This window comes from Staphylococcus sp. OJ82 (assembly GCF_000294465.1).
Classification (GTDB): domain Bacteria; phylum Bacillota; class Bacilli; order Staphylococcales; family Staphylococcaceae; genus Staphylococcus; species Staphylococcus equorum.
On the sequence record NZ_ALPU01000006.1, the window covers coordinates 1 to 115,343 of the forward strand.

The following is a 115,343-nucleotide window of genomic DNA, read 5'->3' on the forward strand; positions in this document are numbered from 1 at the left end:
TTTTGTACATTGAAAACTAGATATGTAAGTAAAATTTATGATTTTACCAAGCAAAACCGAGTGAATTAGAGTTTTAAAAAGCTTGAATTCAAAAAATAGAAATAATCGCTAGTGTTCGAAAGAACACTCACAGATTAATAACATTTTAGGTTTTCAACCGATTTTATCGTGTTGAAGGTCGAAAAGATTAAGTTATTAAGGGCGCACGGTGGATGCCTTGGCACTAGAAGCCTACGAAGGACGTTACTAACGACGATATGCTTTGGGGAGCTGTAAGTAAGCTTTGATCCAGAGATTTCCGAATGGGGAAACCCAACACGAGTTATGTCGTGTTATCGATATGTGAATACATAGCATATCTGAAGGCAGACGCGGGGAACTGAAACATCTTAGTACCCGCAGGAAGAGAAAGAAAAATCGATTCCCTGAGTAGCGGCGAGCGAAACGGGAAGAGCCCAAACCAACGAGCTTGCTTGTTGGGGTTGTAGGACACTCTATACGGAGTTACAAAAGAACAAATTAGACGAATCATCTGGAAAGATGAATCAAAGAAGGTAATAATCCTGTAGTCGAAAGTTTGTTCACTCTTGAGTGGATCCTGAGTACGACGGAACACGAGAAATTCCGTCGGAATCCGGGAGGACCATCTCCCAAGGCTAAATACTCTCTAGTGACCGATAGTGAACCAGTACCGTGAGGGAAAGGTGAAAAGTACCCCGGAAGGGGAGTGAAATAGAACTTGAAACCGTGTGCTTACAAGTAGTCAGAGCCCGTTAATGGGTGATGGCGTGCCTTTTGTAGAATGAACCGGCGAGTTACGATTTGATGCAAGGTTAAGCAGTTAATGTGGAGCCGTAGCGAAAGCGAGTCTGAATAGGGCGTTGAGTATTTGGTCGTAGACCCGAAACCAGGTGATCTACCCATGACCAGGCTGAAGTTCAGGTAACACTGAATGGAGGGCCGAACCGACTTACGTTGAAAAGTGAGCGGATGAGTTGTGGGTAGCGGAGAAATTCCAATCGAACCTGGAGATAGCTGGTTCTCTCCGAAATAGCTTTAGGGCTAGCCTTAAGTAATGATTATTGGAGGTAGAGCACTGTTTGGACGAGGGGCCCTTATCGGGTTACCGAATTCAGACAAACTCCGAATGCCAATCAATTTTATCTTAGGAGTTAGAACGCGGGTGATAAGGTCCGTGTTCGAAAGGGAAACAGCCCAGACCACCAGCTAAGGTCCCAAAATATATGTTAAGTGGAAAAGGATGTGGCGTTGCCCAGACAACTAGTATGTTGGCTTAGAAGCAGCCATCATTTAAAGAGTGCGTAATAGCTCACTAGTCGAGTGACACTGCGCCGAAAATGTACCGGGGCTAAACATATTACCGAAGCTGTGGATTGTCCGTAAGGACAGTGGTAGGAGAGCGTTCTAAGGGCGTTGAAGCATGATCGCAAGGACATGTGGAGCGCTTAGAAGTGAGAATGCCGGTGTGAGTAGCGAAAGACGGGTGAGAATCCCGTCCACCGATTGACTAAGGTTTCCAGAGGAAGGCTCGTCCGCTCTGGGTTAGTCGGGTCCTAAGCTGAGGCCGATAGGCGTAGGCGATGGATAACAGGTTGATATTCCTGTACCACCAAATTTCGTTTTAAGCGATGGGGGGACGCAGTAGGATAGGCGAAGCGTACTATTGGATTGTACGTCCAAGCAATGAGACTGAGTGTTAGGCAAATCCGGCACTCTTAAGGTCAAGTTGTGATGGGGAGAGGAAATTGTTTCCTCGAGTCGTTGATTTCACACTGCCAAGAAAAGCCTCTAGCTAGAATTTTGGTGCCCGTACCGCAAACCGACACAGGTAGTCAAGATGAGAATTCTAAGGTGAGCGAGCGAACTCTCGTTAAGGAACTCGGCAAAATGACCCCGTAACTTCGGGAGAAGGGGTGCTCTTTAGGGTTAACGCCCAGGAGAGCCGCAGTGAATAGGCCCAAGCGACTGTTTATCAAAAACACAGGTCTCTGCTAAACCGTAAGGTGATGTATAGGGGCTGACGCCTGCCCGGTGCTGGAAGGTTAAGAGGAGTGGTTAGCTTCGGCGAAGCTACGAATCGAAGCCCCAGTAAACGGCGGCCGTAACTATAACGGTCCTAAGGTAGCGAAATTCCTTGTCGGGTAAGTTCCGACCCGCACGAAAGGCGTAACGATTTGGGCACTGTCTCAACGAGAGACTCGGTGAAATCATAGTACCTGTGAAGATGCAGGTTACCCGCGACAGGACGGAAAGACCCCGTGGAGCTTTACTGTAGTCTGATATTGAAATTCGGTACAACTTGTACAGGATAGGTAGGAGCCTTTGAAACGTGAGCGCCAGCTTACGTCGAGGCGTTGGTGGGATACTACCCTTGCTGTGTTGGATTTCTAACCCGCACCATTTATCATGGTGGGAGACAGTGTCAGATGGACAGTTTGACTGGGGCGGTCGCCTCCTAAAGAGTAACGGAGGCGCTCAAAGGTTTCCTCAGAATGGTTGGAAATCATTCATAGAGTGTAAAGGCATAAGGAAGCTTGACTGCGAGACTTACAAGTCGAGCAGGGTCGAAAGACGGACTTAGTGATCCGGTGGTTCCGCATGGAAGGGCCATCGCTCAACGGATAAAAGCTACCCCGGGGATAACCAGGCTTATCTCCCCCAAGAGTTCACATCGACGGGGAGGTTTGGCACCTCGATGTCGGCTCATCGCATCCTGGGGCTGTAGTCGGTCCCAAGGGTTGGGCTGTTCGCCCATTAAAGCGGTACGCGAGCTGGGTTCAGAAACGTCGTGAGGACAGTTCGGTCCCTATCCGTCGTGGGCGCAGGAAATTTGAGAGGAGCTGTCCTTAGTACGAGAGGACCGGGATGGACATACCTCTGGTGTACCAGTTGTCGTGCCAACGGCATCGCTGGGTAGCTATGTATGGACGGGATAAGTGCTGAAAGCATCTAAGCATGAAGCCCCCCTCAAGATGAGATTTCCCAACTTCGGTTATAAGATCCCTCAAAGATGATGAGGTTAATAGGTTCGAGGTGGAAGCATAGCGATATGTGGAGCTGACGAATACTAATCGATCGAAGACTTAATCAAATTTAAAAAGTGTTTTGTTTGGCATTATCAAATTTTACTTACTATCTAGTTTTGAATGTATAATTTTTATATATTTCATTGTCTGGTGACAATGGCAAGGAGGTCACACCTGTTCCCATGCCGAACACAGTAGTTAAGCTCCTTAGCGCCGATGGTAGTCGGACTTACGTTCCGCAAGAGTAGGACGTTGCCAGGCAATTTTATACGGAGGATTAGCTCAGCTGGGAGAGCATCTGCCTTACAAGCAGAGGGTCGGCGGTTCGAACCCGTCATCCTCCACCATTTATTTTTAATAGCCGGCCTAGCTCAACTGGTAGAGCAACTGACTTGTAATCAGTAGGTTGGGGGTTCAAGTCCTCTGGCCGGCACCATGTTTTGAGCCATTAGCTCAGTTGGTAGAGCATCTGACTTTTAATCAGAGGGTCAGTGGTTCGAGCCCACTATGGCTCACCATTATTTTAATATCGCGGGTGTGGCGGAACTGGCAGACGCACTAGACTTAGGATCTAGCGCCTCACGGCGTGGGGGTTCGACTCCCTTCACCCGCATATGCAGAAGTAGTTCAGCGGTAGAATACGACCTTGCCAAGGTCGGGGTCGCGGGTTCGAATCCCGTCTTCTGCTCCATTATTTTGCCGGGGTGGCGGAACTGGCAGACGCACAGGACTTAAAATCCTGCGGTGAGAGATCACCGTACCGGTTCGATTCCGGTTCTCGGCATTATCCCATAAAAATAGAATTATGCGCCCGTAGCTCAACTGGATAGAGTACTTGACTACGAATCAAGAGGTTACAGGTTCGACCCCTGTCGGGCGCACTATTTTACGGGAAGTAGCTCAGCTTGGTAGAGCACTTGGTTTGGGACCAAGGGGTCGCAGGTTCGAATCCTGTCTTCCCGATATCCTTAAAATAATATGGGGGCTTAGCTCAGATGGGAGAGCGCCTGCTTTGCACGCAGGAGGTCAGCGGTTCGATCCCGCTAGTCTCCACCATATATTTAAATGCAATCTAAATTACAACGGCGGCGTAGCTCAGCTGGCTAGAGCGTACGGTTCATACCCGTGAGGTCGGGGGTTCGATCCCCTCCACCGCCACTAATTATTAGTTGTAAATTATATTTAGGACCTTTAGCTCAGTTGGTTAGAGCTAACGGCTCATAACCGTTCGGTCGCAGGTTCGAATCCTGCAAGGTCCATATAATTTTTTTGGAGGAATACCCAAGTTCGGCTGAAGGGATCGGTCTTGAAAACCGACAGGAGCTTAACGGCTCGCGGGGGTTCGAATCCCTCTTCCTCCGCCATTTTTATAATAATTGAATATAATTTATTTACCTAATATTTTTGGAGGAATACCCAAGCCCGGCTGAAGGGATCGGTCTTGAAAACCGACAGGGGCTTAACGGCCCGCGGGGGTTCGAATCCCTCTTCCTCCGCCATTAATATTATTACCGCGGGATGGAGCAGCGGTAGCTCGTCGGGCTCATAACCCGAAGGTCGGTGGTTCAAATCCGCCTCCCGCAATTTTATATTTTAGGTCCCGTAGTGTAGCGGTTAACACGCCTGCCTGTCACGCAGGAGATCGTGGGTTCGAATCCCATCGGGACCGCCATTATTGTTATGGTTCAGTAGCTCAGTTGGTAGAGCAATGGATTGAAGCTCCATGTGTCGGCAGTTCGACTCTGTCCTGAATCATTTTAATGCAAGCCGGCCTAGCTCAACTGGTAGAGCAACTGACTTGTAATCAGTAGGTTGGGGGTTCAAGTCCTCTGGCCGGCACCATCTTTTTGGAGGGGTAGCGAAGTGGCTAAACGCGGCGGACTGTAAATCCGCTCCTTCGGGTTCGGCAGTTCGAATCTGCCCCCCTCCACCATATAACTTTAATTTAATAGGGGCATATTTCAACGGTAGAATACAGGTCTCCAAAACCTTTGATGTGGGTTCGATTCCTACTGCCCCTGCCATGGCGGTTGTGGTGAAGTGGTTAACACATCGGATTGTGGTTCCGACACTCGTGGGTTCGATCCCCACCATCCGCCCTTTGTATTTTTGGGCTATAGCCAAGCGGTAAGGCAACGGACTTTGACTCCGTCACTCGTTGGTTCGAATCCAGCTAGCCCAGTTTTTATTGGCGGCATAGCCAAGTGGTAAGGCAGAGGTCTGCAAAACCTCTATCACCGGTTCAAATCCGGTTGCCGCCTCCATCAATATGTGGGAGTAGTTCAATTCTTAGAACACGTTCCTTCCCGGAACGAGGTATAGGTGTAAGTCCTATCTTCCGCTCCAAATTTAATTATATCCCATGCGGGAGTAGTTCAATTCTTAGAACACGTTCCTTCCCGGAACGAGGTATAGGTGTAAGTCCTATCTTCCGCTCCAAATTTAATTATATCCCATGCGGGAGTAGTTCAACTTTCAGAACACGTTCCTTCCCGGAACGAGGTATAGGTGTAAGTCCTATCTTCCGCTCCAAATTTAATATTATTTTCATGCGGGAGTAGTTCAACTTTTAGAACACGTTCCTTCCCGGAATGGGGTATAGGTGTAAGTCCTATCTTCCGCTCCATTGATACTTCCACATAGGGAGTTTTTTATTTATTTAATTGGGCCGGCGTGGCGGAATTGGCAGACGCGCGGGACTCAAAATCCCGTTCCATTGATTTGGAGTGTCGGTTCGATCCCGACCGCCGGTATATATAACGTACTTAGATGTACATGTTAAGCAATCTCATAAGATGGGGTTGCTTTTTTATGTTTAAAGTTTGTTAAATGCTAATGCCTTTAATTATTTTACTCAATTGCTTAATATCACTTTATAACACAAGCTATGCAATATTAATATAATTAAAGTAAATATTGTAGTTTTTGGTAAAGTATAATATTATTAGTCTAATGTTATATTTGGAGGAAAATTCAATGGTTAAAACTAAATCAACCAAAATTAAAACAACTAAACCAAATGGAAGGCAATTTTTTGCTAATATCTTACAAGCTGTTGGTGCAGGGGTAGTTATTGCGTTAATACCTAATGCATTATTAGGTGAACTGTTAAAGTTCTTTAAAGAAGGTAATGAATTATTAGAAACAATATATCAATTAGTAGTTTTGATTCAATCATTTATGGCTTTTATTATAGGTGTGTTAGCTGCACATCAATTTAAATTTAATGGTGCAGGGGCTACGATGATAGGTGTTTCTGCTATGTTAGGTAGTGGAGCTGTTAAAATTACTCCTGATGGATTTATACTAAATGGTATTGGTGATATTATTAATACTATTTTGGTTGTAATTATTGCTTGCTTTTTATACTTAATATTACAGAATAAATTGGGTTCATTAGAAATGATCTTGTTACCAGTCATTATTCCTGTAGTAAGCGGAATTATTGGTCTATATACATTAGGCTATGTATCTAATGTTACAAAAGGTTTAGGCCATATAGTGCATTCATTCACTGAACTCAATCCATTATTGATGTCAGTGTTAATATGTGTGACTTATTCATTGCTGATGGTAACGCCAATATCGGTTGTAGCTATTGCAACAGCAATTAGTCTATCTGGACTAGGTAGTGGTGCAGCTAATATGGGAATTGTTGCAGCCTGTGTTACATTCCTATTTGGATCAATAAGAGTTAATGGTGCTGGTGTGAATCTAGTATTAATTATTGGCGCAGCTAAGATGATGATACCTGTCTATTTCAGACATTTAATTATCGCGATACCTTTAACAATTAATGGTATTATAGGTGGCTTGATTGCTTACTTTATTGGTATTGAAGGTACACCGATGTCAGCTGGTTTTGGTTATACCGGACTTGTAGGGCCAATTAACGCCTTTAACCGTATGTCTGGAGATCCAACAATGAATATCATATTATTAATATTTGGTTATTTCATTATTCCTTTTGTTGCAGCATTTTTTGTTCATGAGTTATGTAAAAAATTCATTGGTAAATATACTGATGACATATACAGTTTTGAAATTCCTAAACAGTAATTTTAATTGACCTAATGTATATTAGGTCTTTTTTTATACATAAATAATGCATATTTTGTCTTTTTTATAAAAAAATCACTATTATAGATAGCTTTTGTATAAAAAGTTATTGAATAATATTACGTTATTATGTATAATAATTAATTATATAGAGAGGGGTTAACCAAGATGAAACACACTATTAAACTATTTATGGTCTTTATTATATTTATTAGTACCATAATTACATACATAAATCCTGATGCTCAAGCAGCAGAAGAAGATCAATGGGATAAAATTAAAGAACGTGGAGAATTGAGAGTAGGTTTATCTGCAGATTATGCACCTTATGAATTTGAACATAATGTGAATGGTAAATCTGAATATGCCGGTATTGATATTGATTTGGCAAAGAAAATTGCAAAGGACAATGATGTAAAGCTAAAAATTGTTAATATGCAATTTGATAGTTTGTTAGGAGCAATTAAAACTGGGAAAATCGATTTAATCATTTCTGGAATGACACCAACACCTGAACGTGAAAAAGAGGTAGATTTCTCAAATCCATATATGACGGTTGAACAAAAAATGATTGTTAAAAAGTCTGAGGCAGATAGATTTCAAAATATAGATGATTTTGCTAATCAAAAAATTGGTGTACAAAAACAAACACAACAAGAAAAAATTGCTCAAACAGAAATTGAAAATGCACAGATACAATCTTTAACGAGAGTACCTGAAGTAATCATGTCATTAAAGAGTGGCAAAATAAACGGGATGGTTATTGAAGGACCAGTTGCAGAAGCTTACTTGAAACAAAATGAAGATTTAGCATTTGCAGATGACGTGAAATTTAATGAAGGTACGAAACAAACAGCAATTGCAGTACCTAAAAATTCCCCTGAATTAATGCAAAGACTTAATGCTACTATTAAAGATGTTGAAGATAAAGGTTTACTAGCAGATTATAAAGCATCAGCTGCAGAAGCAATGAAAAAGGACGAAGGAAATTTCTTTACTAAATATGGAAACTTCTTTATAAAAGGTATTCAAAATACGATACTCATTTCAATTGTGGGAGTAGTGCTAGGTGCAGTGTTTGGTGCATTTATTGCGTTATTAAAACTAAGTAAAGTTAGAGTTTTAAGATGGTTAGCTTCCGCCTACATTGAATTCTTAAGAGGCACACCATTGCTCGTGCAAGTATTTTTAGTTTATTTTGGTACAACAGCAGTATTAGGTTTAAATATTTCTGCATTAATTTGTGGTATGATCGCGCTTGTAATTAACTGTTCTGCATATATTGCTGAAATTATTAGAGCCGGTATAAATGCAGTAGATAAAGGACAAACTGAAGCTGCACGTAGTTTAGGATTATCTTATGGCCAAACTATGAAATCAGTTATATTACCACAAGCTATTAAAAATATTTTACCTGCCTTAGGTAATGAGTTTGTAACAGTAATTAAAGAATCTTCTATAGTATCTGTAATCGGTGTTAGTGAAATTATGTTTAATGCACAAGTTGTTCAAGGTGCCTCATTTGATCCGTTCACACCATTGATCATAGCAGCTATACTGTATTTTATTCTCACATTTACATTATCTAGAATTATGTATTTCTTTGAAGGGAGATTGAAAGTTAGTGATTAATATTAAAAACTTATACAAGTCATTTGGTAAAAATGAAGTTCTAAAAGGTATTGATTTTACTGTAAATCAAGGCGAAGTAGTAGCAATCATAGGTCCTTCAGGTAGTGGGAAAAGTACCTTACTGCGTTGCATGAATCTACTAGAGACGCCAACAAGTGGTGAAGTTATATTTAAAGACAATAATTTAACGAGTAAAGATACAGAATTAGAAAAATTGCGTCAACAAATGGGGATGGTATTTCAAAATTTCAATTTATTTCCGCATAAAAAAGTAATAGATAATGTTATTTTAGCGCCTAGTTTATTAAAAAAAGGGAATCAAAATGACTTGAAAAAAGAGGCCCAGTTGTTATTAGAAAAAGTGGGTCTAGAGGATAAATCTGATGCATATCCAGCACAATTATCTGGTGGTCAAAAGCAAAGGGTAGCAATTGCTAGAGCATTAGCGATGAACCCTGAAGTTCTATTGTTTGATGAGCCGACATCAGCGCTTGATCCAGAGGTTGTAGGAGACGTATTGAAAGTTATGAAAGATCTAGCTAAAGAGGGTATGACAATGGTAGTTGTAACCCATGAAATGCATTTTGCTAGAGATGTAAGTGATAAAGTGGTATTTATGGCTGATGGTGTCATCGTTGAGTCTGGGACACCAGAAGAAGTCTTTGACCACCAACAACATGAAAGAACGAAAAACTTCTTATCAAGAGTTTTGTAATTATTTAATAATAAGACTGAATTGGTAACATAGGATTGTTTAAAATCAATCTTATGTTATTGATTTGGTCTTTTAATTTTTTATATTTAAATTATAATAAAAGTATTATAGCTAATACTCTAAAGCCATACGAATGTGTTAAACTGTAGAATGTATGTTTTTAAGGTGGGGTGTATGAAAATGGATTTAAACCAATTAAAACAAGATGTTATAGACTATGCCCATTCAATTGGTATTGATAGTATTGGTTTTACGACAGCTGATCCTTTCGATGAAATGAAGCAAAAGTTAGTGGATTATCATGCAAAAGGTTATGCATCTGGTTTTGAAGAATCTGATATAGAGTTAAGAACAGAACCGAAATTAAACTTGCCAACAGCGAGATCTATTATAGCAATCGGCGTTGGCTATCCAAATAAATTAAAAGGTGCGCCTAAAAGTGTCCGTGGAGACAGAAGAGGTATGTTTGCCAGAGCTTCTTGGGGGCAAGATTATCATACTATTATGAGAAAACGGTTAGACAAATTAGGTGAGTATTTACAATCTAGAGTAGAAGACGTTGAAATTAAATCAATGGTAGATACGGGAGCATTATCTGATCGTGCTGTAGCAGAACGTGCAGGGCTTGGGTTTGTAGGAAGAAATGGCTTTGTCATCAATCCTGACCTTGGCACATGGACGTATTTAGGCGAGATGCTAGTTAGTATACCTTTTGCTCCTGATGACCCGTTAATCGATAGCTGTGGCGATTGTACGATTTGTGTCGATCGTTGTCCAACAGGAGCACTCGTTGGAGATGGACAGTTAAATAGTCAGAAATGTATTAGTTTTTTAACTCAGACGAAAGGCTATCTCGAAGATGAATATCGTTATAAAATTGGTAATAGACTTTATGGATGTGATACATGTCAACAAGTGTGCCCGAAAAATAAAGGGATTAACACACAACATGACGATATAGTATTAGAACCTGAAATTTTAAAACCAAGACTCGTGCCTTTATTAAAAATGAGTAATAAAGAATTTAAAAATACTTATGGTCATTTAGCAGGAGCATGGAGAGGTAAGAAACCGATTCAACGTAATGCAATTATTGCTTTAGCACATTTCAAAGAAGAAACAGCAATACCAGAATTACAAAATGTTGCGTTAGATGATCCAAGACCTATGATCAGAGCTACAGCATATTGGGCGATAGGACAAATTCAAGGCGAGGCTGCTAGACCATTTGTTGAACAACATTATGATAATGAACTAGAAGAGGTTCAAATTGAAATGTTAAAAGGACTTGAAACGAGGAGCGAAAAATAGAATGACAAATCACATAGTATTATATCAACCACAGATACCAGGTAATACAGGCAGTATAGCAAGAACATGTGCAGGCACATATACACATTTACACTTGATTAAGCCACTTGGTTTCAGTACAGATGACAAGATGTTAAAGCGTGCTGGATTAGATTATTGGGAAACTGTTAATATTACTTATCATGAAAGTATCGAAGACTTTTTTGAAGCAACAGAGGGCACTTATTATTTATTAACTAAATTTGGAAAGAAAACATATTCAGATTTTGATTTTACTGATACTGCTCATGATCATTTCTTTATTTTCGGACGTGAAACGACAGGATTACCTGACTGGGTGAAAGAAACGTATCAAGAAACGGCATTACGTATTCCTATGAATGATAATATTAGATCATTAAACTTATCTAATACAGCATCATTACTTATTTACGAAGCATTACGACAACAAAGTTTTCCAGAATTACATTAATAAATGCGCTAAATGAATGAAAATAATGTGGTAGATTTGTATAATAGAGATAAGTCTTATAACTTAGCATTTAGTTAATTAAATTGATACATTAGTGATGTTGTGGTTTATCTCCATTACATCAAGGGTATTAATAAAAATAATGCTAGAACGCGTCTTAATAAAAAGAGGAGTGTAATTACTATGGCAATGAACTTTAAAGTTTTAGAAAACGAAAAAATTGTAGCTGAATATGCTGCAGATATATTAAGAAAACAATTTAACAACAATCCGACGACTATTGCAGGTCTACACCTTTCTAATGATAATTCACCAGTATTAGATGAATTAAAGAAAAATGTAGATAATCATCCTGTAGACTTTAGTCAAATCAACATTTTAGATTATGACGATAATAAATCTTATTTTGAAGCTTTAGGTGTACCTGAAGGTCAAATTTATAATGTTTCATTTAATGAAGACACTGAATCATTTATCAGTGATAAAATTAAAACAAAAGAAAATAAAGGTAAATTGATTACACAAGTACTATCAATTGATACTAATGGAAAATTGAACGTAAGTGTAAAACAAGGTCTATTTTCAGCACGTGAAGTTATATTAATTATCACTGGCGCTGACAAAAAAGAAGTTGTTCACAAATTATATGAAGAAAATGGTAAAACAAACTTTGAACCGTCAGATTTAAAAGCACATCGCATGGTAAATGTGGTTTTAGATGAAGCGGCAGCAGAAGGATTACCTGAAGATGTAAGACATTATTTCACAGCACGTTTTGCTTAATATAAAAATGTGAGGTGATAGGTATGGCAAACGAAAAAGATAATAAGCATTTACAAAATGATGCATTTGAACCTGAAAATGAAATGGTCAGTGACTACGAAGATGTAGTAGAACTTGGTAAGGAAATGGAACAAATTTCCGAGGAAAATGATGAAGCTAAGTTAGATAAATCACATGATCCAGAAGTTCGTTCAGATTTAAAAGATTAGTTTTAATTTAGCTCTTTGTTGAATTTGTTATTCACAAAGGGCTATTTCTATGTCTTTTTATAGCAATCGAGACTTTAAGAAGATGAAAATTTAACTTTTTGATTTTCAAATAACACGATAAATTATTTTCAATTTAAAAAGAAATGCCAAGTTAAAAGTGAATGTGTTATTATTATATCATTATTGGATTTAAGGAGACTTATACATATGTTAAGTAAGTATTGGAAATACATTATGATTAGTGCTGTCATTGTTAATTTAATTTCTATTAAAGGCTTTCCTATGGCAATTGGTGCACTCTACTTACCCGTGTTATTTAAAGTTATAAAATTGCAGATAAATTTATCGCGTGGACTTGTTGATCAAGTTAATGCTTCTACGTTTGTTAAAGGTAATCAAACAGGAATTATTATAAGTGTGATATGTTGTATTGTAATAACTGTATTGCTATTTAAACCATTAGGAGATTTTTATAATGGTTTAACTGGGTTCTTAGGTACATTAGTTACGATTAGTCCTGTTACTATGGTTATCGGTGCGATTCTACTCATATTAACAGCAGTAGGCGTAATACAAGCAGCAAAAGTACAATTCAACAAAATAAACATTACTAAAGAAAGTTAAATTTCATAGTGTTAGATGATTTATAAAAAATACCGTAAAATCTTATTGATTTTGACGGTATTTTTTTATGGAAAAGTGAAATGTTATAGTTAATAAAGTAAAATAATAACTCATAAATACAGTTTAAAATAAAATAATATGTAAACGCTCTATAATACGATTGCCCCTTTAAAATAATTAATGCTATACTAAAGCTGAATAACGAATAATGAAGGGGAGAATTTGAAATGTCAGTTAGAATTGAACATGATACATTCGGTGAAATTGAAGTACCTGCAGATAAATATTGGGGTGCTCAAACAGAAAGAAGTAAACGCAATTTTCCAGTAGGTAAGGAACAAATGCCAATTGAAGTTGTTTACGGATTTGCTCAGTTAAAAAGAGGGGCAGCTTTAGCTAACAATGAATTAGGAAAACTATCAGATGCTAAAAAAGATGCCATTGTTTATGCTTGTGACCGTGTCATTAATAAAGAGCTAGATGAACATTTTCCATTAGTGGTTTGGCAAACAGGTAGTGGCACACAAAGTAATATGAACGTAAACGAAGTTGTAAGTTATGTAGCTAATGAATATTTAAAATCACAAGGCAGTGATGAAACGATTCATCCGAATGATGACGTTAATAAATCACAAAGTTCAAATGATACATTCCCAACAGCAATGCATGTTGCATTATATAATGAAGTAGAAACAAAACTTGAACCAACTTTAAAAGCGTTGCGTGATACTTTTAAAGAAAAAGAAGAACAATTTAACGATGTTATAAAAATTGGACGTACGCATTTACAAGATGCAACGCCTATTCGTTTAGGACAAGAAATTAGTGGATGGCGTTTCATGCTTGATAAATGTGAAACTTTATTAGGCGAATCAAAAGCACACATTTTAAATTTAGCGATTGGCGGTACAGCTGTAGGTACAGGTATTAATGCACATCCAGAATTTGGCGATAAAGTAGCTAAATTCATTTCAAAAAATACAGGTTATGCATTTGTATCATCTGAAAATAAATTCCATGCTTTAACAGCACACGACGAAGTGGTTCAATTACATGGTACTTTAAAAGCATTAGCAACTGACTTGATGAAAATTGCTAATGATATAAGATGGCTAGCATCAGGCCCGCGTGCAGGGCTTGCTGAATTATCTATTCCTGAAAATGAACCAGGTTCATCTATTATGCCAGGAAAAGTAAATCCGACACAATGTGAAATGTTAACAATGGTAGCAGTACAAGTTATGGGTAACGATACTGCAGTAGGCATTGGAAGTTCTCAAGGTAATTTTGAGCTTAACGTATACAAACCTGTCATTTTGCATAATACATTACAATCAATTTATTTATTAGCAGATGGTATGCAAACATTTAATGAAAATTGTGCAGTTGGTATTGAGCCAATTCATGAAAATATAGATAATTATTTAAACCAATCATTAATGCTAGTGACTGCTCTAAATCCACATATTGGATATGAAAATGCTGCAAGTATTGCTAAAAAAGCACACCGTGAAGGTCTTACATTAAAAGAATCTGCGATACAATCAGGTCATGTGACCGAAGAACAATTTGAACAGTGGATCAAACCTGAAGACATGGTTGAACCAAAATAAAAAATACTTTAAAAAGCCAACGCTTCTTTAAATAGAAGGCGTTGGCTTTTTTTGTAATATATTAATATGATTTAAATTTCATCGTCCATACTTACTGAAATTGTTTCTTGCGTAAGTGGGTGGATAAATTCAATTTTATAACTATTTAGTTGAAGTTGTCTTAGTGTTGAATTACCGTATAATGGATCACCAATTACTGGATGGCCAATTTCAGCTAAGTGAACACGAATTTGATGGGTCCTACCTGTATCTAATTTTAAATCTACTTCGCTTACATCTTCTTTAATCATTTTAGAATTAATAATATGTGTAATTGCAGTTTGTCCAGTAGGTGACACTCTACGTTTATTTGAGTGGAATTTATCTTTGCCAATTGGCATATCAATCGTTTGTGGTTTGATAGGTAATAAACTGTGCACATTTGCTTTATAAATACGATCAATTTCATTTTCTTCCAACATACGGTCTAAAATTTTCTTCATTAATGGATTTTTAGCAACAATCAATAAACCAACTGTTTCTTGGTCTAAGCGGTGTATTGGCTCAACGTAATCACTCTTGACTGTATAGATAACGTGATTCATGAGTGTATTACTCTCTTTTAAATCATTCGGGTGTGTTTTAACACCTTTTGGTTTCATTACAACAGCGATATCGTCATCTTCGTAATAAATCTGAGCGTATCGATAACTTGGTAAATAATTGCTTACTTCTTCTGGTGTAGGAATATAAGCTATGTCACCAGTGTTTACTTTAGACATTAATGTTGCTGGTTCATCATTAATTGTAATTAACTTAGACATATTTAAATTATGTAAGTCTTTTTTAGGTAAGTGCAATTGTTGAAAAATTTCTCTCAATGTTAATTGATTATATTTAATAGGGATTTCAAATTTCATAGTATCCTCCTTGATTATCATATATAATCATACCATAAACAACGTGTTAAAAATATTAGACATAGTAATTCTATGAAATTTATTTTATTGTTAATTAAATCATTTTGTAGGTTAATCGTAACTATATTTTTCAATTAGTTTATGAGTCTGTATAATATATGTAAAGTAATATTGTATAAAAGAATGGACTGGTTAAATGGAAAAACCGACTAGACTTGCTTTATTAAAAGAAATTGCAGAATTTTTAAATGTAGAAACAGAAACATATAGTATGATGCAAGGTGCATTGAAGTCTTTAATTCAAGGAAGCGAGTTTACAACAGGCTGGATTTTCTTTATTGATGATTCAGGTCAACATGAGCTTGTATCTCATATAGATTTACCAGGCGCATTAGCCAAACAAAATTGTAAATATATGTGTGAAGGCACGTGCTGGTGTGTTCAAGCTTATCAAAATAAGAAATTGACCAAAGCTTCTAATATCATTAATTGTTCGCGTATCAACCTTGCAAACCGTGCATATCATGATGAAACAGATGGTGTCACGCATCATGCAACTGTACCGCTAAGGTCGGGGGAAGAACAATTCGGACTATTAAATGTTGCTACACCACATACAACGCATTATAGTGAAGAAGATTTAGAAATGCTTGAGTCTGTAGCATTTCAAATTGGCTCTGCAATCAAACGTATTTGGCTAACGGATCAAGAAAAAGAAGCAGCTCGCATAAGTGAACGAAATCGCTTAGCAAGGGATTTACATGATTCAGTGAATCAAATGCTTTTTTCTGTAAAATTAACAGCCCATGCAGCTGAAGGAATTACCAATGAAGAAGTATCACGCAAGGCTTTTCAAGTGATAGAACAAACAAGTCAACAAGCTGTTAACGAGATGCGAGCTTTGATTTGGCAATTAAAGCCAGTTGGATTAGAACAAGGTTTAGTTAACGCACTGAAAAAATACAGCACGCTTTTACAACTTGAATTAACTGTTAAAGTAGATGGTCTGATCAATCTGCCAAGTATAATTGAAGAAAATATTTATCGTATTATACAAGAAGCAATGAATAATACAAAAAAACATGGTGGTACCAAACAAATAGATTTATCGTTGATTCAAAAAGATAGTTATTTAACTATTGATATAGTAGATCAGGGCAAAGGATTTAATATTAATAAATCCAACCCACCAGACTCTCATGGTTTAAGTAATATGAGACAACGTACAAAATTGATTAATGGTAAATTAGAAATAGATTCAACTCAAAATAAAGGCACTACAATTCATATAGCAGTTCCATTATAGTTTTTTTGAAAGGAAGTTTAACATGCATCGAATTATACTCGTGGATGATCATCATATCGTAAGACAAGGATTAGAATTCCTATTATCTACTGTTGATGATATAGATGTTATAGGAGGGTTTTCAGACGGTAAATCTTTCTTTGAATATTTAGAAACAAATGAATTACCTGATATTGTATTATTAGATTTAGTTATGCCAGAAATGAATGGTATTGAAATTACAGAAATGATGAAAAAGTCGTATCCAGAAGTGAAAATTTTAGTCCTTACAAGTTATGTGGACGATGAACATGTCATTTCCGCAATTGATAAGGGTGCAGATGGATACGAGATGAAAGATGTAGAGCCAGACCAATTAATAAAAACAATTAAGAAAGTACTTTCAGGCGAGAAAACGATACACCCTCAAGCGCAAAGTGTCATCGAAGCGGTGAGTAAAAAGCCACATTTTACTAATAAATTATCAAAGCGTGAATCTGAAGTGCTAGCAGAGATGACTAAAGGTAAAACAAATAAAGAAATTGCAGAATCATTATTTGTTTCTGAGAAAACTATAAAAACACATGTGAGCCATATTTTTAACAAACTTCAAGTAACTGATCGCACACAAGCAGCGATATATGCGATGCAAAACAATCTCATTTAGTATAGCGAATCTACAGTATTGGAAGCGGATTCATTTTTTTGTAATTATTTTCAAATTTTGCTTTTATTTATATAAAATTACTATATAATACAGAGTAATAAACAATAGGGGGGATAATGCAATGAAAACAAAAAACCTTTCAATGAAGATTGTCATAGCATTAATATTAGGTATTGCCGTTGGTTCAATTTTTAATATGTTTGCACAATCTGCATTCGTAATTAATGTTGATAAATATGTGTTTAATGTTATTGGGCAAATTTTCTTGAATTTAATATTTATGTTAGTAGTGCCAGTAGTATTTGTATCAATCGTTTTAGGAGTGGTAGGGGTTGGGGACCCGAAACTACTTGGTGGTATAGGTTTAAAAACAATTACATTCTTTTTAGCAACTACAGCTTTAGCAATTACAATTGCTATGTCTTTGGCATTGATATTTAATCCAGGAGAAGGTAAATCTGATTTATTAAATAGTGAAGATGTTTCTAGTTATCAAAAAACTTTAGATAAAGAAGAGGGCTCACAAAGTGCTGCAGCCAGTCAATCGTTCGATCAAACTTTAATTAATTTATTTCCAAAGAATCCATTACAATCAATGACTGATGAAAATATGCTTCAAATTATCACATTTGCTATTTTTATTGGGGTCGGTCTTATTATGGTTGGTTCCAAAGCACAAATGGTACATAAATTTTTTGAACAAACCAACGAAGTACTCATGTACATCGTGACAATGATTATGAGTGTCTTTGCACCAATTGGTACGTTTGGTTTAGTTGCACATGCCTTTACAGGAGCAGGTTTTGGTGCTATTAAACAATTAGGTATGTACTTCTTTATCGTATTGTTAGCACTCGCAATTCATTTCTTTGTAGTTTATGGATCGGCAGTTAAATTTATAGGGAAAACAAGTCCATTGAAATTCTTCAAAGCATTTATTCCAGCGATTTCGCTTGGATTTAGTGCTTCTAGTTCAACAGCAACGTTACCAGTATCACTAAGATGTACCAAGAAAATGGGAGTGAGACCTGAAATTGCATCCTTTGTTCAACCTTTAGGTGCGACAATTAATATGGATGGTACAGCAATTATGCAAGGGGTAGCAACTATCTTTATTGCTCAAATTTCAGGCGTGGATCTTTCAATTGGTCAAATTATTACTGTAGTAGTGATTGCAGTTGTAGCATCAATTGGAACTGCAGGTGTGCCAGGTGTTGGTTTAATTATGTTAGCAATGGTATTAAATGCAGTGGGACTAGATCCAGCAGCAATCGGTATTATTTTAGGTATAGATAGATTGTTAGATATGACAAGAACATCTGTAAATATTACAGGTGATGCAGCTTGTGCTATGATTATTTCAAATCAAGCAGACAGAAAAGATGCTAAAAAAGCTCAAGCATAATTAGTTAATGGTATTTTAATAAAGAAGCCTCCCATTCAAACAATTGAATGAGAGGCTTCTTTAAATGCCAATTTAAAAATATGTATAGTTATTAATTTAGATGAGAACAAAATACTTTGATTTCTAAGTAAGAATGACTTCAGACTTTAATTTTTATTAACGGAGTTGTAAATTTCTATAAATTGTTTGGCATCTTTACGATTCACTTGATCGAAAATCCACGATTCGCCATCGTTATCTATTATAACAATGCGGAATGGAGAAAATGAAAAACCAAATTTAATATTTTTAATATCTTTAAAGTGAAAAGTATCTTTAATTTCTGTTCCTTTCAGTACACCACTTGCTTTAAAGCAAATTTTATCATTTAGAAGTGTTAAAGTACCTGGAATTGCTTGAGCTGTAAAAACTTTCATAGCAGCGTATAGCGAAAACTCTGGATGGTGAGCTTTTAATGTCATAATAAACCCTCCGTCTTTAGTGAAATTTTTTCTAGTATATCATTTTTAAATGTATGCAACAAATAAGGAATTTACTTAATATAAATTAAAATTACAAATTCAAATCGAAACAGAAAGTTTTTTAGAATATATTTATATAAAAACTTTAAAAATTCTGAATATTTTGTTAGTGTTATAACCATGTTGCAAGGTAATCAAAATAAATTACAACATATTAAGGAGGAATTTTCTATATGGATACATTAAATTTTGTGAAAAGTAAGGGGTTAGTAAGTTTAATGGTTGCTGCTTTGATTATTTCGTTAGTAGGTGTCTTCAATAGTGCAAGTGCTGCAAGTATAGATAATCCTGTAGAAGTGAGCAAGAAGGATGATAGTACAGTACATCTTAAATTAAAAGAGGGTATCAAGGGTACTCAAGCTGAAGATGGGGCGGTTACGCTTACTGATGAAGATGGAGAATCTAAAGAATTACCTACGGAAGTAGAAAAAGACGGAGAAACAGTTAAGATAAAATATACAGAAACTGACGATGGATATGATATGGAAGTTTTAAGTAAAGAGACTACTAGTACGCAAGCAGCTTCAATTTAACAAGTTTTTGTTTTAAAATGGATTAACTCTCTAAATATAAATTTTAAGAGATTAGAACATAAGTAATCATGATGAAGTAAATCATTTAAACTAAAAAAGAGCCTTTATAGGCTCTTTTTTAGTTTATTAATTTTATTGATACTCTCTAGTTTTATATTGCTATTACTGTTTGTACTATTAATTAAATACGATTGTTTTATTTCCTTTTGTAACAATTACTTTGTGTTGTACATGGTATTCCACAGCTTGTGCTAATACACTTGATTCAACATGACGACCAATTTTTCTTAAGTCCTGGACATTATAACGATGAGTAATGCGCGTCACATCTTGATCAATGATAGGGCCTTCATCTAAGTCAGAAGTTACATAGTGACTCGTAGCTCCTACAAGTTTCACCCCACGTTCCCAAGCTTGTTTATAAGGATTTGCTCCAATAAATGAAGGTAAGAAGGAATGATGAATATTGATGATTTGATTTGGGTATTGGCTCACGAAATGATCACTTAGAATTTGCATATATTTTGCTAATACAATGAGTTCAATTTCGTGTTTAGCACAAATATCTAAAATGTCTTTTTCAACTAAATCTTTTGCATTATTACTAGGTACGTAATAAAAAGGAATATTAAACGTTTCTGCAAAATGTCTATTATTTTCGTGATTACTGACAACACATACAATTTCCGCAGGTATTTCTCCACGTTTCACTCTCAGTAAAACTTCATTAAACGCATGGTCTTCTTTTGAAACAAATAATGCGATTTTAGTTTTATGACTATTATCGAATAAATTAAATTCGATATCATTTTCACTTAGTGTTTTTTCTAAAGCTTCTTTTACTAAGGGTACTTTATTAAATTCAAATCTTAAATATAATTTTCCATCCGCATCTTGTGCATGACCATATTCAGTAAAATGATCTAAATGTAAAATATTAGAATCATATTGTGAAATGATATTTGTGATTAATGATGTAATTCCAACTTTGTCTGAACATGTAGCTAGTAATATGTATTTATCTTCCATTTTAAGCACCTCTAATTTTGAAAAGTAACTCAGAGTATAATGAAAATTCAGAAAAAAGTAAACGATTATAGCTCAATTTGATAACTTTTAAAATTTTTTAATCTTTTTCTATGCGTAAATAGGTAAAGTAGGCTATAATGATAAATAGTGTTTTTATCTTAAAAGAGTAATAAGTAATTTAGGAAAATGACACTTTTCACAAAAATAATACGCTTACAATCAAAATGTTTTTGTTTGTAACTTATTTATAAGATATAAGATTGATTATTTTGATAATTGCGCCAATGATAAAAAACGATGAAAATTTCATTTCACTCTTTTATTTTCTTGAAAATTGTATTAAGATGTAATTTGTGTTTCAAGAAGCGTGTATTATTGCAATTTCTTGTGTCCGGATAAAATATTCTTTTATGAAAGGTAGATTAAAGTAATGGATAGACAGCAATTCACAGATTTAATTCAAACAAAATTTAAAATGGTACGTATTGAAGCAGGTTATACGCAAGATACGATGGCCCAAACTATTGGTCTTTCAAAAAAGACATTAGTACAAATAGAAAAAGAGAGAGTATTACCTAACTGGACTACGTGTGTGTCAATTTGTGCATTATTCAGAGATTCAGATGTTTTAAATAGTACTTTTGGTTGTGATCCTTTAGAAATGGTACAAACGATTTCTCGTAATCATTGTGCATACCCTAACCATTCAACAACAAGTGACATATACTGGAATACGATTGATAGCCGCAACGGATTTATCTTACAAAGTAATAAAGTAAGTGATATCTATCGTGTGCTTAATAATGAAACGCAACCAATATTTGGAACGTCTAAATTAAGAGAAGCTGAAACATACTTCGGCAGAATATCAAAAGAAGAATTAATGCACGTATAATATTAATTCATTTTGTGATAGGAGAATCATTATTTATATAATTGGGTGACATGGGACTTTAAATTGTATATGAATGATTTAGTCACTTTACTCTACTTGACCTAAACAAAGATTTAGGTCTTTTTTTTATTTGGTTGTTTTGTAACTTTGTTATAGTTACTTGTGATATTTAAGATAAATTAAGTAACTAAATTTGAAAAACAAGGTATTTTTATTACACATTTTTATAGTAAGTATTATACAATGTAAAAATGATTGTAATTTAAAATAGTCTTTCAATAAAACAGAAATAAAGTATAGAATTCAAAGGAGAAATCATCTATGCAAACTTTTTTAATAATTGTATTTATGATGGTGATTGGGTCATTGATAGGTGGAGTAACAAATATTTTAGCAGTTAGAATGCTATTTCATCCATTTAAAACCTATTATATTTTTAATAAACGTGTGCCCTTTACACCTGGATTAATACCAAAACGTAGAAAAGAAGTCGCTGATAAGATTGGTCAAGTTGTTGAAGAACACTTATTAACGGAAAGTTTAATCCAATCAAAATTAAATGCACCATCTTCAAGACAAGCAATTGAAGAAGTATTACTCAATCAAATTCGAAAATTAAAGCAAGAACATATGACATTGCAATATTTTGCTGATAAGTTAGATTTAGATGTTACGCAGTTAGCAAATGAAAAATTAGACTTAATGATTTCAAATAAATTAGATGAATTTTACCAAGATAATCAAACTACACCTATCAAACAGATTATTCCTGAAAAGATAGAAGCTAGCATTGATAGTAAAATAGATTTAGTTCCTGATTTATTATTTGAAAGAGCAAGTGTGTACCTCAATTCAGAAAAAGGTGCGGCTGATATTGCATCTATGTTGGAGACTTTCTTCAACGAGAAAGGTAAAATAGTTGGATTATTACAAATGTTTATGACTAAAGAGAGTATAGCTGATCGTATTCAACATGAACTTATTCGTTTAACTAAACATCCTAAAGCTAAGGCAATTGCAAAACAGGTCATTGATAATGAATATGAGACTATGAAAGCTAAAAATTTAAATGAACTTGTTAGTGAAAGTCAGTACAATTCATTTAAAACTTCTGTAACTGAATTAGCCGTTGGTTATTTAGATGTAGATAAAGTATCAAAACAATCGTTTAATACTTTAATGCCAAGCTTTATTCATTTCTTAGAAAGCAAAGTTTCTCAAAAACTAACAGATGTTATTATAGAGAATATATCTAAACATATATCTCCAATCATGAAAAAGATTAATTTAAGACAAATGATTGAAGAACAAATTAATACATTTGATTTAGCTTATATAGAAAAATTAATTATTGATATCGCAAATAAAGAACTGAAATTAATTATGCTTTTAGGTTTTTTATTAGGGGGCATAATAGGGCTATTACAAGGCATAATTGCAATTTTTGTATAACATATTAAATTATGTTATTGTAATACCGATGTGGTTTTCACACATATACAAAAAAGGAGTGAAGCATAGTGGCAGTAAATTTACACGATCATGCAAATCAATTAGAACAAGCTTTAAGAGAAAGTGATGAATACCAAGCTATTCAAAAAGCTTATGCAAATGTTAAAGAAAATAAAGAGTCAAAAGAATTATTTGACGAATTCCGCGAAACTCAATTAGAATTCCAACAAAAACAAATGCAAGGTGAAGAAATCGGTGAAGAAGAGCTACAAAAAGCACAAGAACAAGCTCAAAAAATCGAAAATGATTCAAACATTTCAGAATTAATGGCTGCTGAACAAAACATGAGCCAAATATTCCAAGAAATCAACCAAATCATTGTTAAACCTTTAGACGAAATCTACGCTGACTAATATCAATTAATCAGAATTTTGATTTCCAGCTACAATACATTTTATGTATTGTAGCTTTTTTTGTTTTATCGACTGAATCTTAGACAATGTGGTAAAATATAGAGATACAAGGTATTCGCATGCACACATCTTAAAATTTGAATAAGTAACCAATTCATTTATAGATTGTCTTGCATGTATCATCTTAAATAAACCTTTAGATAAAGGAGAACTGTACTGTATGGTGAAATTTATTCATTGTGCTGACTTACATTTAGATAGCCCATTTAAGTCAAGAAGCTATTTAAGTCAGTCGATTTTTGAAGATATGCAAAAAAGTGCGTACGAAAGCTTTAAAAAAATAGTAGATTTAGCATTGAATGAAGAAATAGATTTTATGATTGTTTCTGGTGATTTATTTGACCAACAGAACCGGACATTACGTGCAGAAGTGTTTTTGAAAGAGCAATTTGAGCGCTTATCTAAAGAACAAATATTCGTATACATTTGTCACGGCAATCATGATCCATTATCTTCAAGTATTGGTACAGAATGGCCAGATAACGTTTCAGTGTTCTCAGAAAATGTAGAAACTTATCAAACAATTACTAAAAATGGTGAAGAAATCTACCTTCACGGGTTTAGTTATCAAAATGATGCAAGTTACGAAAATAAATTAGATGCTTATCCATCAAGCCAAGGACAAAAGGGAATCCATATTGGCATACTTCATGGTACATATAGTAAATCTAGCACTAAAGACCGTTATACAGAATTCAGATTAGAAGATTTAAACAATAAGCTGTATCATTATTGGGCATTAGGTCATATTCATGAGCGTCAACAATTAAGTGATATGCCTCAAATTCACTATCCAGGGAATATACAAGGCCGACACTTTAAAGAATTAGGCGAAAAAGGTTGTTTGTTAGTAGAAGGTGACGATCTAAATCTTGAGGCTAAATTCGTACCTACACAATTTATTCGTTTTGAAAAAGCAACGCTTGAAACAGATAAAACATCTAAACAAGGTCTTTTTGAAGCAATTCAAACTTTTAAAACACAAGTGAGAAAAAAAGGTAAATCGATTTATCAATTAAAGGTTATTGTTAATTCCGATCAAACAATACCTGAACAAGACGCATTACAAGTTCATGAAATGATTAGTGATTATGAAGAAAATGAGCATAACTTTGTATTTATTGAAAATTTAACAATCAATAATAAATATGAAGATCAAAATACATTAGTAAAAGAATTTTCGCCAGAATTAATCGAGGACAACACTGTGTATGATAAAGCTATGAACGATTTGTATTTAAATCCAAAAGCTTCTAAATATCTTGAAAATTATAGTGATTTTGATCGACGTGGTTTGATTGAACATGCCGAAGAATTATTAAAGTCAGATATGAGGGAGGAATAATATGAAAATTAAATCGTTAGAGATATATGGTTATGGCAGATTTATACAAAGAACAATCGAGTTTGATGAGACTTTCACTGAAATATATGGTGAAAACGAAACTGGAAAGTCTACGATACAAGCTTTTATTCACTCCATTCTATTTGGTTTTCCAACAAAGAAAGAAAATGAGCCTCGATTAGAACCACGATTAGGTAATCAATATGGCGGTAAATTAACTTTAATTCAAGACGATGGTACATTAGTTGATGTTGAGCGTATAAAAGGTAGTGCAGTGGGTGATGTGAAAGTTTATTTACCTAATGGCACGATTAAAGATGAAAATTGGTTGAAAAAAGAATTGAATTTTATTTCTAAACGTACATACCAAGGTATTTTTTCTTTTGATGTACTTGGGCTACAAGATATTCATAAAAATATGGATGAGACTCAATTACAAAATTATTTATTACAAGCGGGTGCATTAGGTTCTACAGAATTCACTAGTATGCGTGGCATTTTAAATGAGAAAAAAGAAATGTTATATAAGAAAAATGGACGTAATCCAATTATTAATCAGCAATTAGAACAGTTGAAAGAATTAGAGGGTCAAATTAGAGTAGAAGAGTCGAAGTTAACTACTTATAAAAGACTTGTAGATGATAAAGATAAATCAGAACGCAGGTTAGATAATATAAAGCAAAATCTAGCACAGTTATCAAAAATGCATAACGAGAAACAAAAAGAACTCACTTTGCACGAACAAACACAAGAGTGGAAAACGCTAGAATCTCAACTTAATATTGAACCAGTACTTTTCCCTGAACAAGGTATTGATCGCTATGAATCTGCAAAAATTCAAACCCAAAACCTTAAAAGAGATTTAGGCTTGAGAGAAGAAAAGTTAGCACATCTTAAATCAGAAAATGAAAAAATTAATGTTCCGAAACAAAGTGATATAGATGCTTTCAATCACTTACACCAACAAGAGAATGAAATTAAACAAAAAGAATACGAACTTAAAGCTATTGAAAAAGACATCCAAGATAAAGAACGCGAAAAGACAGGTCTGAAGTCCAATATTGGTTGGCATGATGTGCATCATCAAGCTGACAGTTCAGAAGCAATGAAAAGTTTTGTAAGTAATCAAATTAAAAACAAACAAGAACAAACTGCATTTGTACAACAATTAGAACGTAATATCGAAGAGAATAAAATTGATCAAGAGACCAATGCTACGGAAATAGATGCTTTAGAAGCAGATATTGTACCTGAAGAAAATTTTGAAAAGAAAAAACAATATAATAAACAAGTATTCGAGCTTCAAGAAAAGAATAACCTTTACCAAAAAATGAAAGAGGCTTTTGATAAAGATCAACAAGAAAATGAGAAAAAACAGAATCTATTACGCATAAGCTTAATTATCTTAGCAGTAATAAGTATAGGACTAACGATTTTCTCATTCATATCTGCGAACATACTCTTTGGCGTTGTATTTGCGATATTGTCAGTCATATTTATCATAGGCGTTTTCTTTGTAAAATCTAAAGAAATAGGTCATAGTGAAACTTTCTCAAAAGAAATAGATGATTTGCAACGACAAATTACGCATTTAGAAGATAATTATGATCTCGACTTTGATTTGGATGATCAGTACCGAGTGCGAGAACAGTTGAATAGTACAGTTAAGACAAAAGAAGCACTTGATAAAAAAGCTGAATATTTAGCAACGAGTTTAGAACAAGCTCAAAAACAGTACCAAGAAGCCCAAGACAGTATTCACAAAGTTAAATCAGATTTACATTTATCTGATAAAATGTCAGATGAACTGATCATTGATAGTATTGGCACAATGAATAAGATTAAAGACCATGATAAACACATCGATGAACTTAAAGAACAAGCTCGTCAATTACGTGAGTCATTAGAAGCCTTTTATGCGCATGCTAAAGAAATTACAAATAACCAATTTACTTATTTTAATGATTTATCATTATTCCATGACATTAGACAGTGGCTCAAAGAAGAAACAACTAATCTTGAAAAATGGAATAGAAACGATGAGCAAATCAAATTAATTGAGAGTGAAGTATCGCAACTACGCAATCGATTAAATGAAAATAATAATGTGATCACACAGTTATTTGGCTATGTTAATGCTTCTGATGAAGAAACTTATTACCAACACCATGTACAATATCAAAATTACCAACAACAAATGACTAGGTTTAACGATTTATCGAAATACCTAGAGAATCAAAATTATAATTATGATTTAAGTTCAAGGTTAAGTGAAAAGACTTATGCGCAATTAACGCACGAAGATGAAGTCTTAGCACGACAAGTAGACGAATATAATGATCAATATTTAGAAATGCAGTCAGAAGTTAGTGACTTAAACGCAAAAATAACTGATATGGAGACAGACAAGACATTAGCTGATTTAAGACATAGATTCCATATTCTTAAAAATAAAGTAAATGACGAAGCAAAAGATTGGGCAAGTCTGAGTTACTTACAATCTTTAGTAGAAGGTCACATTGCACAAATTAAAGATAAACGTTTACCAGAAGTGATAAGCGAAGCAACTGATATATTTACGCATTTAACAAATGGTCATTACGTACAAGTGACTTATGCAAACGATGAATTAATGGTGAAACAGCAAAATGGTCAAATGTATGAACCAGTAGAACTTAGTCAGTCTACTAAAGAAATACTTTATATTTCATTACGTTTGAGTTTAATCAAAACGTTAAAACCATACTATCCATTTCCTATTATTATTGATGATGCATTTGTACATTTTGATAAGCAACGCAAAGAAATAATGATGAATTATTTAAGACAAATGCCGAAAGACTATCAAATTTTATTCTTTACATGTGTGAAAGATACAAGTGTGCCTTCAAAACAAATCATTACTTTGAATAAATTCGAGGAAGGCGGTAAATAATGAGAAACGTAGAAAATTTAAAGCCTGGAGATTCTGTAGATAACTTTTTTCTAATTCACAAAGCAATACAAGGTGTGACAGCTCAAGGTAAAGATTATATGACACTACATTTGCAAGATAAAAGTGGAGATATAGAATCTAAATTATGGACGGTTTCAAAAGAAGACATGAAAATATTAGAGCCGGAACAAATCGTCCATGTTACTGGTGATGTTATCAATTATCGTGGTAGAAAACAGATGAAAATCAATAAAATAAAGTTAGCAAAACCAGAAGATAATATGAAAACTCAAGATTTTGTTGATGGTGCACCATTAACACCAGATGAAATTCAAGAAGAAGTTTCACATTATATGCTAGATATTGAAAATGCTACATTACAACGTATTACTCGTCATTTGATACGTAAGCATCAGGAAGCATTTTTCACATTCCCAGCTGCAAGTACACATCACCATAACTTCTCTAGTGGTTTAAGCTATCATGTATTAACGATGTTGCGTGTTGCAAAATCTATATGTGATATTTATCCTTTACTTAACCGTAGTTTATTATATAGCTCAATTATTTTACATGATCTAGGCAAAGTAAGAGAATTAAGCGGACCAGTTGCTACATCGTACACAGTAGAAGGTAATTTACTTGGTCACATCTCCATAGCAAGTGATGAAGTTGCAGAAGCGGCAAGAGAGTTGAATCTTGATGGAGAAGAAGTACTTTTATTGCGCCATATGATTTTAGCACATCATGGTAAGATGGAATATGGTTCTCCTAAGTTACCGCATATGAAAGAAGCAGAAATATTATTCTTTATTGATAATATCGATGCAAAAATGAATATGTTTGAAAAAGCATATAAGAAAACGGATAAAGGTCAATTTACTGAACGTATTTTTGGTCTAGAAGGCAGACAGTTTTATAATCCAACGTCACTAGACTAATCTCGTTATTGTTTATATAAGAGGGTAGTTTGGAGCATCAATAGCTCATCCTCAAACAAAATATAAAAAAGGCTGATAGAATCTCTTTTGGGATCTATCAGCCTTTTTGAATTTGTGTTAGCTATTTCAGGGGCTCTGTGATGGACTATTATTGTCCTGTAGACATTCCAGCGCCACCTTGTTGCATAGCTTGTTGTTGCTGTTGTTGTTGTTGCTGTTGTTTTATTTTTTCTGGGTCTAAGATTGAATCTTCAATAGCTTTTTTGATATCTCTATCTTTATAGTCTACATTATATTCATCTAATAACTCTTTGTATGCATCTGTTAATAATTTAGGCTCTTTTTGTACTTTAGATTGTAATAATTGAGATTTAAGTTTATCTTTTTGTTTATCAAAGTCGTCTTCTTTGTTTGCCTTAATAATATGATAACCATAATCTGTTTTCACTACTTTTGAAATTTCTCCTTCTTTAAGTTTAAAGAGTGCTTTTTCAAATTCATCTTCCATTTGGCCTTTCATAACATAGCCTAAGCTACCGTCTTTTTTAGCTGATGATTTATCTTCTGATTCTTCTTTTGCGATTTCTCCGAATTTGTCTGGATCTTTATCGACTTGTTTTTTGATTTTTTCTGCTTTTGCTTTTGCATCTTTATCTGATAAACCTTCTTTATCATCTTCGTTTTCTTTCACTTTAATTAAGATATGAGAACCTTTTTTAGTGTTTTCTTTGATTTCTTTATCTGATACTTCGACTTTATCATTAAGTAATTCTTTTTGATAAGCTTGTGTTTTCTTCTGTTCTTTATAATCACTTATAGACATTTTTTGCTGTTTTAACATACTTTCAAATTGTTCTTTACCGCCATATTGTTTCTGTTCTTTTTCGACTTCTTTATCAATATCTTTCGTATTAACTTCGTCTTTATATTTATCTGCTAGTAATTTGTTTAATAAGATTGAGAATGAACTGTTGGCAATTTGTTCATCGCCCATTTTGCTCATGACATCTTCTACTTTAACGTCTCCAGCTTTTGATGAAATAATCGTATCATCTTTTGAATCTGTTGCACTACTACCACAAGCACTTAATAGCAACGCGCTTGCTGTAACCGGAAGTATAACTTTTTTAAATGTTTTCATGGTTGGAAACTCCTTTTGTAATAATAACAACGTAAATATAACATATTATGCTGTGTTCACCAATAAGAAACCCTGTTTCTAGGACTATAGTATTAGTAAATTTATAAAAAAATAGATTATTAAAATTAATTTGAATTAAAAACAAAAAAGTGGGATAGAAATCAAAATTTAAAATTTGATTTCTATCCCATCCATAATACTTATTAGATATCTGATAGTTATTATGCAATATCCCATTTACATGTGTAACATAGCATACTGGATTTATGGCAAAGTCACTTCACTTTATTGTTCATATTTAGTGTCAACTTTATTTAAAATATTAATGCCTGTTTGATGTTCTTCTATATATGAACCTTCATTGGAAAATAGTATTATTTTTAAATAAAGAAAATCCATTACTGAATAACCCATATTTAATGCAAGAATAAACATAAAGTAATGACCAAATTGTGGGAATTGTATGCTGGCATATGCACAGATGCTCGTAATAATGATTACAGGTGTAATTAAATCAAAACAAAAATAATATTTATTAACAGGTGTGTTCACATACGTATTATAAAAAGGTACGGATTTATGTCGCACTAACTTATATTTTTTGAAAGATTTATAATAAGGAAACAGAAATACTAAATGAATTGCTTTATGAATAGGGTATAAGATCACCACTAATACTAAAAATACTAAAAAATATTGATCTGTTAATTTCGTATTGGAAAAAAAATACAAAATCTCATAGGCAATCAAGAATGTAATGATCGTTGTGACTAAACTTAGAAATGCTATTCTAGGTAAGCCGAAACGTGCATTAATATCAATTTGGCGTGTACATAGATACATAACTAAATCATGCTCCTCTACTTAATAAATAACAGCACTTATATACTTTCGTATTATCTATCCTAACAGGAAAAAGGTCAAGATAATTTTGAATATGAAATAGGGCGTATATTAAAGAAGAAATAAGCGATCAATTGAATACTTTTATAGAAGGTTTTATCAGTATATAAAAAGAGCTGTAAACCTCATTATGGACAATGCTTAGGTTTACAGCTCTATGTTTAGGCTTGATAGATGTTTAGCATAAAATCAATTGAATAACTGTAAGTTATTTATCTTTTTCAAAAGTTTTACTAATTTCTTCGCCACGATTTTGTAAATTCTCGATATGAGACTGTAATTTTTCAATGTTAGGATTGATATCAGATTTGAAATCACCAATCATTGTTTTCACCTCATCACCAATCGTACTGCCAAATTCTGTACTTTCAGATTTAATTTGAGAGATATAATTTGTAATATCATTTATACTTTGCTTAATGGTATTAATTTCTCTATCAACTTCTGATTCAGCGCCGGCAGGTCTTTTTGTTTGTGCATTAAATTGGTTAGACTCTCTTTTATCGCGGTTCATCAAAGCAAAGCCAAGACCAGTTGCAACGCCAGCACTAAGACCTAATAATATTTGAGCTGTTTTCATAAAAATTCTCCTCATTTCTAAATAATATCGCATTCTTTAATATGTTTTATATACCCCATATGAGATAAAATAAGCATATTTAGTCGAATTGAGCTGCTATTTCTTGTGCGAGTTTAGCTTTTTGGTCATCATCAATCGTCTCTTCATGCGTTTCCCATTTATAGCCAAAGCCATCCACATCGTTTTCATATCTTGGTAAAAAGTGGAAATGAAGATGGAAGACAGATTGATCGGCAAATTCACCATTATTCTGTATAATATTTAATCCATCAGGGTTAAATGCTTTTTTAATCGCATTGGCTACTTTAGGTAATGCTGCGCCAATATGTTTCATCGTCTCAGTATCTGTTTCGAAAATATTGGCTGATGCTTTTTTAGGAACTAAAAGTGTGTGACCTTTTGTAACTTGAGAAATGTCTAAAAATGCGTAAACATAATCATCCTCGTATACTTTATGGCTAGGTATGTCACCATCAATAATTTTACTAAAGACTGTTTCTGACATGAATCTTCACTCCTTGTAAGATTGTTACTGACTATTATAGCATTAGTATATTATTTCCGTCATTTTTCGCAGTAAATTTATGCCTATAGACTGATTTTTGATACAATATAATTTGTGGAGGTGCCATATGACAGTAAAAATAGAACATTTAACAGGCGGTTATGGTAAACGACCTGTAATTAAAAATATAAATTTCGAATTAACCCAAGGTGAAATTGTTGGGCTTATTGGATTAAACGGAGCAGGTAAAAGTACGACAATTAAGCACATGCTTGGTTTGCTGACGCCTATGGAAGGTGAAATGACAATTTCTAATATAAATATAAAGCAAGATGTTGAAACTTATAGAAGGAAATTATCTTATATTCCAGAGGCTCCGGTTATTTATGAAGAATTAACATTGCAAGAACATATCTACATGACAGCTATGGCTTATAATATTAGCAAAGAAGCTGCAATGGAAAAGGCACAACCTTTATTAAAAACATTTCGCTTAGAAGATAAATTGAATATATTTCCAAGCCATTTTTCTAAAGGTATGAAGCAAAAAGTGATGATTATCTGTGCTTTTATTGTAGATCCAGAATTATACATTATTGATGAACCATTTCTAGGATTAGATCCTTTAGGCATTCAATCCATGTTAGATTTAATGGTTGAGAAAAAAGACGAAGGTCGTACGGTATTAATGAGTACACATATTTTAGCGACTGCAGAAAGATACTGCGATAGATTCTTAATTATGGACGAAGGGCAAATTGTAGCATTCGGAAACTTAGATGAACTAAGAGCACAAACAGGTTTAGAAGGTAAAACGCTAGATGAAATATATATCCATGTCACACAAGGTGGCCAACAAACATGAACCAAAATGCGAAACAATTATTTAGTACAAGAAAACAAGAGATAAGCAAAGAAAAACAATACTATAATAAATTCATATTTAATGGTCATTTCTCTGTATTTCTTGTAATTATGTTTGGTGCTTTTCTAGTAGGCTATGGTGATTGGTTACAATCTACACCAAAGCATTTTAATTACGCTTTGGTTGCTAGTATCGTCGTAGCATTAACATCAATGTTTCCAATTAGAACGTTGCTTAAAGATGCAGATAGACTTTTTCTATTACCATTTGAAAAACACATGTCGGAATATATGAAACATAGTTTAATATATAGTTACTTTTCTCGAATAGGGATACAAGTAGTAATACTAATTGTGTTATTCCCATTGTTTTTTGTGATTAATAATCAAACTTTTGGTTTTTATATTTTGTTTGCTGTATTAGCACTCATTTTTCCATTATTAGGGCTATTACTAAAATGGCAATGGTATAAATACCGATTAGAACGTTGGTCTCTTTATGTATTACTCTTTATTATTTTCACATCTGGATATTACTTAGCATTAGAGCCGAAACAACTATCAAGTATTACTTCTGTTTTTATCCTAATCGGCATAACAATGTTGATCCGTTATCAAAATAAGACACATTTATATCCTTGGGAAAAAATGATTAAATCAGAACATCAACATCATATGAATTATTATAAATTCGTTAATATGTTTACGGATGTAAAACATCTAAAAGAAACAGCGGTAAGAAGAAGTTATCTAGATCCATTGCTAATTACGCCTAAGCGTAAAAGGTTTAATTCAAATTATATGTATCTTTATTTATTTATAAGAAGTTTTGTGCGCGGTAAAGATGCTTTTAACATCATTTTAAGATTAGTAATTCTTGCGCTTGTTTTAATGTTTTGGTTAGAACAACCCATTATCATGTTAATTATTGGTAGCTTGTTTATGTACATTATCTTATTACAAATGGCACAATTTTATACACAACAAGCTTATGGTTTGTGGCCACAAGTATGGCCGGTTACTGAATCAAAAGTAATAAAAGGATATGAACAATTCTTATATAGATTAATGTTAATTGTAGGAGCGTTATTTATTATCGTTTATGCTTTTGTATTTCCACTCTATAGTTACTTTGGTTTGTTATTCTTCCTTGTAGGTTGGCTAACAATAATAAATGTCATTAAAAAACTTAAATATCAAGAAACATTGTTAAGAGATTAAAAAAAGTCGTTTCTCGGTGCGATAGATAGTTTATCCATCGCATAAGAAACGACTTTTTATTTTAAAAATTGTAATTTTCAATATTAATTATCATCAATCGGGAATAAATGTCTTTCGAAATAACTCGAATGTTGACGACTTGAGCCGAAGAACTGGCTTAATGCCAGCTTATCAAAGTTGTCTTTGAATAAAGACGAAGCTCTAAAATCTTCATAAGCATTTCTACTTTCGAAGCCAAAGTAAATCTTATATGTTAAACCTTGTTCCGGTTTTAAGAAACGATAACTTCTATAACCAGCAAATTGATTGAAATCAGTAGAAAAGCCTTCCAATTTTTTCTCTAATTGATAAGCATGATCTTCTGAAGTTGGAATAAATATTACTGAATAAAAGTTGTTCTCATCTAAATCGCCGTCAGACTTTAGAACTTCATAAACTAAAGGTTGTTTTAAAACGGATTGATTATCTGTTTCTTCTATGATTACTGAAGAGTCAGAAGCTGAAAATTGTAATAAGTTATGACTAGGGTTATTTAGTCTGATTTGATTCAAATAACCAAACGTACCATAAGATGCATAAATTTTCATAAGATTTCCCCCTTGCTTTGTTTAAGAAAGTGCATATAACTATTATACTGTACTATAGATATATCTATGTTATCAAATAAATATAACAATAGTCTTTGATAACATTATAATAGATTTCTAAAAGAAAACAATAGTCAAATGATTAAGATAACAAAAGTAGACTGTTTGTCTTTTTTATGACATTTTAACACAATGAAATACGGCGTATATAACAGTATGGTATTATAAATAAGAATGATTATAATGTAGGAGGATTCAAGGTGCATAATAAAAATAATACAATCCTAGATATGATAAATGGTGAGGCGGTAAACCACACACCAGTATGGTTTATGCGTCAAGCTGGTAGGTCACAGCCTGAATATAGAAAATTGAAAGAAAAGTATTCTTTATTTGAAATTACACATCAACCAGAGTTATGTGCTTATGTGACACATTTACCAGTTGATAATTATAATACAGATGCAGCGGTGCTGTATAAAGATATTATGACACCACTTCAGCCGATTGGTGTAGATGTGGAGATAAAATCTGGTATCGGTCCAGTAATTCACAATCCTATAAAAAATATACACGACGTTGAAAAGTTAGGGAAGATTGATCCTAAGCGTGATGTGCCTTATGTTTTAGATACAATAAAAATATTGACTGAAGAAAAATTAAATGTGCCATTAATTGGTTTTACAGGAGCACCATTTACATTAGCAAGTTATATGATTGAAGGTGGACCTTCAAAGAATTATAATTTTACTAAGGCGATGATGTATAGTGACGAAGAAACTTGGTTTGCACTTATGGATCATTTAGTAGACATGTCCATCACGTATACATCTGCTCAAGTTGAAGCTGGAGCAGAGATAATTCAAGTGTTTGATTCTTGGGCTGGGGCGTTAAATGTAAAAGATTATCGTTATTATATTAAACCAGCGATGGAGAAACTTATTAATGGTATAAAAGCGAAGCATGATGTACCTGTAATATTATTTGGTGTAGGTGCGAGTCATTTAGCACATGAGTGGAATTCATTACCAATCGATGTATTAGGTTTAGATTGGAGACTTTCTATCAAAGAAGCTGGAGATCTGCATATCACTAGAACCTTACAGGGCAATTTAGACCCATCATTGTTATTAGCACCATGGGACGTTATTGAAGAAAGATTAAAACCAATATTAGATCAAGGAATGGAACATGGACAGCACATTTTCAATCTTGGACATGGCGTCTTTCCTGAAGTTAAACCTGAGACACTTAAACGTATAACGACATTCGTTCATGATTATACGAAGAGATAGTAGACATAAACACACGTCACCAAGAGTAACAATTTATTATGTCATATACATCTAAAATTTATTATACAAAAGGATGATTTAAAAATGACAAAAACAATAGGCTTATTAGTTATGGCATATGGCACGCCATATCAAGAAAGTGATATTGAGGCTTACTACACAGATATTAGACATGGCAAAAAACCTACAGAAGCAGAATTACAAGATTTAAAAGATAGATACAAACATATCGGTGGGTTATCACCATTAGCTAATACAACAAATCGTCAAGCTGAAACACTTTGTGATGCACTAAACGAAGCATACAGTGATGTTGAATTTAAATTATACGTTGGTTTGAAACACATACACCCGTTTATAGAAGATGCGGTTAAATCAATGCATGAAGAAGGTATAGAAGAAGCTGTTACAGTAGTGTTGGCTCCACATTATTCTAGTTTCTCAGTAGGTTCATATAATACAAGGGCTCAAAAAGAAGCGGATAAATATGGCATTACATTTAAACATGTAGAGCACTATTATCAACAACCTAAATTCATTCAATATTGGACAGAAAAAGTGAATGAATCATTATCGGAAATTCCACAAGAAGAACATGATGAAACTGTATTAGTTGTATCAGCGCATAGTTTACCGAAAGGACTTATTGAGCAGAATAATGACCCTTACCCAAATGAATTACATCATACAGCACAATTATTAGAAGAACATTCTAATATTATCCATGTAGCTGAAGGATGGCAATCTGAGGGTAACACTGGTACACCGTGGTTAGGACCTGATGTTCAAGACTTAACTAGAGCATTATATAATGAACATGGCTATAAAAATTTCATTTACACTCCTGTTGGTTTTGTATGTGAACATTTAGAAGTGTTATATGACAATGATTATGAATGTAAAGTAGTCTGCGACGAATTAGGCGTTAACTATTTCCGTCCGTCAATGCCTAATACGGACCCTTTGTTTATTGGAGCAATCGTTGATGAAATCAAAAATGTTTATTAAAGGAAGCGTGAACTGTTTTGACTAAAAGTATTGCGATTATTGGTGCTGGTATTACAGGTTTATCAAGTGCATATTTTATTAAAAAACAACGACCTGATATTGATGTCACTATATATGAAGCGTCTAATAGAACTGGTGGTAAAATTCAAACATATAGAACTGAAGGATACACTATCGAACTTGGGCCAGAATCTTATTTAGGACGCAAACAGATAATGACAGATATTGCTAAAGAGGTTGGTTTAGAAAGTGACCTTATTACAAACCAAACAGGGCAGTCTTATATATATGCTAAAAATAAATTATTCCCCATCCCAGGTGGGTCAATTTTAGGTGTACCAACTGATGTTAAGCCCTTTTTAAAAACAAAACTAATTTCTCCTACAGGTAAATTAATAGCTGGGTTAGATTTATTTAAGAAATCGATAGAAATAGAACATGATATTTCAGTCGGATCATTTTTCCGCCAGCGCCTAGGAGATGAAGTGTTAGAAAACTTAATAGAGCCTCTAATGGGTGGCATTTACGGTACGAATATAGATGACTTGAGTTTAATGAGTACTTTTCCAGAATTCAAGCAAAGAGAAGAACAATTTGGTAGTTTAATTAAAGGTATGCGATATGAAAAAGTACAGCGACAGAAACAACGTCAACTATATCCAGGAGCGCCAAAAGGCCAATTCAAGCAATTCAGACATGGCCTGAGTTCATTTATAGAGGCTTTAACTAAATATGTATTAGATCTAGGTGTCCAAATAGAGTTTAATACGCCTATTCAAGATATTATCGTTGCTCAAAAATCTTATGAAATCGTTACGGCAGAATCGAAAATAGGATATGATGGTGTCTTGGTTACTACGCCACATCAAACATTTATGCAATGGTTTGGCAATGATCCTTCCTTTGACTATTTCAATACTATGGATTCTACGACTGTTGCAACAGTCGTATTAGCTTTTGATGAGCAAAATATTGAAAACACATATGACGGTACAGGATTTGTCATTGCGCGTACAAGTAAGACGAGTATCACTGCTTGTACTTGGACAAGTAAAAAATGGCCATTTACAACACCAGAAGGTAAAGTACTTATTCGTGCATACGTAGGTAAACCTAATGACACGGTCGTGAACGATCACACAGACGACGAAATAGTGAATATTGTTAAAAATGATTTGAGTCAAATGATGACATTTAAAGGTGCGCCAGATTTCAGCATCGTGAATAGATTACCTAAAAGCATGCCGCAATATCATGTAGGTCATATAGATCGTATTAAAGAAATACAAGCTCATATTAGAACAAGTTATCCAAGGCTACGTATTACTGGCGCCTCATTTGAAGCAGTAGGGTTACCTGACTGTATTCAACAAGGCAAAAATGCTGTAGAAGAATTAATAGCTGAACTATAATAAAACTTTGAAGAGTCGTTTTTCGATATAATAAGTCGTTATATCGAAGTAACGGCTTATTTTTATATTTTTAATTGTTGGAAAATTTAATATTTATAACAATTGTGAGATACTTAATATATAGCGTAGTAGAATCGGATACGGTAGCAAAATAACAATGATTTATGAGCTATTGTACAGGAGGAATATTTATGACAGATATTGTAATTGTACATTCCAAAATTGGAGATGCTACAAACCATTGGTATCAATGGTTAGCTAATAATCTTATTTTAGAAGGTTACAATGTAACATTATTTGATTTACCAGTAGAAGAAAATGATAATCTTGAGCAGTGGGTGGAAAGAATGAAAGACCAAATCACTGTTGATAAATATGAAACATATTTTATAACACATGGTTTTGGTACTTTAGCATCATTAAAGTACATAGAAGAAACGAATATAAATCATATAGAAGGTCTGTTTAGTGTTGCAGGCTTCATGGATGACGCGGAAGAAATAGATGCATATATTGATCCTGAAACGAAAGCAATCGACTATGAGATTGTTAAAAATAAAGTAGATCAATTCTATGGTTTGTGTTCTAAAAATGATAAATATGTATCTTACTTAGAAACTAAAAGATTAATGGATACATTAAATGGTGTGTGTAAAGTAACAGAGAATGGTGGCCATTTTATGGAAGATGACGGCTTTACCACATTCACAATTTTACACGGAAAAATGCAAGGTATCATGAGTAAGTAATTTAGTATTTAACATTAAAGAACATTATTTAATTAGTTATTGTTCTTTAATGTACAATATTTATTGTAATGACATCACAACAAATGTAGTATTTAAGCGTGAAAACAATAGAATTTTGTATAAATAAGGAACTAAAGATAAAATATTATTATTATATTCCTTTTTTACACAAAATAGTTTTTAAAAGTTATTGACTAAAGCGTTAGGAATTTATATACTAAGTAAGTATTGATTGATAGGGGATGTACAAACATCAATTATCGCATTAAAGTTTTAATTCCTGATTAAGCCAATGTAAATTACTTTTAAAAAGTTGTTGACATTAAGTAAAGATTCATGGTATATTAATTGGGTAGGCGTCATTAATAATATTACCGCGGGATGGAGCAGCGGTAGCTCGTCGGGCTCATAACCCGAAGGTCGGTGGTTCAAATCCGCCTCCCGCAATTTTTATTTTAGGTCTCGTAGTGTAGCGGTTAACACGCCTGCCTGTCACGCAGGAGATCGCGGGTTCGATTCCCGTCGAGACCGCCATTATCATTATGGTTCAGTAGCTCAGTTGGTAGAGCAATGGATTGAAGCTCCATGTGTCGGCAGTTCGACTCTGTCCTGAACCATTTTTTAATATTGCTTTGGCGGTTGTGGTGAAGTGGTTAACACATCGGATTGTGGTTCCGACACGCGTGGGTTCGATCCCCATCATCCGCCCCATAATGATTAATTAAGCGGGTGTAGTTTAATGGGAAAACCTCAGCCTTCCAAGCTGATGTTGTGGGTTCGATTCCCATCACCCGCTCCATTTAAATTATTCCACAGTAGCTCAGTGGTAGAGCTATCGGCTGTTAACCGATCGGTCGTAGGTTCGAGTCCTACCTGTGGAGCCATATGGCCCCGTGGTCAAGCGGTTAAGACACCGCCCTTTCACGGCGGTAACACGGGTTCGAGTCCCGTCGGGGTCATACAAACAGAAGTGAAATATCGCTTCTGTTTTTTTATATTATATTGGAGAGTTGTCCGAGTTGGCCGAAGGAGCACGCCTGGAAAGTGTGTAGACGTCACAAGCGTCTCGAGGGTTCGAATCCCTCACTCTCCGCTATTTACATAAGTTGAACTTTTTTGAAACACCGTAAACCTGATATAATAGGGTTTCGGTGTTTTTACTTTCAATAGACTACTATAAAAATTGTAATCCCCATAATTAATATTAAAAAATATGTTGTCAAACTATAACTTTCATTAAATTAAATAAGGATTTACTTTTATCAGAAATTATTATATTATTGTTGTGGACACCCTAGGGTGTTGTCAGATAGAGTGGGTCTAACGTACACCTTAGGGTGTGGGTTCAGACAAACTCTCAGACGTAACCATCTCTTCGGAGATGGTTATTTTTTGTTACATTCAAGTCTTTTACAATCTGAAATATGTGAAATAGTAATACAAAATGAGGTTATACAAGAAGAGTGTAAACAAACAAATTGTGATTCTTAACCTTAGAAATTATACTGAATTAGAATAATCATGATTATGGGGGTTCATTTTTGGAAAATAGAATAGATTATTATGAAATTGCTGGAGAAGAAATGGCATTAATAATGGATTTGGAAAAACAATTAAAGAAAACATCTATTAATAGAAAGTTAAGAGAGTTGATTAAGATACGTGTCTCTCAAATAAATGGTTGTGCTTTTTGTATTGGTATGCATACTGCAGATGCTAGAAAAATGAAAGTATCAGAAGAAGAAATCTATTTATTAAATGCATGGCATGAAACAAATATATATTCTGATAAAGAGAAACTGGCTTTTGAACTTACAGAAGCAGTAACGAATATTACTGTAAATGGTGTTTCAGAGGAACTATTTAACGAAGTTCGTAAACTGTATACAGAAGAGGAGTACACAGACTTAATATTAATCATTAATCAAATCAATATGTGGAATAGATTGTCTATTTCTATGGGGAACAAACACATCATATAAGTCATAACTTTATAGAAATCATAAATAAAGGAGGATCAATAACTTCATATTGATCCTCCTTTATTATTTAGTGAATTTTAATCGTCTTGTTCATTATTTAGTACATCACCACTTTTAGCATCGATTGTGATTTCGTGCTTAGTGCTGTCATCTTTTAGGTCTAAATCGTAAACGAGTTTGCCATCATCTTCAGATAGGGACCATTCTTTGATGTCGCCATCAAATTCTTCTTGTCCTTTTTTAATAGCTTCTTTATAGTCGATGGCATCATTATATTTAAATGTTTCATTTTCATTTTCTGAATCTTCATTTTCAGTTTCCTTATTTAAAACCTCTTTGTTTTTATCAGAAATGATAACTTCTGATTCTTCACCATTTTTTTGTTGCTCTATTTTATAAGCCCATTCACCATTACTCTTTTCATAAGTAATGCCTTTTAAGTCTTGTCCACTATACTCATCTTGTGCTTTTTTAATAGCATCTTTGGGGCTTGTTTTGATTTTATCTAAAGCAATGACTTGTTTATCTGTATCTTTATTACTAGAATCCTCAGATTTAGTATCGCTCTCTGAATCTCCATTACCACATGCTGTAAGCAAAATACCTGACAGTGCTACCGCAGTCACCAATTTTAACTTCATTTTTAACACTCCTTGTAAATGATTCAATCATTAATCTATACCCAGTAATAATACTTTCAAACTATAATTTTAAAAAATAATTTTTTGAGAATTTTAGTGTGATAAAATTTATATTTTTTAGTATTAATAATTAAAAATGATAAATTAAATAAGTTTTCATTTACAATATTCCGATTTTGAAAGGACATGTTTGTCTTGTTTTTTATAATATGATCAATTAGCATTGCCAATGTAAACTGAGATGTTAATCACAAACAATGATATCACTCAAGCAGTTAATAAGACTGTTAAAGCAATTCCAGTAATAGAATTTTATGAATCTATTCACTTATATGGTTCATTATCTTACCGCCTTAAAGAAATTTAAAATCTACAAGATACACGGAGAAGAGGGGTATTATTAAAATTAAAGTCTCCTTTTAAATCATGAATGTTTATATGGATTTTTAAATTGCTAATACTTGCTATTTTATACCCATTCATCATTAATATTGGTGTTTTATTTTTGTTCCATTTAACTGAAAATGTAATTTGCTCATAATTCGTGAATATCCATTCAATTTTTTCTTTGTTTAGTTTTAAATCTTCTTGCTTCAATGCTAAGTAATGTCTATTTTCATAATTAAAGTTTTCCAATTATATCTTTAACCACCTTTTAATATTTTATCTGCAGTCATCACAGCTAATAGGTTATTTTGACGTATAGCTTCCAATTTTAAATTAAATATAGGTGTTACATATGTATCTGCGGTTCTAGGAACTTCATTTATAGTTTTTGATAAATATTTAAGCCATTCTTTTTTCTCTTTGTAACTCATTTTACTAATTGAAAAATGCTTATTCTGTCCATGTCTCAATAGCCTTGTTGTATACTTCGCTGCAAGTTTGTCACGGAGTACTCGTTTTTTGTATACTTTACTGCAATATATTGCGTTATAGATATTGCTTATAGTAGAAAAATATTGTTTCGGTGTGCTTTTTTTAGTAGACAGATGATTTTTAGACGAGAAATCATTCACAACAATGTAGTATTCATAATCAGTTTTAATAGAATAATTTTTTGAATTCATAAGGAATTCTATAGTGAAAAGTTGATCCTCTGCAGTTTTAGCATTTGTTTTAAAACGAATTTTATTTTTATGTATAATATTACTTTTAAACATTTTTAAAACTGATAATGCATAAAACAAACTGTTTTCTATAATATCCGCTTTTGGCACATTACCATTCTCAAACACTGCTTTCGGAACACCTCTACCTTTTCCTTCCACACCATACTTACCAATAATTAAATCACTATTATTTTCTTTCCCATATATGTAAAGATCCTCTAACGCTCTTTCATGCAAGTAATCATCAGAATCTAAGAAGAAAATGTACTCTGAATTACTCATGCTTATGCCTTTGTTTCTTGGAGCACTTGCGCTTCCTGTATTTTTATTTAATCTTTTAAATTTTATTAAATGCTTATAATTAACCCAATATGATTTAATAGTTTCAACAGTTTCAATATCATTTGAATGATCATCTATAATTATTAATTCAAAATCTTTATGACTCATAGTTTGATTTAGAATTGAATCGATAGTACGAGAAATCATATTCCCGTTATTATATGTAGGCATGATCACACTAACCTTTTTCATAAGAAATCACTCCTTTAAACTAAAATAGCAAAGTTAAATAGGAGATGGAATAAGGTTCAGAAAAGTGTAAAAAATATAACTGCAAATGTAAAAAAATAGATGTATGAAAATTCAAAAGCGATTTGAAATAAAACAAACTTTAAAAAATAGAATGTGTGACTAAAAATTTAACTTATAAAACCTTTGCGTAGTCATAACATTAAAGTGAAGATTTGGACCATGTTAAATAATAATAAAAGCGTTATAATATAATATGAGATGGAGGAATGTAGGCGTGGAATTTTGGTTGAAAAAACAAGCAGAACTAAATGGTGAAAAGGTGTTTATAGATGACGGCACAAAGCAAATTTCATTTAATAAGACCTATCAATATGCTTCGAGATTAGCATATCAATTAAAACAGTTAGATAAGCCAAGAATTGGATTATATATCGATAATTCGATAGCATCTGTCATTTTAATTAATGCAGCGTGGCTAGCTGGTATTGAAATTGCTATGTTAAATACAAGACTGACTAAGAAGGAAATGCTTGCACAAATGGTATCAATTGAAGTTGATACTGTGATAGCACGAGAGCCAATACAATTAAAAGGTATTCATATAGTTAATTTTGAAAACTTATGGACTCATTTGGATGATAATCAATATGAAACATCATTTTCAATAGAACGTATTGCATCGATTATGTTTACATCAGGGACAACGGGACCTCAAAAAGCTGTGCCACAGACATTTAGCAATCATTATGCAAGTGCAAGTGGTTGTAAGGAAAGCCTTGGGTTTGATCAGAATACGAAATGGCTATCCGTATTGCCTATCTATCATATTTCAGGATTAAGTGTAGTGTTAAGAGCATTAATTGAAGGCTTTACAGTTCGTATAGCATCTAAATTTAATTCTGCAGCTATGTTAAAGATTATAAAAGAAGAATTACCTACACATGTGTCACTCGTGCCCCAAACATTAAAATGGTTAATGGATGAAGGATTTGATCAACCTTATCAAGTTCAAAAGATATTACTTGGCGGCGCGAAACTCTCTAGTGCTCTGATTGATCAAGCACTTCAAAATAGACTGCCAATATATAATTCTTTCGGTATGACAGAAACGTGTTCACAGTTTTTAACTGCTTCACCAGAGATGTTAACACATCGTTATGATACAGTAGGTAAACCGAGTGCAAATGTTGATGTGAAAATTAAAGCCCCAAATTCACAAGGTCATGGTGAATTGTTAATCAAAGGTGATAATGTTATGCAAGGTTACCTATATCCTGAAAATAAGCAAGACATCTTTGAAGCAGGCTATTTTAATACTGGTGATATTGCAGAAATAGATGACGAAGGTTATGTCATGGTTTATGATCGCAGAAAAGATTTAATAATCAGTGGTGGAGAAAATATCTACCCTTATCAAATTGAGTCGGTTGCTAAGAATTATTTGGGCATAGAAGATGCAATGTGTGTCGGCGTAGAAGATGATACCTGGGGGGAAGTCCCATATTTATATTACGTTGCGAATATAACAATATCTGATGCGCAATTATTAGAGCATTTCAAACAAAATTTAGCAAAATATAAAATACCTAAGCAATTTGTACGCGTTGAATCATTACCTTATACATCAACAGGAAAGTTACAGAGAAACCATTTGAAACTTTAAATTCGAGGTGGATATGAAATTACAAGCAGTGAAATTATACGAATATAATGCTAGTTTTAAACATGCTATTGTGACGCCGAAAATTAAATTGAGTTGTCGGAAGGTATTAATTATTGAATTAATTACTAATACGGGGCAACATTATTTTGGAGAATGTAATGCTTTTGAGTCGGATTGGTACTCACCAGAAACGATAGAAGTTGTGCGCCACCAAACTGAGAAATGGATTAAACAATATCAGAATGAAACGTTTAATCATTTTGGAGAGGCACAAGCAACATTAGATAATTTGATGGCATTTCCAGCTACAAGAAGCATGCTGGTAATGGCTTTTTATCAAATGTTTTATGAAATGCATTCATTTAATGTTCCATATGGCGCAACAGTCAGTGGTTTGACTGAAGGGAATTTAAAGCAACTTGTAGATACCCAACCACAACGTGTTAAAATAAAATGGTCACAGCATATACTACAAAATATTGAAATGTTAAAACAATTAGACTTTCAACCGAATATCGCAATAGATGCGAATGAATCTATTCAAGAAAATGAGTCACACAAGTTAAAACAACTTGCTAATAAATCAATACTCTATATCGAAGAACCTTTTAAATCATTAGATAAATTAGAGGCTTTTACTAAATCTGAACTGCCACCAATCGCAATAGATGAAAAAGCATTATCTCAAGATGAAATTATGAAAATCATTGCTAATAATCCTATTAATGTAGTTGTGTTGAAACCTTTTAGATTAGGTGGAGTAGATAAAGTATTAGAAATCATTAACGTTTTAAAAGCAAAAGATATCAAAATCGTTATCGGTGGTATGTATGAATATGGATTAAGTAGATATTTCACCGCATTGTTAGCTCAATTTGCTGACTATCCAAGTGATATCACACCAGAAGGTTATTATTTTAAAAATGATATAGTAAATAATGCAGGCATATTAAAAGGAGATTCAATATATTTTGAACCTCCTGAAGTTAATACAGCACAATTAAAGCGCGTTTATTAATCTTTTTTCTTTTCTTTTTTCTTTAATGGTACTGGGTCAAAGCCACCCTTATGAAGTGGATGACATTTCGAAATTCTTTTAACACCTAACCAGGTACCCTTAAATGCACCATAGACTTGTATCGCTTCTCTCGTATATTCAGAGCAAGTAGGATAGAAACGACATGTAGCAGGTGTCATTGGCGAAATGAAACGTTGGTAAATACGTATAAGTCCTAGGAACAATGTTTTCATTATAATTTTGCCTCCAACAAATAACTTAGCACAGACAGTTTAACATAATTAAAGGGAGAAGGATGAACGTGAAGTTTAAAGATAGCGAAAATGATGATGTGTTTTTATCATATAAAAATGACGAAAATCATGCTGATGGTAACCATGTCCTGATTATACCTATATATCAAGGACAATTGCTGTTTACCAATCATAAAATAAGAGGTATAGAGTTTCCTGGTGGCAAAAAAGAATTAGGAGAATCCAGTGAAGTAGCAGCAGCTAGAGAATTGTTCGAGGAAACAGGTGCAACGATAAAAAAGTGTAATTATATTGCGCAATATCGTGTAGTAAGGCAAAATGGATTAAGCTTTACTAAAGATGTATTTATGGTTGTCGTTAAGGATGTAGAGCAACAACAAGACTATTTAGAAACAAATGGACCTTTATTTTATAATAATGTTTATGATATTCCAGAAGAACGCAAAAGCTACTTATTGAAAGATGCAGCAATTTTACAATGTTTAGAGAGAGTGATGGAGCTTGGATTTTATTCATAGAAAACGTATGCCAGTTGAATCATCAACACATTTTTTTGAAGAAGTCACATATCATGTGGATGCTTTAAAAGTGCGTGGTCTCTTAATGGCACCTATAGCTAATGTAGAAAGAATTGTTATTTATTTGCGAGGTGGAAAAGGGCAAGTAGGTATGGTACGTACAGGACGTTTAATGCAATTTGCAAACGATCATACATTAGTTTTCGGTCCTTATTATCGTGGGAATAATGGCAGTGAAGGTAAAGATGCATTTTACGGTGCGGATTTAAACGACGTTACTGTTGCTATTAAAATATTAAATTGTATGTATCCAAAAGCACATATTCATATGGTTGGATTTTCTAGAGGTGGTCTACAAGGGTTATTAACGTTTCAAGATTTACCGATATCTAGTTATATAATTTGGGGTGGAGTCTCTGATATATATTTAATGTATGAAGAACGTGTTGACTTAAGAGGAATGCTTAAACGTATGATTGGTCATCCTAAAAAGAACGCTGATGCGTATAGGCAACGAGATGCAGTTTCCCAAATTACTAAGGATAGCCCACCAATTTTAATAGTACACGGTGGAAAAGATTATCAAGTTGGTATTCATCAAGCATATTATTTAGCGGAAAAATTAGAGCGTATAGGTGCGACTTATCGTACGTTTTATCAAATGGAAGAAGGGCATATTCCTAGGCCGTTTGCATTAAAATCTACATTGTCGACCATCAAACAATGGATGACAGATGTTGAAGCCCAGCATATTAAACAAAATTATAATGAACAATAAAAAGCATGAACTACAAATTCTTTCGTAGTTCATGCTTTTTTTATTTATTTAACTTATTTGAAACCGCCATTGTTAGCTAAATCTTCTACTTCTGTACCGAATTTTTCAAAATTATGTTTAAAACGATTAATTAAATCTTGAGCTTGCTCTCTATATGCTTCTGGCTTACTCCAAGCATTAATAGGGTTTAATAATGTCTGAGGTACACCTTCAATTTCTAATGGGATATCTAATCCGAACATATCATCTTTAATATATTCTATTTCACTTAATTGTCCAGTAATAGCTTGGTTTACCATTTGTCTTGTATAGTTAAGGCTGATACGACGTCCGAGCCCATATTGGCCACCAGTCCAACCCGTGTTAACTAGATAAACGTCTACGTCATGTTCATCAATTAAATCTCCTAATAGGTCTGCATATACTTTTGCGTTGAGAGGTAAGAATGGTGAACCGAAACAAGTTGAGAATGATGGTTCTGGCTCTGTAACACCACGTTCTGTACCAGCTAATTTAGCTGTGAAGCCGCTTAGGAAATGGTACATTGCTTGATCTTTAGATAATTTAGAAATAGGTGGTAATACACCAAAAGCATCAGCAGTTAAGAAAATAATTGTATTCGGATGTGCTGCTTTAGAGGGTGTCACGATATTATCGATATGATCAATTGGATAAGCGGCTCTTGTATTTTCAGTGTAATAGTTATCATCGAAGTCTACATCACCATCTTCATCGACAATTACGTTTTCTAAAATAGTACCATATTTAATTGCGTCGTAAATTTGTGGTTCCTTTTTATATGAAAGGTTAATTGCTTTAGCATAACAGCCGCCTTCAATATTGAAAATGCCGTTTTCATTCCAACCATGCTCATCATCACCAATCAGTTTACGTGTTGGGTCAGCAGAAAGTGTTGTTTTACCTGTACCGGATAATCCGAAGAACAAAGCAACATCACCTTTATCGCCAACATTAGCTGAACAGTGCATGCTCATGATTTTATCTTTAGGGAGTAAGTAGTTCATTACTGAGAATATGCCTTTTTTCATTTCTCCAGCATATTCAGTGCCACCAATCAATATTACTTTATGTTTGAAAGAGGTAATTATAAATGTTTCGGAGTTTGTGCCGTCAACTTCAGGAACTGCTTTAAAAGAAGGTGCTGAAACAATAGTGAAATCAGATTTGATTTCGCTAGCTTCTTCTCTAGTACTTGGGCGAATGAACATATTTTGTGCGAATAAATTATGCCAAGCTAATTCATTAATCACTGTGAGTTTTAATTGTGAATCTTCATCACTACCTGCATAACCCTTAAATACATAAAGTTCATCTTTTTTGTTTAAATGGGCTAAAACTTTATCATACAAATTTAAGAAAGTTTCTTCTTCGATAGGTTGATTTATGTTACCCCAATCGATGTCATCTCTATAAGATGGTTCATTTACAATAAACTTATCTTTTGGAGAACGACCTGTGTATTTACCTGTTTTAGCGTTAATTGCTCCAAGTTCAGTCAATGCGCCTTCATCATTATTTAAAATTTTGTTATACAACTGTGTTGTAGATAATTGAAATAATGATGATGGTTTGTCCAATATACTTTCAATCTTGCTTGTGTATGTGTATGTATCTACCGCCATACTAATCCCTCCAACGCTATTTAGTTAATGTAAGCCTTTACAATTAAAGAGTATAACACATATGTATTATTAGTCCACATCATATTAAAAGGAAATTTAAATAAATAATAATAATTGTTAAATTGACAATATATCATAGATTAGGTACTATAGGACTTAACGGATTCTCTTATCCTGAGTGGCGGAGGGACATGGACCCAATGAAGCCCAGCAACCTCTTCTTAATACGAAGAAAGGTGCCAAACCGTTTGCAGACATATATCGTCTGAACGATAAGAGCGAATGGACGTATAAGGGCCTTCTCTCTATTTAATATAGTGATGAAGGCCCTTTTTAATGAGCTCAACAGAGAGAGAATTTTCGTAATTTAAAACTAAAGGAGCAAATTATGACATACAATAGAAGATTATTTACTTCAGAATCTGTAACAGAAGGGCACCCAGATAAAATAGCGGATCAAGTATCTGATGCAATATTAGATGAGATATTAAAAGACGATCCTAATGCAAGGGTAGCTTGTGAAACTACGGTAACTACTGGTATGGCGTTAATTTCAGGTGAAATATCTACAACAACTTATGTTGATATTCCAAAAGTAGTAAGGGAAACAATTAAAGAGATTGGTTACACACGTGCAAAATATGGGTATGACAGTCAAACTATGGCCGTATTAACAGCAATTGATGAGCAATCTCCTGACATCGCGCAAGGTGTTGACACAGCATTAGAGTATCGTAATGATGTTTCTGAAGAAGAAATTGAAGCAACTGGTGCTGGCGACCAAGGCTTAATGTTTGGTTATGCTACGAATGAAACGGATACGTATATGCCTTTACCAATCTTCTTATCACATCAACTCGCTAAGAAATTATCTGATGTGCGTAAAGATGAAATATTAAAATATTTACGCCCAGATGGGAAAGTACAAGTAACAGTTGAATATGATGAACAGGATAAACCACAACGTATAGACACTATCGTTGTTTCTACGCAACATGCAGAAGATACTGAATTGCAACAAATACAAGATGACATTAAAGCGCACGTCATTTATCCAACAGTGCCTGAAAATCTATTAGATGAAGACACTAAATTTTATATTAATCCTACTGGTCGTTTTGTGATTGGTGGTCCTCAAGGAGATGCTGGACTTACTGGTCGTAAAATTATTGTAGACACATATGGTGGTTATGCACGTCATGGCGGCGGTTGTTTCAGTGGTAAGGACCCAACAAAAGTTGACCGTTCTGCTGCCTATGCTGCACGTTATGTAGCTAAAAATATTGTAGCGGCTAAATTAGCAGACAAATGTGAAGTACAATTAGCATACGCAATTGGGGTTGCTGAACCAGTTTCAATTTCTATTGATACATTTGGAACAAGTAGTGTCAGTGAAAATGAATTAGTGGAAGCGGTACGTAAGCATTTTGACTTAAGACCTGCTGGCATTATTAAAATGTTAGATTTAAAACACCCAATCTATAAACAAACAGCTGCCTATGGCCACTTTGGCCGTACAGATATCTTATTGCCATGGGAAAAATTAGATAAAGTAAACTTATTAAAAGATTCTGTAGAAGTATAATAAACTAAAATTTAATTTTATGGACTTTTCTATCGAATGATGAGCTATTATCTATTATAATTAAGTTACTGAACACATAAAGGAGCGTTTTTGTTATGAATTCATTAGGGCCAATAGAAATTGGTTTAATCGTGGCAATCATCGTAGCAGTCATTTGTTTGATATTATTTATGCTTGCTTTAAAAAGTAAAAAGAAAGCGCAAAAAAAGGCTGAAGAGCAATATAAATCTAGAGAACAAAAATTAAGCGATGAACATGAGGAAGAGTTGGAAAAAGAAAGAATAGAAAATAAAAAAACTGTAACAAAACAAAAGGAAGAATATGCAGCTACAGTTAGTTCTAAAGACAGAGAAATTGATGCCTTGAAATTATTTTCTAAGAACCATAGTGAATATGTAACTGACATGAGATTGATTGGTATCCGTGAACGTCTTGTAAATGAGAAAAGAATTCGTCCTGAAGATATGCATATTATGGCTAATATATTTTTACCTAGAAATGAATTTAGCGACGTTCAACGTATTAGCCACTTAGTACTGACACGTACTGGTCTATACATCATAGATTCACAGTTATTGAAAGGGCATGTATATAATGGCGTTAGCGCAGCCCAATTCAAAGAACAACCAATGATGGAGCAGGTATTTAATACTTTAGATCTTGATAAGCACACGCCACAAACGCTTGTATTAGATAAGAATGAAGATGCGGAATCATTATCGTTTGTAAATTATACATCGCATTTAAATGAAATAGAAAAACTTGCCGGTGATATTCAAACAGAACTTAATTTAAAATTCACACCAACTACTATTTTATACTTCAATCCTAAAAATGAAGGTGCTGTAACGATTTCAAATTATGCACAAAGTTCAAATACTAAGGTACTAGTGGGTGCAGAGCAACTTGATGAGTTCTTTAATAAATTTGTATTCCACGGTCGAATTCAATACAATGTTGAAGATTTGCAACGTGTTATGGATGAAATAGAAACATTTAATTAATGTGAAATACTTAATTTTAAAAAGATAGGTAACCATACAGGTTATCTATCTTTTTGTTGGAGTTTTAAATGCACAAACAATGTGTTTTATGGATTAATACAATATAATTTGGTTATTTAAAGTCCTTTTAATTTATAATTTAAAGAAAATTGATTAATATAATAGTTATCTAAATAGAAAAGGGGATTTTAATTTGGAAAATGTAACTTTTTATAATGGCAATGAAATGCCAATTGTTGGTTTAGGTACTTTTCGTGTCGAAAACAGTGACGAATGTAAAATGTCAGTAAAACATGCGATAGAAAATGGTTACACACATATAGATACTGCAATGGTGTATGAAAATGAAGAAAAAGTAGGGGAAGGTATTGCAGAAGGTTTAGCAGCTACAGGTAAAAATAGAAGTGATTTGTTTATCACATCTAAATTATGGTTAGCAGATTATGGCCGTGAAAATGTTACAGATGCTTATGAAACGAGTTTAAATAAACTTGGATTAGATTACCTAGACTTGTATCTCATGCATTGGCCGGGTACAGATGAAGCTTTAATGATAGACACTTGGCAAGGTATGGAAGACTTATATAAAAATGACAGAGTAAAAAATATTGGAGTAAGTAATTTTGAAACGGCGCATTTTGAAGCCTTGTTAGCCCAAGTTTCTATTAAACCTGTGATAAACCAAGTTGAATTCCATCCATATTTATTGCAAGAATCATTAAGAAGATATTTAGAAGTACAGAATATTCATATGGAATCATGGTCACCACTTATGAATGCGCAAATTTTAGAAGATGATACTGTAAGAAATGTTGCAACTGAAGTAGGAAAATCACCAGCACAAGTGATTATTCGTTGGAACATAGAACATGGTGTTGTAGTAATACCTAAATCAGTGACACCTTCTAGAATAGAAGAAAATTTAAATGTATTTGATTTCCAATTAACATCAGCACAAATTGAAAAATTAGATAAACTCAATGAGGATAGAAGAATCGGTCCAGATCCATCTGAATATAGTGGACACTAGTATTAAAAGAAGTGACCGTTACAAATTCGCAATTCCTAAATAAAAAAGCCCAATCTATTAGTTTTTTTAATAGATTGGGCTTTTTAACTATTTTTCTTTTGAAGGTATGTGCTTAACTATTTTATAAAAGGGATGGTGATTGAAGTTATTAATAATGATTGTATTTATATGCATCTGAGTTTCAATTAATCGGCTAAATCATGATGTATCCTAATAAACAGGCTGAAAATGACGCGCCATATTGTAGTAAAGAATAAATTAAAAAAATAAATATGTTCTTTTCAGTTATTAATAATTTGACTAACTCTGAAGATAAAGTAGAAAATGTCGTTAATCCGCCGAGAACGCCGACAATTGCAAAGGGATGGACCCAATCTATATTTAATGTCATACCCATCAATAAACCGATTATTAAACTGCCTAATATATTAACGATTGGCGTTGCAATAGGTAACTTACTATTAAATCTACTTGTACAAACGTTAGTAATCACTCCTCTGATTACAGCTCCGAGACCGCCACCTAACATAACTAACAGTAATTGTGTCATGATAAACGAGCCCCCAATTTTACCCCGAAATAACAGACGAGTATACCTATAATATAACTACTTAAAGCGTATAAAATCATTAATAAATATGCCTGTTGTTCTAAAAATGAAACGAGCTCAAATTGAAAAGTAGAAAAAGTAGTGAGTGCGCCTAAAAATCCAGTAGTTATACCTTTTTTAAGTAATGGATTATTTCTAAAATACTTTATTGTCAAAGTTCCAATAAGGCCCATTAAGAAAGCACCAACAATATTAGCAATAAATATGCCTGTTGGAAATTCAGCAGTTTGGTTGATGAATGTTAATAGATATCTTAGTAAAGCACCAATCGCACCACCTATAAAAATATATAAGTATTGCATTGTTTTTATTCTTCCTCTCGACAAAAAATAAAAAACTACAAAAGTATTATAACTTTTGTAGCATTAATTAGAAAATAATACCAAATGTTGAAAGTGAAGCAACGATATGGATGATAAGCACTACTAATATTACGTAAGGTAATATCTTACTAGCTTTTCTAACCCACCCAGAATTTTCATGTAAGTGTTTAATTGATTTATCTGCTAAAATAATTGAAATTATTAAAATAATAGCGTTAATAATACTACAAACAAAAATTAATTTGATCATTGAACTAAAATGCATAGTAATTAGAGGATTTCTAGTATTAAAATACAAGCTAATAATAACCAATAAACTAGATAAATAAAAATAAAGTTTTGAACGTGCCATATTTACCTCCTAGTACAATTCATTAAATAATAATACCATAGATTTACAAAAAATTAACTAATTTGTAAATTTAGAATATATATAAATTTAGATTTACTGTAAGTCATAACTGAATAGAGCTTTAAGTACGCGTAATGTTTCTTTTTACTCTAAAGATTTTGACAATTCAAGCAAAAAATTAGAATTTATTGATTAATGGTGGTATAAATGAGTTGTATGGTTAATAACCGTTATAAAAATAATTCTTTATTGAATTATTTATTTAAGTCAGGAGGAATTAGTAATGGCAAAATTAAATGTTGAAGTGTTTGCAGATGGTGCAGATATTGAAGAAATGAAAACAGCTTATAAAAATAAACAAGTAGATGGTTTTACTACTAACCCTAGTTTAATGGCAAAAGCAGGTGTAACAGACTATAAAGCTTTCGCAGAAGAAGCTGTTCGTGAAATTCCTGATGCTTCTATTTCATTCGAAGTATTCGCTGATGATTTAGAAACAATGGAAAAAGAAGCTGAGATTTTGAAACAATATGGTAAAAACGTATTTGTTAAAATTCCAGTTGTAAACACAAAAGGTGAATCAACTATTTCTCTAATTAAAAAATTATCAGCAGACAATGTGCGTTTAAATGTAACTGCTGTTTATACTTTAGATCAAGTTAAAGAAATTACAGAAGCTGTAACAGAAGGTGTTCCAACTTATGTATCAGTATTTGCTGGTCGTATTGCTGATACTGGTGTAGATCCAGTTCCATTGATGAAAGATGCAGCAGAAGTTACACATAGTAAAAAAGGTGTTAAATTACTTTGGGCAAGCTGTCGTGAAGTAATCAATGTAATCCAAGCGGATGAAGTGGGCGCAGATATCATTACATGTCCTGCAGACGTTGTGAAAAAAGTAAATAACAACCTTGGCCGTGATGTTAACGAATTATCAGTTGATACAGTACAAGGATTTGCTAAAGATATTCAAAGTTCAGGATTATCTATTCTTTAATAGAAGATTAAGAAATTTAAATTTCAGATAATAATAGGCTGAGGCAATTCATTCTAAATGAGTTGTCTCAGCTTTTTTATTGAGCATAAGTATAGGATGCTAAGATATCTGTTATACTGTTGAATGTCTTGAGTTTCAAATACATATAACTACTTGTTCAATTAAACTATGAATAATAAAGAGGGGAAGATTATTTATGAAAATACAACAACCCAAAATTAGTGCAAATTTAGAACTTAAAGAATTAGAAGAAATTTTTCAAGATGAAGATGATATAGTTGAAGTCGCGAAAATAGAAAATGCTAATTTAAGTAATAAAGTTTTACAAAGATTTGTAGTTTATGGTTCTTATATCAAGGATTGTGATTTTTCTAACTCTGATTTAGGTCGTGCTGATTTTACAGATGTTATTTTTGAAAATTGTGATTTTTCGAATACGAAAATGGATCATGGCTCCATACATAGAGTGACATTTAAAAACTGCCGTATGACAGGAACTTTATTTAATTATATGAGATTTGGCAATATAGTATTTGATGAAGTGAAAGCTGATTTTATAAGTGTTGTGGATTCTAAAATAGAAACACTAATGACCCAAAAAAGTAACTTTGAAAATGCAGAATTTCATAATTCAACTTTGAAAAAGGTAGTTTTTGATGATAGTAACTTAGAGCATTTATCAATTTATCAAACCCCATTAAAAGGTTGTGATTTAAGCCAATCTTATTTTGAGTCATTTGTGGTTAACAAAGAAGACTTATTAGGTTGTAAAGTTTCTAGAAATCAAGCTGTACAATTTGCTGCATTAATGGGCTTAGTTATCGTAGAGTAGATAATATAACAATTAATAAAATTAAAGATAATAAAAATATTTTAAAATTTAATTGAATAACCTAGATAATTGATTTATTATTTAATGAGTATAAAGTTCTGCGTAAGTTCTAAAGGAGAAACATTTATGAAACTAGATATCTTTAAACAAAAAGTTAAAAAGCAATTATGGTTTTTAAATAAAAAAGAAAAAAATCAATTGAATGAAGTGTTAGAAGAAGTTACTAAGTCTAGTGACGGACAAAGTTTAAATCGTCCTATTGCATTTTCAAACCAATTTTTAAAGGAATATGTCTTTAAAGAGAAAGTTGTATCATCAACACAATTATTTGCATTGCTTATAGGTATTTTAATCACTTATATCGTGCTATTAGGTTTGTTTTTATTTGGGTTTTTGACAAGTCTATCATCTGTACAGTACTTTATTAAACCTGAAGTGCAATTATCTACTACAACTGTTATTTTGACCTTGATTGGCTCAATATTACTATTAATCGTCAGTTTATATTTGATTAAAATGGTAACTGCTTATTTTACGAAAAAATTATTAGAATATAAACATAATAAGGCGTTATAGTTGGATAGCGCTATGTTGAATGGTGAGAAAGCGTTAAACTTTCTTGCCATTTTTTATGAATAAATAGATAGGGAGCATTGACTGTAATATAGGTAGCGTTCTCAAAATATATAATTGTTTGTGTCCCTTTTGACTTTAATCCCGTGATTGGAATTGCATTAATATAATATTGTATTGGTGAGCGCTGTGGTTTTATTGGGAATAATGTTATATCGCTATTAATAAATATTGGAACGAGTTTACGTATTTTTAGTAAATGTTTGGCTTGTTTTGTCTGAAGAGTTAAAGATAAATGTCTTGATTCTAAAAAATACTTTAATGTGAGATTAATTGTAGTAGGGTAAGTGAATTGGTGTGTCGTATATTGGCTTATTGTTAATATTTCTGGCCCAACAACTGTTTTGAAATAGAGTAGTTTAGTAAGTGGAGTCATATCATATTCACCTCAATCATGGGTATAAAATTTTAAATGTTTTTGTCGAATGCGTTTTTGATAGTTTTTTAAAGTTGAGACAGAACAATTTAGAAGTTTTGCAATTTCATATTGTTTAAGTCCTGCAAATTTTAATAGTAGCCATTGCTGTTCTTTATCAGTCAATAACGATAAAAAATTGTTGAAATACTAGCATGTTGTCATAATCATCATTAATTAAAGAAGATTTAACTTCTTGTTCTGAAATATCAACTAGAGTTAGAGCTTGGTGTTTGCGGAAAAGGTCTATCAAATAGAAATTTAATCGTGAATATAAGAAAGTGTTTAATGAGCTGCGTTTTTGTGAATTGTAGATTTTACTTAGCTCCCACATTTTAATTAAGAGGAGTTGAGCATATTCATCATAATTGTACTGAATATTGTATTTTTTTAATAGATAATGAATAATATATTTGTATTTTTTATAAACTTCTTCGAAGGTCATTCATTCTCTCCATTGTCGTATATACAACATGTATTTCCGGATGTTATTATTTTATTATAAGAAATAGTAATTTTCATTTGCCAAATAGGGATAATAGGTGTTAAATAGTAGTCATAAGATAGATAAATTTTAAGTTTTATAACATTAGCGCGTATTCAACTTAAAGATATAACACTTTAGAGGTATATTATTATCTTCGGACAATTATCAGGAGGTTTATATGGATTACGCATATTTAAATTTAGAACATTTTTTTGCAAGGCATGATGATTTGGATCTGATTAAAGATAAATCAGATTTTGTTATGATAAACAATATGGCAAAAGAAATGATGTATCGGGACGGGGAAATAGAAGGTACGATTGATTTAAATCGTTATTTTTATAAAAATAGATCACAAGCTGCAAGCTTTATTATAATGGATTATTATAAAAGTCAAGAGTAATGAAATTAAAATTTCATTACTTTTTTTATGAATATGTAACAACGTTCATATTAAATTGTTTGTTCAAGTAATTAGTGTTAAACTTTATTATCGGATAGCTTTAAAGCTATGATACATATGACGAAGGCGTGTCCTTCCTAATTATTACCTAAGAGGTGTAAACATGACGAAGCACAAAAAAGGCTCAATTCTATCAATCATTGGTTTATTGATAGTCTTAGGTGTAGCTGCGGTTGTTGTTTTTTCAATGATCTCAGATCAAATCTTTTTTAAAGAAGTTGACGAACAAGAAAAAGTGGAAAATCTTAAAGTAACTTTGGATAAAGCATCTAAAAAACAAATCGATAATTATACTAGCCAACAAATTTCAAGTAAAGATAATAAAACATGGAGAGATGCGTCATCTACTGAGATAAAATCTGCGATGAATAGTAGTGAATTTATTGAAAGTGATACGCAAAAATACCAATTTTTAGAATTAGATAAGTATCAAGGTATTGATGAAAATAGAATAAAACGTATGCTCATAGATAACCCTACACTGTTAGAGCATTCAGATGATTTTATAAAAGCCGCACAAGACAAGCACGTTAATGAAGTTTATTTAATTTCACATGCGCTACTTGAAACAGGCTCTGCTAAAAGTGAACTTGCAAGTGGTGTAGAAATTGATGGTAAAAAATATTATAACTTCTTTGGTGTAGGTGCACTTGATGAAGATCCAATTAAAACAGGTTCAGAATATGCTAAAAAACATGGCTGGGACACACCACAAAAAGCAATTAGTGGTGGGGCTAACTTTATTCATGATCACTTTTTATCTAATGAAGATCAAAACACGCTTTATAGTATGAGATGGAACCCTAAAAATCCAGGAGAACATCAATATGCTACAGACATTAAGTGGGCTGAAAGTAATGCGACTTTAATGGCTCATTTCTATGAAGATATGAAAACAGAGGGCAAATATTATAAATATTTTGTTTATAAAGATGATGAAAAACATAAAAAATAGATAAGCGTTTGAAATATTAATTTCTACTACAATAGAAAACTAACAGAACGTAGATAAGAGGCTGATACAAAATACATGTATCAGCCTCAATTATTATATTGGCAGTGGCTTACTGATTTGAAAATGCGCTTTTATCAAGCTTTTGCAAGAGCTTCAACTCTTGTATTCCATTTTCTAGTCAGCTTTGCCGAACTGTCTCATACGACGAAATCTTGTTAAAAAAATAGATTTCTGTCCCACTCCCATCAGACTGTCGACAAAGCCCCCGACTTTGTCGACAGTCTTTTGTGCATGCTTTCCGCGGCACTACCTTAGACTGTAATCTTCGGCTAGTACTTTATAAACGAGTCAAAAGTCAGCCCAAATTACTGCTAATATTATAATATATACAAAAGCGTCTCCAATTTTGGAAACGCTTTATTGTTATTCTATTTTATTTTTTTGGCTTATAAGAATGAAGAACATGAGTGCTGATATAAACACTTTTATAGTAAATTTCATATTATCACTTCCTATTCTATGCCAACACGTTAACATTAATTGGGTGTGAAGATACATTGATAACTACTCACAAGTGCATATACTGTGCATTATTCTTTTTCAAAGTAATTGTGCTCTTTTAAAAATTCTTCTGCAACAACTGCTGGTTCTTTGCCTTCTCCATCTGCTTCATAATTTAATTTTTGCATTTGCTCCGTACTTATTTTGTCGTTCAATTTATTAAGTGCTTTCCTAACTTCTGGTTGCTCTTTTAAAAGTTTGTTTGGTGCTACAGCACTTGCATCATATGTTGGGAAGAACTTTTTATCGTCTTCAAGTACTACTAAATCATAAGCTGCAATTCTACCATCGGTCGTATAGCCTAGTGCAACATCTAATTTTTTGCTTTTCAAAGCATCGTAAACGAGTCCAATTTGCATCGGTTTAATTGAATTAAAAGCAAAACCATAATGCTCTTGGAAAGGTGCGTATCCATCACCACCACGTTTAATCCAAGTTGTATCTGTTCCTACGTCTACTTCATCTTTTACTTTTTCTAAATCTGAAACAGTCTGTAAATCATATTTTTCTGCAGTTTCTTTAGTTACCATAAAGGCAAAGGTATTTTCAAAACCATATGAATCAAAAAAGGTCTGATTAAATTTTTGCTGAAACAACTTTTTAGTTAAATTCATCGCTTTTTTAGGATCAGTAATGGGCTCAGACTCAAGGACACCCACTAAATCTGTTCCAGTATATCGGGTGCTCGAGATATCTGCATCGCCATTCATTAGTGCATTATGCTGGATTGTTGCTGAGCCTAAGTTATTAATGATTGAACCTTTAATTTCACCTTCTGTATCATGTTCGATAAGGTTGATTATCATATATGCCATGATTTGAGATTCACTCGTAGCCAACGCTGAAACTTTAATCTCGTCCTTTGACTGGCTTCCACCAAGCCCTGGCAATCCACAACCGGATAATAATATTGTGCTTGCTATAATTAAAAAAAATAAATGTTTTGAAAATTTCATTGTCTAGCTCCTTAAAATAAGTACAGAAATAATATTTTGATGAATATATTAATATTAACATATTCATCAAAATATTATAACAACGCTAAATTGTACGGTAGTTGAATAGATTAGCATGTAATATAAGGTTAATCATTGCTATAATGAATATAAATAAATTTAATAAGGATGTGTACAATGCGAATAGCTATCATAGGAATGGGCACAGCAGGTGTAAGCTTGCTGAAAGAATTAGTGAAACATGATAATTTTGCAACGATGAATATAGACATGTACGATAATCCTAAAAATATGGGGCAAGGTGTACCTTTTCAAAATGACAGTGATCAATTATTAATAAATGTACCTGCCAAACAAATGACTTTGAATTTAGAGAATCAAGGCGAGTTTTATGAATGGTACAAATCACAATCGATATTTAAGTTTTCAAACCCGGAGTATTTACCTAGGTTTATATTTGGACATTATATGAAAGATTTTTTAGAAAAATATAATCACCAATTTGAAAATATCCAGATGATTAAAGAAGAAGTGTCAGAAGTTTTCATTGAAGCTGATGTAGGTCAAATAGATGTTAAATATTATGTTTGTACTTCGAAAGACATGTCAAATTGTCAAAAGTATGATGTTGTATTTTTAACAATTGGTACAATGTCATACCATGACCCGTATCATTTGAAAGGGAAAAAAGGATATATTCATACACCTTATCCAACTTATAATACGTTAGATGATGTAAATGAAACTGACAGAATTGCAATCATTGGCACAGGTTTAGCATCTTTAGATGTAATTCGTTATGTTACTGCACATCATCCTAAATTACCAATTACTTTAACTAGTCGCAAAGGTCAATTGCCAAGTGTAAGAGGTGAAATGCCTGACATTGAATTTAAATACTTAACACCTGAAAATTTTAATGCAATAAAGAATGAAAATTTCGGAAACGTACCTTTGGAACAAGCGCTAAGTTTATTTTTGAAAGATTGTGCATATTATAATGTTGCAATTGAAAAATTAGTGCACCGTAGACAAAATGACCCGGTGAAGGATTTAACATATGATTTAGAACACGAAACTGAATTAGGGACATTCCAAAGTATACTTGAATTAGTAAAAGAAAATTTAAATTGGATATGGAATAGTTTTAGTAGAGAAGATCAACAACAATTTTTAAAAGATTACCAATCTATATTAAAGGATAATTCTAACCCCATGCCTCCACGTACGGCTAAATTAATAATAGATCATATTGAAAATGGGACTATTGAAATTAAAAGTGGTTTAGAGAATGTTCAGTATGAAGCAAGCCAATTTTATTTCAAATACAAAAATGAAACAGAGGCACTTCATAAATTCGATGTCGTAATTAATGCTACTGGTTCAAAAACGCAACTTTCAGATCTTGATAGTGATGATCAATTAATTTTAAATCTTGAAAATAGACAGGTTATACAAGCACATCCGCTTGGTGGTATCCAAATTATTGCTGAAACAAATCAAGTTATAAGTCCACGCTACGGAACTCTTAAACACATGTACGCATTAGGTCAACTAACAAATGGAATCAATCAGTCTCGTAATGGTGTAGCTATGATAGTTAAACAAGCGGTTAGCGTAGTAAATCAGTTGTTAGCAGATAAGTGATTGTAAAATGAATTCTTTAGCAGTATATTTTGTGAGAGTTTAATTTTTTAATAATAACTAAATTATAAAGGGGATAAAAGTCATAATAAAAATTAATTTATTTTTTATTGATTTGAGTAAAAAGCTTTTCTTATTAGTATTTAAAGCATTTTAATAATAATAATACGTTGAAAATAAAGCCGACTTAGATAATATGAATTGTCATACTGCCTAAAATGTAGTACGATATTGATGTAACTTAATAAGAGTTACTTGACTCAATCATTATTTACAATTTCATAGATATTCTTTCGGGGCAGGGTGAAATTCCCAACCGGCAGTAAACAAAGCCTGCGACCTGCATTTGATTATTCAAATGTGGCTGATCTAGTGAGATTCTAGAGCCGACAGTAAAGTCTGGATGGGAGAAAGAATGAAGTATAACAAAAATGACACTTTTTAAGTGTTTATTTGGCATACACTTATATTTGAAAGTGGATAAGTGTATTTAGTTTGAAGCTAATGATGTTATATCAATATATATCCCACACCTGAAATATTTTATTTCAGGTGTTTTTTATTATTTAGAGGTGATAATGTGAGTCAATATTTAAATTATGCAATCCAATTAGCAAAAATGGTAAGTGGTCAAACGGGCGTAAACCCACCTGTAGGCGCGGTAGTTGTTAAAGACGGACGAATCGTAGGTATGGGCGCACACTTGAAAAAAGGCGATAAACATGCTGAAGTACAAGCGTTAGATATGGCACAAGATGAAGCTAAAGATGCTACTATATTTATTTCATTAGAGCCATGTACACACTTTGGTTCAACGCCACCTTGTGTGAATAAAATTATCGATTTTGGCATAAAGAAAGTCATATATGCTGTTAAAGATACGACTTTACCATCTAACGGTGACGAAATATTACAACATGCAGGAATAGAAGTTGAATTTCGTCATAATACAGAAGCAGAAGACTTGTATAAAGACTTCTTTATAAGCAAAAGTAAAGAGGTACCTGAAGTGTCAGTTAAAGTTGCTTGTAGTTTAGACGGTAAACAGGCTACTGACGAAGGTGAAAGTAAATGGATTACGAATAAAGCCGTCAAAGCTGATGTATTCAACTTACGTCATACGCATGATGCTGTACTTACAGGTAGAGGCACATTAGATGCAGATAACCCTCAATATACAACACGAATTGAGGAAGGTAAGCATCCAACAAAAGTAATTTTATCGCAATCAGGCCAAATTGATTTTGAATTAGACATGTTCAAAAATACTCATACACCTATTTGGATTTATACACAAAATGAAAACTTAAAAACAGATATTGAACAGGTGGAAATTATTATTTTAACTGATTGTTCAATTGAAAATATTTTAATAGATTTATATCAAAAGGGAATTGGAAAATTATTGGTAGAAGCGGGTCCAACCGTAACTTCAGCATTTCTTCAATCTCAATATACGAATGAACTTATCTTATATTATGGCCCGAAAATTATAGGTGGTTCTGGTAATTATCAATTTTATCAAACTAAAAATATTTTTGGATTATCAGAAGTACCACAATTCGAAATTGTTAATACCCAAATGCTTGAGCAAAACATTAAATTAGAGTTGCGAAAGAAGTGAATAACCATGTTTACCGGTATTGTTGAAGAAATAGGCACGATTAAAAAAATAACGACACAACAATCTGTAGTTAACTTAACAATTGATTGCGAGACCATCTTATCAGACATGCATATAGGAGATTCTATAAGTGTGAATGGCGCATGTTTAACTGTTGTTGATTTTAATAAGCATTCGTTCTCTGTACAAGTAATTAAAGGTACAGAAAATAAGACTTATCTAAATCATTTAAACCAATCTACAGAAGTGAATTTAGAAAGAGCGATGAGTGGTCAAGGTCGTTTTGGAGGTCACTTTGTGCTAGGACATGTAGATGAAGTAGCTAAGATTACACGTATACAAGCATCAGATAATTCTAAAATTGTAACAATTAAGCCTACTACTACGCTTATTAAACAAATGGTGCCACAAGGGTCCATAACTGTAGATGGCGTAAGCTTAACTATTTTTCAATTAAAAGATGCTGAATTCGATATCCATCTCATTCCTGAAACGCGAAGATCGACTATTTTAAATCAAAAACGTGTAGGTGATCCGGTCCATATTGAAACTGATATGTTATTCAAATATGTAGAGAGAATTGTCAGTAATAATGAATCAGGATTAAATACCGAAAAACTTAGAGCATTTGGATTTTAGGAGGGGTAGTATGAAATTAGATAGTATAGAGACAGCACTTATAGAACTGAAAAAAGGTAAAAGTATTGTTGTCGTTGATGATGAAAACAGAGAGAACGAAGGCGATTTAGTAGCTGTGACAGAATGGATGCAAGACAATACCGTTAATTTCATGGCGAAATATGGTAGAGGACTCATTTGTGCGCCAATTAGCAAAGGTATAGCTGGAAAGTTAGAACTCAATCCAATGGTGAGTGATAACTCTGATATCTATGGTACGCAATTTACTGTGAGTGTCGATCATATTAATACGACGACAGGTATCAGTGCTGGAGAAAGAACAATGACAGCAAAAGCGTTAATAGAGGAAAATGCAACAGCTAGTGATTTTAATAAACCAGGCCACTTATTCCCCTTAATTGCACAAGATGATGGTGTGTTAGAAAGACGTGGCCATACAGAAGCATCTGTAGATTTAGCTAAACTAACTGGCGCAAAACCAGCAGCATTAATTTGTGAAATTATGAATGAAGATGGTTCTATGGCTAAAGGTAAAGAATTAGAAGCCTTTAAGGAGAAGCATGAGCTTGTAATGATTTCTATTGAAGATTTAGAAACATATAGAAAATCATTAACATCTAAGTTAGAAGCAAAAGCAAAAGTGAAGTTGCCTACTAAACATGGTAAGTTTGATATGTATGGTTTTACTTCTCAGACGAATGAAGAAGAACTTGTGGCTATTGTAAGTGGAGACATAAAGAAAACAGAAAATGTGCGTATTCATTCTTCTTGTCTGACAGGCGATATTTTTCATAGTCAAAGATGTGATTGTGGTGAACAACTTGAAGCTTCAATGAAATATATAAGTGAGCATGGTGGCATTATTTTATATTTACCTCAAGAAGGTAGAGGTATCGGTTTAATTAATAAGTTAAAAGCATATGAACTTATTGAACAAGGTTATGATACTGTCACAGCTAATATTGCTTTAGGTTTCGACGAAGATTTGAGAGATTATAAAGACGCCGCGAGAATTTTAAAATATTTTGGCATTGAAAGCGTGAATTTGTTAAGTAATAATCCCAAAAAATTTGAAAGTCTAGAAACTTATGGTGTGAATATTAATAAAAGAATTGATCTTGTAGTTCCAACAAATAAATTTAATCAAGATTATATGGATACGAAAAAAGAAAAAATGGGTCATTTAATATAGGAGGTCAATAGGATGAATTTTGAAGGTAAATTAATAGGTTCCGATTTAAAAGTAGCAATTGTTGTAAGTAGGTTTAATGATTTTATTACAAACCGTTTATTAGATGGTGCAAAAGATACTTTAGTACGACACGAAGTACCAAAAGAAAATATTGATGTGGCATATGTACCAGGCGCATTTGAAATTCCATTAGTAGCTAAGAAATTAGCTCAAAAAGGTGAATATGATGCAGTGATTACGTTAGGTTGTGTAATAAGAGGATCTACTTCTCATTATGATTATGTGTGTAATGAAGTGGCGAAAGGTGTTTCTAAGGCAAATGATGTTGCTGATACACCAGTTATCTTCGGTGTTGTAACAACTGAAAATATTGAACAAGCAGTAGAACGTGCAGGTACAAAAGCAGGGAATAAAGGTGCAGACGCAGCAATTAGTGCAATAGAAATGGCTAATTTATTAAAAGAAATATAATAGAATAAGATTGAAACGTCAACGTTTATATAACTGGATATAGGCGTTTCTACTAAAATAAAAAGAATTGGACAATAACGATTTCGTTAAGTCCAATTCTTTTTTGTTCACTATTATTTTTTGAAAAGGCGATATACTAAGGCACTAGCTGCCCCAAAGGCTGCAACTATACCTGTAACAACGCCCGCTTTTTTCATTACTTCGGGTTTCATTAATTCTTTAAACATTAAATTTAAATTTTGAGGTCGTTCAGCTAGTCGCCTCATAAAGTAACTAAACCAATCATCCCCATATGGTACATAAATACAGAAATTGTTACCTTCCCCAGCTATTTTCTCCGCTAAATCAGTACGGAAACCATACAACATTTGAAATTCATACTGATTTTTTTCGATATTATTATCTTTGATAAATTGTTTTATATGTGTAATAACTTTATCATCATGAGTTGCAATTGACGTTACATTTTTAGCGTTTAATAATCTTTTTTCAATTAAACGTATGTAATTTTCGTCAATGTCTTCTTTAGTTTGATAAGCTATTGTATCACTTTCTTTATATGCGCCTTTAACCATGCGCAATCGTAATTCTGGATATTTTTCTACAAGTGTATCAGCTTCATATAAATAACCTTGAATTACGGTACCTACATTTTTGAATTCACCTTTTAAACGATCTAACACTTGCGTGATGTCAAATAAACTATCATACTTTTCAGTATCGATATTAATATGCATATTATTAAACTCATTCGCTTTTAATAATATTTCACGTAGATTGCGATAAGCAAGATCCAAATCAAATTCAGAGCCTAACTGGCTTAATTTAATAGACATGTGACCATCTAAGCTATTATTATAAATAGCGTACATCACTTCTAATATTTGATCTTTTGATTGAATTGCTTCACCTTCAGTTACAACAAATTCTCCAAGGCAATCTACAGTAACTGTAATTCCCTTGCTGTTTAGACGTTCAATTGTGTTTAATAAGGCTTCGATTGTATTGCCAGCAACCACTTTATTAGCGCCGAGCATTGGACCGATTTCCTTAGCAGTCTTATTTAAAAAAGGGTTGTTAGATAACCCGATAAAAAAATTTTTCACAATTGGCATATTAATTCCTCCCATTCTGCTTACAGCTGATCTTTCAATATAAGTGTAGCATGAATCTAAAGGGAATGAAATCGTTTGCAATAGAATATATTACACTTTATTTTATTAAATACACTTATAGCAAAGTGTTGATTATAAGATGCTTTTTATTTTTAAAACAAATTGAGTTTTTCACGTCCATGGCTATCTTTAAAATGGAAAAAGTACATCATATTTTGATACAATAAATATAATGAAATTTAACGAGAAGGGGAAGTATGTATTATGTGGAAATGGGAAACCGAAAAGGAAGCTAAAGGTGTCGTTGTAATTGCACATAACATGCTTGAACATACGGGAAGATACGCATATGTAATTACGATGCTTCGCCGAAATGGATATCATGTTATTATGGGCGATTTACCTGGCCAAGGGCAAACGTCACGTTCTAACAAAGGTCAAATTGACAGTTTTGATGTATATCATGAGCATATTTTAGAGTGGATTAGAATAGCGAATGAGTATAAAATACCTACTTACGTGTTAGGTGTCGGTTTAGGTGGTTTAATTACACTTAATTTACTTGAAAAAGTAGAAGTACCAATTGAAGGTTTGATGCTTTTATCTCCACTTTTAGAATTTAAAAAGAGTAATAAATCTCGTAAAGACAAAATAATTTCAAATATAGGTAAAGTAGCTAAAGACACAAGATTTAAAGTGGGAATCACGGTTGAAGACTTAACACGAAACGAAGAAGTAATTGAAGAAACAAAAAATGACCAGTTGATGTTGCAGAAAGTAACTTATCACTGGTATAAACAAATCATAGAAATTATGAAAGAAACAGTAACACATTTAACTGATATTAAACCGTTACCACTACTGTTAATGTATGGTCTAGAAGATCAAGTTGCAGATACATCAACAATGGAATTAATTAAAGACAAAGTGAAAACGGATGAATTATATTTCAAAGCATGGGAAGGACTTTATCATGAGGTACATAATGAACCCGAAAGAGATGAAGTAATGAGATATATATTGGCATTTTTAAATAATAGTGCAAGCAATAACGGCTTTATTGTACATGATGAACATGAAGTATCTTAATTAAAAGCATCACCACACTAAAATAGAGTAAGAAAAGCGTCAGATAACATTTTATGGTATCTGACGCTTTTCTTATAAAATATCATTTAGAATAAAGAGCTTGTACTTCGCTATAATGAATGTTATTGAAATAATTTTGTGAAATAAATCACAATTTTATTGAAAAACTCATAGAATACTGTTATATTTATATTGTGAAATAAATCACAAATAATAACTTAACGATTGAATACGTGAGGAGCGTCATATAATGAAACAAGTTAAAAATAATAAAGTAGTTTTAATAGGTGATGGGGCAGTAGGCTCAAGTTATGCTTTTGCGTTAGTAGCTCAAGGTGTTGCAGATGAATTAGTAATTATTGATTTAGACGAAGAAAAAGTTAAGGGCGACGTCATGGATTTAAATCACGGTGCGCCATATGGTGATTCACCAGTGAAAATCAAAGCAGGTACATATAATGAATGTACAAATGCAGATTTAGTCGTCATTACTGCTGGTGCAGCTCAAAAACCAGGTGAAACACGCTTAGATCTTATTGAAAAAAACACCAAAATTTTTAAAGGAATTGTTTCTGAAGTTATGAAATCTGGATTCGATGGTATTTTCTTGATTGCTACAAATCCAGTAGATGTCTTAACATATGTGACATACAAAGTATCAGGTTTACCAAAAGAAAAAGTGATAGGTTCTGGTACAATTTTAGATACAGCACGTTTTAAATATGAGTTAGCTGAAGAATTTAGCGTTTCATCAGGAAGCGTGCATGGTCAAATTATCGGTGAACATGGTGATTCAGAATTGGCGGTATGGTCTCAAGCTAATATTGCTGGTCAATCTTTATATCAACTTTTAAAAGATGATCCTGAAAAGCAACACAGAGTTGAAGAGATTTTTACAAACACGCGTGATGCAGCTTACGATATAATACAAGCAAAAGGTGCGACGTATTATGGGATTGCAATGGGGTTACTACACATTACTAAAGCAATTTTAAAAAATCAAAATGTTGTATTAACAGTTTCTAGTTATTTAGAGGGTGAATACAACCAAGAAGAAGTCTATATTGGTGTACCAACACAAGTAAATAAAGAAGGTGCTGTAAAAGTTTTTGAAATGCCTCTAGACAGCCATGAGCGCAAATTATTCGAAAAATCAGCCACTATTTTGAAAGAAATGCAAAATAAAATAACTCATATAATTGCATAATTCATAGTTTAAATTTAAACTGTATATAAGATTAATTTTATTAAAAATTCTAATGTTAATTCAGTGAAGAATTTATTTACTAAGAATGATGTTTTTTGATAAATTAATTTTACATGTTTAACTTTATACTATGATTGGGGGATTATTCTATGGAGAAGACATTTACTGATAATGTTGATGGTGTTTTAAGATTAGAAATGGTGTTGAATGACATCGAAGATATCTTTAACAAAGTTCAAAAGCAGTACAAGATGTCGAAAGAAGAAATTTTGATTCTTTTAACGCTTTGGAAAGAAGGATCGATGACTTTAAAGGAAATGGATGATTTTGTGCACATTAAATCTTATAAGCGTACAAGAACTTATAATGATTTAGTGGAAAAAGCGTGGATCATTAAAGAAAGACCACAAAATGACGAACGTACAGTTATCATTCATTTCAATGAAGATTTAAAAGCGCAACGGGAAAGCCTTTTAAATTTCTTCAAAGAAGAAATTGAATCAAAATCAACTAGCATTCAAACTAGTCTTAAATCTATCATTAACTTATAGGGAATAAGCAAAGCCTCGGTAGTCAAATACCGAGGCTTTTGTTTGTCTTTTTTATTTTATTATAAATAAGGTTTGTGCATACTTTCTTCAGGACTAGCTTTAGCTTATAGTCTTTAGCTCAATTCTTCCACACAGGAGTCGTGCTAAATCATTGATAGTAATTAAAAATCTCAAACAAACTAAACGTAAATAATACAAGTTTGGTTTGTTTGAGATTTAAAATAGTTATTTTATCTTCGAATAAATTGTTAATAACCGTGGTTGCGTTAAGAAAGTATACCTTGAAATCATGAGGTATTCACAGTCTAAATTTTTTCAAGTGCACAGATAAACGGCGGGTTATTCTGTTGATTAATAAATTGATATTGCAATACATGTGCTTTAGTTTGGTCAAACTGTGATAAATAATCAATTAAAGCATCACGTTCTAACTTGCCTTCATCATGACCATGATAAATCACTAATATAATGACGCCTTCTGGAGCCAATATATCAAAAATTGCGTTGATAGCTGATAATGTACTTTCAGGTTGGGTAACAATCGATTTATCACCTTTAGGTAAATATCCTAAATTGAAAATGGCAGCATCCACTTTACCAACTTCAATAACTGGAATATGCTGTTTTACATGTGCATGGCTATCTTGAATCAACGTTACATTGTGATAACCTTCAGTTTTTAGTTTTGTATTGCTAATAGCTTCTATTTGGATATCCATTGCATATACTTTACCGTGAGGCACTTGTTGCGCAAGAAAAAGTGTGTCATTGCCATTACCACAAGTAGCATCTATGACAATGCTTTCTGATGTAATATGTTGTTGAAGCAACATTTTCGCAAATGGTAAAATACGTTCTAATTTCATGATTTTATCTTACTTTCAAAATGTTTTCCTTGATATGATTCTCTGTGACCAAGTTCATTATCGATTTCGTTCAGTACTTCCCATTTATTTACGCTCCACATTGGACCTACCATTAAATCAATCGGACCATCACCAGTAATTCTATGAACAATCATTTCTTTTGGAATAATTTCTAATTGGTCACAAACTAATTTAGTATATTCATCCTGTGACATAAATTCTAACATGCCTTTATCATACTGTTTCACCATTGGTGTGCCTTTAAGTAAATGTAGTAAATGGATTTTAATACCTTGGACATCCATTTGAGCGACTTCTTTAGCCGTCTCCATCATCATTGTATAGTCTTCGCCTGGCAAACCATTAATAATATGTGTACAAATATTAATGTTATGTTTCCGTAATTTGGCGATACCTTCATAATATGTTTGCATATCATGCGCGCGATTGATTAAATCTGATGTTTCTTGGTGAACTGTTTGTAAACCAAGTTCTACCCATAAATATGTACGCTCGTTTAACTCTGCCAAATACTCAACCACATCATCAGGTAAACAATCAGGTCGTGTACCTATTGAAAGGCCAACAACACCAGGTTCCTTCAAAGCAGTTTCATATTTTTCACGTAATTCTTCGACAGGTGCATGCGTATTTGTAAATGCTTGGAAGTAAGCAATGTATTGACCGTCACTCCATTTTTCGTGCATTCTATCTTTAATTTGTTGAAATTGTACATCGATTGGATCCACACGATTACCTGCAAAATCTCCGCTACCTGCAGCTGAACAGAAAGTACATCCTCCATGTGCTACAGTACCGTCTCTATTAGGACAATCAAAGCCACCGTCAATTGCTACTTTGAAAATCTTTTGTCCGAATTTATTTTTTAAGTGATAATTCCAAGTGTGATATCTTTTATTCTCGAATGCGTAAGGGAAAAATTGTCCCATAAAACATTTTCCTTTCTGAATTCATTCTAGTTAAAGATTTTAACATATTTTAATGATATAGTGTTTAGTGTAAAATTAGAAATTTTAAAAATAGAGAGGAGCTTACTGTTATGAAAATGCCTAAATCAGTGTGGTGGTTAGTTATTGGGATGGCATTAAATATCACTGGCTCAAGTTTTTTATGGCCCTTAAATACAATTTATATGAATGAACAATTAGATAAAAGTCTTACAATGGCTGGTTTTGTCCTAATGATCAATTCGTTTGGTATGGTTATTGGTAATTTATTAGGTGGTAATTTATTTGATAAATTAGGTGGCTACCCAACGATTATGATAGGTACAGTTATATGTTTAATCAGTACAACGCTATTAAATTTCTTCCATGGGTGGCCTTGGTATGCGGTTTGGCTCGTAGCATTAGGTTTTGGCGGGGGTATGATTATTCCAGCTATTTATGCACTCGCAGGCGCTGCATGGCCTCAAGGTGGCCGCCAAACATTTAACGCAATCTATTTAGCGCAAAATTTAGGCGTCGCTATAGGAGCAGCATCCGGAGGTTTTGTGGCAGAGTTGAGTTTCAATTACATATTTATAGCAAACTTATTAATGTATGTAGCATTTGCAGTTGTAGCAATCACACAATTTAATATTAAACTTGATGTGAAAGTAAAATCGAATGATACGATGTCCTTATTATCTAAACAAAACAGAGTTCAATTTATTGCGCTATCACTTTTATGTGTGATGTTTAGTATTTGTTGGATTGCATACATTCAATGGGAGAGTACGATTGCTTCTTTCACTCAAGAAATTAATATGTCAATGAGCCAATACAGTTTGTTATGGACTGTTAATGGTATTATGATTCTGGTTGCACAACCGCTAATTATGCCGGTAATCAGGTTACTAAAAGGTAATTTAAAATATCAAATGTTGGTAGGTATAGCGATTTTCATAATGTCGTTCTTAGTGACAAGTTTTGCTGAACAATTTTCAGTGTTCATGATAGGTATGATTATACTAACATTAGGTGAAATGTTTGTTTGGCCAGCCGTTCCAACAATTGCTAACCAATTAGCTCCAAAAGGAAAAGAAGGGGCGTTTCAAGGGTATGTTAACTCAGCAGCAACTGTAGGCAAGGCTTTTGGTCCGCTTATAGGCGGAGTTCTTGTAGATACATTTAATATGCAAGCGATGTTTTTAAGTATGATAGGTTTACTTGTTATCGCAGTGTTTTTCTTAATGATTTATGATAGGAAATTACCAAAAGACGTATAAATTTTACATGGAAAATAAAAATTATAATCATTTTCTCGAATAGGTGTAAGATTGCCTGTTCGATTTTTTTATAAAAACTAATAAATCGCAACATAGAAACTTTTAGTGTAGCTTTATTTCGCGTTTTCCACTTGAAATAAAACCTTTTTTCAAATATCATTAGTAATGTATAGGAGTAGTAACTTGAAAGCTTTTCTACAGAGAACTAGGAAAGGTGGAACCTAGTGTTAAGCATTGAGTGAACTTACCAGGACTTAAATGAATTTATAACATCTCTAACTATTAATTTAAATGAGCGCACATTTAATGTGAAACTGGGTGGTACCGCGGTGAAAGTCGTCCCTTTTTGAAATCGATAATAGTTTGAGGTGTTTTTTTATTGAATAGGAGGAAAAGTAGTGAACTACAATCATAATGAAATTGAAAAGAAATGGCAGGATTATTGGGCAGAACATAAAACTTTTAAAACGAGCGATAATTTAGGTCAAAAAAAATTCTATGCGCTAGACATGTTTCCATACCCATCAGGTGCAGGACTTCATGTAGGCCATCCAGAGGGTTATACAGCTACAGATATTATTTCTCGTTATAAACGTATGCAAGGTTATAATGTGTTACATCCAATGGGGTGGGATGCATTTGGTCTTCCTGCAGAACAGTATGCCTTAGACACTGGTAATGATCCTCGTGAATTTACTAAAAAAAATATTGAGACGTTTAAACGTCAAATTAAAGAATTAGGTTTCAGTTATGATTGGGATAGAGAAGTGAATACTACAGACCCAGAATATTATAAATGGACGCAATGGATTTTTATTCAATTATATAATAAAGGACTCGCTTACGTTGATGAAGTTGCAGTAAACTGGTGTCCAGAACTTGGTACAGTACTTTCAAATGAAGAAGTTATTGACGGTGTGTCCGAACGTGGCGGTCACCCTGTGGTAAGAAAACCAATGAAACAATGGGTATTAAAAATTACTGAATATGCAGATCGTTTACTTGAAGATTTAGATGACCTAGATTGGCCTGAATCATTAAAAGACATGCAACGTAACTGGATTGGTCGTTCAGAAGGGGCTGCTATCTCATTCGATGTAGAAGACAATGATGCCCAAATTGAAGTATTTACAACACGTGCAGATACTGTGTACGGTGCAACATTCTTAGTGTTAAGTCCTGAACATGAACTTGTAAATCAAATTACAACAGCAGATCAAGAAGTGGCTATCAAAGATTATCAACAAGAAGCGGCTAAAAAGTCAGACTTAGAACGTACAGGTTTATCTAAAGAAAAATCCGGTGTATTCACTGGTGCATATGCAACGAATCCTTTATCTGGACAACAAGTTCCAATTTGGATTGCCGATTATGTACTTTCCACATACGGAACTGGTGCAGTTATGGCAGTACCAAGTGGAGACCAAAGAGACTATGAATTCGCACAAACATTTGATTTGCCAATTTTAGAAGTTATCGAAGGTGGCGATTTATCGCAAGAAGCCTATGATGGAGATGGACCACATGTTAATTCTGGCGAGTTAAACGGTCTATATAACGAAGAAGCGATTGCTAAAGCAATTGAATTGTTAGAACAAAAAGGTGCAGGTACTCGAAAAGTAAATTATAAATTACGAGACTGGTTATTTAGTCGTCAAAGATATTGGGGCGAACCAATACCTGTAATTCATTGGGAAGATGGTTCAATGACTACTGTTCCAGAAGAAGAACTGCCGTTACTTTTACCTGAAACGGATGAAATTAAGCCTTCAGGTACAGGCGAATCTCCATTAGCTAACATTGCTGATTTTGTTAATGTGGTTGATGAAGAAACTGGAATGAAAGGTCGTCGCGAAACAAATACTATGCCACAATGGGCAGGTAGCTGCTGGTATTATTTAAGATATATTGATCCAGATAATGATCAAATGCTTGCTGATCCAGAAAAATTAAAACACTGGCTACCGGTTGATTTATACATTGGTGGTGTAGAACACGCAGTACTTCACTTATTATATGCGAGATTCTGGCATAAAGTTTTATATGATTTAGGTGTAGTCCCTACGAAAGAACCATTCCAAAAATTATTTAACCAAGGCATGATACTCGGTGAAGGTAATGAAAAAATGAGTAAGTCAAAAGGTAATGTAATCAACCCAGATGATATCGTGAAATCACACGGTGCTGATACTTTACGTATGTATGAAATGTTTATGGGACCACTTGATGCAGCAATTGCATGGAGTGAAAATGGTTTAGACGGCTCAAGACGTTTCTTAGACAGAATCTGGCGCTTATTAGTTACTGATGATGGTTTGATTTCCGATAAAGTGGTAAACAATAATAATAAAGCTTTAGATAAAAGTTATCATCAAACAGTGAAAAAAGTTACTGAGGATTATAATACTTTGAATTTCAATACCGCGATAAGTCAACTTATGGTATTTATCAATGATTGCTATAAAACAAATGAAATTTACAAACCATATATTGAAGGATTCATTAAAATGTTGGCACCAATTGCACCACATATATCTGAAGAATTATGGACGCAACTTGGACATGAAGAAACAATCACTTATCAACCATGGCCTTCATATGATGAATCATTGCTCGTTGATGATGAAATCGAAATTGTTGTTCAAGTGAACGGTAAAGTACGTGCTAAGATTAATATCCCAAAAGAAACTTCAAAAGAAGAAATGGAACAATTAGCACTTGATAATGATAATGTTAAAGCTGAAATTGAAGGTAAAGATATCAAGAAAGTCATTGCAGTACCAAAAAAATTAGTTAACATTGTAGCTAAATAATAGTAGGAGGAATTATTTATGGAATCTATTACAATTGATGAGTTGAAAGATAAAGTCCTAAATTCTGATCCAATTCATATCGTTGATGTTAGAACAGATGAAGAAACAGCTATGGGTGTAATACCAGGCGCAGAAAAAATACCAATGAATCAAGTTCCAGATAAATTAAATCATTTTAACAAAGATGAAACATATTATATCATCTGTAAAGTGGGCGGACGTAGTGCACAAGTTGTTCAATTCCTTGAACAAAACGATATACATGCAGTTAATGTTGAAGGCGGTATGGACGCGTGGGGCGACGAAGGTTTAGAAATCAATAGTATTTAAGTTGAAATAAAGCTTAAAATATTGAATTGAAAATGTTTGATTTAATAAATTCTAATTAGCTTTCTTTTTAGAGCGTTAATTGCAATTTTAAAGTGTCGACAAAGTCTCTGACTTTGTTGGCATTTTTTTGTACAAGTATTCCACAAGCGCAGTGTCATCCTACAGTCTTCAGCTATGAACTTGTCAAAGGCAAATATTGTCTCGATGACAATACAAATCAAAAAAACAAACAAAATGCTATAAGAGCATTTTGTTTGTTTTGATTTGTGAAGATTATATTTAAGTATTAAAGATGAAATTCACCCGCGTTTGAGCCAGCAACATTACCAGTGACTAAAGCGCTTGTGATATTATATCCACCTGTGTAACCATGTATATCTAATACTTCACCGCACAAAAATAATCCTGGTACGTGTTTTGACATCATAGTTTTAGGGTGTATTTCTTTTAATGACACACCACCACCAGTTACAAAAGCTTTATCGATGGGCAACGTTCCGTTGACAGTAAAAGTAAAACCTTTAAATAATTCAACTAACTTATTAATTTGTGCATTTGAAATATGATGGGCAGTTAAGTCATCACTAATTTGTGCTTGTTCAATAATGAATAATAAATAACGTTCTTCGATTAACCCGTGCAAGCTATTTTTAATATATTTGTCAGGTGTGTCTTTTAATATATTTCTAATTTGTGCTTCTAATTGAGCGACACTCAGATTTGGAAAAGCATCAAGTTGCATCTGAATCTCTTTTTGTTTTTGACTTTTTTGCTCTTTATATACAAATTGACTACATCTCAGTGCGGCAGGTCCACTTATACCAAAATGTGTGAATAACATATCCATTTGATGTGTGATACGTTGTTTGCCATTCTTTTTCAATACGGATAGTGCAACATCCTTTAAACTTAAACCTTTTAAACGCTTGTTCTTAATAAAAGGTTCAGAAGACGTAATAGGAACTTCGGTTGGAAATAATTCTGTAATCGTATGCCCTAAATGTTTAGCAAATTTATAACCATCTCCAGTAGAACCCGTTTTGGGTACACTAGTACCACCAGTCGCAATAATGAGACTCTTACTTTCAAATTGTTGTTGCTCATTTAGTGTAACTTGAAACGTTTGTTGTGGTGTATATTCAATAGATTGGACAGTAGATTCTTCTTTAACGTTTACATTGTTTTGTTGTAACGTATGAATGAGGGCATCTACCACGTCTTGTGCTTTATTAGATACTGGAAACATACGACCATGATCTTCTTCTTTTAAACCTACACCTCTTGATTCGAAAAATTGAATGATGGATTCATTATCAAATACAGAGAAAGGACTGTATAAAAATTTTCCATTGCCAGGTATGTTTTTTATAATTTCATCATAAGGAAGGCGGTTAGTAACATTACAGCGGCCGCCACCAGAAATTTTTAGCTTGCGGCCCAATCCTTTTTTCTTCTCAATTAATAAAACATTTTCGCTATTTTGACTTGCTGCAGCGGCAGCCATGAGTCCACTTGGCCCACCACCGATTATAATTGTTTGATACATTTTATTGCCTCCCTTAGCTATATAGTGTTATTTTATAGTAATATACTTTTGAAAAAAAGTAGTTATAACGTTATTATTAAAGTTATGAGTGTAAAAATTAATTTGAGATAGGAAGATCTGAATGAGTGAAAGTAAAGAATTAGTGAGGGGCACCTTTTTAATTACGCTTAGTATTTTGATTACTAAGGTTTTAGGTGTTATATATATTATTCCATTCTACTCGATTATTGGTGGAGAGGAAAATTTGGCGCCTTTCAACTATGCATACACCCCGTATAATATAGCGATTGCTATTGCAACTGCGGGAGTCCCATTAGCAGCGTCTAAATATGTTTCTAAGTATAATGCAATGGGTGCATATAAGGTCAGTGAAAAACTGTATAAATCAAGCTTTCTTGTTATGACTGTAACAGGATTTATAGGATTTTTCATCTTATATTTATTAGCTCCAACAATTGCATCTATTACTTTAGCAAATAAAGCAGGTGCAAATGGCGGATGGTCAGTAGACGAAATTACATGGATTATTAGAATTATTAGTATGGTAGTTATTTTTATTCCGCTACTTGCTACATGGCGTGGTGTGTTCCAGGGTTACAAATCTATGGGACCAACAGCAGTGTCAGAAGTTATTGAACAAATTGCACGTATACTATTTATTTTAGTTGGTAGTTATTTAGTTCTTAATGTATTTAACGGCAGTGTACTTGCAGCTAATGGTATTGCTACATTTGCAGCGGCTGTAGGAGCAATTGCAGGGATTTTCACACTATGGTATTACTGGAGAAAAAGAAAACCTAATATTGAAAAAATGGTTGCAACGGATACAACGGGTATTGATATATCATACGGTAAAATGTACAAAGAGATTATTTCTTACAGTATTCCGTTCGTCATCGTGAGTCTGAATTTCCCATTATTTAATTTAGTCGATCAATTTACACATAATAGCGCACTCGGTTTAGCAGGTGTGTCTAGCAATATGCATGACTATTTCTTTACAATTTTAAATATGACGACAAATAAAATCGTTATGATTCCAACAGCACTATCAGCTGGTTTTGCAGTAAGTTTAATTCCATTTATTACTAAAACGTATGCAAAAGGTGAATTACATGAGATGCACAGACAAATACGTACGTCATTAGGGGTTCTAATGTTCATCACAGTGCCTGCAAGTTTAGGTATTATGGCATTAGCGTTACCATTATATACAGTCTTTTATAGTTATAATGTTGATGGTAGCCAAATGCTATTCTACTATGCGCCAGTAGCAATTCTAATTGGTTTATTGAGTGTAACAGCATCAATATTACAAGGTATTGATAAACAAAAATTAACAGTATTTGTTATATTAGCGGCAGTTGTAATAAAAGTAGTGTTAAATACACCATTAATTATAGCGTTCCATTCTGCTGGTGCGATATTAAGTACGGCAATTGCATTATTATTTGCAGTGTCATGTAATCTGTATATACTTAAAAAACATGCTAAATTTGATTTTTCAGAAACATGGTTACACTTTGGTAAAATATTCTTGTATAGCTTAATTATGATGATATCAGTTGAATTAACATTCTTTATCTTACAATTCTTTATTTCAACACAATCTAAATTTGGATCGCTGATTATAATTATTGTTAGTGTGATTGTTGGTATGTTAGTTTATGCTAGCATGACTATGAAGACAAGACTTGCAGATCAGTTTTTAGGTGATATTCCACAGAAAATTAGACGTAAGTTAGGTATCGCAGAATGAGAATAGATAAATTCTTAGCTAATATGGGCGTAGGAACACGTACAGAAGTGAAACAACTACTAAAAAAAGGCAATGTTACCGTGAATGATAAAAAAGAGAAATCACCAAAAACACAAATCAATCCAGATACGGATACTGTAAGTGTTAATGAAACGCAAATTCAGTATATAGATAAAATCTATTTGATGTTAAATAAACCAAAAGGGTATTTATCAGCTACTGAAGATAATAATCAACAGACAGTTATAGACTTAGTAGAAGAATTTAGATATTTAGAACTATTTCCAGTTGGACGTTTGGATAAAGATACTGAAGGGTTATTGCTCATCACTAATGATGGGCAGTTTAACCATCAATTGATGAGTCCAACAAAGCATGTTTCTAAGACATATGAAGTAATTTCTGAAAAAACTATTACAAAAAATGATATAGAATCCTTTAAAACGGGTATTGAATTAAATGAGGGATTGGTGAAACCTGCTCAATTAGTTGAAGGTGATGAAAAGAACAAATCATTTGTCACAATATACGAAGGAAGGTATCATCAGGTTAAGCGTATGTTTCATGCTATAGATAATGAAGTTTTAGCTTTGAAACGTATTAGCATTGGCGACTTAAAGCTAGATTCAGCATTAGCGCCAGGAGAATATCGTCATCTAACTCAACAAGATTTTAAACAATTAGGATTAAAATAATGAAGAGGTGTTTTTATGTCAAAATTATTTAAAGCAGTATTAGGTATCGGCGGAGCAGCGGCTGCAGTTGTTCTTTCTAAAAAAGAAAATAGAGATAGATTAAAAGACGAGTATGGCAAATACAAGTCTAATCCAGAATCATATAAACAAAATGCGAAAGATATCGCTAGTCAAATTAGTTCAAAAGCAGGCGAAACTTATAGCGAAGTAAAACAAGATCCTAAAGGCTATGCTTCAAAAGTAAAACAAGACCCTAAAGGTTACCTTAAAGATCAAAAAAATCATTTCAAAAATGGTGTCAAAAAAGAAGATGTAGAAATTGAAGAAGCTAGATTCGATGATGAAGGCGGAGATCCTTCTAATAATCTACGTGTCGTAACTGAAGAAGAATTAAAAAATAATAGTAATAAACGTGATAATAAGTAGTAGATTACGTTTTGACGACCTAGTTCATTTTAATGAACTAGGTTTTTTTATGTAAGTGCGACAGAAATTTATATTTTTTAACGAGATTTCGTCGTATGAGCCGAGTCTCACAAAGATAACTAGAAAATCGAATACAAGAGCTGAAGCGCTTGCATAAGAGCTGCTTGTCTTCATAAATGAAGTAGTAGTGCTTTAAAAGATTAATATAAGCGCATTTTCAGTTCAGTCAGTCACTTCCAATATATTAATTAAGGATGAGACATGTATTTTGTCTCACTTCTTTTTTATATTAATACAGTTTTTGAAATATATTAATATATATAGGTTGAACTGTTTTCTTTGTTGACTAAACAGTTGGAATTTTTAAATAATAATGACATCTCACTGTAGTTTCTTCCACACTTCATGTAAAATATTAAATATATAAGTTTGGAGAAGGAAGTGGATCACAAATGTGGAAAGACAAAGTGAAAGAATATGAAGATCTAATCGTTGATGATTTGAAAGGTTTATTATCTATCGAGAGTGTTAGGGAAGATAATAAAGCAACAGCAGAATATCCAGTTGGACCTGGTCCACGAAAAGCCTTAGATTACATGTACAAAATAGCTGAACGCGATGGATTTGGCACACATGATGTAGACCATATCGCTGGTCGTATTGAAGCGGGTGCTGGAGAAGATGTTTTTGGTATATTATGCCATGTTGATGTTGTACCTGCTGGAGAAGGTTGGGATTCTGATCCATTTGATCCAGTTGTGACAGACGATAGAATTATTGCAAGAGGTACGCTTGATGATAAGGGTCCAACAATTGCAGCGTACTATGCAGTTAAAATATTAAATGATATGAATGTAAATTGGAAAAAACGTATACATATTATAATAGGTACTGATGAAGAATCTGATTGGCAATGCACTGAGCGTTATTTTGAAACTGAAGAAATGCCTGCATTAGGATTTGCACCGGATGCAGAATTCCCTGCAATTCACGGCGAAAAAGGTATTACTACTTTTGATGTGATACAAAATGAAAAAGCAGAAGACCAAGACGAGCCAGAATATGAATTAATTTCATTTAACTCAGGTCAAAGATATAATATGGTACCTGATGAAGCCGTGGCAAATGTATCTGTAAAAGAAAACATGACTGATGTCATTCAAAATTTCGAACAATTTGTTCAAGAGAACAATATTGAAGGGGAAAGTATCGTTGATAGTGGTGTACTTGTATTAAAAGTTCAAGGAAAAGCCGTACATGGTATGGATCCTTCTATCGGTGTCAATGCTGGTTTATACTTGTTAAATTTCTTATCAAGCCTAGATTTAGATAAAACAGCAGCTAATTTCGTAGGTTTCAGTGAAAAATATTTATTCAATTCTCATTTCGGAGAAAAATTGGGTATGAAATTCCACACAGATGTTATGGGTGATTTAACGACGAATATTGGTGTTATGTCTTATGACAATGTTAAAGGTGGAACATTTGGTGTTAATTTAAGATATCCGCAAGGATTTGAATTTGAAGAAGCAATGACGCGTTTTAAGAGTGAAGTTCAATTACTTGGATTTTCAATTGAATTAGGTAAAAATCAAACACCACACTATGTAGAAAAAGATGATCCATTTGTTCAAACGCTCGTACAAGCCTATAGAAATCAAACAGGCGATGAAACTGAACCATACACAATTGGTGGCGGCACATACGCACGTAATTTAGATAAAGGTGTTGCCTTTGGAGCAATGTTCAATGATTCTGAAGATTTAATGCACCAAAAAAATGAATATATCAGTAAGAAGCAATTATTTGATGCGACGAGTATCTATTTAGAGTCACTATATACTTTGTGTGTGGAGGAATAAATATGACAAAAGTGTTAATAAACGAAAGATTAATAGAAGAAAAAGATGCAAATGTAGCTTATAACGATAGAGGTTATGTATTTGGTGATGGTATTTATGAATATATAAGAGTTTATGACAATCATCCTTTTACTGCCAATGCACATTTTGAAAGATTATTAAGAAGTGCTAAAGAAATTGGCTTAGAATTAAACTATACTGTTAATGGGCTTATAGAACTCGTACGCGAACTGATAGCTGCAAATGGTGTAGTTAATGGCGGTGTATATATTCAAGTAACACGTGGTACCGCACCACGTGACCATGCCTTTCCTACGCCATCAGTAAAAGCGAACATCACAGCTTTTACAAAGACTTATGATCGTCCATATAAGCTATTAGAAGAAGGCATAAATGCCGTGACGACTGAAGATATCCGTTGGTTAAGATGTGATATAAAAAGCTTGAATTTATTAGGCAATGTATTAGCAAAAGAATATGCTGTTAAATATAATGCACAAGAAGCAATTCAGCACCGTGGTGAAACTGTTACAGAAGGGTCTTCAAGTAATGTTTACGCAATTAAAGATGGAGTGATTTATACGCACCCAATCAACAACTATATTTTGAACGGCATTACACGTATGGTTATAAAAGAAATTGCTCAAGAAAAAGGTGTTTCGTTTAAAGAAGAAACATTTACTTTAGATTTTTTGAAAAATGCGGATGAAGTTTTGATTTCAAGTACATCAATTGAAGTGATGCCAGTTGTTAAATTAAATGGTGAAGCTGTGGGTGATGGAAAAGTAGGACCAATCACTAAATCGTTACAAGAAGGATTTAATAGATATATTGACACGCATAGTTAATAATTTCAATAAATGGATAGAAAATGTAACATATATTAAGGTCAAATTATGTTATAATTCTTACTGAGCCGTTTAATAGAATTCCATAAAGGTATGGAATCAAAATGTGAATTTTAATTTCTCATTTATAGTTGAAATAAAGTATTAAAGATTATAAAATCTTTTATATGTTATGAAATTTGGAAGTAAAAAATTTCACAAAAAAAGATAAAGAAATATTAAATTAATACTCTGTTAAGAGCTAATTTATGATATGATGTAAAAGTTATTGTAAATTAGCTCAGACAGTATGAGTATTAATAAATTAAAAAGAACTTGAACCACGATGGGACAATGTGTCAGTCATAAAACTTGAGGCTGCACAATTTTGGTTGGAGTTTATAATTTTGAATTAAAAATTATTATATATGGCTCTCGAAAATTCTTTTCAGGAGCCATTTTCTAGTTGAAAGTGAGGTGAACGTGTTGGAGCAGTTTTATCAATTAGGATGGACGCTTGATTCAGCAGGTGGTGCATCTGGTGAAGCTTATATGGCTGAACAGGATGGACAGAAATTATTTTTAAAAAGAAATTCAAACCCTTTTATTGCAGCCTTATCTGCTGAAGGTATTGTGCCAAAACTAGTTTGGACGAAACGTATCGAAACTGGAGAAGTTGTAACGGCGCAGCATTGGAAAAATGGTAGAGAACTTACTTTTAATGAAATGTACGAACAAAGAGTAGCTAATTTATTGAAAAAAATTCATAGTTCAAGAACACTATTGAATATGTTAAAACGAATGGAAATGGAGCCGATTACACCCGATATTTTGTTAAACAAAATTAACGCTTCATTATCTAGAGAAGTTTTAACGCATCATGTAGTAAGAAAAGCATTGACGTATTTAGAAGATCATATGCCTAATTTAGATCCACGTTTCTTTACCGTTGTGCATGGCGACGTCAACCATAATAATTGGTTATTATCAGATCGTGACGAGCTTTACTTGGTTGATTGGGAAGGTGCGATGATTGCTGATCCTGCAATTGATTTAGGTATGCTGCTATACAATTACGTTCCTGAAAAGAAATGGCCTCACTGGTTAGATGTATATGGAACAAAAGATTCAATGGACTTACAAAAACGTATGAAATGGTATACAGTTATCCAGTCTATAGGTATGGTTCAATGGTACGAAGAACAAAAGCGCTACAAAGATATGAATATGTGGCTTAAATTCTTAAATGAAGTAATGAATAACAATGCTTTTATATAAGGAGTTATCAGAATGAGAATGCGTTACAAGCCTTGGGCAGAAGATTATTTAAAATCACATCCTGAATTAGTGGATATGGATGGTAGTCATGCAAGGCACATAAGTGACTGGTTTGATAAAGATCAAGAAATATATATTGAAATAGGGTCAGGAATGGGACAGTTTATTACGACACTTGCTGGTCAAAATCCTGATATAAATTTTATTTCTTTAGAACGAGAAAAAAGTGTAGTAGTTAATATTGTAGATAAAGTTAAAGAACTTGGCCTTACAAATATTAAATTGATATGTAATGATGCACTGGAGCTCAATGAATATTTCAAAGATGGCGAAATTGATCGTATATATTTGAATTTTTCAGATCCATGGCCTAAAAAACGACATACTAAGCGTAGATTGACGTATCATACGTTTTTAGCACTGTATAAGCAAGTTTTGAAAGAAGATGGGGAACTTCATTTTAAAACTGACAACAGAGGTCTTTTTGCTTATAGTTTAGAGAGTATGTCTCAATTCGGTATGTATTTTACTAAACTCAATTTAAATCTTCATCAGGAAGATGACGAAGATAATATAGAAACTGAGTATGAAAGAAAGTTTTCTGACAAGGGCTCAAGAATTTATCGCATGGAAGCAAAATTCCATAAAAATTTATAATTATTAAAAAATGCCAACAGAGTTATATAACTTTGTTGGCATTTTTTTTTATTATTCATAATAGCATTGATTGCGTAGAGGAAGGGAATTGAAGAATCAGTGTTTTTCAAATCATATCCATTATTTTACGTAGTAAATGTATTGTATTACTATAGTAAGTAATCGACGTTGTTAAATGGAAGATGAGGAGGAATTAAATGATGAAATTAGGCAATTATAAAGTACATTATTTAAACGGGGGTGTTACTCATATTGATGGGGGTGCAATGTTTGGCGTTGTACCAAAAGCACTATGGACAAAAAAATACGAGGTGAACGAAAAAAATCAAATCCCATTACCTACGCATCCGATACTTATCCAAACTGAGGATAAAAATATTATTGTTGATACTGGTATTGGTACTGGAAAATTAACTGATAAAGAACGTAAAATATTTGGTGTCCATTATGAGAGTGATATGGAAAATGATCTAAAAGCATTAAATATAACAAAAGAGGATATTGATTATGTATTAATGACTCATCTTCATTTTGACCATGCAGCTGGGCTAACGGATAACGATGGACATGCTATTTTCAGTAATGCAATACATGTCATTCAACAAGATGAATGGCATGAATTCCAAAGTCCCAATATACGTAGTAAATCGACTTACTGGCAGAAAAATAATGGAGATTTTAAAAATAAATTAATATTATTTGAGGACGAGATAGAAATATATCCTGGCATTCAAATCCGTCATACTGGAGGGCATAGTTATGGACATTCAGTAGTCACAATAGAAAGTGAAGGAGAAAAAGCAGTGCACATGGGAGACATCTTCCCGACGCTAGCTCATAGAAATCCATTGTGGGTAACAGCATATGATGACTATCCTATGCAATCTATAAGAGAGAAAGAACGTTTAATTCCAAATTATATCTTGCAAGATTATTGGTTCTTATATTATCATGATGCGAAATACTTTGCTGTGAAATTTGATAAGCATAAATTGAATGAGATAGAAACTTATATTACGAGAAATTAAAAAGGCTAAAGTTATGAACGAAGAGATATGGACTATCACTGTTTTAGAAAAGGATGGGTGTAGTCCTAGGTCTAAACAGCGTTAATCTTTATCTCTCGTAATGTATAATCAGTGCTTTAAGCGATTGATACATTACATGTTCAAAACTTTAACCTTTTACTTTTATGATTCACATTCAAGAATATCTATAACTTCTCCACTTTTTGCATCTGCAAAAAAGTCATAATATGTTAATGTTTTATTGTTGTGTGTGGTAATACCACCTTGAAAAACAATAAAATTATTATCGGATTTTTTATACGTAATCGGTTCATTCAATATATAAGATCCTACAACATTCATAAAGTATGTTCTTACTTCAGTAATAATTTTATCTGGATCGTGATATTGTAGATCTTTTTGACGTTTATAAAAATAAGTCGCTCCGACAATTGTTGTTAGTGAAATAAATAAGATGATAAGCCTATTCTTTTTATTTAACATAACACAATCTACCTCCAATAAAGTCATATTTATAGTTTACCATAACGAAGATGATATAATAAATAGTAAGGAGTGAGAGACATTGAATATAGACAATAATAAAACATTAGCTAGAATGAAAACATTAACAGAATTACATGGCGCACCTGGTTTCGAAGATGATGTAAAAGCATACTTGAAAGCAGAATTAGAACCATTCGTAGATGATTTTGTTTATAATCGCATGGGTGGCATTTACGGTGTTAAACGTTCGAAAGTAAAGAATCCAAAGCGTGTAATGGTGGCTGCTCACATGGATGAAATTGGTTTTATGATCACAAATATTACAGAAAATGGTATGATACAATTTACAAATTTGGGTGGCGTTGCTACAGATATTTGGCAAGGTCAACGACTTAAAGTAAAATCGCGTAAAAATGAAGAAATCACCGGTGTGGTTGCGAATATACCTAAACATTTTAGGACAGGTAATGAAGGTGCACCTAAAATAGAAGATTTACTTTTAGATATTGGCTGTGAAAATCAAAAAGATGTAAGAAAACGTGGCATTGAAATTGGTGATTCAATTGTTCCAGAAACACCTTTCACACAATTATCAGAGCATCGTTTTACAAGTAAAGCGTGGGATAATCGTTATGGTTGTTTGCTTGGTATTGAATTATTGGAATTATTAAAAGATGTAGAGCTTGGCTATGACTTATATGTAGGTGCCAATGTTCAAGAAGAAGTTGGTTTAAGAGGAGCTAAAGCTTCTGCTGAATTGATAGACCCTGATGTGGCTTTTGTAGTAGACTGTTCACCAGCCAATGATATGAAAGGTAAACAAAATTTATCTGGAGAATTAGGGGCAGGTACACTAATTAGAATTAAAGATGGTACGATGCTACTTAAACCAATTTTTAGAGATTACTTACTAGATTTAGCTGATGAATTTAAAATTAAGCATCAATATTATATTTCACCTGGTGGCACTGATGGTGGTGAAATTCACAAAGCAAAAATCGGTATCCCAACCGCAGTAATTGGAGTTTGTGCACGATATATTCATAGTACAAACGCAGTGTTTGATATAAGAGATTACGAAGCTGCAAGAGAATTATTAACGCAAGCTACAACCCAATTAGATGATTCGAAAATTGAAGAATTACAATATAAATAACACATGAAGGAGAGATTAGATGCAACAATTAGAAACTGAACAACAATTTGAGCAACTTAAAAACGAGCAAACAGTATTTTTATTTACGGCTGATTGGTGTCCTGATTGTAAAGTGATTGAACCCGAATTACCACAGTTAGAGGATAAATACACTAATTACAAATTCATTTCAGTTGATAGAGATAAATTTATAGATATTTGTGTGGAAAATGGCATTATGGGCATACCAAGTTTTCTAGTTTTTCGTAATGGCTCACAAATCGGTAGTTATATTGGAAAAGAACGAAAATCCATCGAACAAATTGATGACTTTTTAGCATCTTTATAAAAAAATTTATTTTGTAAATAATTCATGTTGAAATATAAAAATATATACCCTTAGAACTTACATTTTTTCTGTTCCTAAGGGTGTATTTATTGTAAACTATAATAAGGCACGTAAATAGGAGTGTTAACAATGAATGTCTTTCAAATGAGAGATAAATTAAAAGATCGATTAAGCAAACCAGAAGTGAAGTTTACTTTTAATCGAGAAGATGAAACGCTACGTATATCTAGAGTAGACAATGGCAAAGGTGTCACTGTAAAAGTTGCTACGATAGTAGCTAAATATAAAGAACAAAAAGAAAATATAGTAGATGAAATTGTATATTATGTAGAAGAAGCTATTGAACAAATGAAAGGGGAGGGGCTATCAGAGGTTGATAGTGCCCAAATCATGCCAGTATTGAGATCCCCAAGTTTTGATAAAAAAGATAAAGATGGTAATGCATTTGTTATAGAAGAACACACTGCAGAAACAAATATTTACTACGTAGTTGATCTAGGGAAATCATATCGTCTTATGGATGAAAAAATGTTAGAGTCAATGAAGTTATCTAAGCAACAATTAAAAGAAATGGCCTTATTTAATGTGCGAAAATTAGATAATAAATATACTACGGATGAAGTAAAAGGCAATATATTTTATTTTATTAACTCTAACGATGGCTATGATGCGAGTAGAATCTTAAACACGACGTTTTTAAATGAAATCCAAGACCAATGTGAAGGTGAAATGTTAGTTGCAGTGCCACATCAGGATGTGTTAATTATTGCAGATATCCGTAATAAAACGGGTTATGACGTAATGGCGCATTTAACTATGGAATTCTTTACAAAAGGTTTAGTCCCAATTACATCATTATCATTAGGTTACGACAAAGGTCATTTTGAGCCTATTTTTATATTAGGAAAAAATAATAAACAAAAAAGAGATCCTAACGTGATACAAAGATTAGAAGCAACAAGAAAGCAATACGAAAATAAAGATAAGAAATAAGGAGTCTATAGACATGAATTTATTTTATAACAAAGAAGCAGTAGGAGATGTTGCGTTTCTACAAGTTGAACCAGCTAGTGGTGAGTTCAATTATGAGTATAAAGGTGATGTTGTTGAAATTAAAAATGAATCACAAGTTGTAGGTTATAACATTTTTAATGTATCAGAAAAATCAACTATAAGTGGAAATGGGCATGTTAAGTTAACTGAAACACTAGTTAATGAATTTCAAAAAGCCATTGAAGATGCTGGATTTACTTTTAAATTAAATGCAGATTTGTCTCCTAAGTTTGTTGTAGGCTATGTTGAAACTAAAGAAAAACATCCAGATGCAGATAAATTAAGTGTACTCAGTGTTGATGTAAGTTCTGAAAAGTTACAGATAGTTTGTGGTGCAGCTAATATCGATGCTGGACAAAAAGTAGTAGTAGCTAAAGTAGGTGCTGTAATGCCAAGCGGTATGGTTATTAAAGATGCTGAGTTAAGAGGCGTAGCTTCAAGTGGTATGATTTGTTCTATGAAGGAACTTGATTTACCAAATGCACCTCAAGAAAAAGGGATTATGGTCTTATCTGATGATTACACAGTTGGCCAAGCATTTTTTGAAGAATAAAAGGAGGTAATGTACGAATGAGCTGGTTCGACAAGTTATTTGGAGAAGATAATGATTCTACAGAAGATTATCTTAGTAAAAGAAACCAACGACGTCAAAAAGCTACACAACAAGAACAAGATTCATTACTTCCTCAGAACAATGATGTTTATGAAAGACCCAAAGGAAAATTCAGGTTTCCAATGCGTATTTTAGAAGAAGCGAATGAAGCACAGCATCCAGAAGAAGATTCAATTTCAAAAGATAGTTCGAATCATAGTGATCAACAACACAGTGGTCGTCATACTTCAGACTCTATAAATGCCAATCATAAGCAGAGAAGACGTAGACATTTGTATGATAAGACAGCTTCTAATGATGCTAATACACAAACAGAAAATCAGGAGTCACCAAAAGAAACATATTCAGAACCAAAACGAGAATCAAAATCTCATAAAGGTCAACGAATGAGAATACAAACTGATGTTTTACGTGCAAATGCTTCTAAGAAAACTAAAAGAGATACACCTATGTATCATGAGAGTGATTTTAAAGCGAGTGAAGTGCCATCTGCTATATTTGGTACTCAAAAACCCCACCCGCTGGAAAATGGTGTTATAAAACCTTCAGATGAAACTGAAAACGGCAATAACGAGCAAGTTTCAAATTATGAAGATAACAAAACGCAATCGCAAACTTCAGCACAGGAATCATCAGAAATACATGACACTAAAATTTATAATGATCAATTTGTAGAACCATCAATTGATGCAGCAGACTACGAAAATTCACAAGTTGATAATAAGCAACCATACTCTTTTGAAGGTAATGACTATATAGAAGCGCAAGTGGAAAAAGATAATGAACAGCCACAACAACCTTCTGAACAAAAGCAGCAATCTTCAAATGAACAACCTAAAGTAAACAACACAATTAATATTGAAAATATTTACGCATCACAAATCGTAGAAGAAATTCGAAGAGAACGTGAACGTAAAGTACTTCAAAAACGCCAATTCAAAAAAGCGTTGCAACAAAAACGTCAAGAAAACCAAGATAATAACGAAGACAGCATACAAAAAGCAATAGATGAAATGTATGCCAAACAAGCACACCATTTTATTGGTGAAAGTTCTTTAGACGAAGAGAGCAAAGCCAAAAATGTTTCTGAAAATCAAACAGAAGCATCGATTCAAGACGCTCAACTATCTGATGATAGTCAACAAAATGAGGATGATACCCCTATAGGTGCTACATCACCATTTAATTATGAAGAAATTGATTTAGATAATGTGCGCGATGTACATAAAATTAATGATGAATATGTAAATGTAGATGCAGATATAGAATCAGAATCACCTGATAGTGATAATGACATTGAAAATCATACATCAGCTGAACACAAATCATTAAATGATGATGTCGAAACAACCATTTCAAACGATGATACTTTAAATACAGTTGAAGATAATAATGAAAATATTTCTGATGAAGATCTTTATGTAGAAATAGAAGATAATGACGATATATCAGACGCTCAATATAGAGAAGTGACAATGCCACAAAATGAATCACCAGAAGCGGAAAGTATTATACTTGAGTCCGAGACAGAGAGAGAGTTTGAAGATCAGGAATCAGCGACTGAAACAGAACTAAACAGTGCTCAAGATATGACACAACCATCAGAATCAGACATGTCATCGGAGTCTGCATCTAATGAAATAGCTGAAGTGCAACAAGGTTCAGCACAATACAATACAGCGCAATCTGATACTGATCAAGTTGAAACCGAAGATGAAGTGGCTAGTAAAGAAACACAGCTCCATTCTAGTAGTACGCAATCAAATGCACTTGATAATGAAACAACTGAATCTAACGAATTGACTTCAAACAGAAATCAAACATCAATTAGAAAAGGTAGCAAACCGTTTAATGTTGTTATGACACCTTCTGATAAAAAACGTATGATGGATGCTAAAAAACTTAAGAATAGTAATCAGCATTTTACAAATTCAAGTAACACATCACAGTCGTCACAAAATGAAAGTAAAGAAATTGAATCCAATGACCTTGGTACTGAAAGCGTAGTTAAAGCTGAAACAGTTGGACAAGAGCAACCACAGCAAAATCTGACATCGACGTCCGAAACGACAGAACATCCATCAAATTCAATAGATGCATCAAATCATAGTGAACAATCTATCAATCATGGAACGTCAGAAAAACATGACAATGAAATGAATCCATCTTCAGTGGATGGCAATCAATACGTAAGCCATGATGAAACTAAATTTAATAAAAACAATAATGAACATGTGTCACAAATAACACAAAATCAAGAACCAAAATTAAAACCTGAGAAGGTACACAATCAGTTAGATGCTAGTAAGACAACTGACGACAGTGGTAAGCCAACAATTAGAAGAGGGCCTAATATTAAGTTGCCTAACTTAGATTTATTAGAAGAACCTAAACAACACGAAATTGATAACGTTTGGATCGAAGATAAAAAACAAGAGCTTAATGATGCATTTTATTATTTTAATGTTCCAGCTGAAGTTCAAAATGTTACTGAAGGACCAAGTGTCACACGTTTTGAATTGTCAGTAGAAAAAGGTGTCAAAGTTTCTAGAATAACTGCATTGCAAGATGACATTAAAATGGCGCTAGCAGCTAAAGATATTCGTATAGAAGCACCAATTCCTGGTACTAGCCTTGTGGGTATAGAAGTTCCTAATCAGAATGCTGCCACAGTCAATTTACGTTCAATTATTGAAGATCCTACATTTAAAAATGCAGAGTCTAAATTAACTGTTGCTATGGGGCTTAGAATTAATAATGAACCATTACTTATGGATATATCTAAAACGCCACACGCACTTATTGCTGGTGCAACAGGTTCTGGTAAATCTGTATGTATAAATAGTATTTTAATGTCACTATTATATAAAAATCATCCAGAAGAGCTAAAATTATTACTTATTGATCCTAAAATGGTAGAATTGGCACCATATAATGATTTACCACATTTGGTAGCGCCTGTAATTACTGACGTAAAAGCGGCTACGCAAAGCTTAAAATGGGCTGTAGAAGAAATGGAACGTCGTTATAAAGTGTTCGCAAAATATCACGTAAGAAATATTACTGCTTTTAATAAGAAAGCAACATATGAAGATAGAATGCCAAAAATTGTTATAGTTATAGATGAATTAGCTGATTTAATGATGATGGCTCCACAAGAAGTAGAACAATCTATCGCACGTATTGCACAAAAAGCACGTGCTTGTGGTATTCATATGTTAGTAGCAACACAACGCCCATCAGTGAATGTCATTACAGGTTTAATTAAAGCAAATATACCTACAAGAATTGCATTTATGGTATCGTCTAGCGTCGATTCAAGAACAATTCTAGATAGTGGCGGTGCTGAACGCTTGTTAGGATATGGAGATATGCTTTATTTAGGCAGTGGTATGAATAAACCGATACGTGTTCAAGGCACATTTGTATCGGATGATGAAATTGACGATGTTGTTGATTTTATAAAACAACAAAGAGATCCAGAATATTTATTTGAAGAAAAAGAATTATTGAAAAAAACGGAAGCACAACCTCAGGATAGTTTATTTGATGATGTATGTAGATTTATGTTGAAAGAAGGTCATATTTCCACTTCATTAGTCCAACGCCATTTCCAAATCGGTTATAATCGTGCAGCGAGAATTGTAGACCAATTAGAACAATTAGGTTATGTTTCTGGAGCAAATGGTTCAAAACCAAGAGATGTATACATTACAGAATTAGATTTGAATGAGAATTAAATAGAGATAAAGGAGTGTTACAATGACACATTATCATTTTGTCGGCATAAAAGGTGCCGGCATGAGTTCATTAGCACAAATAATGCATGATCTTGGAAATGAAGTACAAGGTTCAGATATAAATAATTATGTTTTTACAGAGGTGGCATTACAAAATAAAGGTATTAAAATATTACCTTTTGACGAAAATAATATAAAAGAAGACATGGTAATTGTTCAAGGTAACGCATTTCCAAATTCACACGAAGAGGTTGTTAAGGCGAATGAATTAAAACTTGATGTCATACGTTATCACGACTTTTTAGGTCATGTTATCAGTCAATATACATCTGTAGCTGTAACAGGTGCACATGGTAAAACATCTACAACCGGTTTATTGTCACACGTGATGAATGGGGATAAAAAGACATCATTTTTAATTGGAGATGGCACTGGGTTAGGTATTCCTGCAAGTGATTATTTCGCATTTGAAGCTTGTGAATACCGTAGACATTTCCTAAGCTATCATCCAGATTATGCTATTATGACAAACATTGATTTTGATCATCCAGATTATTTTAAAGATGTTGAAGACGTGTTTAGTGCTTTCCAAGAAATGGCACATAACGTAAAAAAAGCAATTATTGCGTGGGGTGATGATAATCATTTACGTAAGATAGAAGCAGATGTCCCAGTATATTATTATGGTTTTTCAAAAAATGATGATGTATATGCGGATAACCTACAAATTAGTGAAAATGGAACTAAATTTGATGTATACATTAAAGATGAATATTATGATACGTTCTTATCTCCACAATTTGGAGATCACAATATATTAAATGGACTTGCCGTTATTACAGTTAGCTATCTTGAAAGTTTAGATGTAAATAATATAAAAGAAGCCTTAGAAACTTTTGGTGGCGTAAAAAGAAGATTTAATGAGACAAAAGTGGGAAAACAAGTATTAGTTGACGATTATGCACACCATCCTAGAGAGATTAGTGCTACAATTGAGACAGCTAGAAAGAAATATCCAAATAAAGAAGTTGTAACTGTATTCCAGCCTCATACTTTTAGTCGAACGCAAGCATTCTTGGATGATTTTGCTGAAAGTTTAAATTTAGCAGATAAAACTTTCTTATGTGAAATTTTTGGTTCAATAAGAGAAAATACTGGTAATTTAACAATTCAAGATTTACTCCAAAGAATTGATAATGCGACATTAATTGATGAAACCACTGTGAATGCGTTAGAACAATATAGTGATGCAGTCATTTTATTTATGGGCGCGGGCGATATTCAGAAGATTCAACGTGCTTATATGAAAGAAATGGGTGTTACTACCTCATTTTAATATGTTTATGTTAAAATGATTTGGGTATTTATATTAAATAACAACATATGATTAATAGGAGGCGTTTTAAATGGAATGGATTTTACCTATAGCTGGTATTATTGCGGCGATTGCTTTTCTTATTTTAGTAATTGGTATCGTTGTAATTTTACTTTCAGTTAAGAAAAACTTAGATCACGTTGCAAAAACTCTTGATGGTGTTGAAGGACAAATTCAAGGTATTACACGTGAATCTACGGACTTACTTCATAAAGCAAATCGCTTAACTGAAGATATCCAAGACAAATCAGATCGTTTGAATTCTGTAGTTGATGCAGTGAAAGGCATCGGCGAATCAGCTCAAACGTTAAATGGTTCAGTTGATCGAGTTACAAACTCAATCACGCACAATATTTCTCAAAATGAAGATAAAATTTCTCAAGTAGTTCAATGGTCAAATGTAGCAATGGAAGTTGCTGACAAATGGCAAAACAGAAGAAATCGTAGAGATAGTGCAAATTATAAAGCGAGCAGTGTAGCAGATGATTCTAATCATAGCTATACTACACGTGTAGATAATAAATAATTCGTATATTTAAACAAACAAATGCACTTAAATGAGGTATGAAACTTATTTAAGTGCATTTGTTATAGGGGGAATTCAATTATGAAGTACTATAACCGTGATAATTACGAAAGAAATGTAGAAAGCTATGAAGTACCGGAATATTTTACTAAAGGTGCCAGAAATGATTTTGTTTACGGATTTCTCATAGGCGCATTTATTGGTTCAGCTGTAGGTTTAATTTCTATAAGCAAGTCACGCACTAAAGATAAATCTCAAGTTGATTCTGAAGATGAATCACGTTTTAAATCTAGTATTATTGAGCAGTCTGAAAGTGAACAAGCTGACGCTGAACAACAAGTAGATGGTATTAAATCTACTGTTGCAGATGCGCAAAACAAAGATACTGAAGTAACAGATTCTGAACTAGTTGCTCAAAAAGTTGCAATTCAGCAAGAAACTTCAGACAACAATTTAGCAGATACGTCACCACAAGCACAAGACCTTCAAGATGATAATAATTTGGAGCAGAGTGACGATACAACAACACATATTGATCCTAATTCAGAACCGACTGAGGACGAGGTCAATGCGCAACAGAATGCTATTAAAGAAGAAGCTGAAGATAATAACTTAGCTGATTCTAGTACTACACCTTCAAATAATAATGGTGCACAAACTGCAGCTGCAGCAACAGGTGGTGCAATAGCAGCAGGTAGTTTAGCTAAAGTTGCACACGATAAAAAGCAATCATTAAATAATGATTCACAAGTTTCAGAAAACACTGATAATCTTTTGAAATCTGAAGAAACAACGAAAGGTGATACTCAAAAAGATGCGCCTAACCTAGTAACTAAAGACTCAAAAGAAGATGAAAGCAAAAATAATAGTCATTTGAAAGCAGGCGCTTTAGCAGGTACTGTCACAGCATCTGGATTAGCGTTAGCAGCTAAAAATAAAAACAAAGCTTTAAATGACGATGATAAAGTTGCAGAAAACACAGCAAGTTTATTAAAACCAGAATCACCTAAACAAAGCATCAAAAAAGATGTGCCTAATTTAGTAACACCAAAAGTTGGTCATGCTGTAGAATCAACTGATAAAGTAGAAAACTCTGCAGACAAAAATAAAAGTAACGCGATTGTAAAACCAGAAAAAGCTGAACAACGTGTAAAACAAACACATAAATCTGTAAATTTCAAAGATGGTATTATTGTTCATAATGAAGCAGAAACTGGTCTTAGCAATCAAACTGCAAACACAGCACATCAGAGCGAAGCTACTACAAATGAAACAGATAAAACGTCAACATTTAAAGATGGTATCCTTGTGCATGATGAAGCTGAAACTGATATTAGCAATCAAAGTGCAAGCAAAGAGCAACAGAACGAAGCCACTACAAATGAAACAGATAAAGCATCATCATTTAAAGATGGCATCCTTGTGCATGATGAAGTAGAAACTAATAAAACAACAAATAATAGTAAGACACAACAAAGTAAAGATGTAGATAATGAACCAACTTACTCTAAAAACAGATCGCAATTGAAAAAATCAGAAAAATCTCAAAGTAAAATAGATAAAAGAACTTTTAATGATTAATCATTACTACAAATGAAATATAATAAAAGGCATCGAACAAAACTTGTTCGATGCCTTTTTAATTTATACTTTTTAGGATCTAGGTTATGTAAAGTGTAATACGAATTAGAATTTATTATACTCATTGTGTCTCTTGAAACGATTATTTTACCATTTTTGAAGTATTATAATTACACAAATAACTAGGATGCATCTAGAACGTTATTTAAGTCATCTAGAATGCTTATAAATGCTTTATTGCATATATTTGATTGATTAGACGATATAGCTACATTTTGATGCCTCAACGTGCAATATAGCTTTAAAAATTTAAACGGAGGCTTTAAATTAACGAGAACCTTTTTTTAGTGCTTTTTAAAGGAAAAAACTGTGTGACATAAATGTATTTATTTAATAGATGAATGATTAAATCATCATTTAGAAAGTACAATTCAGCATTTATATGAAAAATAAATTGAATTAAATGAAACTTAAGTTAATAAAGTATAGAAAATGAAGGAATAGTGTAAAATATTACTGGTAAATGACTGAAAATTCAGTTACCATTAGGGATATTCACTTGCAGAAAGTGAAATTTTAACAATCATGACTTGAACTTATAACTAGTTATTGTTAGAATTACGTTTAACAAATATTTTATCGCTTTAAAGCAGAATAAAATATCGATTTTAAATTTTTCATAGAGGTGAATAAAATGACAGACAAATTACAAGAATTCAGAAGCGAGATTGTTGATATTAATGAAGAAATTTTAAATCTTTTATCTAAAAGAGGAAAAATAGCACAAAACATTGGAGAGGAAAAACGTAAGCAAGGTACAGCTGTGTACGATCCTCAACGTGAAAAAGAAATGATTAACAAACTATTAGATAAAAATGAAGGTCCATTTAACGATAATGTGATCAAACAATTATTCAAGGAAATTTTTAAAGCCTCTACTGATTTACAAAAATCTGAAAATGAAAAACATTTATATGTATCAAGAAAATTAAAACCAGAAGATACAATCGTTCAATTCGATAATGGAGGTATTATTGGAAGTGGTAACAAATCATTCGTATTTGGACCATGTTCAGTTGAATCTCAAGAGCAAGTTGATGCAGTTGCAGCTAATTTACAAGCTAGAGGCGAAAAATTCATTAGAGGTGGTGCTTTCAAACCACGTACATCTCCATATGATTTCCAAGGCTTAGGTGTTGAAGGTCTTAAAATTCTTAAAAATACTAAAGACAAATACGGTCTAAATGTAGTAAGTGAAATTGTAAATCCTGCAGATTTTGAAGTAGCAGATGATTATTTAGATGTATTCCAAATTGGTGCACGTAATATGCAAAACTTTGAATTATTAAAAGAAGCAGGTCGTTCAAATAAACCAGTATTATTAAAACGTGGTTTATCTGCAACAATTGAAGAATTTATCTTTGCAGCAGAATACATTGCTTCTCAAGGTAATGAAAACATTATTCTTTGTGAACGCGGAATCCGTACTTACGAAAAAGCAACAAGAAACACATTAGATATCTCTGCAGTACCTATTTTAAAACAAGGTACTCACTTACCAGTAATGGTTGACGTTACCCACAGTACAGGACGTAAAGATATCATGTTACCAACAGCTAAAGCTGGCTTAGCAGTAGGTGCAGATGGTATTATGGCTGAAGTTCATCCTGACCCATCAGTTGCATTAAGTGATAGTGGACAACAAATGGACTTCGATGAATTCGAGAATTTCTATAATGAAATTAGACCATTAGCTGATATGTACAATAACAAACAATTAAAATAAGAAATATAAAAAAGCCCCTGTTACGTTACTACTTAAGTAGTGAACTGTAATAGGGGTTTTTTTGCTTTCATATTGTTTTTAAAATGAATGAAGTATAATGTTAGCAATTTATAAAATGCTCATACTTTGGAGTGATATGACAAATGTATAGAGTATTTAAATAAAAAATAAAAAATAAATGATGAATCATCATATTACGCTTGATTTTAATGAAAAACATAAAAATTTAAACGAAAAAGGTTTGTTTTCACTGGAAATAAGAAATATAATACATTTAGTAGGTTTATAATTTTATAAGATGACATAATTATGACATTCAAAACAAAACTATTTTACATTTAGTAAAAATATGGTAAACTTTGAAAATATTATGAAAACAGAGTATAATAATAAAGAAATCGCTTTCAAGGAGGAAATTATGACTGTAACTATATATGATGTAGCTAGAGAAGCAAGAGTTTCTATGGCAACTGTCTCACGTGTTGTTAATGGCAATCAAAATGTTAAACCTGAAACACGTGACAAAGTAAACGATGTTATTAATAAATTGAACTACCGTCCAAACGCAGTAGCAAGAGGATTAGCTAGTAAACGAACTACAACAGTAGGCGTTATTATTCCAGATATTTCTAATGTCTATTATTCGCAACTTGCTCGAGGGTTAGAAGATATAGCAACAATGTATAAATATCATTCAATTATTTCAAATTCTGATAATGATCCAAGTAAAGAAAAAGAAATCTTTAACAATCTTTTAAGTAAACAAGTAGATGGTATTATTTTCTTAGGTGGAACAATTTCTGAAGAAATTAAAGAATTGATTAATAAATCATCAGTACCTGTAGTAGTTTCAGGTACAAATGGTAAAGACGAAGGTATTTCATCTGTAAATATTGATTTTAAATCAGCAGCTAAACAAATCACAAACCAATTAATCGAAAACGGCGCAAAAACATTTGCTTTTGTCGGTGGCGATTATTCTAAAAAAGCACAAGAAGATGTGCTAGTAGGATTAAAAGACGTTTTAGCAGAGCATAAACTTTCTTTAGATGAATCATTGATTTTTAATGGTAATGAAACATATAAAGATGGTCTACGTGCATTTGATGCATTGAAATCTGCTAAGCCAGATGCAATTCTATCAATCAGTGATGAACAAGCAATAGGTCTAGTTCATGCTGCTCAAGATGCAGGTATTAACGTTCCAGAGTCATTACAAATTGTAAGTTTTAACAATACTAGACTTGTTGAAATGGTAAGACCTCAATTATCTAGTGTAATCCAACCGTTATACGATATTGGGGCAGTGGGTATGAGACTTCTTACTAAATATATGAATGATGAAGAAATCGAAGAGCCTAATGTGATTTTACCGCATAGAGTTGAGTATAGAGGTACTACAAAATAGATTTTTTATAGATTCAACAATGTATAATTAACAATAACTTCAGTGTTAATAAATGATAATGAAATACAAAAAACGAAATTCTTATTAATTAAGAATTTCGTTTTTTATTTAAATTGAAAACTTAAATCAGTATGATAAGATGTTGATTTATTTAAAACCAACTCAGTACTTGTTTGGCATATTTTAAATTTGTTTCTGTAATTTCTTTTTGTCTAGGTATTATTTGATAGTCAGTTTTTTCATCGGTCCAAGTTTGTGGTAGTTCACAAGGCGCGTATTGTTGCCATTTTGTTAACCATTTATCAGGCAAACGGCCAGTTTGTGGTTTTTCTCCGATTAAAGCTAAAAAAACGTGGCTCCAAGCCCGTGGGACAACTTTCCATATATTATAGCCACCGCCACCAAACATTAATACTTTACCTTTTGTGTATTTATCTGCTAAATCTTTAATGATATATGGAATTTCATAGAGTGATTCTAGAGTACAATTCAAATGCGTGAGTGGATCTAAGTAGTGAATGTCAACGCCATGTACACTCACAATAATATCTGGTTTAAATGATGCCACTATAGGTTCTATCGTTTCTTTAAATGTTTCTAAAAATGAATCATCTTCTGTATAAGGTTCAAGTGGAATATTTACTGTATAACCGAAACCTTGTTCACTACCTCGTTCCGTGTAACGTCCTGATCCAGGGAAAAGAAATTTTCCAGTTTCGTGTATCGAATAAATTAAAGCTTGATCATTTGTATAAAAACTCCATTGTGTTCCATCACCATGATGTGCATCTGTATCAATACATAGCACGCGTTGGTCATATTTTTGTATGAGATAAGCGATAGTAACTGCAACGTCATTGTAAATACAAAATCCATTCGCACGACCTGGTAGGCTATGGTGTAAACCGCCACCTAAATGGCAGCCGTTGGTGACTGTATCATCCATGATGTGATCAGCCAAATTCAATGCGCCACCCACAATACGTGCACTGTGCTTGTGCATCATTCTAAATTGCATCGTATCATCACCGTCTAATCCATACTTCTTAGCTTCATTGTCACTTAAAATACCATGTGAAGCACGTCTGATAGCTTGGATATAATCATGAGAATGAATTAATGATAATTCTGTATCATTAGCTATACGTGGTTTAATAATATGATGTGATTTTAAATAACCTAAATCTGTTAATAATTCTGTTGTTAATTTTAATCTCATTTGGTTAAATGGATGGCTATTACTAAAACGATATTGCAGTATTTCATTAGAATAGACAAAGCCCGTTGATTGTTGCGTATTACTCATATGTTTCTCCCCTTTAAAAGAAAAAGCGATTCATGAAGCGAATGTCATCAAATGCTTGTAATTGTTCTATAGAAATTCTTGAACCAATTCTTGCCATAAGACAATTAGCAGGATGACTTGTAATTTCTGGGTCATCTGTGGCAAATACTTCAAGCCCCCCATAACCCATCAGTTTTTGCATTAATTTTTTATATTCATATACATCAAGCCCAGAATTTTTCAAATCCCAATGCCAATAATATTCAGTAGTTAACACGATGTAATCTTCATATTCATCAGCAGCTAAACTGACTTTGATAAGCTCACTTCCTAAATGTAAATCACGATAAGCTAAACTTAATTCTATAGCTCCTAATTCTATTAAGTATTCCAAATTACCACTAGACCAACGTTCTAATGGGTCTGGGTAATGATAAGTGACATAACCGATAATATGCTGTGAATTGCGCAACACAAAAATTCTACCTTCTTCTAATTCACTAATTTCTTTTATTGCTTCAAATTGATCCGTAGGTGGGCGAAATGCAAAGAGCCCATCATCAAATGTCATAGATTCAAGACTACTTCTTGAAACAGGACCTTCTATCACAAATGTTCCTTCATCCAAGTGATAAGTTTGAGATTGATATGTTTTTATATGTTCCATTTTTTCACTCCAAACTACCGCATACACATACAGTAAACAATCTAATATAAGTCTATTATAAGTTAAAAAAGTTTAAAATAACACAATAATGTATTCGTTTACACACTATTATTTTGAAAATTTCGACAATATTAGTTATAATAATTTTTAAGCAAGCGATTTCATTAAGAGGGGGATTCAAAATGAAAGTAGAAGTATACAAAGGGGAAAATGGAAATTTTAACCTTAAAGACTATGAAAAAGAGTACGCTAATTTTGACTGGAAAGAAATAGAAAAAGCATTTTCATGGTCAGAAACTGGTAAGATCAATATGGCACACGAGTGTATTGATCGCCATGTGGACGAAGGTAATGGTGAAAAAGTTGCGTTACATTATAAAGATGATAAACGTAAAGAAAGTTATACTTTTGAAGAAATGAAATCAAATTCTAATAAAGCGGCAAATGTATTAAAAGATAAAGCAAATATTGAAAAAGGTGATCGTGTTTTTGTATTTATGCCTAGAACACCAGAACTTTATTTTGCTTTATTCGGTATATTAAAAATAGGTGCAATTGTAGGACCATTATTTGAAGCATTTATGGAAAAAGCTGTTGCAGATCGACTAGAAAATAGTGAAGCAAAAGTGATTGTGACAACGAATGCATTATTGCCACGTATTCCTAAAGATAAATTACCACATCTAGAAACGATTGTAGTTGTAGATGAGGAAGTAGAGAGTGAATATGTTGATTTTAATAGTGAATTAAAAAATGCTAGTGATCAATTTGAAACAGAATGGCTAAACTTAGATGACGGTTTGATATTGCATTATACTTCAGGTTCAACAGGCCAACCTAAAGGCGTGCTACATGCTCAAAAAGCTATGCTCGTTCATTACATTTCTGGTAAATATGTACTAGATTTTAAAGAAGACGATGTATATTGGTGTACTGCTGACCCTGGATGGGTAACAGGTACTTCATATGGTATTTTCAGTCCTTGGTTAAATGGTGTGACAAATTGTATTGTTGGTGGTAGATTCTCACCTGAAGCTTGGTACGGTATGATTGAAGAGTATAAAGTTACAATATGGTACACAGCACCAACGGCATTAAGAATGTTGATGAGTGCAGGCGATGATATTATAGACAAATATGACTTATCATCGCTAAAAAGTATCTTATCCGTAGGTGAACCACTTAATCCTGAAGTCATTAAATGGTCCAAAGATGTCTTTGGGAAACGTGTCTTAGATACGTGGTGGATGACTGAAACAGGGGGCCATATGATTGTTAACTATCCATCCATGGATGTTAAATTAGGCTCTATGGGTAAACCTTTACCAGGCATAGAAGCATCTATTGTTGATGATCAAGGTAACGAGTTGCCACCGAATCGAATGGGTAACCTCGCAATTAAAAAGGGGTGGCCATCTATGATGGTTTCCATTTGGAAAAATCCTGAAAAATATGACTCATACTTCATTGGTGATTGGTATGTTTCTGGAGACTCTGCTTATAAAGATGAAGATGGTTATTATTGGTTCCAAGGTCGTGTAGATGACGTTATTATGACTGCAGGCGAACGTGTCGGTCCATTTGAAGTCGAATCAAAATTAGTGGAACATGAATCGGTTGCAGAAGCAGGTGTGATTGGTAAACCAGACCCAGTAAGAGGAGAGATTATTAAAGCGTTCGTTGCTTTACGACCTGAGTATGAAGCATCAGATGAACTGAAAGAAGAAATTCGTGTATTTGTCAAAGAAGGTTTAGCCGCACACGCTGCACCACGCGAAATTGAATTTAAAGAAAAACTTCCTAAAACACGTTCTGGTAAGATTATGCGTCGTGTCCTTAAAGCTTGGGAACTTGATTTACCTGAAGGCGATTTAAGTACAATGGAAGACTAATTAAACAAAATAGTAGTTTAATCAGAAATAGCTAACCTGTATTTCCAATTTAAAATAAAGCAAGTTATTTCCAGACCCCCTTTATATCATCAACTTTAAGTATGTGTTTTATTCGACACACTAGAGATTATGATGATATTTAGGGTGTTTTTGGTGTAAAATAACATTTTTAGCGTAACATAGGACACATAAGGTGAAAATGTTCACTAATTATTTTGAAAGCGCTGTCTCTATTAATCGACAACACAACATAAGTTAGTTAATATTAATATGTAAGGATTTATTTTTATCAGTAGTATATATGGGAAATATATTTATTGATTTAAAATTTATTTAAGAAGGGGCGAACGAATTTGGCACACTTATCTGATTTAGATATTGCAAATCAATCAACATTAAAACCGATTGGAGATATTGCTAAACAAGCGGGTATCCCTGCAGATGCATTAGAACCATACGGGCACTATAAAGCTAAGATTGATATTAATCAAGTTCAACAAAAAAATGGTAAGGGTAAAGTAGTATTAGTTACTGCGATGAGTCCAACGCCAGCAGGTGAAGGTAAATCAACAGTTACAGTTGGATTAGCAGACGCATTCAACGAACTTAAGAAAAGCGTCATGGTAGCGTTACGTGAACCGGCTTTAGGTCCTATTTTCGGAATAAAAGGTGGTGCAACTGGTGGTGGCTATGCACAAGTATTACCAATGGAAGATATAAATCTACACTTCAATGGCGACTTCCACGCAATCACTACTGCAAATAATGCACTGTCAGCATTTATTGATAACCACATGCATCAAGGTAATGAATTAGAAATCGATCAAAGACGTATTGAATGGAAACGTGTTTTAGACATGAATGACCGTGCATTACGTAATGTAAATGTAGGTTTAGGTGGACCAACGCAAGGGGTTCCAAGAGAAGATGGGTTTAATATTACTGTTGCTTCTGAAATAATGGCAATTCTTTGTTTATCTAATGACCTTAATGATTTAAAAGCGAAAATCAGTAGAATTACTATAGGTTATACTAGATCACGTAAACCTGTTACTGTAGCTGACTTAAAAGTAGAAGGCGCATTAGCGATGATTCTTAAAGATGCAATTAAACCAAACCTAGTACAAACAATTGAAGGCACACCAGCTCTTGTACATGGTGGGCCATTTGCTAATATTGCACATGGTTGTAATTCAATTTTAGCGACAGAAACTGCGAGAGATTTAGCAGATGTCGTTGTAACTGAAGCAGGCTTTGGCTCAGATTTAGGCGCTGAAAAATTCATCGATATTAAAGCACGTGAAGCAGGATTTGAACCTTCGGCAGTTGTAGTAGTTGCGACAGTTCGTGCGCTTAAAATGCATGGCGGTGTAGCTAAAGATAACTTAAAAGAAGAAAATGTTGAAGCGGTTAAAAAAGGTATCGTGAACTTAGAACGCCACGTTAAAAATGTTAAAAAATATGGTTTAGAACCTGTAGTTGCATTGAATGCGTTCGTACATGATACTGAAGAAGAAACAAAATATGTACAACAATGGGCAAAAGAGAATGGTGTGAGACTTGCTTTAACTGAAGTATGGGAAAAAGGTGGCAAAGGTGGTGTCGATCTAGCGAATGAAGTGCTAGAAGTACTTGATGAACCACAAGATTTCAAACATTTATATGAATTAGATTTACCACTTGAAGAAAAAATCGAAACAATTGTTAAAGAAATTTATGGTGGTTCAAAAGTCACATTTAGTAGTAAAGCACAGAAACAGCTTAAACAGTTTAAAGAAAATGGCTGGGATAACTATCCAGTATGTATGGCTAAAACACAGTATTCATTCTCGGATGATGCAACACAATTAGGCGCACCTGAAGGTTTTGAAATCACTATTCGTGAATTAGAAGCTAAAACAGGCGCAGGATTTATAGTTGCATTGACTGGAGCAATCATGACTATGCCTGGTCTCCCTAAAAAACCAGCAGCATTAAACATGGATGTTACTGATGATGGACATGCAATTGGACTATTCTAAATTTTAACTATTATATGATACAAACATATTAAAAATAGCTGTAAGGAAATCTATAACGATAGATTTCTTCACAGCTATTTTTTAATTGCCTGAGTAGTTTATGAACTAGCCATTTTATTTTGTCATTAAATGTTGTTTGATATCGTATTTTTCAGCCTTTTTAAAATCATAAGCAGTAATTTCACCTTCAACCAACATCCGTTTGAGCACATAGTGTTGGCGATCCAAACCAATCTGTATCTGAGCGTCAGATTTGAGTGAACCATCTGTGTCATAAGGGGTATAGTAATAAGGGCTTTGTAAAAGTCCAATCAGATAGGCTGATTCAGCAATATTTAAGTTTGTAGCGGCTTTTCCAAATAAACTATAAGATGCTGAAGCGATACCTGTGATATCAGAACCATTATAATCACGTCCAAAAGGCACGATATTCAAATAAGTATAGATAATTTCATCTTTGGTTAAAATCTTTTCAGTTCGCATAGATAAGATAAGTTCATTAGCTTTGCGATTATATGTTTTTTCATTTGTCAGTAGTTGATTTTTTACGAGTTGCTGGGTGATGGTACTACCTCCAGTTGCAGCTTCTGTATTAAATATATCTTGCCCAACTGCTCGAATGATAGCTTTTGGTAAAATACCATTATGATAGAAAAATAAGCTGTCTTCTGAAGAAGTCAATGCCTTTATCACGTTGCTATTTACATGTTTAGGTCCTACGATGAGTGAATTTGTCGATTTATTGTATTCTGCTAAAATATGCTTATTGTTATAATTTATATCTTGGTTACCAGCAATGTTCAGCAATTTTGTACGTAATTCATTATCTGACATGTTTACAGATTCATCAGTTAAACTTTGGAAGTAAAATACTGATATGGCCAATAAAATAATAAAGGTACATGCGAAAATTGCAAACAAGCCAATGAAAAGATGCTTTAATTTTTTATAGATAATTTCAAATTTAGAGAATTTAGAGTTATGTAAATGATTGTGAACATTATTTTCATGTGTTTGATTTTCCATGTTTGACCTCCTTACGTATGCAATATTATAACATAATAAATGATGTTGACTTTTAAAATAGAGTTACTTATAATTAATATCAATTCGATATCGTTTTTGGATAAAGGAGAAGTAACATATGGTGTCATCTTCAGAGAGTTAGTGGTTGCTGTGAACTAACGATGATTAATATGTGAATACACCTTAATGATTTCAATCATCCAAACGTTTAAGTTAATGAACGTATCATTAATAAAGTTGTTTGACTTAGAGTATGGTGGTACCGTGCGCATGCGCCCTTACATTAATTTGTAGGGGCGTTTTTTTATTTTTTAAGTGTTATTCGGTCGTACTTGCTAAAAGTGACTTAAACTTTGGACGGTATTTAAAATCTATTCAAAATAATATCTTAATAAATATAGGAGGTAAATACAATGACAAATAGATTATTAGAAGATTTAAAATGGAGAGGCTTGATTTATCAACAAACAGACGAATCTGGTATAGAGAATGTATTAAATAAAGAACAAGTTACATTATACTGTGGTGCCGATCCAACTGCAGATAGTTTACACATCGGTCATTTATTACCATTTTTAACTTTACGTAGATTCCAAGAACATGGGCATCGTCCACTTGTATTAATAGGTGGGGGAACAGGAATGATTGGTGATCCATCAGGTAAATCAGAAGAACGTGTCTTACAAACAGAAGAACAAGTTGAATTAAACGTACAGGGTATCAGTGAACAAATGCATAAAATTTTTGAATTTGGTACTGATAAAGGTGCTAAACTTGTTAATAATAAAGATTGGTTAAGCCAAATTTCATTGATTGATTTCTTAAGAGATTACGGTAAACATGTCGGTGTAAATTACATGTTGGGTAAAGACTCAATTCAAAGTCGCTTAGAATACGGCATTTCGTTCACTGAGTTCACATATACAATACTCCAAGCAATTGATTTTGGTCATTTAAACAACACTTACAATTGTAAAGTACAAGTTGGTGGTTCTGATCAATGGGGCAATATCACAAGTGGAATTGAATTAATGCGTCGTATGTACGGTCAAACAGAAGCATACGGACTGACGATTCCTTTAGTCGTTAAATCAGATGGTAAAAAATTCGGTAAATCAGAAGGTGGCGCAGTTTGGTTAGACGCTACAAAAACGAGTCCATACGAATTTTACCAATTTTGGATTAACACTACAGACGATGATGTAATCAAATTCTTGAAATATTTTACATTCTTAGAAAAAGAAGAAATTGAAGCATTAGAAAAATCGTTAAATGAAGCACCACATTTACGTGAAGCACAAAAAGCTTTAGCTGAAAATGTCACACGTTTCATCCATGGTCAAGCTGCATTAGATGATGCAATTCGTATCTCAAAAGCATTATTTGCAGGTGACTTACAATCATTGTCAGCTTCAGAATTAAAAGCAGGATTCAAGGATGTGCCACAAGTTGAATTGAGTAAAGAAACTACAAATATTGTTGAAGCGATTGTTGAAACTGGTATTTCATCGTCTAAGCGTCAAGCACGTGAAGATGTGAATAATGGTGCAATTTATATCAATGGTATAAGACAACAAGATGTGAATTATGAATTAAACGATGACGATATAATCGAGAATGAATTTACTATTATTCGTCGTGGTAAGAAAAAATATTTCATGGTTAATTATAAATAATATTTGAAGATAGATAGATGAATAACGCGATATATATAAAATATCGTCAAAACAGCCGACAAAGCCTTATGATTTTGTTGGCTGTTTTTGTGTAAGTTTTTCTTGGAATAGACTCATCTTGGATTCCTCTGTGAGTGTATTTCCTGTAGTAGTAGGCCTAAAGCATTGTCAATTTTTAAAATGAAAATTGCCATTTTGTGTACTTTATGTAGTATTGAACTAAACATACTTTATACTGAAACAAATATTATTAGAGAACTAGATAAGGATAATTTATAAAATATAAAAAACCAACCAAGTAAACTAATCTTACTTGATTGGTTCAAAATAACTATTAAGTTTAAGTTATTGTTTTAATTAAATGGTGCAGGACTTTCATTTTCTTTTTCAGATGACTCTGAAGATGTTGATTTTTGTTCTTTTAATGGTACTTCCACTGTTTGCTCCTTACCATTTCTTTCAATAGTCATTTCTACTGAATCACCAGGTTTTTTATTTTCATATAAATAAGAGCGTAAGTCAGCATCTTCTTTGACTTTTTTATCGTCTATCGCAGTGATGATATCACCTTCTTTAAGCTCGTTATCAGCATGAACTTTGGCAATATAGACACCATCATTGCGTTTTGTATTCAGTTCTTCTTTATATTGTTCTGGTATCTCACTTACATTAAGTAAACTAATACCAATGGAAGGCCGCTCAATCTCGCCATTTTCTACAAGTTCTTTAATGGTAACTTTAACTTCATTACTTGGGATTGCAAAGCCAATACCTTCAACTTGTTCACTTGCAATCTTCATTGAGTTAATACCTACGAGATTACCATTAATATCTACGAGTGCACCACCGGAATTACCAGGATTGATTGCCGCATCGGTTTGCAATACGTTTACTTTATTCGTACCAGCAGATGTTTTCGTATCAATTGTACGTTCGCTAGCAGAAATAATGCCTGAAGTCACTGAGTTAGCAAATTCTAGACCTAGGGGATTACCCATTGCAAAAACACTGTCTCCTGTATTTACTTTTGAAGAGTTGGCAAAGTCAATTGCTTTAGTGCCTTTCGTATCATTGATTTTTAGTACTGCTATATCAGTTAAGGCATCTTTGCCTACTAATTTCGCATCGACTTGTTTAGAATTGTGCAATTGTACCTTGATTTCATTCGCACCATCGATAACGTGATTATTCGTTACGATATATGCAGAACCATTATTTTTTTGATAAATGACACCTGATCCAACACCAGCTTCTTCTGATTTAGAAGAATCACCTTTTAGCAAACTATCTAAATTTTGAGCTTTTTGCATATTAATAACACCTACAATAGCAGGGGAGACATCGTTAATCATTTGGTTCACAGAATCATATTTTTCACTTTTTCCATCGAGTGTATTGCCACCATTACTACTAATAGAAGCTTCTTGAACGGAAGAACCGTTATCATTTAAGCCTGTACTTTCCATGATTTTCCCAATACCTAATACCAAAAGTGCGCCTATAATACCGGCAACTAAGGCCACAATTATCGTTTTAAACCATGGGAATTTGGTTTTGTTTTTTGACCTTTTATTGTGAGCTTGTTCCGGTTGTTGCGGCTGCCGAGGGTTTTGTGTTTCATTAGAGTTATAATCGTTATTAAAATCTGACATACTTTACCTCCGATTTATTCTATATAACCTATTATGATAGGTTTATACAACTTTTTCTAGTATAGCACTATACAACTTTAGACTGAAATATAAATATTCTTGTTCATAAGGTGACTAAATGATAGAATCAATAGGTAAATATAAAGGAAAATGAAGTAGGTGGAGAAATGTATAAATTCATTAGCGGTTTGTTAAATATAATTATTACTAAGCTAAGTAAATCATTAGAAGTGCAAGGTAAAGAAAATATACCTCAACTTCACAGATATGTAGTGACTTGTACGCATGAAAGCTATAATGAAGTTATCATGTTAGCTACTGCGATTTACCCAAATCAAACACATTACATGGCGAAAAAAGAGTTATTCAATAATAAATGGTTTGGTAAGTTTTTAACTTCTTTAAATGCTTTTCCTGTAGATAGAGAAAATCCAGGACCTAGCACATTGAAAAAACCGGTTAAATTATTAAAAGAAAATAAAATAGTAGGGATATTCCCAACTGGTCATCGCATGAAGTATGATGAGGGATCACCTATGAAACGTGGCGCAGTAACTATTGCTTTGATGGCCCAAGCTCCTATTTTACCAGCTGCATATGTAGGACCTAAAGAAATTAAAGGACTTGTTACGGGTAAAGCGATTGTTAAATTTGGGGAACCTATCGAAACGAAGCATTTACCAAAAAATATGAAGCGCAATGAAAAATTAGAATATTTAACAAAAGAATTAGAAAGCAGAACGACACAATTACAAAATGAATTAAATGATTATGTGAATCATAAATAGTAAGTTTCAATATTTTTTAAATAGTTAGACATTTTAATTTATATACGAATTTTTTTAAACTTGTGTTATTATGTAACTGTACAATGACAGCAAGTAAAACGTTTACAAACACCACGTGGACATATTGTGCATGTGGTGTTTGTTTGTGTAAATATCTATTTTGAAATGGGGAATTGTTATGTTTAGTTTCTTTCAACGTCTTGGTAGGTCTCTTATGCTTCCTGTTGCAGTGTTACCAGCAGCGCAATTATTACGGGTATCGGTAACGCATTAACAGCAATGGGAGTCTTACCAACGGTAGCAGCGTTTTTTTCGTCTGCCGGTTCGACGATTCTTGAACAACTAGGTATTCTTTTTGCAATTGGGGTAGCATTAGGAATGGCTAAGAAAAATGATGGCGCAGTAGCACTCGCGGCTGCAGTAGGTTTCTTTTTAACTACAGTTGTTTTAAGTCCAGCAAAATTAGCACCATTATTAGGTGTTAAAGAAACAAGCGTAAACGAAGCTTTTGAACAAATGAATAATTCTAACGTGTTTATTGGTTTATTGATTGGTTTAATCGCAGCGTATACTTACAACAAATTTAGTAAAACTGAATTACCTACAGCGTTATCATTCTTTAGTGGTAAACGTTTAGTACCAATTTTAACAGCATTCTTTAGTATTATATTGGCCGTATTGATGTTATTTGTTTGGCCATTTATTTATTCAGCAATTGTAATATTTGGAACATGGATTTTAGATTTAGGTTCAGGAGGAGCTTTCTTATATGGTTTCTTTAACAGATTATTGATACCGACTGGATTGCATCACGCGTTAAACTCAGTGTTTTGGTTTGATTTAGCAGGTATTAATGACATTGCTAAATTCCAAACTGGTGATGGTGCAGTACATGGTATTACAGGACGTTATATGGCTGGCTTCTTCCCAGTAATGATGTTTGGTATCCCGGCTGCAGCATTAGCGATGTACCATACAGCAGAATCTAAACAGAAAAAACGTGTTTATGGTTTAATGTTTGGTGGCGCAGTTTCAGCATTCTTTGTTGGGGTTACTGAGCCAATTGAATTCTCATTCATGTTTGTGGCACCAGTGTTATTTGTGATACATGCATTTTTAACTGGTTTATCCATGTTTATAGCAGCATTGTTCGAGTGGACAGCAGGCTTCTCATTTAGTGCTGGTTTAATAGACTATGTACTATCATTAATTAATCCTGTTTCAAGTCAACCATACATGTTGTTAGTACAAGGACTTGTATTCCTTGTTATATATTACTTTGTATTTAGATTTGCTATTAAAGTATTGAAATTAAATACACCTGGTCGTGGGGATAACTTACTAGCAGATCCAACTTCTGATGAAGCGTCAACGGGAGATGCTGCAGATTCAGAAGGAGCAACTACAGCGACAACTAATAAATATACAAATACAGCAAGCCAAATTTTAGATGGATTAGGTGGCAAAGAGAATATTTCATCATTAACAAACTGTGCTACTAGATTACGCATGGAATTACATGATAATACCATTATTGATGAAGCTAAGATTAAGGGGGCAGGAGCTGTCGGTGTGACAAAGAGTGGTAAACATAATGCCCAAGTTATTATCGGCACTCAAGTTCAGCAAGTAGCTGATGAAATTGAAGTACAAATGGAATCAGAGCAGCAAAAATAATGGAGACGCAATAATAACTAAATAAGTTTATTTTAGGATACGCCTAATCATAGTTATCACTGAAAAGTGGAACTTTGTAAGGCGTATTTTTTATCTAAAAAAATTAAATATTTAACGATATGATTTGTTTGATAAAATGATGAAAATACATTGCTCTTTTCATGGGTAAATAGTACGATGAACTAGTATCAGAATTTTCTGATTTAAGGAGAGTAGATGACATGAAGTCGGTATTATTTGATGTTGATGGTGTTTTTTTAAGTGAAGAAAGGTGTTTTGATGTATCTGCATTAACGGTTTACGAAATGCTTATGAGTAAAGATTATATGGGCTTAGATCCATCTATACAATTTGATGATTTAAGTGATCAACAAATTACTGAAATAAGAGAAATCGTATTCTACCATGATGAAATTTTAACTAAGTTAAAGTCACTTGGATTAAATTCAAATTGGGATATGTTATTTGTAGTTGTAGCCATTCACTTTATTGAAATATGTAAAACATTACCCCAAGAAAAATTAGTGGAAATTTTAAATCCAGAAAGCTTTAATCAAGAAACATTGCAACAAATTGGTGGAAATATTTTTGATATAGAATTGAACTTTGAGTCACCATTATCGTTTTTAGATGGTATAAGTTCAGGAAAAGATAATATTTATCAAACACTTGTTACGCATGCTGGTGATCAGTTAAATACAAAGCAAACAGCATTATTTGAACTGAAAAGTCCGTTTTGGACGCTAGCTCAAGAGGTTTACCAAGAGTGGTACTTAGGTTCTAAGTTATTTAACGAAGTAGAACAAAAGCCTAACCGTACAGAATTTAAAGCAGGTTACATATATAACGAAGTTGTGTTAAGACCTGTAACTGAAATTAAACAGTTATTAACAGATTTGAAAGCTGCTGGCTATCATATAGCCATTGCAACTGGTAGACCTAGAACAGAAACATTAGTGCCATTTGAAGCAATTGGTATCAAAGATTTATTTGATGATTTACATATTGTTACTGCAAGTGAGGTATTAATCGCTGAGGAACAATATCCTAAGTTAAAACCATTAGGTAAGCCTAATCCGTTTAGCTATTTAGCAACATTAGAAGGTAATCATTTAAAAAATTATGAAAAATATGCTACAAATCAAGAAAATCGTGTTTATAAAGATGATGTTTTTGTGGTAGGAGATTCATTGGCAGATCTGTTAAGTTCTAAAAAAATAGGGGCGACTTTCATTGGTCCATTGACAGGTTTGAAAGGACAGAATGCACGTGAAGAATTAGAGTCTTACGATGCTGAATATATCGTAGACCATGTAGGAGATATTAGAGAAATATTATTGTAATTAAAAGATACTACGCTTATTATTTGATGACTAAATAATAATGCGTCAGTATCTTTTTTTTATTGCCAACAAAAAATACCAATCCATTAGAAAACTAATAGATTGGTATTTTTAATTTAAGAAATAAGGTGTTTATATTCTAAGTTCTTTTATGATGATTCAATATTTAAATATTGTAGTTTGCATCACTTTGAATATCCAGTTCAACGCTTCGTATCAAATTAAATCCTTCAATTTGATATAATGCATCAATAACATCTGGTGTAACAGGGTGGTCAATTGATAATACCATTAGGGCGTTACCACCTTGGTTTGTACGACCAAGGTGCATTGAAGCGATATTGATATCATATGTGCCAAGAATTTGTCCTGTGCGGCCTACAATGCCTGGTCTATCGTTATGATTTATTACTAGTTGGTGATGTTCTGGTTTAAAGTCTACTGGATAATCATTGATACGTACGATTCTTGGACCATAACCATTGAGTACAGTTGCGCCAAGTTTAATTTGAGTATCTTTATTAATTAATGTTAATTCTATATAGTTACTAAAACCACGATGTTTTGTATTCTTTTCAATATTATAAGATACACCTTGTTCGTTTAAGAGTACTAAGGCGTTGATTAAGTTTACACGTTCTGCTAAATCTTGACGTAAGACGCCAGATACAAGTGTTCTTGTAATCAAACTTGTATCATCTAATGCAATGTCACCTTCGTATTTGATTTGTAGTTCGCGAGGTGCTTTTTCAAGTAATTGAATACCGACTTCACCAGTCATTTTACTTAATTCAATATAAGGCTTCAATTCATCATTGATTTCACTGTAAGTCATTTTTGGTGCGTTAATCGCGTTTAAGACGTTACCATTTTCGAAAATATCCACGATTTCATTTGCTACTGAAACAGCCACTTTTTCTTGAGCTTCGACAGTCGATGCACCTAGATGTGGTGTAACA

The 115,343-nt window shown here is 33.1% G+C and carries 100 protein-coding genes, 35 tRNA genes, 2 rRNA genes, 1 pseudogene and 2 riboswitches (1 of these 140 running past the window's edge); of the genes and pseudogenes, 110 read left to right on the forward strand and 28 right to left on the reverse strand.

All coding sequences use genetic code 11. The features are described 5' to 3' along the window. Nucleotides 1–185 precede the first annotated feature (185 nt). The 38 genes from SOJ_RS06145 (at nucleotide 186) to fumC (ending at nucleotide 14,465) form a co-directional block, all read left to right on the forward strand. Nucleotides 186–3,112: ribosomal RNA gene (locus SOJ_RS06145) — 23S ribosomal RNA — on the forward strand. A gap of 81 nt (nucleotides 3,113–3,193) precedes the next feature. Next, nucleotides 3,194–3,308 (forward strand): 5S ribosomal RNA (rrf, locus tag SOJ_RS06150). A 10-nt stretch (nucleotides 3,309–3,318) separates the two neighbouring features. Beyond that, nucleotides 3,319–3,394, forward strand: a tRNA-Val gene (locus SOJ_RS06155). A 13-nt stretch (nucleotides 3,395–3,407) separates the two neighbouring features. Further along, a tRNA-Thr gene (locus SOJ_RS06160) sits at nucleotides 3,408–3,483 on the forward strand. A 6-nt stretch (nucleotides 3,484–3,489) separates the two neighbouring features. Continuing rightward, nucleotides 3,490–3,565, forward strand: a tRNA-Lys gene (locus tag SOJ_RS06165). 13 nt (nucleotides 3,566–3,578) lie between these two features. Beyond that, a tRNA-Leu gene (locus SOJ_RS06170) sits at nucleotides 3,579–3,660 on the forward strand. Between the two features lie 3 nt (nucleotides 3,661–3,663). Beyond that, nucleotides 3,664–3,738 (forward strand) — tRNA-Gly (locus SOJ_RS06175). Nucleotides 3,739–3,745: 7 nt separating this feature from the next. After that, a tRNA-Leu gene (locus SOJ_RS06180) sits at nucleotides 3,746–3,831 on the forward strand. A gap of 23 nt (nucleotides 3,832–3,854) precedes the next feature. Then, nucleotides 3,855–3,928 (forward strand) — tRNA-Arg (locus tag SOJ_RS06185). Between the two features lie 8 nt (nucleotides 3,929–3,936). Continuing rightward, nucleotides 3,937–4,010 (forward strand) — tRNA-Pro (locus SOJ_RS06190). A gap of 17 nt (nucleotides 4,011–4,027) precedes the next feature. Next, nucleotides 4,028–4,103 (forward strand) — tRNA-Ala (locus tag SOJ_RS06195). Between the two features lie 28 nt (nucleotides 4,104–4,131). Beyond that, nucleotides 4,132–4,205, forward strand: a tRNA-Met gene (locus SOJ_RS06200). Nucleotides 4,206–4,232: 27 nt separating this feature from the next. Further along, a tRNA-Ile gene (locus tag SOJ_RS06205) sits at nucleotides 4,233–4,306 on the forward strand. Between the two features lie 12 nt (nucleotides 4,307–4,318). Further along, nucleotides 4,319–4,411: transfer RNA gene (locus SOJ_RS06210), tRNA-Ser, on the forward strand. Between the two features lie 42 nt (nucleotides 4,412–4,453). Then, nucleotides 4,454–4,546: transfer RNA gene (locus tag SOJ_RS06215), tRNA-Ser, on the forward strand. A 13-nt stretch (nucleotides 4,547–4,559) separates the two neighbouring features. Further along, a tRNA-Met gene (locus tag SOJ_RS06220) sits at nucleotides 4,560–4,631 on the forward strand. A gap of 12 nt (nucleotides 4,632–4,643) precedes the next feature. After that, nucleotides 4,644–4,719, forward strand: a tRNA-Asp gene (locus SOJ_RS06225). A 10-nt stretch (nucleotides 4,720–4,729) separates the two neighbouring features. Next, a tRNA-Phe gene (locus SOJ_RS06230) sits at nucleotides 4,730–4,802 on the forward strand. Between the two features lie 11 nt (nucleotides 4,803–4,813). Next, a tRNA-Thr gene (locus SOJ_RS06235) sits at nucleotides 4,814–4,889 on the forward strand. Between the two features lie 7 nt (nucleotides 4,890–4,896). Continuing rightward, nucleotides 4,897–4,980: transfer RNA gene (locus SOJ_RS06240), tRNA-Tyr, on the forward strand. Nucleotides 4,981–4,997: 17 nt separating this feature from the next. Continuing rightward, nucleotides 4,998–5,071 (forward strand) — tRNA-Trp (locus SOJ_RS06245). 2 nt (nucleotides 5,072–5,073) lie between these two features. Further along, nucleotides 5,074–5,146 (forward strand) — tRNA-His (locus SOJ_RS06250). 11 nt (nucleotides 5,147–5,157) lie between these two features. Next, nucleotides 5,158–5,229: transfer RNA gene (locus SOJ_RS06255), tRNA-Gln, on the forward strand. 8 nt (nucleotides 5,230–5,237) lie between these two features. Continuing rightward, a tRNA-Cys gene (locus SOJ_RS06260) sits at nucleotides 5,238–5,311 on the forward strand. 7 nt (nucleotides 5,312–5,318) lie between these two features. Further along, nucleotides 5,319–5,393: transfer RNA gene (locus SOJ_RS14370), tRNA-Gly, on the forward strand. An 18-nt stretch (nucleotides 5,394–5,411) separates the two neighbouring features. Then, nucleotides 5,412–5,486, forward strand: a tRNA-Gly gene (locus tag SOJ_RS14375). An 18-nt stretch (nucleotides 5,487–5,504) separates the two neighbouring features. Then, nucleotides 5,505–5,579, forward strand: a tRNA-Gly gene (locus SOJ_RS14380). A gap of 19 nt (nucleotides 5,580–5,598) precedes the next feature. Then, a tRNA-Gly gene (locus SOJ_RS06265) sits at nucleotides 5,599–5,673 on the forward strand. Between the two features lie 41 nt (nucleotides 5,674–5,714). Continuing rightward, nucleotides 5,715–5,800 (forward strand) — tRNA-Leu (locus SOJ_RS06270). Between the two features lie 223 nt (nucleotides 5,801–6,023). Next, entirely contained in the window at nucleotides 6,024–7,106 is a 1,083-nt protein-coding gene (locus SOJ_RS06275; RefSeq protein ID WP_002507229.1) for a PTS transporter subunit IIC, read from the forward strand. A gap of 168 nt (nucleotides 7,107–7,274) precedes the next feature. Continuing rightward, nucleotides 7,275–8,738: an ABC transporter substrate-binding protein/permease gene (locus SOJ_RS06280; RefSeq protein ID WP_002507230.1), complete on the forward strand. Its 1,464-nt coding sequence runs from the start codon at nucleotides 7,275–7,277 to the stop codon at nucleotides 8,736–8,738. Next, on the forward strand, nucleotides 8,731–9,453 hold the full coding sequence (locus SOJ_RS06285) for an amino acid ABC transporter ATP-binding protein (protein WP_002507231.1): 723 nt from the start codon (nucleotides 8,731–8,733) through the stop codon (nucleotides 9,451–9,453). Before SOJ_RS06280 ends, SOJ_RS06285 begins: the two co-directional genes overlap by 8 nt. A gap of 180 nt (nucleotides 9,454–9,633) precedes the next feature. Next, nucleotides 9,634–10,764 (forward strand): tRNA epoxyqueuosine(34) reductase QueG, encoded by a 1,131-nt coding sequence (queG, locus tag SOJ_RS06290; RefSeq protein WP_037539488.1) that lies wholly within the window; start codon nucleotides 9,634–9,636, stop codon nucleotides 10,762–10,764. 1 nt (nucleotide 10,765) lies between these two features. Further along, nucleotides 10,766–11,236, forward strand: a complete 471-nt coding sequence (gene trmL / locus SOJ_RS06295; RefSeq protein ID WP_002507233.1) for a tRNA (uridine(34)/cytosine(34)/5-carboxymethylaminomethyluridine(34)-2'-O)-methyltransferase TrmL — start codon at nucleotides 10,766–10,768, stop codon at nucleotides 11,234–11,236. A 183-nt stretch (nucleotides 11,237–11,419) separates the two neighbouring features. Next, nucleotides 11,420–12,019: a 6-phosphogluconolactonase gene (locus SOJ_RS06300; RefSeq protein ID WP_002507234.1), complete on the forward strand. Its 600-nt coding sequence runs from the start codon at nucleotides 11,420–11,422 to the stop codon at nucleotides 12,017–12,019. A gap of 23 nt (nucleotides 12,020–12,042) precedes the next feature. Further along, nucleotides 12,043–12,228: an SAS053 family DNA gyrase inhibitor gene (locus SOJ_RS06305; protein WP_002507235.1), complete on the forward strand. Its 186-nt coding sequence runs from the start codon at nucleotides 12,043–12,045 to the stop codon at nucleotides 12,226–12,228. A 207-nt stretch (nucleotides 12,229–12,435) separates the two neighbouring features. Then, the gene (locus SOJ_RS06310) at nucleotides 12,436–12,852 is read left to right on the forward strand and encodes a hypothetical protein (protein ID WP_002507236.1); all 417 of its coding nucleotides are present in this window, start codon (nucleotides 12,436–12,438) and stop codon (nucleotides 12,850–12,852) included. Between the two features lie 227 nt (nucleotides 12,853–13,079). Continuing rightward, a complete protein-coding gene (gene fumC / locus SOJ_RS06315; RefSeq protein ID WP_002507237.1) occupies nucleotides 13,080–14,465 on the forward strand; it encodes a class II fumarate hydratase in 1,386 nt (461 codons plus the stop codon). Nucleotides 14,466–14,536: 71 nt separating this feature from the next. On the opposite strand, the gene SOJ_RS06320 is transcribed toward fumC, so the two are convergent. Continuing rightward, nucleotides 14,537–15,364 carry an RluA family pseudouridine synthase gene (locus tag SOJ_RS06320; RefSeq protein WP_002507238.1) on the reverse strand — a complete coding sequence of 276 codons (828 nt, stop codon included), beginning with the start codon at nucleotides 15,362–15,364 and terminating at the stop codon, nucleotides 14,537–14,539. A gap of 196 nt (nucleotides 15,365–15,560) precedes the next feature. On the opposite strand from SOJ_RS06320, the gene SOJ_RS06325 reads away from it, so the two are divergent. The 3 genes from SOJ_RS06325 to SOJ_RS06335 all read left to right on the forward strand — a co-directional run bounded on the left by SOJ_RS06325 (nucleotide 15,561) and on the right by SOJ_RS06335 (nucleotide 18,721). Then, entirely contained in the window at nucleotides 15,561–16,670 is a 1,110-nt protein-coding gene (locus SOJ_RS06325; protein WP_002507239.1) for a GAF domain-containing sensor histidine kinase, read from the forward strand. A 22-nt stretch (nucleotides 16,671–16,692) separates the two neighbouring features. Next, on the forward strand, nucleotides 16,693–17,316 hold the full coding sequence (locus tag SOJ_RS06330) for a response regulator (RefSeq protein WP_002507240.1): 624 nt from the start codon (nucleotides 16,693–16,695) through the stop codon (nucleotides 17,314–17,316). Between the two features lie 121 nt (nucleotides 17,317–17,437). Further along, complete coding sequence (locus tag SOJ_RS06335) at nucleotides 17,438–18,721, forward strand: dicarboxylate/amino acid:cation symporter (RefSeq protein WP_002507241.1); 1,284 nt, start codon at nucleotides 17,438–17,440, stop codon at nucleotides 18,719–18,721. Between the two features lie 146 nt (nucleotides 18,722–18,867). Here SOJ_RS06335 and SOJ_RS06340 read toward each other — a convergent pair whose 3' ends face one another. Beyond that, complete coding sequence (locus SOJ_RS06340) at nucleotides 18,868–19,182, reverse strand: hypothetical protein (RefSeq protein ID WP_002507242.1); 315 nt, start codon at nucleotides 19,180–19,182, stop codon at nucleotides 18,868–18,870. A gap of 233 nt (nucleotides 19,183–19,415) precedes the next feature. On the opposite strand from SOJ_RS06340, the gene SOJ_RS06345 reads away from it, so the two are divergent. Then, complete coding sequence (locus tag SOJ_RS06345) at nucleotides 19,416–19,775, forward strand: hypothetical protein (RefSeq protein WP_002507243.1); 360 nt, start codon at nucleotides 19,416–19,418, stop codon at nucleotides 19,773–19,775. 177 nt (nucleotides 19,776–19,952) lie between these two features. Here SOJ_RS06345 and purU read toward each other — a convergent pair whose 3' ends face one another. After that, nucleotides 19,953–20,804, reverse strand: coding sequence for a formyltetrahydrofolate deformylase (gene purU / locus SOJ_RS06350; protein WP_002507244.1), 852 nt, complete (start codon nucleotides 20,802–20,804; stop codon nucleotides 19,953–19,955). Between the two features lie 430 nt (nucleotides 20,805–21,234). Between purU and xdrA the strand changes: the two genes are divergently transcribed. The 6 genes from xdrA to yhaM all read left to right on the forward strand — a co-directional run bounded on the left by xdrA (nucleotide 21,235) and on the right by yhaM (nucleotide 28,845). Beyond that, nucleotides 21,235–21,699 (forward strand): XRE family transcriptional regulator XdrA, encoded by a 465-nt coding sequence (gene xdrA, locus SOJ_RS06355; RefSeq protein ID WP_002507245.1) that lies wholly within the window; start codon nucleotides 21,235–21,237, stop codon nucleotides 21,697–21,699. A gap of 321 nt (nucleotides 21,700–22,020) precedes the next feature. Further along, nucleotides 22,021–23,151 carry a DUF445 domain-containing protein gene (locus tag SOJ_RS06360; RefSeq protein WP_002507246.1) on the forward strand — a complete coding sequence of 377 codons (1,131 nt, stop codon included), beginning with the start codon at nucleotides 22,021–22,023 and terminating at the stop codon, nucleotides 23,149–23,151. Between the two features lie 68 nt (nucleotides 23,152–23,219). Continuing rightward, nucleotides 23,220–23,564: a YlbF/YmcA family competence regulator gene (locus SOJ_RS06365; protein WP_002507247.1), complete on the forward strand. Its 345-nt coding sequence runs from the start codon at nucleotides 23,220–23,222 to the stop codon at nucleotides 23,562–23,564. Between the two features lie 220 nt (nucleotides 23,565–23,784). Continuing rightward, on the forward strand, nucleotides 23,785–24,969 hold the full coding sequence (locus SOJ_RS06370; RefSeq protein WP_002507248.1) for a metallophosphoesterase family protein: 1,185 nt from the start codon (nucleotides 23,785–23,787) through the stop codon (nucleotides 24,967–24,969). A 1-nt stretch (nucleotide 24,970) separates the two neighbouring features. Beyond that, nucleotides 24,971–27,904, forward strand: coding sequence for an ATP-binding protein (locus SOJ_RS06375; RefSeq protein ID WP_002507249.1), 2,934 nt, complete (start codon nucleotides 24,971–24,973; stop codon nucleotides 27,902–27,904). After that, nucleotides 27,904–28,845 carry a 3'-5' exoribonuclease YhaM gene (yhaM, locus tag SOJ_RS06380; protein WP_002507250.1) on the forward strand — a complete coding sequence of 314 codons (942 nt, stop codon included), beginning with the start codon at nucleotides 27,904–27,906 and terminating at the stop codon, nucleotides 28,843–28,845. The genes SOJ_RS06375 and yhaM overlap by 1 nt, the downstream gene beginning before the upstream one ends. 148 nt (nucleotides 28,846–28,993) lie before the next feature. Here yhaM and prsA read toward each other — a convergent pair whose 3' ends face one another. The 4 genes from prsA to SOJ_RS06400 form a co-directional block, all read right to left on the reverse strand. Continuing rightward, the gene (gene prsA, locus SOJ_RS06385) at nucleotides 28,994–29,986 is read right to left on the reverse strand and encodes a peptidylprolyl isomerase PrsA (protein WP_002507251.1); all 993 of its coding nucleotides are present in this window, start codon (nucleotides 29,984–29,986) and stop codon (nucleotides 28,994–28,996) included. Between the two features lie 285 nt (nucleotides 29,987–30,271). Further along, nucleotides 30,272–30,829, reverse strand: coding sequence for a DUF3267 domain-containing protein (locus SOJ_RS06390; RefSeq protein WP_002507252.1), 558 nt, complete (start codon nucleotides 30,827–30,829; stop codon nucleotides 30,272–30,274). A 268-nt stretch (nucleotides 30,830–31,097) separates the two neighbouring features. Beyond that, a complete protein-coding gene (locus tag SOJ_RS06395) occupies nucleotides 31,098–31,469 on the reverse strand; it encodes a YtxH domain-containing protein (protein WP_002507253.1) in 372 nt (123 codons plus the stop codon). Between the two features lie 79 nt (nucleotides 31,470–31,548). After that, nucleotides 31,549–31,974, reverse strand: coding sequence for an HIT family protein (locus SOJ_RS06400; protein WP_002507254.1), 426 nt, complete (start codon nucleotides 31,972–31,974; stop codon nucleotides 31,549–31,551). A 127-nt stretch (nucleotides 31,975–32,101) separates the two neighbouring features. On the opposite strand from SOJ_RS06400, the gene ecsA reads away from it, so the two are divergent. Next, the gene (gene ecsA, locus SOJ_RS06405; protein ID WP_002507255.1) at nucleotides 32,102–32,839 is read left to right on the forward strand and encodes an ABC transporter ATP-binding protein EcsA; all 738 of its coding nucleotides are present in this window, start codon (nucleotides 32,102–32,104) and stop codon (nucleotides 32,837–32,839) included. Further along, nucleotides 32,836–34,059: an ABC transporter permease EcsB gene (ecsB, locus tag SOJ_RS06410; protein ID WP_002507256.1), complete on the forward strand. Its 1,224-nt coding sequence runs from the start codon at nucleotides 32,836–32,838 to the stop codon at nucleotides 34,057–34,059. Before ecsA ends, ecsB begins: the two co-directional genes overlap by 4 nt. An 83-nt stretch (nucleotides 34,060–34,142) precedes the next feature. Here the strand turns inward: ecsB and SOJ_RS06415 are convergent, their stop codons facing one another. Continuing rightward, nucleotides 34,143–34,646 carry a signal transduction protein TRAP gene (locus SOJ_RS06415; RefSeq protein ID WP_002507257.1) on the reverse strand — a complete coding sequence of 168 codons (504 nt, stop codon included), beginning with the start codon at nucleotides 34,644–34,646 and terminating at the stop codon, nucleotides 34,143–34,145. A 260-nt stretch (nucleotides 34,647–34,906) separates the two neighbouring features. On the opposite strand from SOJ_RS06415, the gene hemE reads away from it, so the two are divergent. The 13 genes from hemE to SOJ_RS06480 all read left to right on the forward strand — a co-directional run bounded on the left by hemE (nucleotide 34,907) and on the right by SOJ_RS06480 (nucleotide 41,092). After that, a complete protein-coding gene (gene hemE, locus SOJ_RS06420; protein ID WP_002507258.1) occupies nucleotides 34,907–35,941 on the forward strand; it encodes a uroporphyrinogen decarboxylase in 1,035 nt (344 codons plus the stop codon). Between the two features lie 84 nt (nucleotides 35,942–36,025). After that, nucleotides 36,026–36,949: a ferrochelatase gene (hemH, locus tag SOJ_RS06425; protein ID WP_002507259.1), complete on the forward strand. Its 924-nt coding sequence runs from the start codon at nucleotides 36,026–36,028 to the stop codon at nucleotides 36,947–36,949. Nucleotides 36,950–36,966: 17 nt separating this feature from the next. Beyond that, nucleotides 36,967–38,361, forward strand: a complete 1,395-nt coding sequence (gene hemY, locus SOJ_RS06430; protein ID WP_002507260.1) for a protoporphyrinogen oxidase — start codon at nucleotides 36,967–36,969, stop codon at nucleotides 38,359–38,361. Between the two features lie 191 nt (nucleotides 38,362–38,552). Beyond that, nucleotides 38,553–39,110: an RBBP9/YdeN family alpha/beta hydrolase gene (locus SOJ_RS06435; RefSeq protein WP_002507261.1), complete on the forward strand. Its 558-nt coding sequence runs from the start codon at nucleotides 38,553–38,555 to the stop codon at nucleotides 39,108–39,110. 375 nt (nucleotides 39,111–39,485) lie between these two features. Next, nucleotides 39,486–39,557: transfer RNA gene (locus tag SOJ_RS06440), tRNA-Met, on the forward strand. A gap of 11 nt (nucleotides 39,558–39,568) precedes the next feature. Beyond that, nucleotides 39,569–39,644: transfer RNA gene (locus SOJ_RS06445), tRNA-Asp, on the forward strand. 10 nt (nucleotides 39,645–39,654) lie between these two features. Next, nucleotides 39,655–39,727: transfer RNA gene (locus tag SOJ_RS06450), tRNA-Phe, on the forward strand. 18 nt (nucleotides 39,728–39,745) lie between these two features. Then, a tRNA-His gene (locus SOJ_RS06455) sits at nucleotides 39,746–39,821 on the forward strand. A 14-nt stretch (nucleotides 39,822–39,835) separates the two neighbouring features. Then, nucleotides 39,836–39,909: transfer RNA gene (locus SOJ_RS06460), tRNA-Gly, on the forward strand. 10 nt (nucleotides 39,910–39,919) lie between these two features. Continuing rightward, a tRNA-Asn gene (locus SOJ_RS06465) sits at nucleotides 39,920–39,994 on the forward strand. A 3-nt stretch (nucleotides 39,995–39,997) separates the two neighbouring features. Next, nucleotides 39,998–40,069: transfer RNA gene (locus SOJ_RS06470), tRNA-Glu, on the forward strand. Between the two features lie 45 nt (nucleotides 40,070–40,114). Then, a tRNA-Ser gene (locus tag SOJ_RS06475) sits at nucleotides 40,115–40,203 on the forward strand. Between the two features lie 448 nt (nucleotides 40,204–40,651). Then, nucleotides 40,652–41,092 (forward strand): carboxymuconolactone decarboxylase family protein, encoded by a 441-nt coding sequence (locus SOJ_RS06480; RefSeq protein ID WP_002507262.1) that lies wholly within the window; start codon nucleotides 40,652–40,654, stop codon nucleotides 41,090–41,092. Nucleotides 41,093–41,169: 77 nt separating this feature from the next. Here SOJ_RS06480 and SOJ_RS06485 read toward each other — a convergent pair whose 3' ends face one another. Further along, nucleotides 41,170–41,733, reverse strand: a complete 564-nt coding sequence (locus SOJ_RS06485; protein WP_002507263.1) for a PepSY domain-containing protein — start codon at nucleotides 41,731–41,733, stop codon at nucleotides 41,170–41,172. Between the two features lie 644 nt (nucleotides 41,734–42,377). Continuing rightward, entirely contained in the window at nucleotides 42,378–43,379 is a 1,002-nt protein-coding gene (locus tag SOJ_RS06495) for a glycosyltransferase family 2 protein (RefSeq protein ID WP_002507266.1), read from the reverse strand. A gap of 274 nt (nucleotides 43,380–43,653) precedes the next feature. On the opposite strand from SOJ_RS06495, the gene menE reads away from it, so the two are divergent. Together menE and menC are read left to right on the forward strand one after the other, a co-directional pair. Next, a complete protein-coding gene (gene menE, locus SOJ_RS06500; RefSeq protein WP_002507267.1) occupies nucleotides 43,654–45,042 on the forward strand; it encodes an o-succinylbenzoate--CoA ligase in 1,389 nt (462 codons plus the stop codon). A gap of 13 nt (nucleotides 45,043–45,055) precedes the next feature. Further along, on the forward strand, nucleotides 45,056–46,060 hold the full coding sequence (gene menC / locus SOJ_RS06505; protein ID WP_002507268.1) for an o-succinylbenzoate synthase: 1,005 nt from the start codon (nucleotides 45,056–45,058) through the stop codon (nucleotides 46,058–46,060). Here the strand turns inward: menC and yidD are convergent. Beyond that, a complete protein-coding gene (yidD, locus tag SOJ_RS06510; protein WP_002507269.1) occupies nucleotides 46,057–46,293 on the reverse strand; it encodes a membrane protein insertion efficiency factor YidD in 237 nt (78 codons plus the stop codon). The genes menC and yidD overlap by 4 nt on opposite strands. Before the next feature lie 62 nt (nucleotides 46,294–46,355). On the opposite strand from yidD, the gene ytkD reads away from it, so the two are divergent. Further along, the gene (gene ytkD, locus SOJ_RS06515; RefSeq protein ID WP_002507270.1) at nucleotides 46,356–46,832 is read left to right on the forward strand and encodes an RNA deprotection pyrophosphohydrolase; all 477 of its coding nucleotides are present in this window, start codon (nucleotides 46,356–46,358) and stop codon (nucleotides 46,830–46,832) included. Further along, nucleotides 46,816–47,610 carry an alpha/beta hydrolase family protein gene (locus SOJ_RS06520; protein WP_021339025.1) on the forward strand — a complete coding sequence of 265 codons (795 nt, stop codon included), beginning with the start codon at nucleotides 46,816–46,818 and terminating at the stop codon, nucleotides 47,608–47,610. The genes ytkD and SOJ_RS06520 overlap by 17 nt, the downstream gene beginning before the upstream one ends. A 53-nt stretch (nucleotides 47,611–47,663) precedes the next feature. Here the strand turns inward: SOJ_RS06520 and pckA are convergent, their stop codons facing one another. Next, on the reverse strand, nucleotides 47,664–49,253 hold the full coding sequence (gene pckA, locus SOJ_RS06525; RefSeq protein ID WP_002507272.1) for a phosphoenolpyruvate carboxykinase (ATP): 1,590 nt from the start codon (nucleotides 49,251–49,253) through the stop codon (nucleotides 47,664–47,666). A 166-nt stretch (nucleotides 49,254–49,419) separates the two neighbouring features. Further along, nucleotides 49,420–49,532: riboswitch (SAM riboswitch) on the forward strand. Nucleotides 49,533–49,641: 109 nt separating this feature from the next. On the opposite strand from pckA, the gene metK reads away from it, so the two are divergent. The 3 genes from metK to SOJ_RS06540 all read left to right on the forward strand — a co-directional run bounded on the left by metK (nucleotide 49,642) and on the right by SOJ_RS06540 (nucleotide 52,872). Beyond that, a complete protein-coding gene (metK, locus tag SOJ_RS06530) occupies nucleotides 49,642–50,838 on the forward strand; it encodes a methionine adenosyltransferase (protein ID WP_002507273.1) in 1,197 nt (398 codons plus the stop codon). Nucleotides 50,839–50,933: 95 nt separating this feature from the next. Further along, entirely contained in the window at nucleotides 50,934–51,842 is a 909-nt protein-coding gene (locus SOJ_RS06535) for a nuclease-related domain-containing protein (protein WP_002507274.1), read from the forward strand. Between the two features lie 193 nt (nucleotides 51,843–52,035). Beyond that, entirely contained in the window at nucleotides 52,036–52,872 is an 837-nt protein-coding gene (locus SOJ_RS06540) for an aldo/keto reductase (protein ID WP_002507275.1), read from the forward strand. Nucleotides 52,873–53,065: 193 nt separating this feature from the next. On the opposite strand, the gene SOJ_RS06545 is transcribed toward SOJ_RS06540, so the two are convergent. The 3 genes from SOJ_RS06545 to SOJ_RS06555 form a co-directional block, all read right to left on the reverse strand. Next, on the reverse strand, nucleotides 53,066–53,422 hold the full coding sequence (locus SOJ_RS06545; RefSeq protein ID WP_002507276.1) for a fluoride efflux transporter FluC: 357 nt from the start codon (nucleotides 53,420–53,422) through the stop codon (nucleotides 53,066–53,068). Beyond that, entirely contained in the window at nucleotides 53,419–53,784 is a 366-nt protein-coding gene (gene crcB, locus SOJ_RS06550; protein WP_002507277.1) for a fluoride efflux transporter CrcB, read from the reverse strand. Before crcB ends, SOJ_RS06545 begins: the two co-directional genes overlap by 4 nt. 67 nt (nucleotides 53,785–53,851) lie before the next feature. Beyond that, nucleotides 53,852–54,157, reverse strand: a complete 306-nt coding sequence (locus SOJ_RS06555) for a hypothetical protein (RefSeq protein WP_002507278.1) — start codon at nucleotides 54,155–54,157, stop codon at nucleotides 53,852–53,854. Nucleotides 54,158–54,440: 283 nt separating this feature from the next. Between SOJ_RS06555 and SOJ_RS06560 the strand changes: the two genes are divergently transcribed. The 3 genes from SOJ_RS06560 to SOJ_RS06570 all read left to right on the forward strand — a co-directional run bounded on the left by SOJ_RS06560 (nucleotide 54,441) and on the right by SOJ_RS06570 (nucleotide 56,562). After that, entirely contained in the window at nucleotides 54,441–55,154 is a 714-nt protein-coding gene (locus SOJ_RS06560; protein WP_002507279.1) for a transaldolase, read from the forward strand. Nucleotides 55,155–55,350: 196 nt separating this feature from the next. After that, the gene (locus SOJ_RS06565; protein WP_002507280.1) at nucleotides 55,351–55,986 is read left to right on the forward strand and encodes a pentapeptide repeat-containing protein; all 636 of its coding nucleotides are present in this window, start codon (nucleotides 55,351–55,353) and stop codon (nucleotides 55,984–55,986) included. Nucleotides 55,987–56,112: 126 nt separating this feature from the next. Then, on the forward strand, nucleotides 56,113–56,562 hold the full coding sequence (locus SOJ_RS06570) for a hypothetical protein (RefSeq protein WP_002507281.1): 450 nt from the start codon (nucleotides 56,113–56,115) through the stop codon (nucleotides 56,560–56,562). 10 nt (nucleotides 56,563–56,572) lie between these two features. Here the strand turns inward: SOJ_RS06570 and SOJ_RS06575 are convergent, their stop codons facing one another. Both SOJ_RS06575 and SOJ_RS14715 read right to left on the reverse strand, forming a co-directional pair. Beyond that, the gene (locus SOJ_RS06575; protein WP_002507282.1) at nucleotides 56,573–56,995 is read right to left on the reverse strand and encodes a competence protein ComK; all 423 of its coding nucleotides are present in this window, start codon (nucleotides 56,993–56,995) and stop codon (nucleotides 56,573–56,575) included. Nucleotides 56,996–57,007: 12 nt separating this feature from the next. After that, entirely contained in the window at nucleotides 57,008–57,160 is a 153-nt protein-coding gene (locus SOJ_RS14715; RefSeq protein WP_002507283.1) for a helix-turn-helix transcriptional regulator, read from the reverse strand. 539 nt (nucleotides 57,161–57,699) lie between these two features. Between SOJ_RS14715 and SOJ_RS06585 the strand changes: the two genes are divergently transcribed. Together SOJ_RS06585 and SOJ_RS06590 are read left to right on the forward strand one after the other, a co-directional pair. Next, nucleotides 57,700–57,924 carry a hypothetical protein gene (locus tag SOJ_RS06585; RefSeq protein ID WP_002507285.1) on the forward strand — a complete coding sequence of 75 codons (225 nt, stop codon included), beginning with the start codon at nucleotides 57,700–57,702 and terminating at the stop codon, nucleotides 57,922–57,924. Between the two features lie 163 nt (nucleotides 57,925–58,087). Continuing rightward, entirely contained in the window at nucleotides 58,088–58,939 is an 852-nt protein-coding gene (locus SOJ_RS06590; RefSeq protein ID WP_002507286.1) for an N-acetylglucosaminidase, read from the forward strand. 590 nt (nucleotides 58,940–59,529) lie between these two features. Here SOJ_RS06590 and SOJ_RS06595 read toward each other — a convergent pair. Next, a complete protein-coding gene (locus SOJ_RS06595; RefSeq protein WP_002507287.1) occupies nucleotides 59,530–60,456 on the reverse strand; it encodes an osmoprotectant ABC transporter substrate-binding protein in 927 nt (308 codons plus the stop codon). Between the two features lie 177 nt (nucleotides 60,457–60,633). Between SOJ_RS06595 and SOJ_RS06600 the strand changes: the two genes are divergently transcribed. The 5 genes from SOJ_RS06600 (at nucleotide 60,634) to ribH (ending at nucleotide 66,026) form a co-directional block, all read left to right on the forward strand. Then, the gene (locus SOJ_RS06600; protein WP_002507288.1) at nucleotides 60,634–62,103 is read left to right on the forward strand and encodes an FAD/NAD(P)-binding protein; all 1,470 of its coding nucleotides are present in this window, start codon (nucleotides 60,634–60,636) and stop codon (nucleotides 62,101–62,103) included. A gap of 282 nt (nucleotides 62,104–62,385) precedes the next feature. Then, nucleotides 62,386–62,519, forward strand: a riboswitch (FMN riboswitch). Nucleotides 62,520–62,680: 161 nt separating this feature from the next. Beyond that, on the forward strand, nucleotides 62,681–63,724 hold the full coding sequence (gene ribD / locus SOJ_RS06605; protein WP_002507289.1) for a bifunctional diaminohydroxyphosphoribosylaminopyrimidine deaminase/5-amino-6-(5-phosphoribosylamino)uracil reductase RibD: 1,044 nt from the start codon (nucleotides 62,681–62,683) through the stop codon (nucleotides 63,722–63,724). A gap of 6 nt (nucleotides 63,725–63,730) precedes the next feature. After that, complete coding sequence (ribE, locus tag SOJ_RS06610; RefSeq protein ID WP_002507290.1) at nucleotides 63,731–64,363, forward strand: riboflavin synthase; 633 nt, start codon at nucleotides 63,731–63,733, stop codon at nucleotides 64,361–64,363. Nucleotides 64,364–64,373: 10 nt separating this feature from the next. Beyond that, entirely contained in the window at nucleotides 64,374–65,555 is a 1,182-nt protein-coding gene (locus SOJ_RS06615; protein WP_002507291.1) for a bifunctional 3,4-dihydroxy-2-butanone-4-phosphate synthase/GTP cyclohydrolase II, read from the forward strand. A gap of 12 nt (nucleotides 65,556–65,567) precedes the next feature. Next, nucleotides 65,568–66,026 carry a 6,7-dimethyl-8-ribityllumazine synthase gene (ribH, locus tag SOJ_RS06620; RefSeq protein ID WP_002507292.1) on the forward strand — a complete coding sequence of 153 codons (459 nt, stop codon included), beginning with the start codon at nucleotides 65,568–65,570 and terminating at the stop codon, nucleotides 66,024–66,026. Nucleotides 66,027–66,139: 113 nt separating this feature from the next. Here ribH and SOJ_RS06625 read toward each other — a convergent pair whose 3' ends face one another. Then, entirely contained in the window at nucleotides 66,140–67,141 is a 1,002-nt protein-coding gene (locus SOJ_RS06625; protein WP_002507293.1) for a proline dehydrogenase family protein, read from the reverse strand. A gap of 264 nt (nucleotides 67,142–67,405) precedes the next feature. Here SOJ_RS06625 and SOJ_RS06630 point away from each other — a divergent pair, with 264 nt between their 5' ends. From SOJ_RS06630 to SOJ_RS06640, 3 genes are all read left to right on the forward strand, one after another. Beyond that, complete coding sequence (locus tag SOJ_RS06630) at nucleotides 67,406–68,230, forward strand: alpha/beta fold hydrolase (RefSeq protein ID WP_002507294.1); 825 nt, start codon at nucleotides 67,406–67,408, stop codon at nucleotides 68,228–68,230. A 250-nt stretch (nucleotides 68,231–68,480) separates the two neighbouring features. After that, nucleotides 68,481–69,437 carry an L-lactate dehydrogenase gene (locus tag SOJ_RS06635; protein ID WP_002507295.1) on the forward strand — a complete coding sequence of 319 codons (957 nt, stop codon included), beginning with the start codon at nucleotides 68,481–68,483 and terminating at the stop codon, nucleotides 69,435–69,437. A gap of 149 nt (nucleotides 69,438–69,586) precedes the next feature. Then, nucleotides 69,587–69,988, forward strand: coding sequence for a transcriptional regulator, SarA/Rot family (locus SOJ_RS06640; protein ID WP_002507296.1), 402 nt, complete (start codon nucleotides 69,587–69,589; stop codon nucleotides 69,986–69,988). A gap of 305 nt (nucleotides 69,989–70,293) precedes the next feature. On the opposite strand, the gene SOJ_RS06645 is transcribed toward SOJ_RS06640, so the two are convergent. Together SOJ_RS06645 and SOJ_RS06650 are read right to left on the reverse strand one after the other, a co-directional pair. Continuing rightward, a complete protein-coding gene (locus SOJ_RS06645) occupies nucleotides 70,294–70,854 on the reverse strand; it encodes a class I SAM-dependent methyltransferase (RefSeq protein ID WP_002507297.1) in 561 nt (186 codons plus the stop codon). Next, a complete protein-coding gene (locus SOJ_RS06650) occupies nucleotides 70,851–71,804 on the reverse strand; it encodes a TIGR01212 family radical SAM protein (RefSeq protein WP_002507298.1) in 954 nt (317 codons plus the stop codon). The genes SOJ_RS06645 and SOJ_RS06650 overlap by 4 nt, the downstream gene beginning before the upstream one ends. A 110-nt stretch (nucleotides 71,805–71,914) precedes the next feature. Between SOJ_RS06650 and SOJ_RS06655 the strand changes: the two genes are divergently transcribed. From SOJ_RS06655 to SOJ_RS06665, 3 genes are all read left to right on the forward strand, one after another. After that, the gene (locus tag SOJ_RS06655; protein WP_002507299.1) at nucleotides 71,915–73,084 is read left to right on the forward strand and encodes an MDR family MFS transporter; all 1,170 of its coding nucleotides are present in this window, start codon (nucleotides 71,915–71,917) and stop codon (nucleotides 73,082–73,084) included. 398 nt (nucleotides 73,085–73,482) lie between these two features. Continuing rightward, nucleotides 73,483–75,897, forward strand: a complete 2,415-nt coding sequence (gene leuS, locus SOJ_RS06660) for a leucine--tRNA ligase (protein ID WP_002507300.1) — start codon at nucleotides 73,483–73,485, stop codon at nucleotides 75,895–75,897. Nucleotides 75,898–75,915: 18 nt separating this feature from the next. Next, a complete protein-coding gene (locus tag SOJ_RS06665) occupies nucleotides 75,916–76,227 on the forward strand; it encodes a rhodanese-like domain-containing protein (RefSeq protein WP_002507301.1) in 312 nt (103 codons plus the stop codon). A gap of 286 nt (nucleotides 76,228–76,513) precedes the next feature. Here the strand turns inward: SOJ_RS06665 and SOJ_RS06670 are convergent, their stop codons facing one another. Beyond that, nucleotides 76,514–77,773 (reverse strand): NAD(P)/FAD-dependent oxidoreductase, encoded by a 1,260-nt coding sequence (locus SOJ_RS06670; protein WP_002507302.1) that lies wholly within the window; start codon nucleotides 77,771–77,773, stop codon nucleotides 76,514–76,516. 121 nt (nucleotides 77,774–77,894) lie between these two features. Here SOJ_RS06670 and SOJ_RS06675 point away from each other — a divergent pair, with 121 nt between their 5' ends. From SOJ_RS06675 to SOJ_RS06710, 8 genes are all read left to right on the forward strand, one after another. Further along, nucleotides 77,895–79,532 (forward strand): putative polysaccharide biosynthesis protein, encoded by a 1,638-nt coding sequence (locus tag SOJ_RS06675; protein WP_002507303.1) that lies wholly within the window; start codon nucleotides 77,895–77,897, stop codon nucleotides 79,530–79,532. Further along, on the forward strand, nucleotides 79,529–80,227 hold the full coding sequence (locus tag SOJ_RS06680) for a pseudouridine synthase (protein ID WP_002507304.1): 699 nt from the start codon (nucleotides 79,529–79,531) through the stop codon (nucleotides 80,225–80,227). Before SOJ_RS06675 ends, SOJ_RS06680 begins: the two co-directional genes overlap by 4 nt. A gap of 15 nt (nucleotides 80,228–80,242) precedes the next feature. Beyond that, nucleotides 80,243–80,653 carry a YtxH domain-containing protein gene (locus tag SOJ_RS06685; protein WP_002507305.1) on the forward strand — a complete coding sequence of 137 codons (411 nt, stop codon included), beginning with the start codon at nucleotides 80,243–80,245 and terminating at the stop codon, nucleotides 80,651–80,653. A gap of 452 nt (nucleotides 80,654–81,105) precedes the next feature. After that, nucleotides 81,106–82,515: a dipeptidase PepV gene (pepV, locus tag SOJ_RS06690; RefSeq protein ID WP_002507306.1), complete on the forward strand. Its 1,410-nt coding sequence runs from the start codon at nucleotides 81,106–81,108 to the stop codon at nucleotides 82,513–82,515. A gap of 2 nt (nucleotides 82,516–82,517) precedes the next feature. Beyond that, complete coding sequence (dat, locus tag SOJ_RS06695; RefSeq protein ID WP_002507307.1) at nucleotides 82,518–83,363, forward strand: D-amino-acid transaminase; 846 nt, start codon at nucleotides 82,518–82,520, stop codon at nucleotides 83,361–83,363. A gap of 465 nt (nucleotides 83,364–83,828) precedes the next feature. Beyond that, complete coding sequence (locus SOJ_RS06700; RefSeq protein ID WP_002507308.1) at nucleotides 83,829–84,620, forward strand: phosphotransferase family protein; 792 nt, start codon at nucleotides 83,829–83,831, stop codon at nucleotides 84,618–84,620. Nucleotides 84,621–84,632: 12 nt separating this feature from the next. Continuing rightward, the gene (gene trmB, locus SOJ_RS06705; RefSeq protein ID WP_002507309.1) at nucleotides 84,633–85,277 is read left to right on the forward strand and encodes a tRNA (guanosine(46)-N7)-methyltransferase TrmB; all 645 of its coding nucleotides are present in this window, start codon (nucleotides 84,633–84,635) and stop codon (nucleotides 85,275–85,277) included. A 200-nt stretch (nucleotides 85,278–85,477) separates the two neighbouring features. Further along, nucleotides 85,478–86,305, forward strand: coding sequence for a YtnP family quorum-quenching lactonase (locus SOJ_RS06710; RefSeq protein WP_037539490.1), 828 nt, complete (start codon nucleotides 85,478–85,480; stop codon nucleotides 86,303–86,305). Nucleotides 86,306–86,467: 162 nt separating this feature from the next. Here the strand turns inward: SOJ_RS06710 and SOJ_RS06715 are convergent, their stop codons facing one another. Beyond that, nucleotides 86,468–86,788: a hypothetical protein gene (locus SOJ_RS06715; RefSeq protein ID WP_002507311.1), complete on the reverse strand. Its 321-nt coding sequence runs from the start codon at nucleotides 86,786–86,788 to the stop codon at nucleotides 86,468–86,470. Nucleotides 86,789–86,903: 115 nt separating this feature from the next. On the opposite strand from SOJ_RS06715, the gene SOJ_RS06720 reads away from it, so the two are divergent. The 10 genes from SOJ_RS06720 (at nucleotide 86,904) to ccpA (ending at nucleotide 100,357) form a co-directional block, all read left to right on the forward strand. Then, nucleotides 86,904–87,947: a M42 family metallopeptidase gene (locus tag SOJ_RS06720; protein WP_391538245.1), complete on the forward strand. Its 1,044-nt coding sequence runs from the start codon at nucleotides 86,904–86,906 to the stop codon at nucleotides 87,945–87,947. Nucleotides 87,948–87,966: 19 nt separating this feature from the next. Beyond that, the gene (locus SOJ_RS06725) at nucleotides 87,967–88,275 is read left to right on the forward strand and encodes a thioredoxin family protein (RefSeq protein WP_002507313.1); all 309 of its coding nucleotides are present in this window, start codon (nucleotides 87,967–87,969) and stop codon (nucleotides 88,273–88,275) included. Between the two features lie 129 nt (nucleotides 88,276–88,404). Further along, nucleotides 88,405–89,268: a DUF1444 domain-containing protein gene (locus SOJ_RS06730; protein ID WP_002507314.1), complete on the forward strand. Its 864-nt coding sequence runs from the start codon at nucleotides 88,405–88,407 to the stop codon at nucleotides 89,266–89,268. A 13-nt stretch (nucleotides 89,269–89,281) separates the two neighbouring features. Next, nucleotides 89,282–89,881 carry a YtpR family tRNA-binding protein gene (gene ytpR, locus SOJ_RS06735; RefSeq protein WP_002507315.1) on the forward strand — a complete coding sequence of 200 codons (600 nt, stop codon included), beginning with the start codon at nucleotides 89,282–89,284 and terminating at the stop codon, nucleotides 89,879–89,881. A 17-nt stretch (nucleotides 89,882–89,898) separates the two neighbouring features. Continuing rightward, nucleotides 89,899–93,681 (forward strand): DNA translocase FtsK, encoded by a 3,783-nt coding sequence (locus tag SOJ_RS06740; RefSeq protein ID WP_002507316.1) that lies wholly within the window; start codon nucleotides 89,899–89,901, stop codon nucleotides 93,679–93,681. Nucleotides 93,682–93,703: 22 nt separating this feature from the next. Beyond that, nucleotides 93,704–95,017, forward strand: coding sequence for a UDP-N-acetylmuramate--L-alanine ligase (gene murC, locus SOJ_RS06745; protein ID WP_002507317.1), 1,314 nt, complete (start codon nucleotides 93,704–93,706; stop codon nucleotides 95,015–95,017). Between the two features lie 70 nt (nucleotides 95,018–95,087). Next, nucleotides 95,088–95,582, forward strand: coding sequence for a DUF948 domain-containing protein (locus SOJ_RS06750; protein ID WP_002507318.1), 495 nt, complete (start codon nucleotides 95,088–95,090; stop codon nucleotides 95,580–95,582). 81 nt (nucleotides 95,583–95,663) lie between these two features. Beyond that, complete coding sequence (locus SOJ_RS06755; protein WP_002507319.1) at nucleotides 95,664–97,163, forward strand: hypothetical protein; 1,500 nt, start codon at nucleotides 95,664–95,666, stop codon at nucleotides 97,161–97,163. A gap of 694 nt (nucleotides 97,164–97,857) precedes the next feature. Then, nucleotides 97,858–98,949, forward strand: coding sequence for a bifunctional 3-deoxy-7-phosphoheptulonate synthase/chorismate mutase (locus SOJ_RS06760; RefSeq protein ID WP_002507320.1), 1,092 nt, complete (start codon nucleotides 97,858–97,860; stop codon nucleotides 98,947–98,949). 418 nt (nucleotides 98,950–99,367) lie between these two features. After that, nucleotides 99,368–100,357 (forward strand): catabolite control protein A, encoded by a 990-nt coding sequence (gene ccpA, locus SOJ_RS06765; protein ID WP_002507321.1) that lies wholly within the window; start codon nucleotides 99,368–99,370, stop codon nucleotides 100,355–100,357. Nucleotides 100,358–100,508: 151 nt separating this feature from the next. Here the strand turns inward: ccpA and SOJ_RS06770 are convergent, their stop codons facing one another. Together SOJ_RS06770 and SOJ_RS06775 are read right to left on the reverse strand one after the other, a co-directional pair. Next, nucleotides 100,509–101,663, reverse strand: a complete 1,155-nt coding sequence (locus SOJ_RS06770; RefSeq protein WP_002507322.1) for an acetoin utilization protein AcuC — start codon at nucleotides 101,661–101,663, stop codon at nucleotides 100,509–100,511. Between the two features lie 13 nt (nucleotides 101,664–101,676). Next, nucleotides 101,677–102,309, reverse strand: coding sequence for a hypothetical protein (locus tag SOJ_RS06775; RefSeq protein ID WP_002507323.1), 633 nt, complete (start codon nucleotides 102,307–102,309; stop codon nucleotides 101,677–101,679). A 182-nt stretch (nucleotides 102,310–102,491) separates the two neighbouring features. On the opposite strand from SOJ_RS06775, the gene acsA reads away from it, so the two are divergent. Both acsA and SOJ_RS06785 read left to right on the forward strand, forming a co-directional pair. Continuing rightward, the gene (gene acsA, locus SOJ_RS06780; RefSeq protein ID WP_002507324.1) at nucleotides 102,492–104,201 is read left to right on the forward strand and encodes an acetate--CoA ligase; all 1,710 of its coding nucleotides are present in this window, start codon (nucleotides 102,492–102,494) and stop codon (nucleotides 104,199–104,201) included. 353 nt (nucleotides 104,202–104,554) lie between these two features. Further along, nucleotides 104,555–106,222 carry a formate--tetrahydrofolate ligase gene (locus SOJ_RS06785; protein ID WP_002507325.1) on the forward strand — a complete coding sequence of 556 codons (1,668 nt, stop codon included), beginning with the start codon at nucleotides 104,555–104,557 and terminating at the stop codon, nucleotides 106,220–106,222. A 114-nt stretch (nucleotides 106,223–106,336) separates the two neighbouring features. On the opposite strand, the gene SOJ_RS06790 is transcribed toward SOJ_RS06785, so the two are convergent. Beyond that, entirely contained in the window at nucleotides 106,337–107,248 is a 912-nt protein-coding gene (locus SOJ_RS06790; protein WP_002507326.1) for a transglycosylase domain-containing protein, read from the reverse strand. A 413-nt stretch (nucleotides 107,249–107,661) separates the two neighbouring features. On the opposite strand from SOJ_RS06790, the gene tyrS reads away from it, so the two are divergent. After that, a complete protein-coding gene (gene tyrS / locus SOJ_RS06795; RefSeq protein WP_002507327.1) occupies nucleotides 107,662–108,924 on the forward strand; it encodes a tyrosine--tRNA ligase in 1,263 nt (420 codons plus the stop codon). 353 nt (nucleotides 108,925–109,277) lie between these two features. On the opposite strand, the gene SOJ_RS06800 is transcribed toward tyrS, so the two are convergent. Further along, entirely contained in the window at nucleotides 109,278–110,576 is a 1,299-nt protein-coding gene (locus SOJ_RS06800) for a S1C family serine protease (RefSeq protein ID WP_002507328.1), read from the reverse strand. Nucleotides 110,577–110,743: 167 nt separating this feature from the next. On the opposite strand from SOJ_RS06800, the gene SOJ_RS06805 reads away from it, so the two are divergent. The 3 genes and pseudogenes from SOJ_RS06805 (at nucleotide 110,744) to SOJ_RS06815 (ending at nucleotide 114,384) form a co-directional block, all read left to right on the forward strand. After that, a complete protein-coding gene (locus SOJ_RS06805; protein WP_002507329.1) occupies nucleotides 110,744–111,364 on the forward strand; it encodes a lysophospholipid acyltransferase family protein in 621 nt (206 codons plus the stop codon). A gap of 178 nt (nucleotides 111,365–111,542) precedes the next feature. After that, nucleotides 111,543–113,041, forward strand: a pseudogene (nagE, locus tag SOJ_RS06810) (N-acetylglucosamine-specific PTS transporter subunit IIBC). A 221-nt stretch (nucleotides 113,042–113,262) separates the two neighbouring features. Further along, nucleotides 113,263–114,384 carry an HAD family hydrolase gene (locus SOJ_RS06815; RefSeq protein WP_002507331.1) on the forward strand — a complete coding sequence of 374 codons (1,122 nt, stop codon included), beginning with the start codon at nucleotides 113,263–113,265 and terminating at the stop codon, nucleotides 114,382–114,384. A 166-nt stretch (nucleotides 114,385–114,550) separates the two neighbouring features. On the opposite strand, the gene serA is transcribed toward SOJ_RS06815, so the two are convergent. Continuing rightward, nucleotides 114,551–115,343, reverse strand: the final stretch of a protein-coding gene (gene serA, locus SOJ_RS06820) for a phosphoglycerate dehydrogenase (protein WP_002507332.1). It continues 824 nt past the right edge of the window; only the last 793 of its 1,617 coding nucleotides appear in the window; its start codon lies beyond the right edge, outside the window; the stop codon is at nucleotides 114,551–114,553.

Bases quoted from the DNA above. Each gene is read 5' to 3' on its own strand.
- SOJ_RS06275 (WP_002507229.1), top strand. From the start codon at position 6,024: ATGGTTAAAACTAAATCAACCAAAATTAAAACAACTAAACCAAATGGA.
- SOJ_RS06280 (WP_002507230.1), top strand. From the start codon at position 7,275: ATGAAACACACTATTAAACTATTTATGGTCTTTATTATATTTATTAGT.
- queG (WP_037539488.1), top strand. From the start codon at position 9,634: ATGGATTTAAACCAATTAAAACAAGATGTTATAGACTATGCCCATTCA.
- trmL (WP_002507233.1), top strand. From the start codon at position 10,766: ATGACAAATCACATAGTATTATATCAACCACAGATACCAGGTAATACA.
- SOJ_RS06300 (WP_002507234.1), top strand. From the start codon at position 11,420: ATGGCAATGAACTTTAAAGTTTTAGAAAACGAAAAAATTGTAGCTGAA.
- SOJ_RS06305 (WP_002507235.1), top strand. From the start codon at position 12,043: ATGGCAAACGAAAAAGATAATAAGCATTTACAAAATGATGCATTTGAA.
- SOJ_RS06310 (WP_002507236.1), top strand. From the start codon at position 12,436: ATGTTAAGTAAGTATTGGAAATACATTATGATTAGTGCTGTCATTGTT.
- fumC (WP_002507237.1), top strand. From the start codon at position 13,080: ATGTCAGTTAGAATTGAACATGATACATTCGGTGAAATTGAAGTACCT.
- SOJ_RS06320 (WP_002507238.1), bottom strand. From the start codon at position 15,364: ATGAAATTTGAAATCCCTATTAAATATAATCAATTAACATTGAGAGAA.
- SOJ_RS06325 (WP_002507239.1), top strand. From the start codon at position 15,561: ATGGAAAAACCGACTAGACTTGCTTTATTAAAAGAAATTGCAGAATTT.
- SOJ_RS06330 (WP_002507240.1), top strand. From the start codon at position 16,693: ATGCATCGAATTATACTCGTGGATGATCATCATATCGTAAGACAAGGA.
- SOJ_RS06335 (WP_002507241.1), top strand. From the start codon at position 17,438: ATGAAAACAAAAAACCTTTCAATGAAGATTGTCATAGCATTAATATTA.
- SOJ_RS06340 (WP_002507242.1), bottom strand. From the start codon at position 19,182: ATGACATTAAAAGCTCACCATCCAGAGTTTTCGCTATACGCTGCTATG.
- SOJ_RS06345 (WP_002507243.1), top strand. From the start codon at position 19,416: ATGGATACATTAAATTTTGTGAAAAGTAAGGGGTTAGTAAGTTTAATG.
- purU (WP_002507244.1), bottom strand. From the start codon at position 20,804: ATGGAAGATAAATACATATTACTAGCTACATGTTCAGACAAAGTTGGA.
- xdrA (WP_002507245.1), top strand. From the start codon at position 21,235: ATGGATAGACAGCAATTCACAGATTTAATTCAAACAAAATTTAAAATG.
- SOJ_RS06360 (WP_002507246.1), top strand. From the start codon at position 22,021: ATGCAAACTTTTTTAATAATTGTATTTATGATGGTGATTGGGTCATTG.
- SOJ_RS06370 (WP_002507248.1), top strand. From the start codon at position 23,785: ATGGTGAAATTTATTCATTGTGCTGACTTACATTTAGATAGCCCATTT.
- SOJ_RS06375 (WP_002507249.1), top strand. From the start codon at position 24,971: ATGAAAATTAAATCGTTAGAGATATATGGTTATGGCAGATTTATACAA.
- yhaM (WP_002507250.1), top strand. From the start codon at position 27,904: ATGAGAAACGTAGAAAATTTAAAGCCTGGAGATTCTGTAGATAACTTT.
- prsA (WP_002507251.1), bottom strand. From the start codon at position 29,986: ATGAAAACATTTAAAAAAGTTATACTTCCGGTTACAGCAAGCGCGTTG.
- SOJ_RS06390 (WP_002507252.1), bottom strand. From the start codon at position 30,829: ATGTATCTATGTACACGCCAAATTGATATTAATGCACGTTTCGGCTTA.
- SOJ_RS06395 (WP_002507253.1), bottom strand. From the start codon at position 31,469: ATGAAAACAGCTCAAATATTATTAGGTCTTAGTGCTGGCGTTGCAACT.
- SOJ_RS06400 (WP_002507254.1), bottom strand. From the start codon at position 31,974: ATGTCAGAAACAGTCTTTAGTAAAATTATTGATGGTGACATACCTAGC.
- ecsA (WP_002507255.1), top strand. From the start codon at position 32,102: ATGACAGTAAAAATAGAACATTTAACAGGCGGTTATGGTAAACGACCT.
- ecsB (WP_002507256.1), top strand. From the start codon at position 32,836: ATGAACCAAAATGCGAAACAATTATTTAGTACAAGAAAACAAGAGATA.
- SOJ_RS06415 (WP_002507257.1), bottom strand. From the start codon at position 34,646: ATGAAAATTTATGCATCTTATGGTACGTTTGGTTATTTGAATCAAATC.
- hemH (WP_002507259.1), top strand. From the start codon at position 36,026: ATGACAAAAACAATAGGCTTATTAGTTATGGCATATGGCACGCCATAT.
- SOJ_RS06435 (WP_002507261.1), top strand. From the start codon at position 38,553: ATGACAGATATTGTAATTGTACATTCCAAAATTGGAGATGCTACAAAC.
- SOJ_RS06485 (WP_002507263.1), bottom strand. From the start codon at position 41,733: ATGAAGTTAAAATTGGTGACTGCGGTAGCACTGTCAGGTATTTTGCTT.
- SOJ_RS06495 (WP_002507266.1), bottom strand. From the start codon at position 43,379: ATGAAAAAGGTTAGTGTGATCATGCCTACATATAATAACGGGAATATG.
- menC (WP_002507268.1), top strand. From the start codon at position 45,056: ATGAAATTACAAGCAGTGAAATTATACGAATATAATGCTAGTTTTAAA.
- yidD (WP_002507269.1), bottom strand. From the start codon at position 46,293: ATGAAAACATTGTTCCTAGGACTTATACGTATTTACCAACGTTTCATT.
- ytkD (WP_002507270.1), top strand. From the start codon at position 46,356: ATGAACGTGAAGTTTAAAGATAGCGAAAATGATGATGTGTTTTTATCA.
- pckA (WP_002507272.1), bottom strand. From the start codon at position 49,253: ATGGCGGTAGATACATACACATACACAAGCAAGATTGAAAGTATATTG.
- metK (WP_002507273.1), top strand. From the start codon at position 49,642: ATGACATACAATAGAAGATTATTTACTTCAGAATCTGTAACAGAAGGG.
- SOJ_RS06535 (WP_002507274.1), top strand. From the start codon at position 50,934: ATGAATTCATTAGGGCCAATAGAAATTGGTTTAATCGTGGCAATCATC.
- SOJ_RS06545 (WP_002507276.1), bottom strand. From the start codon at position 53,422: ATGACACAATTACTGTTAGTTATGTTAGGTGGCGGTCTCGGAGCTGTA.
- crcB (WP_002507277.1), bottom strand. From the start codon at position 53,784: ATGCAATACTTATATATTTTTATAGGTGGTGCGATTGGTGCTTTACTA.
- SOJ_RS06555 (WP_002507278.1), bottom strand. From the start codon at position 54,157: ATGGCACGTTCAAAACTTTATTTTTATTTATCTAGTTTATTGGTTATT.
- SOJ_RS06560 (WP_002507279.1), top strand. From the start codon at position 54,441: ATGGCAAAATTAAATGTTGAAGTGTTTGCAGATGGTGCAGATATTGAA.
- SOJ_RS06565 (WP_002507280.1), top strand. From the start codon at position 55,351: ATGAAAATACAACAACCCAAAATTAGTGCAAATTTAGAACTTAAAGAA.
- SOJ_RS06570 (WP_002507281.1), top strand. From the start codon at position 56,113: ATGAAACTAGATATCTTTAAACAAAAAGTTAAAAAGCAATTATGGTTT.
- SOJ_RS06575 (WP_002507282.1), bottom strand. From the start codon at position 56,995: ATGACTCCACTTACTAAACTACTCTATTTCAAAACAGTTGTTGGGCCA.
- SOJ_RS06585 (WP_002507285.1), top strand. From the start codon at position 57,700: ATGGATTACGCATATTTAAATTTAGAACATTTTTTTGCAAGGCATGAT.
- SOJ_RS06590 (WP_002507286.1), top strand. From the start codon at position 58,088: ATGACGAAGCACAAAAAAGGCTCAATTCTATCAATCATTGGTTTATTG.
- SOJ_RS06595 (WP_002507287.1), bottom strand. From the start codon at position 60,456: ATGAAATTTTCAAAACATTTATTTTTTTTAATTATAGCAAGCACAATA.
- SOJ_RS06600 (WP_002507288.1), top strand. From the start codon at position 60,634: ATGCGAATAGCTATCATAGGAATGGGCACAGCAGGTGTAAGCTTGCTG.
- ribE (WP_002507290.1), top strand. From the start codon at position 63,731: ATGTTTACCGGTATTGTTGAAGAAATAGGCACGATTAAAAAAATAACG.
- SOJ_RS06615 (WP_002507291.1), top strand. From the start codon at position 64,374: ATGAAATTAGATAGTATAGAGACAGCACTTATAGAACTGAAAAAAGGT.
- ribH (WP_002507292.1), top strand. From the start codon at position 65,568: ATGAATTTTGAAGGTAAATTAATAGGTTCCGATTTAAAAGTAGCAATT.
- SOJ_RS06625 (WP_002507293.1), bottom strand. From the start codon at position 67,141: ATGCCAATTGTGAAAAATTTTTTTATCGGGTTATCTAACAACCCTTTT.
- SOJ_RS06630 (WP_002507294.1), top strand. From the start codon at position 67,406: ATGTGGAAATGGGAAACCGAAAAGGAAGCTAAAGGTGTCGTTGTAATT.
- SOJ_RS06635 (WP_002507295.1), top strand. From the start codon at position 68,481: ATGAAACAAGTTAAAAATAATAAAGTAGTTTTAATAGGTGATGGGGCA.
- SOJ_RS06640 (WP_002507296.1), top strand. From the start codon at position 69,587: ATGGAGAAGACATTTACTGATAATGTTGATGGTGTTTTAAGATTAGAA.
- SOJ_RS06645 (WP_002507297.1), bottom strand. From the start codon at position 70,854: ATGAAATTAGAACGTATTTTACCATTTGCGAAAATGTTGCTTCAACAA.
- SOJ_RS06650 (WP_002507298.1), bottom strand. From the start codon at position 71,804: ATGGGACAATTTTTCCCTTACGCATTCGAGAATAAAAGATATCACACT.
- SOJ_RS06655 (WP_002507299.1), top strand. From the start codon at position 71,915: ATGAAAATGCCTAAATCAGTGTGGTGGTTAGTTATTGGGATGGCATTA.
- SOJ_RS06665 (WP_002507301.1), top strand. From the start codon at position 75,916: ATGGAATCTATTACAATTGATGAGTTGAAAGATAAAGTCCTAAATTCT.
- SOJ_RS06670 (WP_002507302.1), bottom strand. From the start codon at position 77,773: ATGTATCAAACAATTATAATCGGTGGTGGGCCAAGTGGACTCATGGCT.
- SOJ_RS06675 (WP_002507303.1), top strand. From the start codon at position 77,895: ATGAGTGAAAGTAAAGAATTAGTGAGGGGCACCTTTTTAATTACGCTT.
- SOJ_RS06680 (WP_002507304.1), top strand. From the start codon at position 79,529: ATGAGAATAGATAAATTCTTAGCTAATATGGGCGTAGGAACACGTACA.
- SOJ_RS06685 (WP_002507305.1), top strand. From the start codon at position 80,243: ATGTCAAAATTATTTAAAGCAGTATTAGGTATCGGCGGAGCAGCGGCT.
- pepV (WP_002507306.1), top strand. From the start codon at position 81,106: ATGTGGAAAGACAAAGTGAAAGAATATGAAGATCTAATCGTTGATGAT.
- dat (WP_002507307.1), top strand. From the start codon at position 82,518: ATGACAAAAGTGTTAATAAACGAAAGATTAATAGAAGAAAAAGATGCA.
- trmB (WP_002507309.1), top strand. From the start codon at position 84,633: ATGAGAATGCGTTACAAGCCTTGGGCAGAAGATTATTTAAAATCACAT.
- SOJ_RS06710 (WP_037539490.1), top strand. From the start codon at position 85,478: ATGAAATTAGGCAATTATAAAGTACATTATTTAAACGGGGGTGTTACT.
- SOJ_RS06715 (WP_002507311.1), bottom strand. From the start codon at position 86,788: ATGTTAAATAAAAAGAATAGGCTTATCATCTTATTTATTTCACTAACA.
- SOJ_RS06720 (WP_391538245.1), top strand. From the start codon at position 86,904: ATGAAAACATTAACAGAATTACATGGCGCACCTGGTTTCGAAGATGAT.
- SOJ_RS06725 (WP_002507313.1), top strand. From the start codon at position 87,967: ATGCAACAATTAGAAACTGAACAACAATTTGAGCAACTTAAAAACGAG.
- SOJ_RS06730 (WP_002507314.1), top strand. From the start codon at position 88,405: ATGAATGTCTTTCAAATGAGAGATAAATTAAAAGATCGATTAAGCAAA.
- ytpR (WP_002507315.1), top strand. From the start codon at position 89,282: ATGAATTTATTTTATAACAAAGAAGCAGTAGGAGATGTTGCGTTTCTA.
- SOJ_RS06740 (WP_002507316.1), top strand. From the start codon at position 89,899: ATGAGCTGGTTCGACAAGTTATTTGGAGAAGATAATGATTCTACAGAA.
- murC (WP_002507317.1), top strand. From the start codon at position 93,704: ATGACACATTATCATTTTGTCGGCATAAAAGGTGCCGGCATGAGTTCA.
- SOJ_RS06750 (WP_002507318.1), top strand. From the start codon at position 95,088: ATGGAATGGATTTTACCTATAGCTGGTATTATTGCGGCGATTGCTTTT.
- SOJ_RS06755 (WP_002507319.1), top strand. From the start codon at position 95,664: ATGAAGTACTATAACCGTGATAATTACGAAAGAAATGTAGAAAGCTAT.
- SOJ_RS06760 (WP_002507320.1), top strand. From the start codon at position 97,858: ATGACAGACAAATTACAAGAATTCAGAAGCGAGATTGTTGATATTAAT.
- ccpA (WP_002507321.1), top strand. From the start codon at position 99,368: ATGACTGTAACTATATATGATGTAGCTAGAGAAGCAAGAGTTTCTATG.
- SOJ_RS06770 (WP_002507322.1), bottom strand. From the start codon at position 101,663: ATGAGTAATACGCAACAATCAACGGGCTTTGTCTATTCTAATGAAATA.
- SOJ_RS06775 (WP_002507323.1), bottom strand. From the start codon at position 102,309: ATGGAACATATAAAAACATATCAATCTCAAACTTATCACTTGGATGAA.
- acsA (WP_002507324.1), top strand. From the start codon at position 102,492: ATGAAAGTAGAAGTATACAAAGGGGAAAATGGAAATTTTAACCTTAAA.
- SOJ_RS06790 (WP_002507326.1), bottom strand. From the start codon at position 107,248: ATGGAAAATCAAACACATGAAAATAATGTTCACAATCATTTACATAAC.
- tyrS (WP_002507327.1), top strand. From the start codon at position 107,662: ATGACAAATAGATTATTAGAAGATTTAAAATGGAGAGGCTTGATTTAT.
- SOJ_RS06800 (WP_002507328.1), bottom strand. From the start codon at position 110,576: ATGTCAGATTTTAATAACGATTATAACTCTAATGAAACACAAAACCCT.
- SOJ_RS06805 (WP_002507329.1), top strand. From the start codon at position 110,744: ATGTATAAATTCATTAGCGGTTTGTTAAATATAATTATTACTAAGCTA.
- SOJ_RS06815 (WP_002507331.1), top strand. From the start codon at position 113,263: ATGAAGTCGGTATTATTTGATGTTGATGGTGTTTTTTTAAGTGAAGAA.